The 110,494-nt window shown below is 70.9% G+C and carries 116 protein-coding genes, 2 tRNA genes and 1 pseudogene (2 of these 119 running past the window's edge); 56 read left to right on the top strand and 63 right to left on the bottom strand.

The genetic code is table 11. From position 1 onward, the window contains the following. Both ACQPZF_RS03065 and ACQPZF_RS03070 read right to left on the bottom strand, forming a co-directional pair. Positions 1–923, bottom strand: the 5' portion of a protein-coding gene (locus tag ACQPZF_RS03065; RefSeq protein WP_433267992.1) for a gamma-glutamylcyclotransferase. 139 nt of this gene lie to the left of the window's left edge; 923 of the gene's 1,062 nt are visible here — the first part of the coding sequence; its start codon is at positions 921–923; its stop codon lies beyond the left edge, outside the window. Positions 924–1,234: 311 nt separating this feature from the next. Next, positions 1,235–2,224, bottom strand: coding sequence for a LysR family transcriptional regulator (locus ACQPZF_RS03070; RefSeq protein ID WP_433267994.1), 990 nt, complete (start codon positions 2,222–2,224; stop codon positions 1,235–1,237). Between the two features lie 344 nt (positions 2,225–2,568). Here ACQPZF_RS03070 and ACQPZF_RS03075 point away from each other — a divergent pair, with 344 nt between their 5' ends. Beyond that, entirely contained in the window at positions 2,569–2,994 is a 426-nt protein-coding gene (locus ACQPZF_RS03075) for a nitroreductase family deazaflavin-dependent oxidoreductase (protein ID WP_433267996.1), read from the top strand. Here the strand turns inward: ACQPZF_RS03075 and ACQPZF_RS03080 are convergent. Continuing rightward, the gene (locus tag ACQPZF_RS03080) at positions 2,991–3,806 is read right to left on the bottom strand and encodes a PhzF family phenazine biosynthesis protein (protein ID WP_433267998.1); all 816 of its coding nucleotides are present in this window, start codon (positions 3,804–3,806) and stop codon (positions 2,991–2,993) included. The two genes, ACQPZF_RS03075 and ACQPZF_RS03080, sit on opposite strands and share 4 nt — an antisense overlap. A 76-nt stretch (positions 3,807–3,882) precedes the next feature. On the opposite strand from ACQPZF_RS03080, the gene ACQPZF_RS03085 reads away from it, so the two are divergent. Beyond that, a complete protein-coding gene (locus tag ACQPZF_RS03085; RefSeq protein WP_433268000.1) occupies positions 3,883–4,698 on the top strand; it encodes a LysR family transcriptional regulator in 816 nt (271 codons plus the stop codon). Here ACQPZF_RS03085 and ACQPZF_RS03090 read toward each other — a convergent pair. The 3 genes from ACQPZF_RS03090 to ACQPZF_RS03100 form a co-directional block, all read right to left on the bottom strand. Next, positions 4,691–6,061, bottom strand: coding sequence for a GTPase domain-containing protein (locus ACQPZF_RS03090; protein WP_433268002.1), 1,371 nt, complete (start codon positions 6,059–6,061; stop codon positions 4,691–4,693). The genes ACQPZF_RS03085 and ACQPZF_RS03090 overlap by 8 nt on opposite strands. Further along, complete coding sequence (locus tag ACQPZF_RS03095) at positions 6,058–7,851, bottom strand: dynamin family protein (RefSeq protein WP_433268004.1); 1,794 nt, start codon at positions 7,849–7,851, stop codon at positions 6,058–6,060. The genes ACQPZF_RS03090 and ACQPZF_RS03095 overlap by 4 nt, the downstream gene beginning before the upstream one ends. 96 nt (positions 7,852–7,947) lie before the next feature. After that, positions 7,948–8,889, bottom strand: a complete 942-nt coding sequence (locus ACQPZF_RS03100; RefSeq protein ID WP_433268006.1) for an IniB N-terminal domain-containing protein — start codon at positions 8,887–8,889, stop codon at positions 7,948–7,950. Positions 8,890–9,141: 252 nt separating this feature from the next. Between ACQPZF_RS03100 and ACQPZF_RS03105 the strand changes: the two genes are divergently transcribed. Together ACQPZF_RS03105 and ACQPZF_RS03110 are read left to right on the top strand one after the other, a co-directional pair. Next, a complete protein-coding gene (locus tag ACQPZF_RS03105) occupies positions 9,142–10,389 on the top strand; it encodes an Hsp70 family protein (RefSeq protein ID WP_433268007.1) in 1,248 nt (415 codons plus the stop codon). A gap of 8 nt (positions 10,390–10,397) precedes the next feature. Next, complete coding sequence (locus ACQPZF_RS03110) at positions 10,398–12,770, top strand: LuxR C-terminal-related transcriptional regulator (RefSeq protein ID WP_433268009.1); 2,373 nt, start codon at positions 10,398–10,400, stop codon at positions 12,768–12,770. A 61-nt stretch (positions 12,771–12,831) separates the two neighbouring features. Here ACQPZF_RS03110 and ACQPZF_RS03115 read toward each other — a convergent pair whose 3' ends face one another. Then, positions 12,832–13,665, bottom strand: coding sequence for a VOC family protein (locus tag ACQPZF_RS03115; RefSeq protein ID WP_433268011.1), 834 nt, complete (start codon positions 13,663–13,665; stop codon positions 12,832–12,834). A gap of 281 nt (positions 13,666–13,946) precedes the next feature. Next, a complete protein-coding gene (locus ACQPZF_RS03120) occupies positions 13,947–14,456 on the bottom strand; it encodes an RNA polymerase sigma factor (protein ID WP_433268012.1) in 510 nt (169 codons plus the stop codon). Between the two features lie 72 nt (positions 14,457–14,528). Between ACQPZF_RS03120 and ACQPZF_RS03125 the strand changes: the two genes are divergently transcribed. Beyond that, positions 14,529–15,110 (top strand): TetR/AcrR family transcriptional regulator, encoded by a 582-nt coding sequence (locus tag ACQPZF_RS03125; RefSeq protein WP_433268014.1) that lies wholly within the window; start codon positions 14,529–14,531, stop codon positions 15,108–15,110. A gap of 117 nt (positions 15,111–15,227) precedes the next feature. Further along, positions 15,228–16,652, top strand: coding sequence for a carboxylesterase/lipase family protein (locus ACQPZF_RS03130; RefSeq protein WP_433268016.1), 1,425 nt, complete (start codon positions 15,228–15,230; stop codon positions 16,650–16,652). Positions 16,653–16,802: 150 nt separating this feature from the next. Here ACQPZF_RS03130 and ACQPZF_RS03135 read toward each other — a convergent pair whose 3' ends face one another. Further along, on the bottom strand, positions 16,803–17,291 hold the full coding sequence (locus tag ACQPZF_RS03135; RefSeq protein WP_433268018.1) for a DUF2165 domain-containing protein: 489 nt from the start codon (positions 17,289–17,291) through the stop codon (positions 16,803–16,805). A gap of 175 nt (positions 17,292–17,466) precedes the next feature. Next, positions 17,467–21,531, bottom strand: a complete 4,065-nt coding sequence (locus ACQPZF_RS03140; RefSeq protein WP_433268020.1) for an AAA family ATPase — start codon at positions 21,529–21,531, stop codon at positions 17,467–17,469. 293 nt (positions 21,532–21,824) lie between these two features. On the opposite strand from ACQPZF_RS03140, the gene ACQPZF_RS03145 reads away from it, so the two are divergent. The 3 genes from ACQPZF_RS03145 (at position 21,825) to ACQPZF_RS03155 (ending at position 24,121) form a co-directional block, all read left to right on the top strand. After that, on the top strand, positions 21,825–22,010 hold the full coding sequence (locus ACQPZF_RS03145; protein ID WP_433268022.1) for a hypothetical protein: 186 nt from the start codon (positions 21,825–21,827) through the stop codon (positions 22,008–22,010). A 115-nt stretch (positions 22,011–22,125) separates the two neighbouring features. Continuing rightward, positions 22,126–23,619, top strand: a complete 1,494-nt coding sequence (locus ACQPZF_RS03150) for an AlkA N-terminal domain-containing protein (protein ID WP_433268024.1) — start codon at positions 22,126–22,128, stop codon at positions 23,617–23,619. A gap of 10 nt (positions 23,620–23,629) precedes the next feature. Next, a complete protein-coding gene (locus ACQPZF_RS03155) occupies positions 23,630–24,121 on the top strand; it encodes a methylated-DNA--[protein]-cysteine S-methyltransferase (protein ID WP_433268026.1) in 492 nt (163 codons plus the stop codon). Here ACQPZF_RS03155 and ACQPZF_RS03160 read toward each other — a convergent pair. Continuing rightward, positions 24,091–24,807: a DUF2306 domain-containing protein gene (locus ACQPZF_RS03160; RefSeq protein WP_433268028.1), complete on the bottom strand. Its 717-nt coding sequence runs from the start codon at positions 24,805–24,807 to the stop codon at positions 24,091–24,093. The two genes, ACQPZF_RS03155 and ACQPZF_RS03160, sit on opposite strands and share 31 nt — an antisense overlap. A gap of 571 nt (positions 24,808–25,378) precedes the next feature. Between ACQPZF_RS03160 and ACQPZF_RS03165 the strand changes: the two genes are divergently transcribed. The 4 genes from ACQPZF_RS03165 to ACQPZF_RS03180 are packed head-to-tail and all read left to right on the top strand — an operon-like array spanning position 25,379 to position 28,113. Further along, positions 25,379–25,966, top strand: coding sequence for an ArsR/SmtB family transcription factor (locus ACQPZF_RS03165; protein ID WP_433268030.1), 588 nt, complete (start codon positions 25,379–25,381; stop codon positions 25,964–25,966). Beyond that, on the top strand, positions 25,966–26,682 hold the full coding sequence (locus ACQPZF_RS03170) for an SRPBCC family protein (RefSeq protein WP_433268032.1): 717 nt from the start codon (positions 25,966–25,968) through the stop codon (positions 26,680–26,682). The genes ACQPZF_RS03165 and ACQPZF_RS03170 overlap by 1 nt, the downstream gene beginning before the upstream one ends. After that, on the top strand, positions 26,679–27,305 hold the full coding sequence (locus ACQPZF_RS03175) for a DUF998 domain-containing protein (RefSeq protein WP_433268034.1): 627 nt from the start codon (positions 26,679–26,681) through the stop codon (positions 27,303–27,305). Before ACQPZF_RS03170 ends, ACQPZF_RS03175 begins: the two co-directional genes overlap by 4 nt. 13 nt (positions 27,306–27,318) lie before the next feature. Beyond that, positions 27,319–28,113, top strand: a complete 795-nt coding sequence (locus ACQPZF_RS03180; RefSeq protein WP_433268036.1) for an alpha/beta fold hydrolase — start codon at positions 27,319–27,321, stop codon at positions 28,111–28,113. A 222-nt stretch (positions 28,114–28,335) separates the two neighbouring features. On the opposite strand, the gene ACQPZF_RS03185 is transcribed toward ACQPZF_RS03180, so the two are convergent. Then, positions 28,336–29,169, bottom strand: coding sequence for an SAM-dependent methyltransferase (locus tag ACQPZF_RS03185; protein ID WP_433268038.1), 834 nt, complete (start codon positions 29,167–29,169; stop codon positions 28,336–28,338). Between the two features lie 224 nt (positions 29,170–29,393). On the opposite strand from ACQPZF_RS03185, the gene ACQPZF_RS03190 reads away from it, so the two are divergent. The 3 genes from ACQPZF_RS03190 to ACQPZF_RS03200 all read left to right on the top strand — a co-directional run bounded on the left by ACQPZF_RS03190 (position 29,394) and on the right by ACQPZF_RS03200 (position 30,941). Then, a complete protein-coding gene (locus ACQPZF_RS03190; protein WP_433268040.1) occupies positions 29,394–30,278 on the top strand; it encodes a helix-turn-helix domain-containing protein in 885 nt (294 codons plus the stop codon). Positions 30,279–30,412: 134 nt separating this feature from the next. Further along, entirely contained in the window at positions 30,413–30,652 is a 240-nt protein-coding gene (locus ACQPZF_RS03195) for a DUF397 domain-containing protein (RefSeq protein WP_433268042.1), read from the top strand. After that, positions 30,636–30,941: a hypothetical protein gene (locus ACQPZF_RS03200; RefSeq protein WP_433268045.1), complete on the top strand. Its 306-nt coding sequence runs from the start codon at positions 30,636–30,638 to the stop codon at positions 30,939–30,941. The genes ACQPZF_RS03195 and ACQPZF_RS03200 overlap by 17 nt, the downstream gene beginning before the upstream one ends. Positions 30,942–31,125: 184 nt before the next feature. Here ACQPZF_RS03200 and ACQPZF_RS03205 read toward each other — a convergent pair whose 3' ends face one another. Beyond that, positions 31,126–31,719, bottom strand: a complete 594-nt coding sequence (locus tag ACQPZF_RS03205; RefSeq protein WP_433268047.1) for a TetR/AcrR family transcriptional regulator — start codon at positions 31,717–31,719, stop codon at positions 31,126–31,128. Between the two features lie 71 nt (positions 31,720–31,790). Between ACQPZF_RS03205 and ACQPZF_RS03210 the strand changes: the two genes are divergently transcribed. After that, positions 31,791–32,312 (top strand): peroxiredoxin-like family protein, encoded by a 522-nt coding sequence (locus ACQPZF_RS03210; protein ID WP_433268048.1) that lies wholly within the window; start codon positions 31,791–31,793, stop codon positions 32,310–32,312. A gap of 210 nt (positions 32,313–32,522) precedes the next feature. Here the strand turns inward: ACQPZF_RS03210 and ACQPZF_RS03215 are convergent, their stop codons facing one another. Then, complete coding sequence (locus ACQPZF_RS03215) at positions 32,523–32,897, bottom strand: hypothetical protein (RefSeq protein WP_433268050.1); 375 nt, start codon at positions 32,895–32,897, stop codon at positions 32,523–32,525. Between the two features lie 327 nt (positions 32,898–33,224). Beyond that, positions 33,225–35,483 carry a PQQ-dependent sugar dehydrogenase gene (locus ACQPZF_RS03220; RefSeq protein ID WP_433268052.1) on the bottom strand — a complete coding sequence of 753 codons (2,259 nt, stop codon included), beginning with the start codon at positions 35,481–35,483 and terminating at the stop codon, positions 33,225–33,227. Between the two features lie 399 nt (positions 35,484–35,882). On the opposite strand from ACQPZF_RS03220, the gene ACQPZF_RS03225 reads away from it, so the two are divergent. Continuing rightward, positions 35,883–37,061, top strand: coding sequence for a Fic family protein (locus ACQPZF_RS03225; protein ID WP_433268054.1), 1,179 nt, complete (start codon positions 35,883–35,885; stop codon positions 37,059–37,061). A gap of 104 nt (positions 37,062–37,165) precedes the next feature. On the opposite strand, the gene ACQPZF_RS03230 is transcribed toward ACQPZF_RS03225, so the two are convergent. Then, positions 37,166–38,059 carry a hypothetical protein gene (locus tag ACQPZF_RS03230; protein ID WP_433268056.1) on the bottom strand — a complete coding sequence of 298 codons (894 nt, stop codon included), beginning with the start codon at positions 38,057–38,059 and terminating at the stop codon, positions 37,166–37,168. Positions 38,060–38,214: 155 nt separating this feature from the next. Continuing rightward, a complete protein-coding gene (locus ACQPZF_RS03235) occupies positions 38,215–38,454 on the bottom strand; it encodes a transcriptional regulator (protein ID WP_433268058.1) in 240 nt (79 codons plus the stop codon). Between the two features lie 159 nt (positions 38,455–38,613). On the opposite strand from ACQPZF_RS03235, the gene ACQPZF_RS03240 reads away from it, so the two are divergent. The 5 genes from ACQPZF_RS03240 (at position 38,614) to ACQPZF_RS03260 (ending at position 43,793) form a co-directional block, all read left to right on the top strand. Next, positions 38,614–38,937 (top strand): helix-turn-helix domain-containing protein, encoded by a 324-nt coding sequence (locus tag ACQPZF_RS03240; protein WP_433268060.1) that lies wholly within the window; start codon positions 38,614–38,616, stop codon positions 38,935–38,937. A 161-nt stretch (positions 38,938–39,098) separates the two neighbouring features. Then, positions 39,099–40,100, top strand: coding sequence for an AraC family transcriptional regulator (locus ACQPZF_RS03245; protein WP_433268062.1), 1,002 nt, complete (start codon positions 39,099–39,101; stop codon positions 40,098–40,100). Between the two features lie 33 nt (positions 40,101–40,133). Then, positions 40,134–41,018, top strand: coding sequence for a carbohydrate-binding protein (locus ACQPZF_RS03250; protein WP_433268064.1), 885 nt, complete (start codon positions 40,134–40,136; stop codon positions 41,016–41,018). Positions 41,019–41,366: 348 nt separating this feature from the next. Further along, positions 41,367–42,263 (top strand): hypothetical protein, encoded by an 897-nt coding sequence (locus ACQPZF_RS03255; protein ID WP_433268066.1) that lies wholly within the window; start codon positions 41,367–41,369, stop codon positions 42,261–42,263. Between the two features lie 309 nt (positions 42,264–42,572). Beyond that, a complete protein-coding gene (locus tag ACQPZF_RS03260; protein WP_433268068.1) occupies positions 42,573–43,793 on the top strand; it encodes an alpha/beta hydrolase family protein in 1,221 nt (406 codons plus the stop codon). Positions 43,794–43,935: 142 nt separating this feature from the next. Here ACQPZF_RS03260 and ACQPZF_RS03265 read toward each other — a convergent pair. Beyond that, positions 43,936–44,008: transfer RNA gene (locus ACQPZF_RS03265), tRNA-Arg, on the bottom strand. A 370-nt stretch (positions 44,009–44,378) separates the two neighbouring features. On the opposite strand from ACQPZF_RS03265, the gene ACQPZF_RS03270 reads away from it, so the two are divergent. Next, positions 44,379–45,071, top strand: coding sequence for a hypothetical protein (locus ACQPZF_RS03270; RefSeq protein ID WP_433268069.1), 693 nt, complete (start codon positions 44,379–44,381; stop codon positions 45,069–45,071). Positions 45,072–45,089: 18 nt separating this feature from the next. Then, positions 45,090–45,833 carry an FkbM family methyltransferase gene (locus tag ACQPZF_RS03275; RefSeq protein WP_433268071.1) on the top strand — a complete coding sequence of 248 codons (744 nt, stop codon included), beginning with the start codon at positions 45,090–45,092 and terminating at the stop codon, positions 45,831–45,833. Positions 45,834–45,891: 58 nt separating this feature from the next. On the opposite strand, the gene ACQPZF_RS03280 is transcribed toward ACQPZF_RS03275, so the two are convergent. Continuing rightward, positions 45,892–49,071 (bottom strand): penicillin acylase family protein, encoded by a 3,180-nt coding sequence (locus ACQPZF_RS03280; protein ID WP_433268073.1) that lies wholly within the window; start codon positions 49,069–49,071, stop codon positions 45,892–45,894. Between the two features lie 352 nt (positions 49,072–49,423). On the opposite strand from ACQPZF_RS03280, the gene ACQPZF_RS03285 reads away from it, so the two are divergent. Beyond that, entirely contained in the window at positions 49,424–50,071 is a 648-nt protein-coding gene (locus ACQPZF_RS03285) for a response regulator (RefSeq protein ID WP_433268075.1), read from the top strand. Between the two features lie 77 nt (positions 50,072–50,148). Here the strand turns inward: ACQPZF_RS03285 and ACQPZF_RS03290 are convergent, their stop codons facing one another. Both ACQPZF_RS03290 and bluB read right to left on the bottom strand, forming a co-directional pair. After that, positions 50,149–51,615 (bottom strand): diguanylate cyclase, encoded by a 1,467-nt coding sequence (locus tag ACQPZF_RS03290; RefSeq protein ID WP_433268077.1) that lies wholly within the window; start codon positions 51,613–51,615, stop codon positions 50,149–50,151. A 101-nt stretch (positions 51,616–51,716) separates the two neighbouring features. Next, positions 51,717–52,349, bottom strand: coding sequence for a 5,6-dimethylbenzimidazole synthase (gene bluB / locus ACQPZF_RS03295; RefSeq protein WP_433268079.1), 633 nt, complete (start codon positions 52,347–52,349; stop codon positions 51,717–51,719). Between the two features lie 102 nt (positions 52,350–52,451). Here bluB and ACQPZF_RS03300 point away from each other — a divergent pair, with 102 nt between their 5' ends. Further along, entirely contained in the window at positions 52,452–52,757 is a 306-nt protein-coding gene (locus ACQPZF_RS03300) for a hypothetical protein (protein ID WP_433268081.1), read from the top strand. Here the strand turns inward: ACQPZF_RS03300 and rpsR are convergent. Then, entirely contained in the window at positions 52,705–52,938 is a 234-nt protein-coding gene (rpsR, locus tag ACQPZF_RS03305) for a 30S ribosomal protein S18 (RefSeq protein ID WP_433268084.1), read from the bottom strand. The two genes, ACQPZF_RS03300 and rpsR, sit on opposite strands and share 53 nt — an antisense overlap. A gap of 182 nt (positions 52,939–53,120) precedes the next feature. On the opposite strand from rpsR, the gene ACQPZF_RS03310 reads away from it, so the two are divergent. After that, positions 53,121–53,912, top strand: coding sequence for a hypothetical protein (locus ACQPZF_RS03310; RefSeq protein WP_433268085.1), 792 nt, complete (start codon positions 53,121–53,123; stop codon positions 53,910–53,912). Here the strand turns inward: ACQPZF_RS03310 and ACQPZF_RS03315 are convergent. After that, positions 53,909–54,553: a histidine phosphatase family protein gene (locus ACQPZF_RS03315; RefSeq protein ID WP_433268087.1), complete on the bottom strand. Its 645-nt coding sequence runs from the start codon at positions 54,551–54,553 to the stop codon at positions 53,909–53,911. The genes ACQPZF_RS03310 and ACQPZF_RS03315 overlap by 4 nt on opposite strands. Positions 54,554–54,608: 55 nt before the next feature. Here ACQPZF_RS03315 and ACQPZF_RS03320 point away from each other — a divergent pair, with 55 nt between their 5' ends. The 9 genes from ACQPZF_RS03320 (at position 54,609) to ACQPZF_RS03360 (ending at position 63,346) form a co-directional block, all read left to right on the top strand. Then, a complete protein-coding gene (locus tag ACQPZF_RS03320; protein ID WP_433268089.1) occupies positions 54,609–54,929 on the top strand; it encodes an EthD family reductase in 321 nt (106 codons plus the stop codon). Then, positions 54,926–55,750 carry a 3-hydroxyacyl-CoA dehydrogenase family protein gene (locus tag ACQPZF_RS03325; RefSeq protein WP_433268091.1) on the top strand — a complete coding sequence of 275 codons (825 nt, stop codon included), beginning with the start codon at positions 54,926–54,928 and terminating at the stop codon, positions 55,748–55,750. The genes ACQPZF_RS03320 and ACQPZF_RS03325 overlap by 4 nt, the downstream gene beginning before the upstream one ends. A 10-nt stretch (positions 55,751–55,760) precedes the next feature. Then, positions 55,761–56,894 (top strand): GNAT family N-acetyltransferase, encoded by a 1,134-nt coding sequence (locus ACQPZF_RS03330; protein ID WP_433268093.1) that lies wholly within the window; start codon positions 55,761–55,763, stop codon positions 56,892–56,894. 30 nt (positions 56,895–56,924) lie between these two features. Further along, positions 56,925–57,533, top strand: coding sequence for a trimeric intracellular cation channel family protein (locus tag ACQPZF_RS03335; RefSeq protein WP_433268095.1), 609 nt, complete (start codon positions 56,925–56,927; stop codon positions 57,531–57,533). A 52-nt stretch (positions 57,534–57,585) separates the two neighbouring features. Then, on the top strand, positions 57,586–58,275 hold the full coding sequence (locus ACQPZF_RS03340; RefSeq protein WP_433268097.1) for a response regulator transcription factor: 690 nt from the start codon (positions 57,586–57,588) through the stop codon (positions 58,273–58,275). Then, positions 58,272–59,651: a sensor histidine kinase gene (locus ACQPZF_RS03345; RefSeq protein WP_433268099.1), complete on the top strand. Its 1,380-nt coding sequence runs from the start codon at positions 58,272–58,274 to the stop codon at positions 59,649–59,651. The genes ACQPZF_RS03340 and ACQPZF_RS03345 overlap by 4 nt, the downstream gene beginning before the upstream one ends. 219 nt (positions 59,652–59,870) lie before the next feature. Then, the gene (locus ACQPZF_RS03350; protein WP_433268101.1) at positions 59,871–60,671 is read left to right on the top strand and encodes a DeoR/GlpR family DNA-binding transcription regulator; all 801 of its coding nucleotides are present in this window, start codon (positions 59,871–59,873) and stop codon (positions 60,669–60,671) included. Then, the gene (gene galT / locus ACQPZF_RS03355; RefSeq protein WP_433268103.1) at positions 60,668–61,753 is read left to right on the top strand and encodes a galactose-1-phosphate uridylyltransferase; all 1,086 of its coding nucleotides are present in this window, start codon (positions 60,668–60,670) and stop codon (positions 61,751–61,753) included. The genes ACQPZF_RS03350 and galT overlap by 4 nt, the downstream gene beginning before the upstream one ends. Before the next feature lie 567 nt (positions 61,754–62,320). Continuing rightward, entirely contained in the window at positions 62,321–63,346 is a 1,026-nt protein-coding gene (locus ACQPZF_RS03360) for a S1C family serine protease (protein WP_433268104.1), read from the top strand. Between the two features lie 195 nt (positions 63,347–63,541). On the opposite strand, the gene ACQPZF_RS03365 is transcribed toward ACQPZF_RS03360, so the two are convergent. The 3 genes from ACQPZF_RS03365 to ACQPZF_RS03375 are packed head-to-tail and all read right to left on the bottom strand — an operon-like array spanning position 63,542 to position 65,495. After that, a complete protein-coding gene (locus ACQPZF_RS03365) occupies positions 63,542–64,144 on the bottom strand; it encodes an SAM-dependent methyltransferase (protein WP_433268106.1) in 603 nt (200 codons plus the stop codon). Next, positions 64,141–64,794, bottom strand: coding sequence for a TIGR04282 family arsenosugar biosynthesis glycosyltransferase (locus ACQPZF_RS03370; RefSeq protein ID WP_433268108.1), 654 nt, complete (start codon positions 64,792–64,794; stop codon positions 64,141–64,143). Before ACQPZF_RS03370 ends, ACQPZF_RS03365 begins: the two co-directional genes overlap by 4 nt. Beyond that, positions 64,791–65,495, bottom strand: coding sequence for a glycosyltransferase family 2 protein (locus tag ACQPZF_RS03375; RefSeq protein WP_433268110.1), 705 nt, complete (start codon positions 65,493–65,495; stop codon positions 64,791–64,793). Before ACQPZF_RS03375 ends, ACQPZF_RS03370 begins: the two co-directional genes overlap by 4 nt. A 136-nt stretch (positions 65,496–65,631) precedes the next feature. Here ACQPZF_RS03375 and ACQPZF_RS03380 point away from each other — a divergent pair, with 136 nt between their 5' ends. Genes ACQPZF_RS03380 through ACQPZF_RS03390 form a run of 3 tightly spaced genes read left to right on the top strand, consistent with a single transcriptional unit; the run spans position 65,632 to position 68,559 of the window. Beyond that, complete coding sequence (locus ACQPZF_RS03380; protein ID WP_433268112.1) at positions 65,632–66,843, top strand: hypothetical protein; 1,212 nt, start codon at positions 65,632–65,634, stop codon at positions 66,841–66,843. Between the two features lie 4 nt (positions 66,844–66,847). Beyond that, positions 66,848–67,540, top strand: a complete 693-nt coding sequence (locus ACQPZF_RS03385) for a response regulator transcription factor (protein WP_433268113.1) — start codon at positions 66,848–66,850, stop codon at positions 67,538–67,540. Further along, positions 67,540–68,559: a sensor histidine kinase gene (locus ACQPZF_RS03390; RefSeq protein ID WP_433268115.1), complete on the top strand. Its 1,020-nt coding sequence runs from the start codon at positions 67,540–67,542 to the stop codon at positions 68,557–68,559. Before ACQPZF_RS03385 ends, ACQPZF_RS03390 begins: the two co-directional genes overlap by 1 nt. Here ACQPZF_RS03390 and ACQPZF_RS03395 read toward each other — a convergent pair. Then, positions 68,528–69,634 (bottom strand): NAD-dependent epimerase/dehydratase family protein, encoded by a 1,107-nt coding sequence (locus tag ACQPZF_RS03395; RefSeq protein ID WP_433268118.1) that lies wholly within the window; start codon positions 69,632–69,634, stop codon positions 68,528–68,530. The two genes, ACQPZF_RS03390 and ACQPZF_RS03395, sit on opposite strands and share 32 nt — an antisense overlap. Before the next feature lie 95 nt (positions 69,635–69,729). Here ACQPZF_RS03395 and ACQPZF_RS03400 point away from each other — a divergent pair, with 95 nt between their 5' ends. Both ACQPZF_RS03400 and ACQPZF_RS03405 read left to right on the top strand, forming a co-directional pair. Next, positions 69,730–70,230, top strand: a complete 501-nt coding sequence (locus ACQPZF_RS03400) for a MogA/MoaB family molybdenum cofactor biosynthesis protein (protein ID WP_015098113.1) — start codon at positions 69,730–69,732, stop codon at positions 70,228–70,230. Further along, complete coding sequence (locus tag ACQPZF_RS03405) at positions 70,227–70,412, top strand: hypothetical protein (protein ID WP_433268121.1); 186 nt, start codon at positions 70,227–70,229, stop codon at positions 70,410–70,412. The genes ACQPZF_RS03400 and ACQPZF_RS03405 overlap by 4 nt, the downstream gene beginning before the upstream one ends. Before the next feature lie 189 nt (positions 70,413–70,601). On the opposite strand, the gene mscL is transcribed toward ACQPZF_RS03405, so the two are convergent. From mscL to ACQPZF_RS03425, 4 genes are all read right to left on the bottom strand, one after another. Beyond that, entirely contained in the window at positions 70,602–71,003 is a 402-nt protein-coding gene (mscL, locus tag ACQPZF_RS03410) for a large-conductance mechanosensitive channel protein MscL (RefSeq protein ID WP_433268123.1), read from the bottom strand. A 474-nt stretch (positions 71,004–71,477) separates the two neighbouring features. After that, complete coding sequence (locus tag ACQPZF_RS03415; RefSeq protein WP_433268125.1) at positions 71,478–71,996, bottom strand: SAF domain-containing protein; 519 nt, start codon at positions 71,994–71,996, stop codon at positions 71,478–71,480. Between the two features lie 87 nt (positions 71,997–72,083). Beyond that, positions 72,084–72,377 carry an FmdB family zinc ribbon protein gene (locus ACQPZF_RS03420; protein WP_433268127.1) on the bottom strand — a complete coding sequence of 98 codons (294 nt, stop codon included), beginning with the start codon at positions 72,375–72,377 and terminating at the stop codon, positions 72,084–72,086. Positions 72,378–72,479: 102 nt separating this feature from the next. Then, complete coding sequence (locus tag ACQPZF_RS03425) at positions 72,480–73,046, bottom strand: 5-formyltetrahydrofolate cyclo-ligase (protein WP_433268129.1); 567 nt, start codon at positions 73,044–73,046, stop codon at positions 72,480–72,482. 38 nt (positions 73,047–73,084) lie between these two features. On the opposite strand from ACQPZF_RS03425, the gene ACQPZF_RS03430 reads away from it, so the two are divergent. The 5 genes from ACQPZF_RS03430 to ACQPZF_RS03450 all read left to right on the top strand — a co-directional run bounded on the left by ACQPZF_RS03430 (position 73,085) and on the right by ACQPZF_RS03450 (position 76,885). Next, positions 73,085–73,966 carry a UTP--glucose-1-phosphate uridylyltransferase gene (locus tag ACQPZF_RS03430; protein WP_433268131.1) on the top strand — a complete coding sequence of 294 codons (882 nt, stop codon included), beginning with the start codon at positions 73,085–73,087 and terminating at the stop codon, positions 73,964–73,966. Between the two features lie 14 nt (positions 73,967–73,980). Continuing rightward, positions 73,981–75,204 carry a molybdotransferase-like divisome protein Glp gene (gene glp / locus ACQPZF_RS03435; protein ID WP_433268133.1) on the top strand — a complete coding sequence of 408 codons (1,224 nt, stop codon included), beginning with the start codon at positions 73,981–73,983 and terminating at the stop codon, positions 75,202–75,204. Positions 75,205–75,237: 33 nt separating this feature from the next. After that, positions 75,238–75,900 carry a GNAT family N-acetyltransferase gene (locus ACQPZF_RS03440; protein ID WP_433268135.1) on the top strand — a complete coding sequence of 221 codons (663 nt, stop codon included), beginning with the start codon at positions 75,238–75,240 and terminating at the stop codon, positions 75,898–75,900. Between the two features lie 158 nt (positions 75,901–76,058). Further along, the gene (gene sepX / locus ACQPZF_RS03445; protein ID WP_433268137.1) at positions 76,059–76,730 is read left to right on the top strand and encodes a divisome protein SepX/GlpR; all 672 of its coding nucleotides are present in this window, start codon (positions 76,059–76,061) and stop codon (positions 76,728–76,730) included. Positions 76,731–76,809: 79 nt separating this feature from the next. Continuing rightward, a tRNA-Ala gene (locus tag ACQPZF_RS03450) sits at positions 76,810–76,885 on the top strand. Between the two features lie 589 nt (positions 76,886–77,474). On the opposite strand, the pseudogene ACQPZF_RS03455 reads toward ACQPZF_RS03450, so the two are convergent. The 12 genes and pseudogenes from ACQPZF_RS03455 to ACQPZF_RS03510 form a co-directional block, all read right to left on the bottom strand. Beyond that, a pseudogene (locus ACQPZF_RS03455) lies at positions 77,475–78,488 on the bottom strand (recombinase family protein); the annotation flags it as partial. Beyond that, positions 78,481–78,933, bottom strand: coding sequence for a recombinase family protein (locus tag ACQPZF_RS03460; RefSeq protein ID WP_433268139.1), 453 nt, complete (start codon positions 78,931–78,933; stop codon positions 78,481–78,483). The gene ACQPZF_RS03460 and the pseudogene ACQPZF_RS03455, both read right to left, overlap by 8 nt. Before the next feature lie 127 nt (positions 78,934–79,060). After that, entirely contained in the window at positions 79,061–79,225 is a 165-nt protein-coding gene (locus ACQPZF_RS03465; protein ID WP_433268141.1) for a hypothetical protein, read from the bottom strand. A gap of 72 nt (positions 79,226–79,297) precedes the next feature. Further along, positions 79,298–80,011: a GP88 family protein gene (locus ACQPZF_RS03470; RefSeq protein WP_433274418.1), complete on the bottom strand. Its 714-nt coding sequence runs from the start codon at positions 80,009–80,011 to the stop codon at positions 79,298–79,300. A gap of 51 nt (positions 80,012–80,062) precedes the next feature. Next, a complete protein-coding gene (locus tag ACQPZF_RS03475; RefSeq protein ID WP_433268143.1) occupies positions 80,063–80,476 on the bottom strand; it encodes a hypothetical protein in 414 nt (137 codons plus the stop codon). Then, positions 80,473–81,489 (bottom strand): GH25 family lysozyme, encoded by a 1,017-nt coding sequence (locus tag ACQPZF_RS03480; RefSeq protein WP_433268145.1) that lies wholly within the window; start codon positions 81,487–81,489, stop codon positions 80,473–80,475. The genes ACQPZF_RS03475 and ACQPZF_RS03480 overlap by 4 nt, the downstream gene beginning before the upstream one ends. Before the next feature lie 33 nt (positions 81,490–81,522). Further along, positions 81,523–81,873, bottom strand: a complete 351-nt coding sequence (locus ACQPZF_RS03485) for a hypothetical protein (protein WP_433268146.1) — start codon at positions 81,871–81,873, stop codon at positions 81,523–81,525. A gap of 7 nt (positions 81,874–81,880) precedes the next feature. Further along, a complete protein-coding gene (locus ACQPZF_RS03490; protein WP_433268148.1) occupies positions 81,881–84,097 on the bottom strand; it encodes a hypothetical protein in 2,217 nt (738 codons plus the stop codon). Further along, the gene (locus ACQPZF_RS03495) at positions 84,084–84,884 is read right to left on the bottom strand and encodes a hypothetical protein (RefSeq protein WP_433268150.1); all 801 of its coding nucleotides are present in this window, start codon (positions 84,882–84,884) and stop codon (positions 84,084–84,086) included. Before ACQPZF_RS03495 ends, ACQPZF_RS03490 begins: the two co-directional genes overlap by 14 nt. A gap of 6 nt (positions 84,885–84,890) precedes the next feature. Then, positions 84,891–87,668 carry a phage tail protein gene (locus tag ACQPZF_RS03500; RefSeq protein WP_433268152.1) on the bottom strand — a complete coding sequence of 926 codons (2,778 nt, stop codon included), beginning with the start codon at positions 87,666–87,668 and terminating at the stop codon, positions 84,891–84,893. Between the two features lie 144 nt (positions 87,669–87,812). Beyond that, positions 87,813–88,088 carry a hypothetical protein gene (locus ACQPZF_RS03505; RefSeq protein WP_433268154.1) on the bottom strand — a complete coding sequence of 92 codons (276 nt, stop codon included), beginning with the start codon at positions 88,086–88,088 and terminating at the stop codon, positions 87,813–87,815. A 122-nt stretch (positions 88,089–88,210) separates the two neighbouring features. Then, entirely contained in the window at positions 88,211–88,492 is a 282-nt protein-coding gene (locus ACQPZF_RS03510; RefSeq protein WP_433268157.1) for a hypothetical protein, read from the bottom strand. Between the two features lie 75 nt (positions 88,493–88,567). Here ACQPZF_RS03510 and ACQPZF_RS03515 point away from each other — a divergent pair, with 75 nt between their 5' ends. Next, positions 88,568–89,377 (top strand): hypothetical protein, encoded by an 810-nt coding sequence (locus ACQPZF_RS03515; RefSeq protein ID WP_433268158.1) that lies wholly within the window; start codon positions 88,568–88,570, stop codon positions 89,375–89,377. Here the strand turns inward: ACQPZF_RS03515 and ACQPZF_RS03520 are convergent. The 8 genes from ACQPZF_RS03520 to ACQPZF_RS03555 all read right to left on the bottom strand — a co-directional run bounded on the left by ACQPZF_RS03520 (position 89,346) and on the right by ACQPZF_RS03555 (position 93,734). Continuing rightward, positions 89,346–89,972 (bottom strand): hypothetical protein, encoded by a 627-nt coding sequence (locus ACQPZF_RS03520; protein WP_433268160.1) that lies wholly within the window; start codon positions 89,970–89,972, stop codon positions 89,346–89,348. The two genes, ACQPZF_RS03515 and ACQPZF_RS03520, sit on opposite strands and share 32 nt — an antisense overlap. A gap of 82 nt (positions 89,973–90,054) precedes the next feature. Continuing rightward, positions 90,055–90,477 carry a hypothetical protein gene (locus ACQPZF_RS03525; protein WP_433268162.1) on the bottom strand — a complete coding sequence of 141 codons (423 nt, stop codon included), beginning with the start codon at positions 90,475–90,477 and terminating at the stop codon, positions 90,055–90,057. Further along, entirely contained in the window at positions 90,474–90,791 is a 318-nt protein-coding gene (locus tag ACQPZF_RS03530) for a hypothetical protein (RefSeq protein WP_433268164.1), read from the bottom strand. Before ACQPZF_RS03530 ends, ACQPZF_RS03525 begins: the two co-directional genes overlap by 4 nt. Positions 90,792–90,794: 3 nt before the next feature. Continuing rightward, positions 90,795–91,124, bottom strand: coding sequence for a hypothetical protein (locus ACQPZF_RS03535; protein ID WP_433268166.1), 330 nt, complete (start codon positions 91,122–91,124; stop codon positions 90,795–90,797). A gap of 37 nt (positions 91,125–91,161) precedes the next feature. Beyond that, a complete protein-coding gene (locus tag ACQPZF_RS03540) occupies positions 91,162–91,518 on the bottom strand; it encodes a hypothetical protein (protein ID WP_433268168.1) in 357 nt (118 codons plus the stop codon). 506 nt (positions 91,519–92,024) lie between these two features. Then, positions 92,025–92,204, bottom strand: coding sequence for a hypothetical protein (locus tag ACQPZF_RS03545; protein ID WP_433268170.1), 180 nt, complete (start codon positions 92,202–92,204; stop codon positions 92,025–92,027). Further along, positions 92,201–93,196 (bottom strand): SU10 major capsid protein, encoded by a 996-nt coding sequence (locus tag ACQPZF_RS03550; protein ID WP_433268172.1) that lies wholly within the window; start codon positions 93,194–93,196, stop codon positions 92,201–92,203. Before ACQPZF_RS03550 ends, ACQPZF_RS03545 begins: the two co-directional genes overlap by 4 nt. Before the next feature lie 16 nt (positions 93,197–93,212). After that, positions 93,213–93,734, bottom strand: coding sequence for a hypothetical protein (locus tag ACQPZF_RS03555; RefSeq protein WP_433268174.1), 522 nt, complete (start codon positions 93,732–93,734; stop codon positions 93,213–93,215). Positions 93,735–93,912: 178 nt separating this feature from the next. Between ACQPZF_RS03555 and ACQPZF_RS03560 the strand changes: the two genes are divergently transcribed. Further along, complete coding sequence (locus tag ACQPZF_RS03560) at positions 93,913–94,131, top strand: hypothetical protein (protein ID WP_433268176.1); 219 nt, start codon at positions 93,913–93,915, stop codon at positions 94,129–94,131. A gap of 66 nt (positions 94,132–94,197) precedes the next feature. Here ACQPZF_RS03560 and ACQPZF_RS03565 read toward each other — a convergent pair whose 3' ends face one another. Further along, positions 94,198–95,067: a hypothetical protein gene (locus ACQPZF_RS03565; protein ID WP_433268178.1), complete on the bottom strand. Its 870-nt coding sequence runs from the start codon at positions 95,065–95,067 to the stop codon at positions 94,198–94,200. A gap of 196 nt (positions 95,068–95,263) precedes the next feature. On the opposite strand from ACQPZF_RS03565, the gene ACQPZF_RS03570 reads away from it, so the two are divergent. Further along, entirely contained in the window at positions 95,264–95,926 is a 663-nt protein-coding gene (locus ACQPZF_RS03570; RefSeq protein WP_433268179.1) for a hypothetical protein, read from the top strand. 2 nt (positions 95,927–95,928) lie between these two features. Here the strand turns inward: ACQPZF_RS03570 and ACQPZF_RS03575 are convergent, their stop codons facing one another. The 5 genes from ACQPZF_RS03575 to ACQPZF_RS03595 all read right to left on the bottom strand — a co-directional run bounded on the left by ACQPZF_RS03575 (position 95,929) and on the right by ACQPZF_RS03595 (position 101,437). Then, positions 95,929–97,482: a phage portal protein gene (locus ACQPZF_RS03575; RefSeq protein ID WP_433268181.1), complete on the bottom strand. Its 1,554-nt coding sequence runs from the start codon at positions 97,480–97,482 to the stop codon at positions 95,929–95,931. A gap of 2 nt (positions 97,483–97,484) precedes the next feature. Continuing rightward, positions 97,485–99,125 (bottom strand): terminase large subunit, encoded by a 1,641-nt coding sequence (locus ACQPZF_RS03580; RefSeq protein ID WP_433268183.1) that lies wholly within the window; start codon positions 99,123–99,125, stop codon positions 97,485–97,487. 100 nt (positions 99,126–99,225) lie between these two features. After that, positions 99,226–99,693, bottom strand: a complete 468-nt coding sequence (locus tag ACQPZF_RS03585; protein ID WP_433268185.1) for a phage terminase small subunit P27 family — start codon at positions 99,691–99,693, stop codon at positions 99,226–99,228. Between the two features lie 717 nt (positions 99,694–100,410). Beyond that, positions 100,411–100,824 carry a hypothetical protein gene (locus ACQPZF_RS03590; protein WP_433268187.1) on the bottom strand — a complete coding sequence of 138 codons (414 nt, stop codon included), beginning with the start codon at positions 100,822–100,824 and terminating at the stop codon, positions 100,411–100,413. Further along, positions 100,808–101,437: a hypothetical protein gene (locus tag ACQPZF_RS03595; RefSeq protein WP_433268189.1), complete on the bottom strand. Its 630-nt coding sequence runs from the start codon at positions 101,435–101,437 to the stop codon at positions 100,808–100,810. The genes ACQPZF_RS03590 and ACQPZF_RS03595 overlap by 17 nt, the downstream gene beginning before the upstream one ends. Before the next feature lie 260 nt (positions 101,438–101,697). On the opposite strand from ACQPZF_RS03595, the gene ACQPZF_RS03600 reads away from it, so the two are divergent. Continuing rightward, positions 101,698–101,832 carry a hypothetical protein gene (locus tag ACQPZF_RS03600; protein WP_433268190.1) on the top strand — a complete coding sequence of 45 codons (135 nt, stop codon included), beginning with the start codon at positions 101,698–101,700 and terminating at the stop codon, positions 101,830–101,832. 593 nt (positions 101,833–102,425) lie between these two features. On the opposite strand, the gene ACQPZF_RS03605 is transcribed toward ACQPZF_RS03600, so the two are convergent. Then, on the bottom strand, positions 102,426–103,706 hold the full coding sequence (locus tag ACQPZF_RS03605) for a DUF932 domain-containing protein (protein ID WP_433268192.1): 1,281 nt from the start codon (positions 103,704–103,706) through the stop codon (positions 102,426–102,428). A 533-nt stretch (positions 103,707–104,239) separates the two neighbouring features. Between ACQPZF_RS03605 and ACQPZF_RS03610 the strand changes: the two genes are divergently transcribed. The 5 genes from ACQPZF_RS03610 to ACQPZF_RS03630 all read left to right on the top strand — a co-directional run bounded on the left by ACQPZF_RS03610 (position 104,240) and on the right by ACQPZF_RS03630 (position 106,978). Then, a complete protein-coding gene (locus ACQPZF_RS03610; protein ID WP_433268194.1) occupies positions 104,240–104,752 on the top strand; it encodes a hypothetical protein in 513 nt (170 codons plus the stop codon). An 88-nt stretch (positions 104,753–104,840) separates the two neighbouring features. Next, a complete protein-coding gene (locus ACQPZF_RS03615) occupies positions 104,841–105,263 on the top strand; it encodes a hypothetical protein (protein WP_433268196.1) in 423 nt (140 codons plus the stop codon). A gap of 68 nt (positions 105,264–105,331) precedes the next feature. After that, the gene (locus ACQPZF_RS03620) at positions 105,332–106,057 is read left to right on the top strand and encodes a hypothetical protein (RefSeq protein ID WP_433268198.1); all 726 of its coding nucleotides are present in this window, start codon (positions 105,332–105,334) and stop codon (positions 106,055–106,057) included. Next, positions 106,045–106,446, top strand: coding sequence for a hypothetical protein (locus ACQPZF_RS03625; protein WP_433268200.1), 402 nt, complete (start codon positions 106,045–106,047; stop codon positions 106,444–106,446). Before ACQPZF_RS03620 ends, ACQPZF_RS03625 begins: the two co-directional genes overlap by 13 nt. Before the next feature lie 202 nt (positions 106,447–106,648). Then, positions 106,649–106,978: a hypothetical protein gene (locus ACQPZF_RS03630; protein ID WP_433268202.1), complete on the top strand. Its 330-nt coding sequence runs from the start codon at positions 106,649–106,651 to the stop codon at positions 106,976–106,978. Positions 106,979–107,218: 240 nt separating this feature from the next. Here the strand turns inward: ACQPZF_RS03630 and ACQPZF_RS03635 are convergent, their stop codons facing one another. The 5 genes from ACQPZF_RS03635 to ACQPZF_RS03655 form a co-directional block, all read right to left on the bottom strand. Further along, positions 107,219–107,980, bottom strand: coding sequence for a DUF7341 domain-containing protein (locus ACQPZF_RS03635; RefSeq protein WP_433268204.1), 762 nt, complete (start codon positions 107,978–107,980; stop codon positions 107,219–107,221). Beyond that, the gene (locus ACQPZF_RS03640; protein WP_433268206.1) at positions 107,977–108,564 is read right to left on the bottom strand and encodes a zinc finger domain-containing protein; all 588 of its coding nucleotides are present in this window, start codon (positions 108,562–108,564) and stop codon (positions 107,977–107,979) included. Before ACQPZF_RS03640 ends, ACQPZF_RS03635 begins: the two co-directional genes overlap by 4 nt. Next, a complete protein-coding gene (locus ACQPZF_RS03645; RefSeq protein ID WP_433268208.1) occupies positions 108,561–109,805 on the bottom strand; it encodes a hypothetical protein in 1,245 nt (414 codons plus the stop codon). The genes ACQPZF_RS03640 and ACQPZF_RS03645 overlap by 4 nt, the downstream gene beginning before the upstream one ends. Positions 109,806–109,894: 89 nt before the next feature. Beyond that, entirely contained in the window at positions 109,895–110,374 is a 480-nt protein-coding gene (locus ACQPZF_RS03650; protein WP_433268210.1) for a hypothetical protein, read from the bottom strand. After that, positions 110,371–110,494: the 3' end of a hypothetical protein gene (locus ACQPZF_RS03655; protein WP_433268212.1), read on the bottom strand. Its footprint extends 191 nt past the window's final position; the window shows 124 of its 315 coding nt (coding positions 192–315); its start codon lies beyond the right edge, outside the window — the gene reads right to left on this strand; the stop codon is at positions 110,371–110,373. The genes ACQPZF_RS03650 and ACQPZF_RS03655 overlap by 4 nt, the downstream gene beginning before the upstream one ends.

Consider the following 110,494-nt stretch of genomic DNA (forward strand, 5'->3'; position numbering starts at 1 on the left):
AGGACGGGCAGGGCGTCCTCCGGCGCCTTCAGCCGCAGGACGTGGCCCGGCACGCCGGGACCGTCGCCGGGGCGCAGCGCCGGGTAGCCCCGGCCGGTGTCGTGCAGGGTGCCGGGGAGGTTCGCGGGCTCCGGCTCGCCCGTCGTGAACGGCGACACGAGGTGCCACGCCCGCATTCCGGGCTGGAGGGTGCCGTAGACGAACAGGCGGTCCGGCCAGTCGTCCGGGGAGGGGTCGCCCTGCACGGGCGTCACGTCCAGGCCGTCGCTGTCGGCGGGACGCCCGCCGAGCGTCCGCGCCCCGCGCTGGTCGACGTCGGCGCAGCGCACGGGTTTGCCGGCGGCCAGCAGGGGCATCCGTCTCTTGCCCGCGCCGGTGTACGCGAGCACGGAATCGACCACGCCGCCGTTGAACAGGGTCACGCGGCCGGTGTGCACGCGGACCAGCCGGTACCGCAGCCCCCGACCCTCGCAGCGGTCCAGCACGCGCAACTGCTCGGCGGTGGCGAACCACACCGCGTGTTCTTCCTCGACGCCGGGCGCGGCGGCCAGCGTCGCCGGGCGCTGCCCGTCGGTGGCGCGCAGCCCGGCCGCCCACACGGCGGCGAGTCCTTCGCAGCGGGCCCGCAGCACGACGGCGGGTCCGGTCAGGCCCAGCTCGTCCCGCAGCCAGGTGACCTTGGCAGGGTTGGCGTTGGACCCGTAGGCGAGCACGGGCATCCGGCCCGTCAGCGGCGGCTCGCCGTGGTCGGCGAGCCAGTCGTCGAGGTCCTGGCCGTCCGGCGCGACCCGCCACCCGGAGTCGGCCGCGGGGTCCGGGGTGACCGGCCAGCCCGCGCCGTCGAGGTGCACGAAGCAGTGTCCCGGCCGAGCGCCCGGGTAGGGCTCGGCCGGGTGGGTATCGTCGGTGAACGGCTGCGTCATGACCCCATTCTGGCAAAGCTCACACGGAATTCATGCCCAGTTGGGTTTCCGGCGACGGTAGACGTCGGATCTCTAGGACTTCCATGACCTCGTCGGGCCGGCTTTCGCTCCGGTTGGACCGATCCAGATCGGAGGGGTGGACGTGAGCTGTCACACGTCACTCCCGGCGCGTCGTGAGTCATAGGCGTCCTGGGTACCCAGCGGGGTGAACGGGTAGTCGCCAGGCGGCGGGATCACAGGCCCTGAAAAAGAAAACTCCGGAGTCCCGGAAAAGCGGACCCCGGAGTTCCCATTCCGGAAGTTGTCGGGTTTCAGTCGCCCGCCAGGATCAACGCGGCGTCGATTTCCGGATGGAGGTGCGGGTTTTCCGCCCACCACTTGGCATAGCCCGGGTTGCGGGGCAGCACCGCCCGGTAGGCCCGCGCCGCGCACGCGAACACGTCGTGCGCCCGGCCCGCCGCCGGTCCCTCGCGGCGGGTGGCCAGCATCAGGTCGACCATCAGCGGAGCCCCGCGCAGCGGGCGGATGATGATGCCGTCACCGCTGCGGGACTGCGGCAGGGCGAACGAGACCGCGCCGTTGGCGACCAGGCTGCGGGCCGTGGAAGCCTCGTTGACGTGGTGCGTCAGGCGCGGTGTGAAGCCCGCCTCGGCGCAGACGGTGAAGATCTGCAGGCGGTTGCCGACCAGCTCGTCCGGCGGGGACACCCAGTCCCGGTCCGCGAGCCGGCCCAGCTCCACCTCCTCCTGCTCGCCCAGCGGATCCCAGTCCGGCAGGGCCACGAACTGCGGCTCGCTGATCAGCCTGCGGATCTCCAGGCCACGCAGCTCACGCCGCTCCATGCCCTCGAACCGGTCCAGGACGCCCAGGTGGACCTGGCCGTTGACCAGCAGTTCCAGCAGGTCGGAGCCGCCGGGCATGATCTCGGTGCGGACTTCCGAACAGGGGATGTGCCGGCGCAGCTCCTCCACGAAGTGGCCGAAGAACAGGGTGGGCACACCGCCGACGATGAGCGGTCCGGGTGTTCCGTCGCGTGTCCTCTCCTTGGCCAGACTGACCAGTTGTTCCACTTCGTCCAGCACCAGCCGGGCCGTGCCCACGACCTGTTTGCCCAGGTCAGTGGGGACACTTCCGCCCGGTGTGCGATCGAAGAGCTGTCCGCCCACGATGCGTTCGACCGTCCGTAGCTGGGCGCTCATCGCGGGCTGCGTCAGGCCGAGCCTGATCGCTGCCTTGGTGAGGCTTCCCTCTTCGGAGATCGCGCACACCGCGCGGAGGTGGCGGAGTTCAAGCTCGGGCATAACGCTCTTCTATCCCCCTTTTGAATGGGCCGCCAGCCCTCGCGGACGCCATAGTTGGCGAAGTCCCCGTGAAGTGGAGAGGAAGACATGCGCAGCGCCAGCCAGATCTACTGAGTGTGGACACCACACGGCTTTGGCCGTCCCGTCCCAACCCGCGCCGCAACGCCGGCGCGGTCGAGCGACCCGAGCACCGTTTACGCGGGCGGAGGCTCCGGGGCACGCCGGGGAGCCGGTGACTGGCCAAGGGGGTGCGAGGCGGACGTCCCCACCCCGTTGCGGGCCGCCGGTCGTGACTGCGGAGTAGCGACCGGCGGCCTCGCCGCGTTCTCGGTAACGTCCAGGACATGTCTGTAGTTGACAGCCCAGTCGGCTGGGTGAACAAGCACATCCGCAACTACATCGAATCCGATGGCGCGAAGGGGCACGAGTGGCGCTCCGGCGTCTACACGCTCCTGCTTACGACGATCGGCCGTAAGTCGGGGCAGCCGCGCCGCACCGCGTTGATCTACCAGCCTTACGGCGACGCGTACGTGGTGGTCGCTTCCCACGGCGGTGCTCCGTCGCATCCGGCCTGGTACAAGAACCTCGTCGCCAACGACACCGTGCAGGTGAGGGTGGGTGCGGAGGAGTTCACCGCCAAGGCCCGGACGGCCTCCGGTGACGAGCGGGCCGAACTGTGGAAGTTGATGAACGAGGTGTGGCCGGACTACGCGGGTTACCAGCGCAAGACCGACCGCGAGATCCCCGTGGTGGTGCTCGACAGGGTCTAGATCCGCACCGCCGCACCGGTGACCCTCACCCGGTCCCGGTTGTGCCGCACGGCGACGCTCAGGACGCTGGGACGGCCCATGTCGTCGCCCTGGTGGATGGTCAGCGTGCGTGGCCGCCGGACCTTGCCGATCGTCCGCAGGTAGCCGCCGAACGCCGCCGCCGCCGCGCCGGTGGCCGGGTCCTCCACGACGCCGCCGACCGGGAAGGGGTCGCGCGCGTCGAACACGTCCGCCTCGCGTTCGTAGACGAGGTGCGCCGTCACGGCGCCGTTGAGCCGCAGCAGGTCGGCCAGTCCGTGGAAGTCGTAGCGGAGGTCGGCCAGCCGCTCCCGCGTCCTCGCCGCCAGCACGAGGTGCCGCGCGCCGCCGAACGCCCAGTGCGCGGGGTAGCGCGGGTCCAGTTCGTCGTGTTCCCAGCCGAGCGCCTGGAGAGCGGTGTCGAGGTCTTCCGCGCTCACCGGCATGGCTGATGTCGGCACGCTGGTCAGCGTGGCGGTCGCGCCGTCCGTCTCGACCACCACCTCGCCCGCCGGGGTGTGGAAGGCCAGCGTGCCGGTGCGCTCCATGGCGACGGCCGTGGCCACCGTGGCGTGCCCGCAGAACGGGACCTCGACCTGCGGGCTGTAGTAGCGGACGTGGAACGAGTCCGGCTCGCTGTGCGGGAACACGAACGCGGTCTCGGAGTAGCCCACCTCGGCGGCGATGCCGAGCATGTCGCGGTCGCTCAGGCCGGTGGCGTCGAGGACGACCCCGGCCGGGTTGCCGCCCTCCGGGTCGGTGGAGAAGGCCGTGTAGCGCAGCACGTCGGTCATGGGCACCAGCCTCCATCAGGCCGCTCATCGAATCCAACGATTCTCCACGATCGATCCGATCGGTATGTTCGATGGCATGGACACCCGCCTCCTGCGCACGCTCCTGGTGCTCGCGCGGACGGGCAGCTTCACCGCCGCGGCGGCCGAGCTGCACCTCGTGCAGTCCACGGTGACCAGCCAGGTCAAAACCCTGGAACGGCACCTCGGCACCCGCCTGTTCGACCGCCTGCCCAGCGGTGCGCGGCTCACCGAGGCGGGCCGCCGGGCGGTCGTGCACGCGCGCGAGGTGCTGGCCGCCGAGCAGCGCCTCCGGGACGCCGTGCGGGGCAGCACGGCCGTCGAAGGGGACGTCCGGATCGGCGCGCCGGAGTCGGTGTGCGCGTACCGGCTGCCGCAGCGGATCGCCGACGTGGCGATGCGCTGGCCGGGCATCACCGTGCACCTGTCGTCGGTCGGGACGCGGGACGCGCTGGCCGGTGTGCGTGGCGGCGGCCTGGACCTGGGCCTGGTGCTGGAGGAGGCGGTGGTGGCGCCCGGTCTGCGGGTCGACGTCATCGGCGTGGAGCCGATCGAGCTGGTCGCCGCGCCCGGCATGCCGGTGGACGAGCGGTACTTCCTGCTGGAGGAGGGCTGCTCCTACACCGACCGGTTCGTCCGCGAGCTGGCCGCCACGCCCAACATCACCCGGTTCGGCAGCATCGAGGCCGTCCGGTCGTGCGTGGTCGCCGGTCTGGGGTGGTCGGTGCTGCCGCGGGTCGCGGTCGCCGAGCAGCTCGACGCGGGCGCGCTGCACCGCGTGCGGGAACTGCCGGACAGCACGCTGTTCATGGTCACGGACCCGCGCCGGACGCCCTCGGCGGCCGTCCGCACGGTCGCCGAAGCGCTTAGCTGAGCCCGGCCAGCATCCCCTCGCAACTGCGCACGACCACGGACGCCGCCCGCCGCTGGCCGTGGTCCAGCGCGGGGCTCGCGGCCTGCTCGCGCCACTTGCCGAGGGTGTCCAGCACGACGTGCCGCAGCTCGTCGCCGGTCGGTTCGTACTCCATCCCCAGGCGTGCCAACAGGTTCGTGCCCAGCCCGCCGACCAGTCGGGACGCCTCCGCGTCGAGTTCGCCGGGCAGCCTGGTGCGCCCGCCCTGCAACGCCGCGAGCAGCCGCAGCTCGTGGAAGTCGTGCGCGGAGGCCAGGATCCGCTCCACGCCGACCGCCAGCCCGATCGAGCCGGGGCGGGGCTCGTTGCGCAGCACGACATCCAGGCCGAGCAGCGCCGAGCGGGCCTTGAGCACGTCGTGCCGCTCGGTGAAGTACAGGCCGATCGACTCGCGCAGCTCGCCCAGACCGCTGCGCTGCACGAGCTGCCCGGTCAGCTTGACCTGGGTGTCGAAGCCCTGGCGGATCAGCGTCGTGGTCAGCCGCACGCCGAAGATCCCGAACCGCTCCACCAGACCCCGGCGCACCAGCGGGTCCAGCCGGATCGGGAAGTCGTCGCCGACGAACCGGTCCGCGGACAGCAGGTGGTCGTCCAGCTCGGTGCGGGCCAGCGACGCGAGCGACGCCAGCGCGGTGAACTCGTCCGCCCGCAGCGTCCGGGCCGCCACCGCGAGCAGGCCGGCGACCGCGACCACGTTCTGGCTCAGCGGTTTCACCTGCGCCTCCCGCCGGTAGCGGCGGGCGATCTGCTTGGCCGAGGACAGCGCGTCGATCCGGCCGCCGCCGATCTCGTCCGCCCGCGCGAGCACCAGCACGGTGTTGACCGGCGCGGCGCGGGCCACCGGGTGGTCGTGCGCGGTCCGGAGGTAGCGCAGGTCCGTGCTGTGCATGTGCCGGGTCAGGTACAGCACGGCGTCCGCCTCGCCGTAGACCTGCTCGACCGGGGCGTCCGCCGGCGTGTCGATCAGCGTCAGGTCGCGCAGCGACCGCGACGGCCACTCGACGGTCACCCGCTCGGCATCGGCGGCGTCGATGAACGCCCGGCCGTCGCGCCGCGCGATCGGCACCTCGTGCGGCCCGATCGCGGCCCGGGGCTTCGTGCCGTCCCGGTACCAGGTGAACGTGCCGGTGGGCACGAACTCCTCGCCGATCAGCGCGCTGGCCAGCGTCGACTTCCCGGTGCGCGGCGCGCCCGCGACCGCCACCCGGACCGGCTCGGCGAACCGCGCCTGGTGGCCGCGCAGCCACGCCACCGCGCGCGGGCTGTCCCGGTAGACCCCCAGCGCCTCCTCCAGCAGCACCCAGACCTCGTCGGCGAGCGTCACGCGCTGATCCCCAGCGGCGGCGTCTGCCCGAGTGCCTGGACCCGTTGGTAGAGCTGGACGAGCCGGTCGAGTTCCCGCTTCGCCTCCCGCGCGCGGCGCTCGCGCTCGGTGTTGTCGTCCTGCACGGCGCGGCGGGCGCTGCGCGCGGACTCCAGCAGGGTCTCCTGGAGTTCGTCGGCGAGCGTGCTGAAGTGGCCGCGCAGGCTGCGCTGGATGTGCCGCGCCGCGTCCCGGAAGTCCTTGCTGAACTTGAGGAAGAAGTCGTCCACGTGCCGCTGCGCGGCGACCCGGGCGGCGGCCTGGCGGCGCTTGAGCCGCTGGTCGCTCTCGTCCATGATGGACTTGCCGCCGAACAGCGCGCCCGCGCCCAGCGAGATCACGTTGATCAGCGGCATCCCGGCCAGGCTGGTGACCAGGCCGAACATCAGCACGCCGCCGTAGGAGCCGCGCAGGCCGGTGAACAGCTTCTGGCTGACGCTGAACTTCTCGATCACCGGTTTGTCCATCTTGGACACCCGCTCCAGCACGTCGGCCGGGAAGACCGACTCCGGCAGCAGGTCGTCGCGGTGCACCGGGAAGCTCCGGGCGACCTTCTCCGCGACCCACGCCGAGCGGTCCAGCAGCCAGGCGAAGTTGGTGGCGGCGGCCTCGGTGAGGTTGTCCTCCAGCCACTCCTCGAACGCCTCCCAGCCCAGCGCCGGGTCGGCCGTCTCGAACGTCTTGTCCACCTCGCGCAGGATCCGGCGGGTCCGGTCGCGCAGGTCGTACTCGATGTCGGAGACCAGGTCGGCCATCTCGTCGGCCAGCACGGTCTGCCAGCGCGCGGACCGGCGGCGCAGCTCGTCGACGCGGCGCTGCGCCTCGTTCAGCGTGGCGATGGTGGCGTGCGCGCCCTGCGAGCCGTGGCTGCTCAGCTCCTCGCGGACCGGCGTGACGAGCTGCTTGATCGCCGACGCGGCGGTCACCGCGACCGTGCGGCGGGCCAGCACGTCGGCGGCGGCCACGATGTCCTGCTGCACGCAGGCCAGCAGCTCGGGGAAGCCGGACTCGGCGTTGAGGGCCGTGTCGCCGGTCTTCGCGGCCCGCAGCCGCAGCGCGGCCGAGACCGGGATCAGCTTGGCGGTCACGCCCGCCCGCGCGAGGTGCGTGCGGTTGCGCTCGACCACGCGCCGCCACTGCGCGGCGATGTCGATCTTGGTGAGCACCACGATGACGTTCGGGCAGGACGTCATGACCTGCTTGAGCAGCTCCAGCTCGGACGCGGTCAGCTCGGCGGTGGCGTCGGACACCATCAGCACGGCGTCCGCCTGGAGCAGCGCGGCGAACGTGCTGGCGGTGTAGGCGGGCCGCAGGTCGCCGACGCCCGGCGTGTCGATCAGCACCAGGCCCGAGGTGAGCAGGGCGCGCGGGATGCCGATCTCGGCCCGGACCAGCTCCCCGGTGTGGGCCGCGCCGACCTGGCTGGCGAGCTGGTCGAGCGGCACCGGGATGCGTTCGGTGGGGGTGTTCGCGATGGTGCGGACCAGGGCCGCATTGGGCGTCTCGGCGTGCTGCACGAAGGTCGGGACGGTGGTGGTGACGTCGTCCCCGACCGCGCACACCGGCGCGTTGACCATGGCGTTGACAAGCTGGCTCTTGCCCTGTCTGGGCTCGCCCAGGACGAGCACCCGCAGCTTCGGGTCGAGCTGCCGGGCGCGCTTCTCGCGGAGTCGTTCGGCCAGGTCCGGCCGGTTGTGGGCGGCGCAGGACCGGATCGTGTCGTCGAGCACGTCGAGCCAGGGTGCGGACATCACCCGGAAGAGTGTGCCGTGTTCACCCAGTGAGGTGAAAGAGAGGGCCGGCCCTGTCCACTGGACAGAACCGGCCCCCGCGGGTCGAGCAGCACTTTAGAACAGGGTGTCGCTGATGTCCTCGCCGCCGACAACCGGCAGGTCGTTGAGGCCGAGGCCGAGCAGCGGCAGGTCGATCGCCCCGACGTGGTCGGTGACGTTGCTCACGCCCGTGCCGTTGGAGAGCCGGCCGGTGGTGTCCTCGATCGTGTCGACCACGGTCTCCGGGGTCAGGTCGCGCTCGGGCAGCGCGGTCAGGCCGTCCACGTTCAGCGTCTTGCCCAGGTGCGACGGGTCGAGCGTGCCCGTCACGTTGCCGGGCAGGTCGCCCACCAGGTTGCCGGCGAGGCCACCGGTCACGCCGTCGACCACGCCGGTCAGCGTGTCGACCGCGCCGAACACGGGGCTGGTCAGGCCGTCCGTGCCCGGCAGCGCGCCGGTGACCCCGCCCGCGGAGGCGCCGTCCAGGGAGCCGGTCGCCGTGCCGGCCAGGTCGTCGACCGGGCCGGTGGCGGTGGCCAACGTGGCGTCCAGGGTGTCCGTCACGTCACCCACCGCGGAGAAGTCACCCGACACGGACCCGTCGACGGACCCGACGGCGTCGGTCAGACCCCAGCCGGAGAAACCGCCGAAGACTTCCAGGCCGTTGGCGTCGGCGCTCAGCGCGCCCGCCGCCGCCAAGTTCACGTCGGACGTGCCGGACACGCCCGAGAGGGATAGCTGCTGGGCCACGGCCTGTAGCTGGCCGATGGCGCCGAGGGCGTCCGTCGCGTCCAGCGGCAGGTCGTTGATCAGCGCGCCGTCGAGAGCGGGCAGGCTCCCGGCGGGCACGTAGTCGAGGACCAGCGGAAGGACCTCCTGCACGTCCAGAGCGCTGATGTCGCTCAGGCCCGCGGCGGCCAAGGTCCCCTCGGCGTCGGCCTGGAAGTCGGCCAGCGCGGCGGGGTTGCTCAGCAGGTCGAGGACGAAGTCGTGCAACGTGTTGGGGCTGGTGCCCATGATGGATGTCTCCTGGTCGAATAGGTCGCGGGGAGGCCAGGACCGGCAGGGGGTGGTCCGGCCATGGCGATCAAGGTATTGACCGGGGGCCCCGCCGCCATCGGGGATTACTCCCAGTAGATGCCGCAACCACGATGGGGTGGTTCTCGTTCACTCCCTAGGGGATTAGGGGATCGGGTTGTGACCAGTCGGTAGCCCCGTGTACCAACGGTGATCCGTTGGTGCGACCAGGTGAGTGGAGGAGGCTCCGAGTTGCCGTACGTCCTCGGGGTCGACGTGGGCACCACCCGCACCGCCGCGGCCGTGTGCCGGCTCGGCGGCGCCGGGCGGGCCGAGCCGGAACTCGTCGGCCTTGGCGGGCCGGGCGGCGGTGTCGCGTCGTTGTTGCAGCTCACGGCGGACGGGGCGTTCGCCGTGGGTGAGCCGGGCGACCCGCGCTGGACGGCCGTCGGCTTCGCCCGGCGGGTCGGTGACGCGGTGCCGATCGCCCTCGGCTCGGAGCTGTGCGGCGCCGAGGAGCTGACCGCGCTCATGGTGATGTGGGTGGCGGGGCAGGTCGCCGAACGGGAAGGTGAGCCCGCCTCGCGCATCGTGCTCGCTCACCCACCCGGTTGGGGGCCGCACGCGAAGAGCCTGCTGCACCAGGCCTTGATCGCGGTCGGTGTGGAGCACGTCACCCTGCTGGCCGAACCCCTGGCCGCCGCCGCGAACCACTCGTTCGGGCGAGGGCCGGTCGGCGTGTTCAGCCTCGGCAGCCACGCCTTCAGCGCGGCGGTCGTGCGGCCGTACGAGGTCGTGTCGTGGGCCGACGGGGTCGACCAGGCGGCCGGCGGGGACTTCGACGACCTGGTGTTCGAGCACGTGCGGGCCACCGTGGGGCGGGCGTTCGGCGAACTGGACGCCGAGGACCCGCGCACGCGCGGGCTCTACGCGCGGCTGCGGCGGGACTGCGAGGCCGCGAAGCGGGTGCTGTCCGGCACGTTCGAGACCGTGATCCCCGTGCACCTGCCGAGCGGGTCCGTGGAGGTGCCGCTCACGCGGGCCCGGTTCGAGGAGCTGATCCGGCCCTCGGTCGAGCAGGCCGTGTCGGTGTTCGAACGGGTGGTGCGCGGGGTCGCCCTGGAAGCGACGGTGCTGGTCGGCGGCAGCGCGCGGATTCCGCTCATCTCGTCCCTGCTGCCCGGACGGGTGGTGTTCGAAGCCGCGCCGGAGACGTCCGTGGTGAAGGGGGCGGCGCTGGCCGGGCGGCACATGCTGCTCGGGCCGGACGACCCGGAGCCCATCGAGACGTCCGTGATGGTGCGGGACGACGACCCGCTGCTGCGGTTCCCCGTGGGGTCGTCCGTCTCCGACGACGAGTTCACCGCGCCGCCGCCGCGTCCGCCGATCGACATCACGCCGCTGGACCTGCCGGAGCGGCGTTCGGTGAAACGTGTCGTGCGGGGGCGCGCGGCGTCCGGGCGTTCCCGTGACCGAAACCCAGCAGAGGACGGCCGTTGAGCCTGCGCATGACTTCCGAACGCCCGTTGCTGGACCCATCGGCCCGTGAGGTGCTGGCCGAGGTCGCCGCCGCGCCGGAAGCCGTGCTGCGGCTGGGGGTGCTCGCGCCCGGCGGGTACGGCAAGACGACCGTGCTGCGGGAGGTCGAGCGGGTCTACCGGGAGGCCGGTGTCGAGGCCACCGTCGTGGACGACGCCCATCTGCTGGGGGACGCGGAGCTGGCGTCCTTGCGTGCCCTGGTCGAGCGGGGCGACGTGCGGGTCGTGGTGGCGTACCGGCCGTGGCCCCGGTCGCGGGCGTTGGCGGCGTTGGCCGAGTCGCTGGGGCGGGTGCGGCCGGCATTGCTGCCTTCGGCGTTCACCCGGGAGCAGGTGCGGGCCGTGCTGCCCGCCGCCGGGCGGGGGTTGGCGGACTTCGTGCACCAGCAGACCGGGGGAGTGCCCCGGTTCGTGGCACGGCTGGCCGGGCTGACGTCGGCGGACGTGCCCGCCGAGGTGCTCGCGTCGTTCCGGGCGGACCTGGACTGGCTGGAGCCGGAGGTGCAGAAGTTCCTGCTCGCCGCCGAAGCCGGGGTGGCGCTGCGGCTGGACCTGCTGGGCGCGTTGCTGGACAAGGACTCCGACGCGGTCGGCGAGGTGATCGAAGCCGGTCGGGCCACCGGGCTGCTCGCGCCGGACGGGACGCTGCTGCCGATCGCGCGGGCGGCCGTGGCGGCGCTGAGCCGGACCGACCGGCGGATCGCCGTGCGGCAACGGCTGGCCGAGCTGCAGTTGCGGTCCGGCGGTCCGGTGCTGGACCTGGTGCGGCCGTTGCTCGGGACGGGCGTCGGCGGGCCGGTCGTGGCGGCGGCTTTCCAAGCTGCCGCACGGGAAGCGCTGTCCACCGACCCGGCGTTGTCGGCGCGGCTGCTGGCGGAGGTCGGGACGCCTACCGCGTCGCTGGCGGTGCGGCGGGCCGCGGCATCGGCGATGTCGGGTGATCTGGACGCCGCGCTGCGGTTGGCCGACCAGGTGATTTCCGCTGGGGACCAGGAACATCGCGGTGCGGCGGCGGAGGTCGCGGCGATCGCGTTGGCGCACCGGGGCCAGTTGGCGCGCAGCACCGAGTTGCACCGGTGGTCGCCGAGCGCGACTTCCGCGGCGTTCGCGGTGGTCGGTCAGGTCGGGACCGGGCGGGTGCCGTCCGGGACGTTGCCGGTCGCGCCGCCGACGATGCTCGACGGTGCCGCTTCGTTGATGGCGCAGGGGGTTGTGGAGTCGCTGGGCGGATCTTCGACGGCCGCACTGTCCACTTTGGTCCGTGCCTCCGGGTTGCTGGAGCCCGCTGGGCAGGCCGTGCTGCTGCCCGACACGCCGGCGGCTCTGGCGGCGCTGGTGGCCCTGCACAGCGGTGAGCTGCCGATGGCGGAATCGGTGCTGGACCGGGCATTGGCGTCGTCGCTGGGCGGTGTGCTGATGACCGTGCGGCACCGGTTGCTGCGGGCCTGGATCGCGATGGTGCGCGGGAATCTGGGGCAGGCGCGGGAAACGTTGGTGGCGCTGCGGAAGGTGGGGCGCCCACTGGAGCCGCGCGACTGGATCTTCGCGGTGGCGTTGGAGATCGGGATCGCCCGGCGCAACAGCGATCTGGCGACTCTGAAGCGGACGTGGGAGCAGGCTTGCGAGGCCGTGCTGCGGCACCCCGTGGACCTGTATACGTTCCTGCCGCTGGGCGAGTTCGCTGCCGCGTCGGCCCGGCTGCGTGATCAGCACCGGCTCGCTCCGCACCTCGTGACGGCGCGGAACCTGTTGCGGCAGTTGGGAGATCCGCCGCTGTGGGCGGTTCCGCTGCACTGGAGCGGATTGCACGCGGCGATCATCGCCGAGGAGACGGCGGTGGCGGAGGAGCACGCAGCCGCGCTGGCGGCCTGCCGTGACCGGAGCCGGTACTGCGCTCGGGTGTCGACGGCGGCGGAGAGCTGGCTGGACGTGTTGGCGGGCAAGGTGGACGCCGACCAGGTCGAGGCGGCGGCGAAGGGGTTGCACGCGGTCGGCCAGTGGTGGGACGCGGCCCGGCTCGCCGGCCAGGCGGCGATAAGGACGTCGGACCGGCAGGCGATGGTGCGGCTGCTGGACTGCGCGCGGCTGTTGCAGGGGCGTCCGGTCGGGGTGGGCCGGAAGCCGGCCGAGCCGGTGGCGGAGGCGTCGGAGACCGGCAAGCTCAGCGACCGTGAGCGCGAGGTGGCCGAGCTGGTGGTCGGTGGCTTGACGTACAAGCAGGTGGGCGACCGGCTGTTCATCTCGGCGAAGACGGTGGAGCACCACATGGCCCGCATCCGGCAGCGGCTGGGCTGCACGAGCCGGGCGGAGCTGCTGGACCAGCTCCGCCAGATCCTCGGCTAGACGATCACCCGATCGTGATCTTGCGTTCTTCGAACGTCAGTTCGACCATAGATACATGACCTCACTGCTCCCAAAGCCAGAACTCCACCCCCTGATCGTCGACGCACTCCGCCGAGAGCCCGTAGGCCTGCCGCTCGGGCGCCTTGGTGGTGCCGCCGTGCTCGCGCACGCGGGCGAGCGCCGCCGCCAGGTCGTCCACCGCGAACATCAACTTCCACCCGGCCCACCGCTGCCCGCCCCACAACCCGGACATGGGCAGGCCCGCGCCCTCGATCCCCCAGCCGCGCTCGACCCCTCCGCGCGGGAAGGACCACCCGAGCACGGCCCCGTAGAACCGCTTGGCGGCTTCGTCGTCGGGCACGGAGAGGGTGTGGTAGCCGACGTGCCCGTGGGGCACCCGGGCGCTCTCGATGTTCCCGGTGCTCCTCCCGGCGCCCCCAGTGCTCCCGGCGGTCGGCGCGGCGGTGCCCTTCGGGCTGCGCGCAGCCACCATCCACCGATACCCGAACGGGTCAATGATCGTGCCGCTGTACCCGTGCCCGGTGTCGGCGGCGGCCCGCAACACCTCGGCCCCCCGCTCCACGGCCCGGCTGACGGCGCTGTCCACATCGGCCACTTCGATCCGGTGCATGGGCCGCACACCGGTCGCGGCGGGCGCGATGTGGTCGTACTCGGCGGACTCGTCGGCCAACATCAGCACGGAGCCGCCAATGGCGATCTCGGCATGTCCCACGGACCCGTCGGGCATGACGACGGGCTCACCCAACCGGGTAGCCCCGAACACTTCGACGTAGAACCCGACCGCCGCCCGAGAGTCCCGAAACGCCAGGTAGGGCGTGACGGCCGAATACCCGACTGCCGAGTACCCGACCTCGCCAGAACCGGAAACAGCCACATCTCCTCCACTCAACACCAACCGCTCCAACCGCTCCCGAAGCCGAGCCGCGAACCCAACCTCAGGCTCAACCGGCCACGACGGCAGATGAAGGGCATCGAACGGGTCAGCCATCACAACCCCCAACCACGCCCAACCCCAACCAACCCCTCACACCAGCTCCCAAGGTCAAGCCCGCTCCCAGGCCAAAACCCGAGCCCGCCCAGGTGGCCTGCCCTGCCTGCGTGGCCAGCCGTGCCCCCTGCGTGGTTGAGACCGCCGGCGAGGTGCGTCCCATCAGCTCAGTCATCGCGGCCTCCGGGGTAGGCGCGGCGGAACGCGGCTCGGGCCCGGACCAGCAGGGCCTCCGTCGCGTGGACCGTCCGGCCCAGCAGCGTCGCCACCTCCGGCACGGGCAAGCCGTCCAGGTAGCGCAGGGTCAGGGCGCACCGGTGATGCGGGCTCAAGGCGGCCAGGACCTCGCGGGCCTGCAAGGCGTCCAGGTGCCCGTCCCACGGGTCCTCGACGTCCGGGTCGGCATGTGCCAGGCGTAGGCCCCGCTCCTCCCGCTCGCGCCGCCGCCAGTGGTCGACGAGCTTGTGTCTGGCTATTCCGATCAGCCACGCCGGGGTGACCGGGCCGCCGTTCCTGGCCGACTGCACGGCCGCCAGGAAGGTCTCCGACGTCAGCTCTTCCGCCTGCGCCCGGTTCCCGCACCTGGCCAGCAGGTAGCCGTACACGTGCGGCAGCGCTGCGTCGTAGACGTCCAGCAGCGCGAACGCCGGGTCCGGCTGGGCTCGCGGTTCGCTCACACCCTCATCGTCGGTTGGGAGGTGCCATCTCCGACTAGTGAAGTTCTTGCTCGTCCGTGCTAACTTTTGCTCATGCGAGCAAGGTCGGTGACCGAGCAGGCCAGACGGGCTCAGATCGTCGGGGCGGCGATCGAGACCTTGGCCGGACTCGGTTACGCGGCGACCTCGTTCAAGCAGATCGCCGCCCGGGCCGGCCTGAGCAGCACCGGGCTGATCTCGTACCACTTCAAGGGCAAGCAGGAGCTGGTGGACGAGGTGTACCGGCAGGTCGTGCGGCAGTTCGCGGACTTCGTCCTGGGGTTCATGGACCAGTCCGACACGGCCGCCGGCGAGCTGCGGGCGTTCTTCACGGCCAACCTGCGTTTCATGCGCGCCCACCGGTCGCACATGGTCGCCCTGATGCAGGTCCGACCACACGTGTCCACTCGTGGTGAGGCCGGCGACCACCGGAAGATGGCCGACCTGCTGCGTGCCGGCCGGCGGGCCGGCGAGTTCCGGGAGTTCGACGCGGACACGATGGCGATCTTCCTGCTGGCCCTGCGCAACGGCGTGCTGGCCAAGGCCGCCGAAGACGCCGCGCTCGATCTCGACCTGTGCGAGCGCGAACTGCTCACGACGGTGGCGCTCGCCACGGGAGCGCACGACATGACCTGACAGGCAGCACGACAAGGCAAGGGGGAACCAATGCGTCGGGGGACGTTGGCATTGGTCTGCGCACTACTGACGACAGTGCTGACAACAGCACTGATGACGGCGTGTGGGGGGAGCGCGATGCAAGACGACACCGTCCGGATCGACACCGGGCGCGTGCGCGGGGTGGTGAAGGGCGATCACGTGCTCTTCCAGGGCATCCCGTACGCGGCCCCGCCCAAGGGCGAGCTGCGCTGGAGCGCGCCGCAACGCCCGGCGAGCTGGGCAGGCGTGCGGGACGCCACCAGACCGGGCAACCCGTGCCCGCAGGTCGGGTCGTCCTACTCGGACACCAAAGCGACCGACGAGGACTGCCTCGTCCTCAACGTCGTGACACCCAAGACGAAGAGCGCGCCCAAGCCGGTCATGGTCTGGCTCCACGGTGACGGGGCCGTCGGCGCGGGCCACTTCTTCGACGGTTCGAGGCTGGCCGCGCAAGGCGACGTGGTGGTCGTGACGCTCAACTACCGCCTCGGCGTGTTCGGCGGTTTCGGGCTTCCCGGCCTGGCCGGCTCGGGCACGTTCGGGCTCCAGGACCAGCGCGCGGCACTGGAGTGGGTGCGGCGCAACGCCGAGGCGTTCGGCGGGGATCCGGGCAACGTCACGCTGTTCGGCGTCTCGTACGGCGCGACCTCCGTCGCGGCGCACCTGGTCTCGCCGCCGTCGCACGGCTTGTTCCACCGGGCGGTCATGCACAGCGGCTTCGCGCTGGTCGACCTGCCCGCCGAGAGTTGGTACCCGGGCCTGGGCGCGCTGCCGTGGCTGGGGTGGCGCGAGCGCACCGAAGTCGAGGGCAGCGGCCGTGCCGTCGCCGCCGAACTGGGCTGTGCGGACTTGGCCTGCCTGCGTGCCCTGCCCGCGGAGAGGCTGCTGGACCACCCGCAGGTGATGAACATCTTCCAGCCCTTCGGCTACGACGAACTCCCGCCGGATCTGCTGGCAGCGGGCCGTTTCGCGCGAGTGCCGGTGCTGGCCGGCGCGACCAAGGACGAACACCGCAACATCGTGGACATCTTCCGCGGTGAGGTCACCGCCGACGGCTACCCGCGCCTGCTGGCGGCGGCCTTCGGCGACCGGGCGGCCGAAGTGGCGGCGGAGTACCCCCTCGCCGACTTCGCGACCCCCAACCTGGCCTGGGCGCAGGTGCTCACCGACCGCGTGTGGGCACGTGCCACGTTCCGCCAACACCAACTGCTCTCGGCGCACACCACGACGTACGCGTTCGAGTTCGCCGACCCCGGTGCCACCGAGCAGGGGGCCACCCACAGCTCGGACATCGACTACCTGTTCCCGTCCGACGGCCGGCGAAGCCCGTTGAGCGACCAGTTGATCGGCTACTGGACCAACTTCGCGCGTTCCGGCGACCCGAACGGCGACCCGAACGGCACCGTGCTGCCCAGGTGGCCGACGTTCCACGAGGGACACGTGCAGTCGCTCGCACCCGACGCCATCGGCAACGTCGACTACGCCACAACCCACCGCCTCGCGTTCTGGTCGGGCAAGTAGCCGCCTGGCGTTCTGGTCGGGCAAGTAGCCGTGTCGCGCTGCGGTCGGTAACTAGCCGTGTCGCGCTGCGGTCGGACGAGTGGCCGTGTCGCGCGCTGGTCGGGCGAGTAGGCGGAGGCCGCCACACCCCGCGGCCTCCCCGACCACTACTCAGTCCTTTGTGGACACATGCACCAGGATCAGGCCGACGGCGGCGACCACGAAGTTCTGGAACGCCGCCGTCAGCCCGTTCCAGTCCTTCGACTGCCACATCTGGAACCACTCGCCGCCGATGGCGATGAACCCACCGCCGAACAGCAGGACCTGCATGACCCATCCGGCGGCGGACAACCGCCGCGCCACGGCCTGCCCCCGCAGCCACGCCACCAGCCCGGCGAGCAGGACCAGAGCGGTCAGCGCCTCCCAGGCGATGATCAACACGTACGCCACGGTCACGACGGTCTGGTTGGTGATGGCGCGGTACATGGTGTTGGGCGACTGGAACGTGGTGTCCATCGCGAACACGTGCTGGACGAACGCGCGGTTGGTCTCGTAGTCGGTGAGATTCCCGAACACCACGAGACCCATGTAGACGCCGGTGATCGCGGTGAGCACCGCGACCGCCGTCTGCGGGCTCCCCACCCGGCCGAGTAGACGCATGACGTGAAACCTAGCCACGATCTGTGAGAAGTCCATGACGAAAAGTGCCGAACACCACAGCTACGTGCGGTCCCGACCTCCCAACGGTTCGGAATCCCCACCGCGCTCTCGACGGCGGCCACGAAGGTGTCCACCGTCTCGAACCGCCCCGTCCCGACCGGGAACGCGAACCCCGTCAAGGGCAGGGCGGCTCGTAGTCCAACTGCGGCAGGTGTTTGCGCCACAGCTCCTCCGGCAGCACGCCCTTCGTCTTGGCGCAGATCCGGGTGACCGTCCGGTGCTGGTCGAGGTTCCACAGCCGCACCGTGCTGTCCAGGCTGGTCGACGCGATCGTGCGCCCGTCCGGCGAGAACCGGAGGTCGTGCACGCCCTTGTGGTGGCCGGTCAGCGCCTGCCCGATCGCCTCCGGCCGCAGGAGGTCGTGCACGTCCCACAATCTGATGGTCGTGTCCTCGCCGCCGCTGGCCAGGGTCTTCCCGTCAGGGCTGAACGCGACCGCCACCGCCGCCTCCACGTGCCCCGTCATCGGCGCGCCGATCTGCCTGACCCGCGAAGGCGTCGTCAAGTCCCACAGCCGGACCGTCTTGTCGTTGCCGGCGGTCGCCAGGGTCCGGCCGTCGCCGCTGATCGCGCCCGCCCGCACCGCGCCCGCGTGCCCGGTCAGGGGCTGGCCCAGCGGCTGCGCCGCCGCCGGGTCGGTCGTGTTCCACAGCCGCACGGTCTGGTCGGCGCTCCCCGTGACCAACGTCCGCCCGTCCGGCGTGAACGCGGTGAAGTGCACGTAGCCGCTGTGCCCGACCAGCGGCTTGCCGAGCTTCCGCGGGTTGTTCCGGTCGCTGATGTCCCAGAGCTGCACCGAATCGTCCTTCGACCCGGTGACCAACACCTTCCCGTCCGGGCTGAACGTGACCGGCGCGGTGTACCTGGTGTGCAGTTCCAGCGGCGGGCCGAGCCGGCGCACCGCGTCGGGGTCCGACAGGTCCCACAGCCGCACCCTGTTGTCGCTGACGTCGGCCAAGGTCTTGCCGTCGTTGCTGATGGCGAGTGCCCACACGCCCGCGTCGTCGCCGTTCACGACCTCGGCCACGCTGCGGGGGTCGCGCGGGTTGCTCAGGTCCCACAGCCGGATCGTCTGATCCCGGCTGCCGGTGACCAACCGGGATCCGTCGGGGCTGAACACCGGCCCGACGGTGCGGCCGGAGTGGCCGACCAGCACCGTGCGCGGCAACGACCACAGCCGCACGATGTTGTCCTGGCTGCCGGTCGCGAGGCTGGTGCCGTCCGGGCTGAACGCCACCGCGTAGACGATGCCGTTGCGGCCGGTCAGGGGCTGGCCGATGCTCAAGGGGTGGGCCGGGTCGGTCACGTTCCAGAGGCGCGCCGTGCCGTCGGCGCCCGCCGAGGCCAGCACGCGGCCGTCCTTGTTGAACGCCACCGACCACACCGCGCCGGTGTGGTCGGTGAGGGGGCGGCCCAGGAGTCTGGGGTGCGCGGGGTCGGTCACGTCCCACAGGCGGATGGTCTGGTCTTCGCTGCCGGTCACCAGCACCCGGCTGTCCGGGCTGAACGCGACCGACCGGACGATGCCGTCGAAGCCGGTCAACGCCGCCCCGAGCGACTGGGGGCGGGCGCGGTCCTCGACGTTCCACAGGACCACGGTCCGGTCGTCGCCGCCGACCGCGAGCAGGCGGCCGTCCGCGCTGAACGCCACCGACCGCACCTGTTCGGAGTGCAGGCCCAGCGGCTCGCCGAGCGGCAGGGGCGCGGACGGGTCCGTGACGTCCCACAGCGTCGCCGTGCTGTCCTCGTTCGCGGTGACCAGGGTCTTGCTGTCCGGGGTGAACGCCACCAGGTAGATCGTGCCGTGGTCGCCCTCCAGCGGCTGGCCGAGCGCGCGCGGCCGGCTGGGGTCGGCGACGTCCCACAGCCGGACGGTGCCGTCGTCGCCCGCCGTGGCCAGGGTCCTGCCGTCGGGGCTGAACACCGCCGAGCTGACCCAGCTCCGGTGCACGCGCAGCGGGGGGCCGAGCTGTTTGGGGTGGTCGCGGTCGTGCACGTCCCACAGCCGCACGGTCGAGTCGTAGGACGCGGTGGCGAGGGTGTTGCCGTCCGCCGAGAACGACGTGAGGTAGACCGCGCCCTCGTGCCCGATCAGCCGGGTGGCCAGCGGGGTGCCCTGGGTGGACAGGATGCGGGTGTAGACCTCTTTGTCCTCGGGGCGCATCCGGTGCGCGACGAGGTTGAGCTGGGCGGACAGCGACGGGTCGGTCTCCAGGAGCCGGTCGGCTTCCGCCACGACCTGGCGGAACACCGCGTCGTCACGCTGCCGCACGGCGAGCACGGCGGCGGTGACCGCGATGATCGCGAGGACCACGACGACCGCCACCGCGCTGCGTCTGCCCCACAGCGCCCGCCTCCGGTACTGCGTGGACACGGCCAGGAAGTCCTGCGCCACGCCGGTCAGGCCGCCCGGTCCGGCGGCATCGGCCCAGTGCCGCGCGGTCTCCAGCCGCGCACCCCGGTACAGCAGGGACGAGTCGCGGTCCTGGTTGGCCCAGGTCGCCGAGTCCTCTTCGAGGCGCTGCCGCAGGAGCTGGCCCTCCCGGTCCTGGTCGATCCAGCTCCGCAGCCGGGGCCACGCCTGGAGCAGCGCCTCGTGGGTGATCTCCACCGAGCCCGAGTCCAGTGTCACGAGCCGCGCGCGGGCGAGCACCTCCAGCGCCTCCTCGCCGGCCGCCCGGTTCGCGGCCTGGTCGACCAGCTCGTGCCGGGTGGAGCGGCGGCGGGTGTCCTGGGTGTCCTCGCCGACCCGGACCAGGCGCAGCAGCAGGGGACGGGCGGCGAGCTGGGCGTCGGGCGCGAGGTCGGCCCAGGCGCGTTCGGCGGTCGCGGCGACCGCGCCCTGGATGCCGCCCGCCGCCCGGTAGCCGGAGATGGTGAGCTTGCCCGCCGCGCGGCGCTGCCAGGTGGCCAGCAGGGCGTGCGACAGCAGCGGCAACGCGCCCGCGTCGTACGCGCCCTGCCCGGCCCGGCCCTGCGCGCGTCCGCTGCGCACGCCCAGGTCGCGCAGCATGAGTTCGATCAGGCCTGGTTCAAGCTGCAGGCCGGCGGCCTTGGCCGGGCGGGACACCGCTTCCCGCAGCTCCGCGGAGGTCATCGGGCCGAGCACCATCTGGCGGTCCTGCAACGCGTCGGCCAGCTCGGGGAACGCCAGGCAGCGGCCGTAGAAGTCGGCCCGCACGCCCAGCACGACCAGGGCCGGGGCGGCGCCGCCCGGGATGGCCGGCGTGCAGGCGACGTGGAGGGCCTGCACGAAGACCTGCACGAGGCTCTCGTCACCGCAGAGCGTGAAGGCCTCTTCGAACTGGTCCACGACGACGACCACGCGCTCGCCCCCGTGCCGGGCCGCGTAGGCGGCGAACGCGGCCCGGATCCGGGTCGCGAACCGCAGCACGCCCATCATGGTCTGCCCCAGGAAAGTCTCCGGACCGTGCCCGCCGGCCACCGGGTCGTGGTCCACCCCGTCCAGGCTCAGCGCCAGCTCCAGCACGTCGGACAATTCCGGGATCTGCCTCACCAGCTCTTTCACCGGATCGCCGCCGGGCGTCACCACAACGGACGGCCAGCGCTCCGATCCGGCCACCATCAATGCGCCGCCGCGGATTGCCGGAATGACCCCGGCGCGCACCAGTGACGATTTACCGGCGCCCGATGCGCCGACCAGCATCACGATTCCACCGGAATCCACCGCGGCGCCCATCCGGGAGACCAGTGCGGCGGTGCTGCGTTCCCGTCCGAAAAACCACGAGGAATCTTCGGGTTGGAATGCCGCCAATCCCCGGTAAGGGCACACGCCGATTTCGTCGGAACTCGGCGGCTCCTCGTCCTCGGGCGCGGTGGCGGGGCTGGCGAGCGCCTCCTCCCACAGCGCGCGCCACGCCTCCAGGTCGTACAGCCCGGCGGCCGGCGGCTGGGGGCGGGACTTGCGCGCTTCGCCGATGAGGACTTCGAGAACTACCGAGAGTGCCGAGAACCGGGCCGGGACGTTCCGACCGCGACGCCAGTCGCTGACCCGCTGGGCGGTCGCCCGGATCGGCCGGCCGCGTTCGTCGGTGCGCCGGGCGCGGCCGACCGACTCGGTCACCCGCTTCAGGGGCGGGTCTCCGGCTTCCGCGTAGAGCAGCGCGAACCGCTCCGCGAAAAGGGCGCGGGGCCCCGACCCCTGACCAGAACCAGCCATCCGCGGCTGACCTCCTCGGGTCCGGTCTTCCGGACCGGAAAACCGGATGTGAGCGCGTGAACAGGTCGTTTGTGGACCGGTGAAGCACCAGGCAGTCCACCCTAACGACTTGCGCTGCCAAGCTGCCCAGGACGTTCCGCTGACGTCGTCAAGTTGTGCGAAGGGACCGGTCGAAGTGGTTTCGCAGGCAACTACCGCGAGTGGCAGACCGTTCGTCGCTGAGGGGTCCTGGGGGTCTTCTCAGCGATGTGCACCGAACCGGCCCGACCGGTGGAACGGCGCGGCGACCTGCCATGCCGACCGGGGTTGAGTCGGGTTCGGCCGGCCGCCTGCCGGTCACGGCCCGTGAGGACCGGGGCATCCCCGGTGAAGCACGGGTCTGCCCGATCCTGCGGACGGTGCTCGACGCGCACGACCGGGATCGGGCGGAGGTGAGGCTGGTGCTGCTCGCGAGGCTCGCGGCCCCGCTGCACGCGTAGGCCGGTGAGTCCTCCGACGAAGGGTCCGCACAGCGTGGTGCGGCTCGTCCCGGCGTGTTCCTTGATGTCGCATTTCCGCCAGCCAGTAGGCCGGCGCTGACCGATGCTGGGTGGCGTGCACGAAGACGCGGAACGTTGTGTTCGGGCCGTGCGGTCCAAGGACGCGCGGTTCGACGGGTGGTTCTTCACAGCGGTGACGACCACCCGGATCTATTGCCGTCCGAGTTGTCCGGTGGTGCCGCCCAAGGTCGAGCACATGCGGTTCTACCCGAGTGCGGCGGCGGCGCAACAAGCCGGATTCCGGGCGTGCAAACGGTGTCGGCCCGATGCCAGTCCCGGTTCTCCGTTGTGGAACCACCGCGCGGACTCGGTCGCGAAGGCCATGCGGCTGATCGCGGACGGCGTGGTGGACCGCGAGGGGGTGCCGGGACTGGCCGCACGCCTCGGGTACAGCGTGCGGCAGGTCGAACGGCAGTTGCTCGCCGAACTCGGCGCGGGACCGCTCGCCCTGGCCCGCGCGCAGCGGGCGCAGACCGCGCGGCTGCTGATCGAGACGACCACGCTGCCGATGGCCGAGGTGGCGATGGCCGCCGGGTTCGCCAGCATCCGGGCGTTCAACGAGACCGTGCGGACGGTGTTCGCGTTGTCCCCCACGGACCTGAGGTCGCGCCGCGGCGCGGCGTCGGACGTGTCGGCGCGGGACGGTGGGCCGCGGACCGGCGCGGCGGCGGGCGTGCTGTCGCTGAGGTTGCCGTTCCGGGCTCCGCTGTGCCCCGACAACCTCTTCGGACACTTGGCGGCGACGGCCGTGCCGGGCGTGGAGGAGTGGCGGGACGGCGCGTACCGGCGGACGCTGCGGCTGCCGCACGGGCACGCCGTGGTGTCGTTGTGGCCGCAGCCGGACCACGTGGCGTGCCGGCTGGCGTTGACCGACCTGCGGGACCTGTCGATCGCGATCGCGCGGTGCCGGCGGATGCTGGACCTGGACGCCGACCCGACCGCCGTGGACGACCAGTTGCGGACCGATCCCGAGCTGAGACCGCTGGTGGACAAGGATCCCGGACGCCGGGTGCCGGGCACCGTGGACGCCGCCGAGTTCGCCGTCCGGGCCGTGCTGGGGCAGCAGGTGTCGACGGCCGCCGCGCGCACGCACGCGGGACGGCTCGTGGCGGCGGCGGGCACCCCGATCACCGACGACGGTCTGACGCACCTGTTCCCGACGCCCGCGGAGCTGGCCGCGCTGGACCCGTCCGTGCTGGCCATGCCCCAGTCGCGGAAGGTCGCGTTCGCGGCCCTGGTGGAGGCGCTGGCCTCCGGGTCGCTGGACCTCGGGGTGGGCGCGGACTGGGCGAAGGCGCGGGCGGACCTGCTGGCCCTGCCCGGAGTCGGACCGTGGACCGTCGAGGTCATCGCCATGCGGGCGCTCGGCGACCCGGACGCCTTCATCCCGGGCGACCTGGGCGTCCGGATCGCCGCTCGGGCACTCGGCCTGCCCGACACCCCCGGCGCGCTGGTGCGGCGCGCCCAGGCGTGGCGCCCGTGGCGGGCGTACGCCGTCCAATACCTCTGGGCGACCGGTGACCACGCGGTCAACCGGCTGCCCGCGTGAAAGGAACTTCATGGCGCACACCACGGTCGACAGCCCCGTCGGCCCGTTGACGCTGGTGGCCACGGACGGCGGGCTGTCCGGGCTGTACATGACCGACCAGCGGTACCGGCCCGCCGACGACAGCTTCGGACCGGCCGACGCGTCGCTGTTCGGCGACGTGATCGTCCAGCTTGAGGAGTACTTCGCGGGGAGGCGGACCGAGTTCGAGCTGCCGCTGGACCTGCTGGGCACCCCGTTCCAGCGGGCGGTGTGGACGGCGCTGTGCTCGATCCCGTACGGGGAAACGGTGACCTACGGCGAACTGGCGTCGACACTGGGCCGGCCGACCGCCGCGAGGGCGGTCGGCATGGCCAACGGGCGCAACCCGATCGGGATCATCGTGCCGTGCCACCGGGTGGTCGGGTCGACCGGCGACCTGACCGGCTACGGCGGCGGCCTCGGCCGGAAACGGCAGTTGCTCGACTTCGAGTCTCAGACGCTGACCTTGGGCCTCTCGACCTGACGCGCGGAGCGGTCGCGGCGCTTCCGGGCGTCGCCCCGCTCCAGCCACCACTCGGCGATGAGCAGCGGCAGCACCCACCCGACCCACGCCGACACACCCGCCTGCGTGTACAGCAGCGCGATCTCGCTGCCACCGAACGTCGTGTCGAGCTGGGGCGTGAGCGTGATCGCGGCGACCACGCCCCAGATCCGGTTCGTGATGATCGACAGGGTGAGCGCGAAGCTCCGGATCATCCAGCGGCGGTGATCCACGTAGCGCTTCCGGCGGGCCATCCGGTAGCCCGCGATCGTGGTGCCCAGCCAGAGGAGGCTGAGGATCACGTTGCCCACCTGGAGCATCGGGCCGAACGGGCTCACGATGCCGATCGCGAACGCCATCACGCCTGCCGGCAGCACTCCGGCGAACACGTAGATCCGCCCTACTCGGCGGTGCCAGGTGGGGTGCTTCTGCCGGAACCACGGCCAGATCTGCAGGACGCAGGTGAGGATCGCGATCGAGCCGAAGATCACGTGCCCTACCAGGATCGGGTAGTGCCAGGTGTGGTTGCCCGGTTGGGGGACCATGGACTGCGCTTTGTCCAGGGTCAGGTAGCGCGGGAGTGAGAAGGATACGAACGCCACTACCAGGAAGCCCAGCGGTAGCACCCATGGTCGTTGCCACCAGCTCACCCTTTGTGTCTCCACCATGGGGGGACCTTGGCTTGGGGCGCTGACAGGATGCGCACGGAACGCTGACGGTCGGGATTGTCGGTGCCTCGTGGGATGATCGAATGTGGGGGCCGGGGGCCACGAGGCTCCCCTTCTTCGGCCTTCTGACCTGCGGTTTTGGCTGCGGGGTTCTGGGCTGCGCGTGGTTGGTGCGGGTTTAGCGGGCGCTCGCTGTGGCTCTTGAGGCGGTCGTGGCTGGTCGGGTTGTCCGCTGGAAAGCGGGTGCTCTCGGCTCGGGTCGACCGCTTGAAGCGGGTGCTCTCGGCCGGTCGGGTCGAAGGGCGACGCTCGCCGCTGGGCAGGCCTCCGGGGGAAGGGCAAGGCGTCGTGTTCTCCCCGTATGGCCTGGTCAAGACCACCACCCTTGGGTTGGGAGTGCAAGCGAAGTGCGTGCTTGCACTCCCAACCCAAGCGCGGTTCCCTGCGGGCAGGCCATACGGGGAGAACACGAGGCCCCTCTTGTGTGCTCGCGCAGGCTGTCGACGTGTGTCCGGGTACCGACAAGTTTGGTTGTCTTGACAAAGTTTGTTGTCGGTGCGAGGGTTCTCCCATGCTTGAAGTGGCGGTGATCGAAGACGCGGCTACTGCCGAGGTCTCGTTGGATCCGGTTCGGTCGCGGTTGTTGGCTGAGTTGGTTCAGCCCGGGTCTGCGGCGATGTTGGCGGCCAAGGTCGGGTTGCCTCGGCAGAAGGTGAACTACCACCTGCGCACGTTGGAGCAGCACGGGTTGGTCGAGTTGGCCGAGGAGCGGCGCAAGGGCAACATGACCGAGCGGGTCATGCGGGCTACTGCTGCTTCCTACGTCATCTCGCCGGTTGCTCTTGCCGCTGTGCAGCCTGACCCCGCACGGTCGCCTGATCGGTTGTCCGCTCGGTGGTTGTTGGCGGTCGCGGCCCGGTTGGTGCGGGATGTCGGGAGTCTGCTGACCGGCGCTTCCAAGGCGGGTAAGCGGGTGGCCACGTTCGCCATCGACGGTGAGGTCCGGTTCGCCACCGCGCGGGACCGGGCGGCCTTCGCCGAGGAGTTGGCCGTTGCCGTGACCGGGCTGGTTGCGAAGTACCACGACGAAAACGCGGAGGGTGGGCGGGCGCATCGGGTCGTCGTCGCCGTGCACCCGAGCATTCCGAAGGAGTCCTGATGGGCCACGCGTTCGAAGAGGTCAACGAGATCGAGCTGGACGGTGTCACGCCGGAGCAGGTGTGGGACGCCATCGCCACCGGCCCGGGTATCGACTCGTGGTTCATGGGTAGCAACGAGGTCGAGCCCGGTGCGGCGGTCAAGGGCGCGTTCGGCGGTTACCGGCCGCGTCACGGTGTCACCGCGTGGGAGCCCGGCAAGCACCTCGCGTACGGCGGCGAGAAGGCGCCGGACGGGCGGTTCATGGCCTACGAGTTCCTGATCGAGGGGCGCGACCAGGGCAGCACCGTCCTCCGCATGGTGGTCGGCGGGTTCCTGCCCGGTGACGACTGGCACGACGAGTTCGAGGCCATGACGGCCGGTGGCACCATGTTCTGGCGCACGTTGGTCGAGTACCTCCGGCACTTCGCCGGGCGTACCGCCACGCCCGTGACCGTGGTGGGGCCCGAGATCGCCGACTGGCCCGCGTTGTGGGCCTCGCTGCACCGCAAGCTCGGCCTCGACCGGTCGCCCCGCGTGGGTGACGAGGTGGTGGTGGACGGCCTCCAGGGCGTCGTCTACTACGCCAACTCCCAGACCGTCGGCATCCGCACGCCCGACGCCATGTACCGGTTCTTCCAAGGGATCACCGGTGTCCTGATCGCCATGCACCACGTCTTCGCCGACGACGACCGCGACGAAAGCACGTGGTCCTCCTGGATGGGCGACCTGTCATGACCCTCGTCGACACGCGCAACGACACCACGAAGTTGCTGCTGGGCTGCGGTGTTCTCGCCGGGCCGCTCTACCTGGTCACGGGGTTCGCCCAGGCGTTCACCCGGGAGGGCTTCGAGTTGACGGAGCACCCGTTCAGCTTCCTCTCGCTCGGCGAGGGCGGCTGGGTGCAGATCGCGAACTTCGTCCTCAGTGGACTGTTGTTCCTCGCGATGGCTTCCGGTGTCCGCAGAGCGATCAAGGGTCAGCGCGGCGGCACGTGGGGGCCGATCCTGTTGGCGGTCTTCGCGGTCGGCATGATCGGTGGCGGCGTGTTCGTGGCCGATCCCGCCTTCGGGTTCCCGGTCGGTGCGCCCGAAGGGCAGCCGGAAGTCCTTTCCTGGCACGGGATGCTGCACGCGGTCGCGTTTTTCGCCGCGTTTCCCGCGTTGATCGCCTCGTGCTTCGTGTTCGCCCGTCGGTTCAGCGGGAAGTGGTCCTTGTACTGCGTGGTGACCGGCGTGGTGTCGGTCGCGCCCATGGCGTTCATGGGCTCCGAGTGGGGCACCGTCATGTTGTACGGCGTCGCCGTGGTCAGTTGGCTCTGGGTGTCCGCGGTCGCGGCGAAGCTGCGCGCCGAAGTCTGAGGGAGTGGGAAAAATGGGTCAGGTCATGTCCGGCGACGGCACGAAGATCGCATACGGCAAGACGGGTTCCGGTCCCGCGCTGGTCATCGTCGACGGCGCGCTGTGCTACCGGTCGTTCGGTCCGGCCGCGCAGTTGGCCGAAGCGCTCGCGGCGCACTTCACGGTCTACACCTACGACCGGCGTGGTCGCGGGGAAAGCGGGAACGCCGCGTCCTACGACGTGGCGCGCGAGGTGGAGGACATCGCCGCGCTGATCGAGGAGGCGGGCGGCCGGGCGCACCTGTTCGGCATGTCGTCCGGTGGCACGCTGGTCGCCGAGGCCGTGCACCGGGGTGTCCCGGTGGACCGGTTCGCCATCTACGAGTCGCCGATGGTGGTCGACGGCACGCACACGCCGATGGCAGACGACTTCCCGGCGCGGATGAGCCGGGCGGTGGCCGAGGAGCGGCGCGGTGACGCCGTGAAGATGTTCATGGACTACGTCGGCACGCCGAAGGTCTTCACCGCGCTGATGCGGATCATGCCGCCGTGGCGCAAGCTCAAGGCCGTCGCGCACACCCTGCCGAACGACATCACGCTGGTGCGGGAGTTCCAGCGCGGCACACCGCCGCCCACCGACCGCTGGGCCGGTGCCAAGGCGCCGGGTCTGGTCATCGCCGGCGGCAAGAGCCCCGAGTACATGCGCAACGCGCAGGCCGCGCTCGCCCGTGCCCTGCCCGACGCCGAGCTGAAGGTCCTCGACGGGCAGACGCACATGGTCAAGGCGAAGGTCACCGCGCCGGTGCTGGTCGACTTCCTCACCCGTTGACGGCCCGACCGGCGAACGCATCGCGGACGAACCTCCCGGGCGCTGCCTCACCTCCGGTGCGGTGGCGCCCGGTTCGCGTGCCGGCGCGTCCAGGGCGGCCGGCGGGGGCGCACACCGCCGGAGTCCATTGTGGACTATGATCCCGGAACACCGCTCAAGGATGGGCCAAGGCGGACTCCGCGCCGTGCCATCCGCACATGGCACGGCGCTCGACGTCGGTCCTTACGGCTTGCGCGCCACCGCGCCCGCGATGCAGTAGGACACCGCGTCGAGCTTCTGCAGCCGGGGCCCGTCCGGCCACCAGTCGGCGCAGATCACCAGGCCCGGCTCGATCAGCTCCAGGCCGTCGAACAGGGACAGCAGCTCCGCGCGGGTGGCGAACCGGCCGGAACCCATGGGGGAGTGCAGGAACGTCTCCTCCATCCGCCGCGCGATCGCCGAGTGCTCCTCGGTCTCCGGGTCCAGGAAGTGGCTGATCGCCACGTACGAGCCGGACGGCAGCGCCTCGATGTACTCGGCCATGATCTCGGCCGTGGTCGGGGACTCGCCGTTGTAGTGGTGCAGGGTTCCGAGCTGGAACAGCGCGAGCGGCTGGTCGAAGTCGATGTGCCGGCGCACCACCTCGTCCGCGAGGGTCTGCCGCGGGTTGAAGATGTCGGCGGCGGAGAAGTGCGTCTGGTCGTTCTCCTCCAGCAGCGCGCGGCCGTGGGCCAGCACCACAGGGTCGTTGTCGACGTAGACGACTCGTGCTTCCGGCTGAATCCGCTGGGCCACCTGGTGGGTGTTCTCGGCCGTCGGAAGGCCCGATCCGCAGTCGAGGAACTGGGTGATCCCGGTCTGGCTGGCGACGAACCGGGTGGCGCGGATGAGGAACGCCCGGTTGTCCACGGCGAGGGTCGTGGCTTCCGGCGCGACCTGCTGGACGCGGCGCAGCACCTCGCGGTCGATCTCGTAGTTGTCCTTGCCGTTGAGGAAGGCGTCGTAGACCCTGGCGATGCTGGCCTTCGTCGTGTCGATGTAGACGGGGGCGGCGGTGTCCGAGGACGTACCCGGCATTGGTGACCTCGCAGTAGGGGTTTGAGGAGGTTGGTGGCTGTGCACCACGTCACAGGCCACTCAGCGTAAGACTATGGGCCCGACGTCCGAGTGGGCGGTGTGCGGCAGGCGGAGGAAGATCGTGGGTGTACGTTCAGTGACGATGCGAGTTCGCGCCGTTCGGGCACAACCGCTGTTCGGGTGGACGGGCTTCGCACCTGTGAGAACGGTCGGGAGGATCAGCGATGGCCACTGGTGACCCCGAGGGTTCGACGGCCGAGCGGGAGAGTGGTCCGACCGCGCTCCGCATCGTGCTCGGCTCGCAGCTCCGCCGGCTCCGCGAAGCGGCCGAGATCAGCCGGGCGGACGCCGGCTACGCGATCCGCGGGTCGGAGTCGAAGATCAGCCGCATGGAGCTGGGCCGGGTCGGCCTCAAGGAACGCGACGTCTCCGACCTGCTGACGATGTACGGGATGACGGACGCGGACGCGCGGGACAAGTTCCTCGGGATGGTCCGGCGGTCGAACGAGCCGGGCTGGTGGCACCGGTACACCGACCTGATGCCGGACTGGTTCCAGGACTACGTCGGCCTGGAGGAGGCGGCGTCCCGGATCCTGACCTACGAGACGCAGTTCGTGCCCGGCCTGCTCCAGACCGAGGAGTACGCGATGGCGATCGCCAGCCACGGCAGGCCGGAGCTGGCCGGTCCGGCGGTCAAGCGGCGGGTGTCGCTGCGGATGCGGCGGCAGAAGGTGATGTTCCGGTCGGGCGCCCCGAAGCTGTGGGTGGTCCTCGACGAATCGGTGCTCCACCGGCCGATCGGCGGCCACCAGGTGCTGCGCGCCCAGGTCGAACACTTGCTCTCCGTAACGAAGATCGCGCCCATCACTCTTCAGATAGTTCCGTACCAGTTGAGCGGTTACGCAGCGGAAGGCCCGTTCACAATGTTGCGGTTCGGCGAGCCCGACCTGCCGGACATCGTGTACCTCGAACACCTCGCCGGTGCCCTCTACCTGGACAAATCCGAGGAGCTGGAGATCTACAGCCGGGTTTTCGACCGCCTGACGGTCGACGCGGAGACGCCGGACCGGAGCAGGCAGATGCTCATGAAGCTCCGGACGGAGCTGTAGGGCTCCTCCTTCCGGGGGAGATTCACGCTCCGCATCCGCACGCGCATTTACCGGTATGCCACGGAGTGCTACGGTCCGTGCACAGCCAGATGCACGTGCAGATGCATCCCCGTCGCGATGGGTAGGTGATGTCGATGGCCATCGAGGCCCGCAACGGCATGTCCGCGGCCGAGTTGCCGGACGTGATGTGGCGTAAGAGCGCCCGCAGCGGCGCGCTCGGCAACTGTGTGGAGCTCGCCGCCCTGCAGAGCGGCGAGATCGCGATGCGCAACTCCCGGTTCCCGGACGGTCCCGCTCTCGTCTACACGCGAGCGGAGGTCGCGGCCTTCGTGGCCGGTGCCCGGGACGGGGAGTTCGATGACCTCGTCCACTGAGTACGCCACCAGGACGACCCTCCAGTTGCGGCAGCTCATCGCGCGCGGATTCCAGTTCCTCCACCCGCGTGACGCGCGGGGCGAACTCGCCGCAGTGGTCGGGGTGCGCGCGCACGACGCCGTGATCGACGTCGTGCGCCTGCACACCGAGGACGACGTGGTGGCGATGCGGATGCCCGCCGACGAGGTGAACGTGTTGTCCCCCACCAGATTTTCCTGGCGTCGGCGCGGGCCGGCCACGAGCGTGCTGGACGAGCTGCTCGAACTGCCCGACGACCGGACCGCCTGATCGGACTGCCCGTTCCAAGTGGACGGGGAGGGGTTGCGTGTGCCCCTCACGACGAACCTGACCTGGAGACGCAGCGGGAACCGGCTCCGCGCCCTTGCCGGTTCCGTGACGCTCGAAGCGGAACTCCGTGTTCGTCGCCACTGGCGCGGAGGTCGGCCGCACCTGACCTCCGCGTCGGCGGGGTTCACCCCAGCCCCCGCAGCACGACCGCGAGACCGCGGCGGAACCCGTCGTCCACCCCGCGTGCGGTGGTGGCGGTCTCCGCGAGCAGTGGGAACTCCTTCTTCCCCGCCATGGCGGCGGTTCCGGGCCCAGACAGCGGCCCGAGGTGCTCCAACTGCATCGCGCCGATGAGGTAGCTGAGCAGCGAGCGGAGCGCGACCACCCGCCGCCCGCCGGTGAAGCCGTTCGCCGTCAACACTTCGAGCACCGCCTCCGACCAGCGCAGCAGCGCGGGTGACCGGTGCCGGTGGGTCATCGTCAGCGGCACGACGTTCGGGTGCGCGGCCACCGCGTCCCGCACCCGTTCGACCAACGTCGTGACTTGGTCCTGCCACACCGCTTCCGGCGGCTCGGTGTCCACAGTGGACAGCACGAGGTCGACCACCAGCGCTTCCAGCTCGGTGCGCTCGGAGACGTACCGGTAGAGCGACATGGTGCCCATGCCGAGTTCCTTCGCGACCGTCCGCATGGACAGGCCGGGCAGGCCCTCGCGGTCGATCACCGCGAGCGCGGCGGCGGCCAGGTCGCCGGGCGTCAGGGACTTGGGTCGTGGCATGGCGCTTGACAGCGTACGACATACGCCCATAGCGCGCATGAGCGTACACCGCACGCTTATAGGGGGATGCGATGATCACGACCCGCGAGTGGGAGACCGTGCAGGGCGGCCCGGTCCGGGTGCCGGACCCGGAGAAGCTGGTGCACCTGCAGTTCCGCCGCTTCGCCGGCTGCCCGGTATGCAACCTGCACCTGCGCTCGATTGTGGTGCGCCACCACGAGATCGAGGCGCGCGGCATCGCGGAGGTCGTCGTGTTCCACTCGACGGCCGAAGAGTTGCTGCCGCACGTGGCCGATCTGCCGTTCCCCGTGATCGGTGACCCGGAGAAGCGCCTGTACGTCGAGTTCGGCGTCGAGTCCTCGCCGCGCGCGGTGCTCGATCCACGGGCCTGGGGATCGATCGTGCGCGGCATCGCGCGGGATCTCGGCCCGGTGCTCCGAGGCCGCCGGCCGCTGCCCAGGCCGACGCAGGGGCGGCTGGGTCTACCTGCGGACTTCCTCATCGCGCCGGACGGCCGCGTGATCGCGGAGAAGCGTGGCGCGCACGCCGACGACCAGTGGTCCGTGGACGAGTTGCTGGCTGCCGCGGGCTAGCTGTCCACAGGCTGTCCACAGGTGTGGACGGATCGAACAGGTGTTCGATCGGTGACGGCCGGCGGGTGGACTGCGGATGCGTGCGGTGAACATGAAAACGGCTGCCGGAATAGTCGGGCCCGTTTCATGGGCCGTTTCTTCCGAATACACCGGAAACGGACTGCGGGTCGTGCCCCGGACGCGCGTGGCGGCCGGGGCACGACCGCTTTGTCAGTTGCTGACCTTGAGGCTGTAGCCCGCGACACCGAGCTGGCACTCGTAGTCGGCCCAGACGCCGCCGTTGACGCCGTTGTCGCCGGCGAATTCGCAGTTGGCCAGCGTCAGGGTGTTCAGGTACACGTCGTTGAACGACCCGTAGGTGGGCTCCACCAGGACGCTGTAGCCGGCCACGCCGGACTTGCACTCGTAGTCCGCGAACACGCCGCCGGCCACGCCGTTGTCCCCGGTGAACGTGCAGCCCGACAGGGTGGTCGTGTACAGGTAGACCTGCGCGTCCGGGGTCGCCTGGGCGGCGCCCGCGGTGAACGCGAAGGACGCCGCGACGGCGGCCAGGGTGGTGGTCAGAACACGCGTGAACTTCGTCATGTCGGTTCTCCCAGAATGTCTGATTCGACCGGGTCGGAGCCATGTCACGGCGCCTGGAAAGACGTTAACAGCCAATTACCGGCTGATCACCGTGATTTCTTGTCGACTGTGAATACCTACCTGCGGACTTTTCTTGAGAGTTTCTCGACGCCGCTGGCCCCGGTCGTACCGAGGGTCGCCGTGTGACCTGTGTCACGCAGTCCTGTAACAGAATAAAAGCCCGCTGATGGAGTACCCGGAAAAGGCGTTCGAACGAGTCCACTCTGGTGCGCAACGGACGGAGGCCCCGCCGCGTGCGCCCGGTCGGACGCACGCGGCCCGGTGGTATCAGCAGAGGCAGAAGGAGTAACGGGCGGTGTACGTGGTCGGCGCCTCGGGCGCGATGATGTTGTGCGCCTGCGCGCCGCCGTCCGACCAGCTCCGGTAGCGGTAGCGGAGGTTGAGCGGCGGCAGGTTCTGCGGGCTCGGCGCGCCGACCGAGTTGTTCGACCCGACGATCACGGTGCGGGAGAACGGCGTCTGCTGGGTCGTCCCGCCGACGGTGAGCTGCGCGCCGACCGGGCTGGACGTGAAGTTCAGCGTCACGGTCAGCGGGTCGAGCCGGAGCTTCCGGGTGCCCGTGCGCCCGCTGGAGTCGGTCGCCGTCAGCGTCAGCTCCAGGTACGACGGGTACTCGTGGTCCGGCGCGACGAACGAGCCGGACGCCCCGGTCGAGTCCTGCACGACGTGCTCGTGGCACGAGCCGGTGGTCGCGCAGTGCTGGATGCTCAGCCGCCAGCGCAGGGCGGACGCGGGCAGCGTGCCGTCCTGCGGATCGGTGGCCCGTCCCGCGAACGGCACGGTCTGGCCGACCCGCCAGCGCAGCGCCGTGGTCGGGGTGTCGATGACCGGCACCGGGTCCTGGCCGCTGACCGTGACGACGACCGTGGTGGTCCCGGACGCCCCCGTCGGGTCGGTGACCTTGAGGCCGACCGTGGTCGTGGTGCTGTACGTGCGGGTGGGGGTCGCCGACGTCGAGTCGTCGTACGCGCCGTCGCCGTCCAGGTCCCAGGCGTAGGTGACCGCGTCACCGTCCGGGTCGCTCGAACCCGTGCCGCTGAACTGGACGGCGAGCGGGGCGGGTCCGGTGGCCGGCGTGGCGGTGGCGACGGCCGTGGGCGGGCGGTTGCCGCCTGCCGGGTAGCCGACCCGCCGCAGTTCCCCGGCGCCCAAAGCGAGGTAGAACAGGTCGCCGTTCGGCCCGGTGAGCAGTTGCACGGGAACGTTCACCCCGGTCACGAACGGCACGATCTTCGTCGGGTCGGGTTGGCCGCCGGTGGTCTGCATGGCCCAGACGCAGCCGCGCGAGCTGTCGGCGAAGAACAGCGCGCCGTCGTAGGCGGCGGGGTAGTTGCTGGTGCTCTCGAACGCGATGCCGGCGATCGAGGACCCACCGGTGGGGCACGGGTCGGTCGGCACGACCTTGGCGGAGTGGTGGTAGGCGTAGTACGGCGGCGTCTGGCCGGTGCCGTAGAGCGACTCGCAGAGCGCCAGGTTGGCGTTGTCGTACCCGGACTGCCGTGCCGCGCCTTCGTAGCAGGGCCAGCCGAAGTTCTCGGCCGTGGTGTCGTTGACGTCGCCGATCCGGTTGATCTCCTCCCAGGTGCCCCAGCCGACGTCGCCGGCCCACAGTTCGTCCGTGCCGGGCCGGAAGCCGAACCGGAACTGGTTGCGCAGGCCGTGCGCGACGATCCGGCGGGCGTTGGGGTCGGCGTGCGCGGCGAACGGGTTGCCGGGCAGCGCCGCGCCGGTGTCGGGGTCGATGCGGACGATCGTGCCGTCCAGCGTGACCGGGTCGCCGGCGGGCCGGCGCACCGACTGCGACCGCAGCGCGCCACCGCGGGCGTCCGGCGCGGTGAGATTGGCGCCGGCGGGTCCGGGCGGGTCCGCGCACGGATTCCCGACCTGGCCGTAGTCGGCGAAGTTGAAACTGGCGCCGTCGCCGCCGCCGACGTAGAGCGCGCCGTCCGGCCCGAACGTCACGGTGCCGATGGAATGGCTCGGGTACTGCTGGCACCAGTCGGTGATCAGCGGCAGTTCGCCGACCGACGTGCCGCCGGCGCCCATGGTGAGCCGGGAGACCCGGCCGGTGACCACGCAGCCCTGGTCGGTGGCTCCGGGCGGTGTCGGGCAGGTGTCACCCCATCGTGGTGACGTCCCACCGGGCACGGCGTCGTGGGTGTAGGCGACGTAGACGTACGGGCGGGCGGGGAACTGCGGGTCGACGGCGAGCCCGAGCAGGCCCCGGTCCCAGAAGTCGTGGGTCTGCGGCCGGAGGTCGGCGAACACCGCGGCGGTGGTGTCGGCGAGCGAGTCGTACACCTTGACGAGGCCGCTCTTCTCGGCGACGAAGACCTTGCCGTCCGGCGCGAACGCGGCGGCGGTGGGTGCGGAGAGCCCGCCGATGGCGAGGCTGTCGGTGAAGCCCGCCGGCACGGCGGCGACGGCCGCCGGCGGCAGCGCGACGAGCGTGCCCGCCCCCAAGGCAAGGGCGAGCGCGAGCGATCTGAGGCGGGTGGGGGCAGGTCTGCGGCGGTGTATACCCATGGTGACGGCCCTTCTCTGCGTGACACTTTCGAGCGAACACGAAAGAGTTACATGCTGAGTCGTTGCACCACTGGTTGTCGCTACAGGGCGGGGCCGGCTACTGGCGAGTCTCATCCACCTGGACTAGTCCGAGCCGCCCGACGGTCAATGCGCCGGTGTGTGGAATATCCGGGAAAAGTGTCACCGAAGTGGAATCGGGGCAGCTCCGAAAGGATATCCGCAGATTTGCGGAGGAAAGACCGTCGGTACGTCCGGGTGGGGGACAGTGCTATAACCGGGGTGGCCGAGGAATGCTCTCCGCCGGGCTCGGGAGCGAATGGCCTAATTCCTTCATTGATCTGTCGACAACGGAGTTGAAGTGTATTGCGCATTTACTTCACTTAGTGGATGCTGCTCCCCATGAACGTCCCTCCCCTGTTGTCGGGGCAGTGGGCGCAGGTCCCCGACCTCCCCGGCATCCCCGAGGCCCGCCGGCGCGAAGGCGCCTACCTGCCACCGCCGCTGCCGTCGGACCTGCCGCTGCCGGTGGCCACCTACCGGCTGGTGGCCGAGGCCGAGCACGCCCTCGGCAGGCTCGACGAGGCCGCCCAGCGGCTGACCGTGCGGTCCGGGCTGGTGCGCGCCACCCAGGTGCGGGACGCGCAGAGTTCGGCCGGCCTGTCCGGCACGGTGATCGGGCTGCGCGAAGCGCTCGCGGCGGACCTCCTTGCCTCCCAAGGTGATCCGCCGTCGGACCGGGCAGCGCCGGAGCAGTTGCTCGCGCCCTACCTGTCCGCCTACGACCACGGCGTGGCCCGCGTCCGGGACGGCGCGGTGGTGGACGCCGAACTGGTGGGCGAGCTGACCGCGATCATGACCGGCCGCGCCGGGCAGCGCCTGCGGGACGTGCTGCGCCGCGAGCCGGGCTGGCTCGGCCTCTCCCCGGCCCGCGCCTACCTGCTGACCGCGACCGGCGCGCACCTGGTGGCGCAGCTAGAGCAGTGGTCGACGTGGGTGCGGGAGGAGAACGAGCAGCCGCGGATCGCCAAGATCGCGCTCGCGCACTACCAGCTCGAAGTCCTGCAACCGTTCCCGACCGCCAACGGGCACGTGGCGCGCGGCTTCTCCATGCTGGAGATGGTCCGGTGCGGTCTGTTGCGCGACCAGATCCTGCCGTTGTCGGTGTGGCTGGACGACACCCTGCCCGAGTACGAGGAGGAGATCCGCGCGGTGGTCGACACCGGGCGGGTCCACCACTGGGTCGAGTTCTTCGCCGCCGCCGTGCGCGAGCAGGCGCTGGCCCAACTGCGGCTGATCGGCCACCTGGAGGACCTGGCCGAGCGCTACACCCGGCTGCTGCCCAAGAGCGGGAAGCTGCCCGAGGTCGCCGCCGGGCTGATCGGCTTCCCGGTGGTCAACCACCGGTCGGTGCGCGACCGGCACGACGTGACCATGAAGGCCGCGACCGACCTCACCCGCCGGCTGGTCGAACGCCGGATCCTCGTCCCGTGGGACTACCGCGACTACCGCCGGGTGTTCGTGTGCCGGGACGTGCTGAACCTGCTCGCCGACAACCCAGACACCACCGCCCTGCCCTGACCTGCCCGCTGCCCTCACTACCCGAGAGAACCCGCATGAGCACCCCACCCCGCCGCGGCCGGCACCGCCGCGAGTCCCGTCCGAGGTTCGTGTCCTGGGCGAAGCTAGCCGTCGGGCTGCTGATCCAGGTCACCCTGGCCCTGCTCCGCGGCTGAGGCCGGGTAGGGGTCGGCCGGACCGCGGCCGGGCGGTCTCGACCCGGTCGGCAGGTCCAGCAGCCCGCGGGCCTCCCGCGCGTCCTCGCCGGCCAGGTCCGGCAGCACGCGGTGCAGCTTGCGGCGGGCGGCGGCCTCGTCGCCGGACAGCCACAGGGCGCGCGCGAACAGCACCTGCGCCCGGGACCGGTCCGACGTCGGCGGCAGGCTGTCGAACACCTTGTCCGCGCGGGTCAGGTAGTTCACCGCCGTGTCGAGCCTGCCCACCTCGATCATCAGCGAGCCCAGGTGGGCGAGCGACCGCGCGATGCCGTCCGGCTGCTCGTGCAGGATGCGCAGCTCCAGCATCTCGTCGGCGCACCCGATCACCCGGTGCAGCCGGCCCTGGGCGCGGTACGTGGCGGACAGCGCGAACAGCGCGTCCACGGCCCCGTCCGGGTCGTCCAGCAGCCGCCAGATCGCCAGCTCCCGCATCCCCAGTGCGGCGGCGAGCCGGTGGAGGCCGCGGGCCCGCAGGGCGTCGGCACCGGCCCGGAACGCGGCGGCCAGCGGCCGGGACGTGGGCAGCGCGGCGGCCAGCGGCGTCGCGCACCCGTAGAGCCGCCGGCACCACGCCTCGTCGGCGTCCGGCGGCACGGCCGGCCACACGGCGGCCAGCAGCGCCACGGCGGTGTCGTCGGCCTCCCGCACCGCCGCGACCACCTCGTCCAGGCGTTCGTCGAACCAGCGGCGCACGTCGTCGGCGTCCGCCGGCGCGGAGGGGCCGGGGTCCTCGACGTCGTGGCCGAGGACGCGGCGCGCGCGCAGCACGTCCCGCAGCAACTGCCTGGCCTGGTCGCTCACCTGCCGCCGTCCTTCCCGGTCCGCTGTGCTGGGCTCGATCGGCCGCCGTAGGTGGGCCACTGGTCACATCGGGTCAAGCCGCCCGTCCGTCTCTGTTGATCATCCAGTGTCACCAATCGGATGAGTTCGGAACACCGCCAATCCGCCGGTCACGCTCAGTCATCCCCGCCGCCCGCCGGGACGATCTCGAAGAGGTCGTCGAACTGCATCGGCGCCAGCGCGGTGAGCGCGCCGCCGATGAACGCGGGTCCTGGCCGCAGTTCCCCGCTCAACACCCGCCCCACCGTGGACCGGTTCACCTCCATGGCCTTGGCCAGTGCGTAGTCCGACGGGTAGCCGGCCAGCAGCGCGGCCTTGGCGAAGGCCTTGGTGCGGAGTCTGATCGTCTTCGGCATCGCCGCCTCGCGTCGTGTTGTGCGCGCCCGACATCCGGTCTGTCGGCAGAACACTAACCCATGTTGTGCGTACGCAACTCAGGTTGTGTTCGAACAACGAGGTCAGGCTGTTGGGGGTGCGTTGCCAACGTTGCGTGTACACGACTAACATCAAGCGGCATGACCGATGACGAGAACACTTCCTCGGCGTGGTGGGACTACCTCCAGGCCAACCTGGAAAGCCGCGACATGACCACCGGCGACCTGGCGCGGGGCGCGGGCGTCGACCGCAGCCGCCTCACCGACTGGAAGCGCGGCGGGAAGGCCTCCGTGGAGTCCGCGCGGGCCATCGCCTCGCTGTTCGACGCGAGTCCGCTGGAGGTGATGGTGGCGGCGGGCCTGATCACCCGCGAGGAGGCCGAGCTGCGCCAGGCGCGACCCGACCCGACCAAGCTGAGCGACGAGGAGCTGGTCGCGGAGCTGAAGCGGCGGCTCCGCAAGTGAGCGGCCGACCGCGCGTACTGTCCGGCAGACGGACACCACCCGGCACGGGAAGTCACCTCGTGGCCACGTTCTGTTCCCCACGGGCCCCAGCCGTGCCATCGTGGATTTCACCAAATGATTGGTCTGGACCTTCCGGTCCGGTGGCGAAAGGACTAGCGACCATGCGTGGCACCACCGTGTTACCGGGGACGCCCTGCCAGGCGCCGCGGGTGGGCGAGCTGCCGATGCACCGACTGGAGGTGCCGGTGCCGAACGCCCTGCCGTTCGCGATCGGCACCTTCGAGGAACTCGGCCCGATGTCCCGGGCGAACTTCCCGCACCGGCACACGTTTCACGAGATCGTATTCGTCACGGGCGGGTCCGGGACGCACGTCGTCGACCTGGCCCGCTGGGACCTGCGCCCGCCGCACCTGTGCTTCATCGCGCCGGGCCAGGTGCACCACTGGGTCGACACGCGGGAGCTGGAGGGGTTCGTCGTCCTGTTCACCGACGACTTCCTGATCGACCACCCGGGCGACCGGGAACTGCTCCGCCGGCTGAGCGAACGGCCCTGGCTGACCCTGGACGAGGCCACCCACGCCGGCGTGTCGGGCCTGATCACCGAGTTGGACGCGGAGTACCGGGCACGCGCGACCGGCGTCGAGTCCGTGCTGCGGTCCCTGCTGCACGTGCTGATCGTGCGCTCGGCCCGGCTGCCGGAGACCCCGTCCGCCCCGCCGCCCGCGCGGACCGGCGCGGTGGCCGAGGAGTTCGCCCGGCTGGCGGGCAGGCCGGACGTGGACCTGTGGTCGGTGCGGGCCTACGCGGAGCGGATCGGCGTCACCCCCGGCTACCTGACCGAGGCGGTCAAGGCCGCGACCGGGCGCACGCCGTCGGAGCTGGTCCGGGAAGCGCGAGCGAGCGAGGCCAAGCGGCTGCTGGCCCGGACCGACCTGACCGTGCGGCAGATCGCCGGTCGGGTCGGGTTCGCCGACCCGGCGTACTTCTGCCGGTTCTTCCGCCGCGAGACGGGCGTGAGCCCCGGCGACTTCCGCCGGTCGGGCGATGTCCGCCGCGTCGCTTCGGGTGACGGCGTTCACAGTTATGACCGACCACGAGATTCACCACGACCAACCGGCCAAGTCCATCGTCCCCGCCGGGGCGTCTCCATAGGTTCGTTATGAATTCCCGAGACCGCCATCCCACGAGGAGCAGTCATGGACACGCCCATGGACGGCGACCCCACCACCCCCGAGGAATCGACTGATTCCCGCAACATCAGCCGACGGCCCGTGCTGCGCGCGGCCCTGGTCGCAGGCGTGGCGGTGCCCGCCGCGCTGATGGGTGTGCCGGCGCTGGCCCGCACCGTGCCCAGCACCGGGGGAACGCTCGAACTGACCCCGGAGTGCGACGACGGCGACGACCCGACGCCGGCGCAGACCGAAGGCCCGTACTTCAAGCCGAACTCGCCGCGGCGTTCGTCGCTGGTGGACGCGGGCACGGTGGGCACCCGCCTGACCGTGACCGGTTACGTGTTCGGCCTGGCGTGCCAGCCGATCGCGAACGCCCTGCTGGACTTCTGGCAGGCCGACAACAACGGTGTGTACGACAACACCGGCTTCAAGTTCCGCGGACACCAGTTCACCGACGCCGCGGGCAAGTTCACCCTGGCCACGATCGTGCCGGGCCTGTACCCCGGGCGCACGCGGCACATCCACGTGAAGGTGCAGGCTCCCGGCGGGCGGATCCTCACCACGCAGCTCTACTTCCCGAACGAGCCGCGCAACAACACGGACACGATCTACGACCCGCGGCTGCTGATGACGATGTCGAACAACGGGACGACCCGGGTCGGCGAGTACGACTTCGTGCTCAACGTCCGGCAGACCCCGACCTCGACGAGCACCTCGTCGTCGTCCAGCAGCACCAACCCCACCAGCACGACCACCGGCGTCCCCGGCGGTTCGTGGGCGGCCGGCTCGGCGTACACCGCGGGCACGACCGTCACCTACGGCGACGTCACGTACGTCTGCCAGCAAGCCCACACGGCCCAGCCCGGCTGGGAGCCGCCGAACGTGCCCGCCCTGTGGCGCGTCGGCTGATCTGAACGGCGTGCCGCGGCCCCGGTTACCGATCGCGCCCACCCTGCCTTCGGCAGCAGTCCCGGCGCCGCACACGACGGGCAGTGCCCGTGCCAGCATCGAAAGGCCCCCGAAGCGCTTCGGGGGCCTTTCTGGCGCAAGCGGGTCCGCTCACGACGGTGCAGTCCGCGTGCTGTGCGACAGGTCCACTGTGGATTGCCTTGTGCCGGCGGATTTTCTCCGCGATCCGGACCGGACGCCCGGCGGGCCCGCACTACTGAGGACACAGCTTCGCATCCATCGGTAACGGACTTCCCCGGTTCCGCCGATGCCCAGGCATACGTCCGCCGCACGTGTCTGGAGCACAGGATGATCGAGAACTCGTCCGCAGGCCTGGTGATGCTGAGCGCCGAAGCAACGGTCACCGTGACCCGCGAGGAAGACCACCAAGCGGAGTTAGCCCGTTACCCGGTGACGCCGGGCATGCAACGGCACGTGGCGGTCGAACTGGCGTGGTGCACCGCCGCGACGGGCAAGCACAAGGGTGAACGTGCCATCGAAGTCCGCCTGGACGGCCGGCGCGTGGGCGAGCTGACCCACCTGATGTCCCAGCGTTACGCGCCCCTGTTGGTCCAACTGACCACCCGGGGCGGCAGACCCGGGTGTGAGGCCGTGCTCCAGGCAGGCGTCCGAGGCACCGAGGTGACCCTCCGCCTGCCCCGTGACGGCAACGCGACCATCCCCCTGGCCACCCCGCCGACGTACGCGCCGGCCGAGATCCCGTCGCCGCGCCGCGCCTCTCCGTTCGCCGCCAACCGTCCGGCGTGGATCGGGGCCGCCGCGGCCGTGGTGATCGTCTTCTTCGTGGTGGTGGCCAACACCAGCACACCGACCACCCGGACCGCGGCCGACGTGACCACCACATCCGCCGCGCCCACGACCACCACAACCGTTCCCACGACCACCACCACGATCACCACGACGACGACCACCACGACCGTGGCCCCACCGCCGCAAGCGACGCAGCCCCCGGCACCGAAGCCCCCGACCGTTCGGACCACCGAGGCCCCGCCGCCACCGCCGCCCGCCAAGCCGCAGTCCGGTTGCGACTCGAACTACAGCGGCTGCGTGCCCATCGCGAGCGACGTCGACTGCCAGGGCGGCAGCGGCAACGGCCCCGCGTACGTGGCAGGCCCGATCCGTGTCATCGGCACGGACATCTACGACCTGGACCGGAACGGCGACGGCATCGCCTGCGAGGACTAGCCGATCCCCCGGCCGGTGCGGGTTTCTCGCGCTGCGGACGAGGGATGTCCGCCGGTACGTGTCGCTCGGTGTGCCGGGATGCCAGGGGCGTCGATATGCGTGCTCGTGATCTTGCCGAGGACTATCCTTGCCGCCCAAGGAGAAGCGGTACGAGTCGCGGGATCGGTGATCATCCTTTCGTCGCAGCGGCCGTACCGCCGTCGACCGATCAACGACCCCGGCCACGGGTTGACGACCGATCACACCGCCGTCGGTGATCGTTGGGCGCGGACCGGCGTCGGACCGGTCCCGTCCCGCGAGAGGAAACCCGTGTCCCGCACCATCACCCGACTCGCCGCGCTCGGCACGGGCGCGGCGCTCGCCGTGTCGCTCACCGCGACCGCGCACGCCGTGCCGACCAGACCCCGGCTGCCCGAACCCGCCGGTCCGCTGCCCGTCGGCACGACCGAACTGCACCTGGTCGACGCGTCGCGCCCCGATCCCTGGCACCCGGACCGGCGGCGTGAACTCATGGTGACCGTCAGCTACCCCACGACGGCGGCGGGCGCGTCCCGTGCGGCGTGGCTGAGCGGTGAGGTCGCCGACCAGACCCCGATGCTCCAGGGCCTGCGCGCGTTGCCCGGCGTGGACTTCGACGCTCCCGGCGTGCGGCGGCACGCCCGCGTCGACAGCCCGGTGGACCTGCGTCGCGGACGGTTGCCCGTGGTGCTGTTCTCGCCCGGCGGCGGGATGCCCCGCGAACTCTTCGCGACGCTCACCGACGACCTGGCCTCCCGCGGCTACCTCGTGGTGTCGATGTCCCACACCTACGAGTCCGGTGCGGCCCGCTTCCCCGACGGCCGGGTCGCCGCGCCGCTGGACCTGCCGTGGACGCCGGAGACCAACCGCGCCATCCTCGACACCCGCGTCGCCGACACCCGGTTCGTCCTGGACCGGGTCGCCGACCTGGCGGCGGGCCGCAACCCGGACGCGGACGGCCGCCGCCTGCCACCCGGCCTGCAACGCGCTCCGGACCTCAGGCGCACCGGCATGGTCGGCCACTGCATCGGCGGGTTCACGGCCGCCGAGGCGATGCTGCTCGACCAGCGGATCAAAGCAGGCGTGAACATGGACGGCTCGTTCGCCACGTTCGAGGACCCCTACCTGCCGGGCGAGAGCACCAAACGCAGCCTGGACCGCCCGTTCCTGCTCATGGGCACCAAGACGGCGACCCAGGACCACACCCACGCGCCGGGCACGCTCGACCCGAGCCGGCCCGAGTTCTGGGCGGCGCAACGGGGTTGGAAACGCGACCTGGCCCTGGTCGACGGCGGGCACCTGAGCTACTCGGACTTCCAGTCGGTGCTGCCGCAACTCGGGCCGGCGCTGCCCGCCGAGGTGAGGGAGGCGGCCATCGGCACCGTGCGGCCGGACGCCTCGCTGCACGGCCGGCGCACCTACCTGGGCGCCTTCCTGGACCGCCACCTGAAGGGCCGGCCAACCCCGCTGTTCGACGTCGGGGCGCTACCGCCGTTCCGCTTCGTGCCGTGACGCGGCCGGCGTAGTCCTCGGGCCGGGTGGCTGGTCCGCCGGCGGACGAGGGCAGGCCCTGGCCGGCGCCGACTGCTGGAAAAGATCAGGCCCAGGCCGCGTTTCCGCTGGCCAGGGCCTGATTCACCCGGCGAAAGGTGAGTGCCCCCGGCAGGATTCGAACCTGCGACACACGGTTTAGGAAACCGATGCTCTATCCCCTGAGCTACGAGGGCGGCAACGGGCAGCGTACCGGGTGCCCTGGTGTGGGCGGCGGGGTGGGGCGGGTGTCGGCGGGTCACTCGGGTGGAGGTCGGGGGTTGCCCTGTGTGCACTGTGGGTTGCTCATCAGGGGTCGGCAGTCCGCTGTTGGGTGGAAGTGGGGTGGGCCACCTTCAAAGTGGTTGGTCCTTCGGGTAGAGACTGGGGGAGCTTTGGGACCTCGGCGGAAGACCTTCCATGAGCGGTAGACCTTGGCCTGACTTTCGGCCTGGCCCCCTCGGGGCCTTTGGGGCCTGGTGGCGGCGGCAGCGGGGGCGGGGTGGGGGTGAGGAGTTCACGTTCGACCCTCCCTCCTCGTCTCACCAGCATGCCTTCGAGACGCCGTTGCCCAGTGCGGTCTACGGGTTGGACTTCCGGGCTCGGTTCACGGTGCACTGGCGGCTCGACCTGACCACCGGCGCCCGGCACAACGTGCCTCGTAGTGCTGCCATCAACGACATCGTCCGGCGCGCCCGGGAGGTCACCGAGCGGGCCATGCTGGTGCACCACGCGCCCCTCCAGCACCAGTTGGGGGACGAGCTCGCCGCTGAACGGCAGGTTGAGGGCACGCATGTCTGGGCTCGTGCCGAAGGGGTCGAGCTGTCCGTGGACGACGGCGACCTGGAGATGGCTCGCAAGCACATCGAGCTGTTGCAGACCACCACCGTCCGGCAGGCCGAACGGGATGCCGAACGGGCTGAGATCCGGTATCTCCGGGACGAGGTGCTGACCGACCTGTCGACCGCGACGATCTGGTGGCTGCACCGCAACGGGTACCAGGTCGAGCAGGCCGTCGCGTTGGCCCAGCAGCTCGGTGAACTGGTGCGGATCGCTTCGCAGCGCCGGGATCGGCACTGGGCCGACACCTTGGTGACCAGCTTCGAGAGCGCCCTCCCCCGGTTGTCCGACGGGCATCGCCAAGACCTTCGGCTGCACCTCGCCAAGGCGTTGGGGATCTACGGCGGGGCGTCCGTCGCCACGGAGTTCGCCGAGCAGGTCGGACTTCCTCATCAGAACGGGGCGAAGCCGCTGCCCTGATTTCTCTAGTGTGGTTGCGTGAACCACAATCTGACCGAGGTGCGCGGCGCCGCCGTGGCGGGCGCGTTGCGCGTGCTGGCCCGGGTGACGCCGTTCATCGAACCCGAGTTGATCGGCCTGCGCGACGTCGTGCGGCCGGGTGACGTCTGTGTCGACATCGGCGCCGCGCTCGGCCTCTACACCGTGTCCCTGTCCCGCCTTGTCGGTCCACAAGGGACAGTCCACAGCGTCGAACCCCTGGTGTTCGCCCACCCCGCGCTGTCCTACCTGTTGCGGCCACGGGAAGGGCGCAACATCGTGCGGCACTCCGTGGCCCTCGGCGCGCGGGAGGGCCGGGACGTCATGAGCGTCCCGGTGCGGCACGGGGTGCCGGTCACCGGGCGGTCGTTCCTCACGGCCGGCGCGAAGGGGCTCGGGTCCAACGTGGAGTTCACCGAGCACCTCGAAGTCGTGGTGCGGACGGACACCCTGGACCGGTTCCGCGCCGAGCACGGGATCGAGCGGCTGGATTTCGTCAAGGCCGACGTCGAGGGCGCGGAACTCCATGTCCTGCAAGGCGGCGAGGAGACCATTGAGAGGTTTCGACCGAAACTTCTCCTGGAGGTCGAAGAACGCCACGTGCGGCGGTTCGGGTACCGCGCGCAGGACGTCGCCGACTGGCTCGGTGAACGCGGCTACCGCATGCGCGCCTGGCAGTGCAACGCCTGGCAGCCGATCGACCGGATAAGGCCTGACGTGCGCAACTACCTGTTCCAGGGCTAGCCGGACAGCGGAAGACCCCGGTCCCTGGGGGTGGACCGGGGTCTTCCTGCGGACCGGCCTACGTGATGTAGACCTCAAGCTCGTACAGCGAGTATCCGTAACTCGTGGCCCGTTGGATACCGGTCATTCGTACGAATCGTGCCGTGGTCGGTGGGAACGCGACCACGTCCTGGTCGCCATTGCCCGCACCGATCGTGGAAACCTCCCGCCACCGCGTGCCGTCGGCCGACACCTCGATCCGATACGACTTGGCATAGGCCGCTTCCCAACGGAGCACGACCCGGCCGACGGTGCGCGGCGCGCCCAGGTCCACCTGGAACCACTGGCCGTCGGTCCAGTCGCTGGCCCACCGCGTGTCCGGCTTCCCGTCCACGGCGTTCGCGGGCGGCGAGTGGTGCCGGCCGCGCTCGTGGCTGCTCGCCGAGGCCACCGCGCCGGCCGCCAGGTTCGCGAGGCTCGTGCCGCGCCGGGACGGGAACTGCACCACCTGCTGGTAGGTGGGCCGGTTCTGCCAGTGGACCTTCTCGTGCGTGATGCCGCCCATCGCCCGGTGGATGATGGTGTCCGCGCACCACTGGTCGCCCGCCGCGCAGTCCGCGTCACCGGGATACACGGTGGTCGCGGGCACGGCCGCCGCCTGCGCGAGGCTGTCCAGCAGGACCTGGCGGCACGACGCCGCAGTCCCGCCGCCGCAGTACTTCGCGCCCAACGGCCCGGCGACGTCGTCCCTGAGCACGGCCCGCAGGTCCTTGTCGACGTAGCTCCACCAGCCATATTGGAACGAGGAACCCTTGTGCGGCGCGGCTCCGTGCGTGTCCGACGGTGCCTCGTCCACCTGCAAGGCGTGCGTCAGGTGCGTGTACAGCGCATCGCCCAACCCCGGTTGGAATTGGGCCCGGACCAGGATCGGCCACCACGCGTCCAGCAGGCGGATCGCGTCGGCGTGCGCGTAGGCCTTGCTACCGCGCGAGGTCTCCTTGCGCAGCGACCCGGAACGCTGCCAGTCGCGCAACGTGCCCACGGCAGCCACCAGCGCCGGATCGGTCACGGTGGCGGTGTCGATGACCCGCAACAGGTCCGGCAGCACCTGCTCGGCACGCAGGTCCGCGACGCCCGCCTCGGCCATCGCCTGGGTCAACGACGTCCGGGTCGCCTTGCGGCCACCGGAGACCAGCGCCCGCACCCGGTCGTCCAGCAGGTCGCCCCGGTGCACGGAGCCGTTGCCGTAGCCGGCGGCGGTGTAGTCCAGGGCCTGCTTGTTGTTCCACGAGATGTAGTAGTCCTGGTTCACCGAGTTCGGGTGCTGGTCGAACGGCGTGTAGGACGCCGTGTTGCGGTCGGGATTCCAGCCCACCCACTCGTTGGTCTGCTCCGCCTTGATCGGCAGGTTCGGGTCCACGTGCGGCCTCCGGACCGGGTTCGCGCCGGAGTTGAAGTACGCGGTGTCCTCCGAGTCGACGTAGAACCAGTTGAACGCGTAGCCGATGTGCTCGGCGGCGCGCTGGAAGTCCTGCGCGGACCTGATCGCGTCGGGATCGTTCAACTCCTGGAACCCGACGATCGAGTCCACCTCGTGCAGGTACGTCGAGCGCAGCGAGGCGTACGCCACGTGCTTGCCGTCGACCTGCGCACGGCTCTGCACCAGGCCGTACTTGGTGCGGTACATGACGAGCGTGTACGAGCCGGCGGGTGTCGGGTCGGCGACCGACGACTTCCACGCGTTCTTGCGCTCGATCCGTTCCATGGGAAGGCATTGCGCGTGGTACCGGTAGTGCAGGGACGCGGCTGTGGCGGGCCGCCCGTCCGGTTCGCACAGCTCCACGGCGTAGGTGTCGGTGATGTCCTGGCCCGCCGACGTGGCGCTCCACGAGTAGTCGACGCCCCGACCGAGCTGCACGTACATGCTCACACCCGCGAACGACACCCCGCGTGCCCGGATGCCCGGACCGTGGAGTTCTTGCAGCATCAGCAGTTGCGGCGCGAAGTAGCCGGTCTGCGGTCCCCACACGGCGATCGGGTTGCCGGTGTCGGTGTGCGCGCCGGACACGGCCAGCGCGTTCGACATGCCGTGCTTCCTGGTCAACAGGTCGGCGGGCAGCACGCCGTCCGCGAAGATCCCTTGCACGGCCTTGAGATCGGCCGGAACATCCACTGTGGACTGTCGTGATGCGGTCTGGTCGTAGACCATCCGCTCCGGTGTCACCGCGCCGTCGGGCAACGCCACGCCCCGCGGATCGGCGGGTGTCGTCGCGTACGGGAAGCGTTGGCCGTCGTGCAGGGTCAGCACGGATTCCGGATCGTTCTGCTCGCGGAACGATCGCCACACCTGCTCGCCGAGCGCCGCGCCGTAACGGTTCTGCGCGGCCAGCTTGACCAGCGCGTTCTGCACCTCGCCACCGCCGCCCGCGCCGAACAGCCCGCCGACGACGGCCGCGATCGCGACCAGGTCCGTGGTCTTGAACGGCTGGATGTCGTTCCGGTTGGTGATCGCGTCGGCGTGTCCGGTGAGGACGTATTCGCCGGGGAAGTACCGGCCGTTCACCGACGCCGTGAGGTACGCGTTGATGCCGGCCACGTAGTCCGTCACGTCCCGCAGGGCCTGTTGTCCGCGCGGGCCTTGGGCGGCGACCTGGTCGATCTGCTGTTGCAGGTCCGCCTCGGTGTACGGGATCTGGTTGAAGAAGCTCTGCTCCAGCGCCCGGTTGCCCTCGGCGCCGCCCGCGAAACCGGTGAGCTGACCGCGTCCGAGGTGGCGGAACAGGTCCATCAGCCACAGCCGGTCCTGCGCGGCGGCGTAGCCCGCGCCGAATTCCGTGCCGGACCGGGTGGTGCCGTAGATGTGCGGCATGCCCAGGGTTTTGTCACGGACGATGGTGACGTCCGCACGCGGCTTGACGGTGCTTTCCACCTGGTCGGCGGGCACGCCGAAGGAAGCGTCGTTGAAGAACGCGCCGAGCTGGTCGTTGGTCAGGCCGGGGTGGCCCGAGACCAGCGCGTCGTACTTGCCGAGCTGGTCGGCGGAGTGCGCGGGACGGGTGCCCAGCGCTTTGTGCGCCAGGATCTCGGCGAGCGTGGCGTTGCCGTTCTGGCCGGGCGGCAGCAGGTCGTGGCACTGGCCCAGGCAGTGGTCGTCGGGGGTGAACGCGGTCGTCCTGGGCGCCGCCTCGGCGGCGGGGACGGTGACGGCGGCCGTGGCGAGGAATGCGACCACGGCCAGGGATCGGGCGGCTCTCCGCATGACGCGAAGCTCCTTCCGGGGCAGGGTTCGTGTGACGCACGTTACTGACAAGTACGGATTCGCGAAAGTCCTTCGCGTTCGGTTCGGCTCCGCCGATCGGGTGTTGACCTTCACCGGGTGGTCGCCGGTCGGGAAACGAACGCTTCGTGGACGACAAGCCCTACGTCCTGTTGCCGCGTGCACGCCAGGAAGTTGCGCGGGCGCCCGGCTGACCTCGGCTATTTCCTGGCAACTGTGAAAAGGCTGTGCCACAGCGGTTCCGTGGTGAGATAACGGTGAATTAACGTCAGCTTGCGTGTTCGTGCGCGATGCTGAGCGAGTACGAACACGAAACGCCGAAGCGGGAGGCGTCGTGATCAAGGTGATGCTGGCCGATGACGAAGACCTCGTCCGGTCCGGTCTTCGCATGATCCTCAGCAGCGCCGGTGACATCGAGGTCGTGGCCGAATGCGACGACGGGCACCTGGTGGCCGACCTGGCCCGCCAGCACCGCCCGCACGTCGTGCTGCTGGACATCCGGATGCGGTCCTCGGACGGGCTGATGGCGCTGCGCCGGCTGCGGGCCATCCCCGATCCGCCGAAGATCGCCATGTTGACCACGTTCGATGTGGACGAATACGTGTCCGAGGCGCTGCGGCTGGGCGCGTCGGGCTTCCTGCTGAAGGACACCGAGCCCGAGCAGCTCGTCCGGGCGGTCCGGGACCTCGCGCTCGGCGGGGCCGTGCTCGACCCCGGCGTGGCGGCGCGCGTGCTGGCCGCCGTGGCCGACGGCGAACGGGCGGCCGAGCCCGCGCGGCGGCTGCTCGCGTCGCTGTCCGAACGCGAACGTGAAGTGCTGGTCCTGATCGGACAGGGCATGTCGAACGCGGAGATCGGCGGGACGCTGCACCTGTCGGAGGCCACCGTCAAGGGCTACGTGTCGTCGGTCCTGGGCAAGATCGGCGCGGTCAACCGGGTGCAGGCGGCGCTGGTCGCGTTCCGGGGCGGGCTGATCGCCTAATCCGTCGCGCGACGGGAGACCGGTCGGATCGCGCGACGGGAGGCCCTGTTGCCCACGATCGGGCGAAGCGGAGCCGGCTAGCCGTTGCGGACGGTCGCCGGCAGCTCGACCGTCGGCTCCACTTCCACGCGGTTGCGGCCGTGCCGCTTGGCCCGGTAGAGGGCCATGTCGGCCGCCGCGAAGAGCTGGTCCAGCTTGGCCGGGCCCGCCGCCACCCCGATGCTCACGGTGGGGCGGCGGATGGAGCCCAGCACCATGGTCCAGTCGTGCCCGTCCACCGCCGCGCGGATGCGCTCGGCCACCGTCGGGCCCACGTCGTGCGAGGCGCCGTCGGCGTCGCCCAGCAGGACCACGAACTCGTCGCCCGCCCACCGGGCCACCAGGTCGCCGGCCCGGCACTCGCGGCGCAGGAGCTGGGCGATCTCGCGCAGCGCCGCGTCGCCCGCCGCGTGCCCGGCGTCGTCGTTGACGCCCTTGAACCAGTCCACGTCCACCAGCACCAGCCACGGAACCCGGCCGCGGGCGGCGGTGCTCTCCAGCAGGCCGGCGGCGGCGCGTTCGAGGCCCAGGCGGTTCGCCAGGCCGGTCAGCGGGTCGCGCGCGGCGGCCTCCTGCGCCGCCACGGCCAGCCGTTGCGCCTGCACGGCCACCCGGCGCTGCTCCAAGGCCTGCGCCAAACCCTCCTGGAGGGTCTCGGTGGCCGTCCGGCCCGCGGCGACCGAGCAGCGCAGCGCGGTCGACTCGCCCACCGGGTCGTTCATCCGGGCGCAGATGTCGGCCAGGTCCAGGGAGAACCTGAGCAGCAGGGACGTGTCGTTGATCGCCTCGGCAGCCGCCACCGCCCGGCTGGCCAGGGTGCGCGCCTCGGTCAGCTCGTCCTGGTCCCGCCGCACCACCGCGAGCACCCAGTTGGCGACCGCCTGCGCCCATTTGTCGTCCGCCTTGGTCGCCTGGTGCAGGGTTTCGAGGGCGGCCTCCTCGGCCTCGGCCAGCTCGCCGACGCCCGCCAGGGAGCGGCTGTACGCGCCCAGCAGCGCGCGGCGCATCTGCGTGTCGTGTGACAGCTCCAGTCCTTCCCTCAGGTAGTCCCGGGCCTCGGCGAAGATGGCCGGCGCGAGTTCCGGCGGCGACGAGATGGCGCGGAAGTTCAGCGTGCCGCCCAGGCCCTGGAGGCAGTGGCCGAGCACTTCGGGGACGTTCGCGCGGCGGGCCACCTGCACGGACAGCCGCAGCATGTCGACGGCGGCCCGGCGGTTGCCGATGCCCTCCAGCAGGTAGGCGAGGGCGTGCATGGCCTGCGCGGCGGCCGGGCTGTCGGCGTGCTCGGCGTCCAGGTCGGTCCAGCCCTCGGCGGCCAGCTCCAGCGCGAGCGGGATGCGGCCCAGCCGCCACGCCAGCTTGGCCCGGTTGACCAGCACCGCGGAGCGGGCCCAGCGGTCCGCGCCGGGCGGGACGCGGCTCACCACCTCGTCGAACAGCGTGTTCGCCTCCGGCAGGCGGCCAGCGTTCAGCAACGCCTTGACCTCAAGGTCCTGTTGGGGCACCGCTATCAGCGGATCTCGCTGCTCCACTCGTGCTCGACACTCCATTCCGACTCGGCGGACGGGTACGCGGGCCCGCCCGCCAGCGGCACGGCCTCAACAGGCTACCGGGATGAACGCCGTGTGTACCGCTCCTGGTGCAGCACGTCCTCAAGGGGCAGGCGGTTGCGCCAGCCGTGACGCTCCAGATCAGGGGTGTCGGGGAGGGCGTCGACGGGGCCCACGCACAGCCACGCCACCGGGCGGACGGCCGGCGGGATGTCCAGCAGGCGGCGCAGCTCGTCCTCGCGGTAGAAGCTCACCCAGCCGACGCCCAGGCCCTCGGCGGTGGCCGCGAGCCACAGGTTCTGGATGGCCAGGCACACCGAGTACAGGCCCGCGTCGGCGATGGCGTGCCGGCCCAGCACGGCGGGCGCGCCGCGTTCCGGGTCGTAGGTGACGACCACGCCCAGAGTGGACTCCAGGATGCCCTCGACCTTGATCCGGGCGAACGTCTCGGCGCGCTCGCCGTCCAGTTCGGAGGCGAACACGCTGCGCTCGGCCTGCACGTGGTCGCGGAACGCGCGCCGGGTGTGCTCGTCGCGCACGACGATGAAGTCCCACGGCTGGGACAGGCCCACGCTGGGGGCCGCGTGCGCCGCGCTGAGCACCCGTCGCAGCACGTCCGGCGGGATCGGGGCGCCGGTGAACTCACCCCTGGTGTCCCGGCGGCGGTGCAAGACGTCGTAGAAGCTCATTCGGACGATCGTGCCTCACGCGATCCGGTGAACTCCGCACGTGTGCGGTGGCGTGCGTCTCAACCGGGCGTTGAATGGTCCGCCATGTCGACAGTCGGCGGTGTGCACGGGTCAGCGCTCGGTTTCGCGGGTGGGGTGGGCGCGACAGTGGTCGCCGGCAACTGGCCGTCGGCCGCGCTGGTGCTGCTCGCGGCCGTGGTGGTGGCGGTGTCGCTGGTCACCACGCCGATCGGCGCGGTGCTCACGGTGGTGCAGTGCTGGGGCCTGTACGGCAGCTTCGTGGTCGGCTCGCAGGGCCACCTGGTGCTGGACTGGCCCGCGCTGGCGGTGCTGGCGGCGGCCGGCACCGCCTCGCTCAGCGGCCTTGTGAGGGATAGGGCAGCAGCGCCATCTCCCGCGCGTTCTTGATCGCGGTCGCGACCTGCCGCTGCTGCTGGGGCGTCAGCCCGGTGACGCGGCGGGAGCGGATTTTGCCGCGGTCGGAGATGAACTTGCGCAGCAGGTTGGTGTCCTTCCAGTCCACAGTGGTCACGCCCTCCTTGCGGAGGAGGTTGACCCGTTTCTTGGGAGGGCGTTCGATCTTGGGCACGGCGTTCTCCTGCCAACTCGACTTGCCGGTACCGGTAGCTCACCGTTGTGCGCCGGCTCCCGCAACCGGAGGGGGCCGCGGGCGCGCTGTGGGAGTCTGACAGCAGCCGTTGTGCGGCACCGCGTCGCTAGGCCAGAGTCACGTGCGTGGCGATCAAGCGTCGTAAGGCTCGCGGGTTACCGGTGTCCACCCGCATCCGGCACGTGTGGGAAGCCGTCACCACGGCATTGGCCCTGCTCACCGGGATCTACCTGATCCTGACCACCATCGAGCCCACCCGCGTGGTGCTGGAACGCTACGTCGGCAAGCTCGACCAGCAGGGTCTGGTGGCGCTCGTCGCGGTGATGCTGGAGGTCGCCACGATCGCCGTCTACCAGCTCGGGCGGGAGGTGCGGTCGCTGCGCGCGGCGGTCACCACCCGGGCCGGGGAGGACGTCACGCACTCGATCGCCGACGTGCTGGCCGCGGCCCGGTGGGACGCCGTCGGCCGGCGTCGGCGGCGGGTGGAGGTGCTCGGGCTGACGCTGAACACCACGTGGCCGATGCTGGCCACCTGGCTCACCTCGCACGACCGGCCCACCGGGTGGCACCTCACGCTGTACTGCCTCGATCCCGCGTTCGTCGAGCGGTCCGGCGAGCTGCCCGCCGAGTGGTCCGGCGAGGCGCGGCGCAGTCAGGAGCGGATCAGGTCGTTCCTGGACGAGGAGGGGGACGAGCTGCGGCGGCGCGGGATCACCGTCGAGCTGAAGGCCTACGCGTGCGTGCCGATCGCCCACGGGTTCCGGTTCGGCGACGGGACGGTGTTCCTCTCCTACCTCCAGTGGACGGACAACGGGCGCATCCGGCCGTTCGAGTTCTACGACCGGGTCGCGCCCGACGACACGTCACCGCGGGCCGGCCACTACCGCGACCTGTACGATAGCTGGCTCGCCCGCGCCGAGGCGAAGGTCGTCCACGGCACGCCGGCGGCCTAGACCTGGGTCTCGCCGTCCGGCGAGGCGCGCCACTGGCTGAACGGCCGGTCGAGGGCCCAGCGGGCGCCGTCGTGGGTCAGCACCCGGTGTTCGCAGGTCTCCAGGTTGGACAGGGACTCGAACAGCTCGATGCTCCAGCCGAACAGGCGGCGGCACAGCAGGCGGATGGTCAGGCCGTGCGAGACGACCAGCGCCGTGTCCGGGTGGTCGGGGCGCGTCATGCGGGTCTCCAGGTCGACCAGGAACGCGGCCAGCCGGTCGTCCACGTCCGCGCCCGACTCGCCGTTGGGCAGCCGGAAGAAGAAGTGGCCGAAGGCGTGGCGCTGGTGCTTGAGCACCTCCTGCTGCACGGGGTCCTGGAGGTTGCCCCAGTCCTGCTCCCGCAGCCGGGGTTCGGCGACCACGCGCTCGGCCTGCGCGCCCAGGTCCAGCCCGCGCAGCGTGGCTCGGGTGCGCACGTACGGGCTCACGTAGACGGCCACGGGGGCGTCGCCGAGCAGGGTCTTGACGCGTGGTCCGGCCTCGACGGCCTGGTCTTCGCCCAACGGCGTGAGGGGCAGGGAGTGGTCGGGTACCCGGCAGTACGCCAGTTCGTCGATGTTGCCCAGGCTCTGCCCGTGGCGCAGCAGGATGATCCGCACCTTGCCATCGTGCCGATGTTACAGTCCGGCGGCGAAACCGGACGGAAGGTGTCACATGATCAAGTACATCGCGCTGTACCGGAAGCCCGCGAACCCCGACGAGTTCGACGAGGCCTACTTCACCTCCCACCTGCCGCTGGTCGCCAAGACACCCGGCCTGGTCCGCGTCGAGGTGGCCAAGGTCGGCCGGGTCCTCGTGCCCGGCTTCCTGGGCGAGCACGAGCCGCACCTCGTGGCCGAGCTGTACTTCGCGTCCGAGGCCGACATGAAGGCCGCGTTCGCCTCCCCGGAGTGGCAGGCGGCAGGTGCGAACCTCACCGAGATCGGCGGTATGGAACTGGTCGCCATGTTCGCCGCGGAGGTCGTCGGAGCATGATCACGGTGGTGGTCGGCGGCGGCACGATGGGCGCGGGCATCGCGCACGTGCTGCTCGCCGGAGGGCACGAGGTGGTGCTGGCCGAGTCCGGCGCGGAACGGGTCGCCGCCGCGCGGCGGGCCGTCGAGACGTCGCTCGCCAAGGCGGTGGAGCGGGGCAGGCTGGACCGCGACCCCGAGGAGCTGCTGGCGAACCTCACGGTGGTCGAGCAGTTGGCCGACGTGCCCGCCGAGCTGGTCATCGAGGCCGTGCCGGAGGACATCGCGCTGAAGCGCCGGGTGCTCACGGCAGCCGCAAACGCTTGCCCCGACGCCGTCCTGGCGTCCAACACCTCGTCGCTGTCCATCGGGGAACTCGCCCGCGGCCTGCCCGGCGAACGGGTCCTCGGCATGCACTTCTTCAACCCCGTGCCGGTGCAGGGGCTGGTCGAGCTGGTGCGCCACGACGGCCTCTCGCCGGCCGTCCTCGCCAAGGCCCGCAAGTGGGCCGAACAGCTCGGCAAGACCGTCATCGAAGTCCGGGACAGCCCCGGTTTCGCGACCTCCCGGCTGGGCGTCGCGGTCGGCCTGGAGGCGATCCGGATGCTCGAAGAGGGCGTCGCCACCGCCGACGACATCGACACCGGGATGCGGCTGGGCTACGGCTGGCCGATGGGTCCGCTGCGGCTCACCGACCTGGTCGGCCTGGACGTCCGGCTGGCGATCGCCGAGCACCTGACCGCCGAACTGGGGCCGCGGTTCGAGCCGCCGGGGCTGCTGCGGGACAAGGTCGCGCGCGGAGAACTCGGCCGGAAGACCGGACGGGGCTTCTTCACCTGGTAAGCAAGAGGACGTGCAGATCAGGGAACTGAGCGACAACGACGCCGACGACGTCCGCAGGCTGCGCAAGGTCGCCTTCGGCTCCGCCTCCGAGGAGGACCCCGTGCGGCCCGGCAGGCGCGGGCTGATCGCCGAACTGGACGGGCGTCCGGCGGCGGTGCTGACCATCAACGACTTCCACCAGTTCTACGGCGGCGCGCCGGTGCCCATGGCCGGCATCGGCGGCGTCGCCGTCGACCCGCACGCGCGCGGCCGGGGCGTGGCCACCGGGCTGCTCGACCGGTCGCTGGCGGACCTGCGCGAGCACGGGCAGCCGCTGTCCGCGCTGTACGCGACGGTGCCCTCCGTCTACCGGTCGCGCGGCTGGGAGCGGGCCGGGGTGTTCGAGTGGCTGGACGTCACGATCGACCGGCTGCCCGCCGCGCCCCGGACCGTCGCGCGGCCCGCCGGGGAAACCGACCTGGACGCCCTGCACGCCTGCTACGTCGACCTGGCGTCCACGGTCAACGGGCTGCTCGACCGGTCGCAGCCCGCGATCGACGTGGCCGACGTGCTCAAGCTGGACATCGTGTCCGTGGCGCCCGGCCACGACGGCGAGGTGCGCGGCTACCTCACCGCCGAGCGCAACCGCGACGGGCTGCGGGTGTTCGACCTCATCGGGCGGGACGCGGCGACCCAGCTCGGGCTGCTGAGCGAGCTGACGAGCTGGGCGGGCCTGCTGGACCAGGTGTCGCTGCGGGTGACCGACCCGGCGGTGACCGGGCTGCTGACCAACCAGGGCCTCCGGTACACCGTGAACACCTCGACGTGGCTGCTGCGGGTGGTCGACCTGCCGGCGGCCGTCGCGGCCCGGGGCTGGCCCGCCGCGGAGGGGCTGAAGCCCGCCGCGGTGGACCTGGACGTGGTGGACGAGCACGCGCCGTGGCACGCGGGCCGGCAGCGGCTGGTGGTGGACGACGGGTCGGTGCGGATCGAGCCGGGCGGCAGCGGGGCGGTGCGGCTGCATGCCAGGGCGCTCGGGCCGTGGTTCAGCGGGATGCAGGACAGCCACGCCCTGCGCCGGGCCGGCCTGCTGGACGGTCCCGCCGGGTTGCTCGACCGGTTGGTCGGCGCGCCGGGCGTGCCCCGGTTGGCGGACTTCTTCTAGCCTGCCTGGCGTGACCGCCCCGGACCCGCCGTGCTGACCGTGCTGGAACTGATCGGGATCGCCGCGTTCGCCGCGTCCGGCGCGGTGGCCGCGGTGCGTGCCCGGCTCGACGTGTTCGGCGTGATCGTGCTGGCTTTGACCACGGCACTGGGTGGCGGGCTGATCCGGGACATCCTGCTCGGCGTCCGCCCGCCCTCGGCCCTGGTGACGTGGCCGTACCTGGCGGTGGCGGGCGGGACCGGGCTGATCGTGTTCTGGTTTCACCCGACCGTGGAGAAGCTCCGGCGGTCCGTGCTGCTGCTGGACGCGGTCGGGCTGGGCCTGTTCGTCACGGCCGGCACGTCCACCGCGCTGTCGCTGGGCGCGCCGCCGTACGCCGCGTGCCTGGTCGGCATGACGACCGGCATCGGGGGCGGCGCGCTGCGGGACGTGCTGCTGCGCGAGATCCCACTCGTGCTGCGGCGGGAGATCTACGCTGTGGCGGCCTTGGGCGGGGCGATGATCGTCGCTCTGGGAAACTGGCTGAAGCTGCCTGCCGGACCAGTCGCCATTCTTGGTTCGGTTCTGATAGTCGGGGTCAGGGTTATCGCGCTCTGGCGAAAATGGAACGCTCCCATAGCCAAGAAACTTGACGGCTAGCTCACACCGGCTTCTCAGGCGGCTCTCAGGACGAAGGGCGAGACTGAACCCCATGCGCATCCTCGTTGTCGACGACGACCGGGCCGTGCGTGAGTCGCTTCGCCGCTCACTGCAGTTCAACGGCTATCAGGTGGAACTGGCCGGTGACGGCCGGCAGGCCCTCGAATCGGTCGTCGCCCAGCGTCCGGATGCGATGGTCCTGGACGTCATGATGCCCCGCCTGGACGGGCTGGAGGTGTGCCGCCGGCTGCGCAGCACCGGCGACGACCTGCCGATCCTGGTGCTGACCGCGCGCGACGCGGTGTCCGACCGGGTGTCCGGCCTGGACGCGGGCGCCGACGACTACCTGCCCAAGCCGTTCGCCCTCGAAGAGCTGCTGGCCAGGCTGCGGGCGCTGCTGCGGCGGGCCGCCAAGGACGCCGAGGAGCCGGCGGGGGCCGTGCTGCGGTTCGCCGACCTGGAACTCGACCCCGGCACGCGGGACGTGCGGCGCGGCGAGCGGCCGATCAGCCTCACCCGGACCGAGTTCGCGCTGCTGGAGCTGTTCCTGGCGCACCCCAAGCAGGTGCTCACGCGCGGCCGGATATTGGAGGACGTCTGGGGCTACGACTTCCCGACCTCCGGCAACGCGCTGGAGGTGTACGTGGGCTACCTGCGCCGCAAGACCGAGGCGGAGGGCGAGCCCCGCCTGCTGCACACCGTGCGCGGCGTCGGCTACGTGCTGCGGGAGACCCCTCCGTGATCAATGCCGCCAACGGGCGGTTCCAGCGGGTCTCCCTGCGGGCACGGGTCACGCTGCTGGCGGCGTTCTGCGTGGCCGGCGTGGTCGGCGTCGTGTCCCTGGGCGCCTACATGACCGTCAGCAGCAACATGGACGAGCAGCTCAACCTGAGCCTGCGCCAGCGCGCCGAGTCCGCGGTGAACGCGCCCCGGGTGGACAACAACGTCACGCAGATCCCCGGCGCGTTCCTGGCGGCGGGCGACGTGCGGATCGGTCTGCTCAGCGTGGACGGCGAGATGCAGTACCCGAAGGGCACCGTCGCGCCGCCGTGGAACGTGGACGACCTGGAGGTGGCGCACGGCGTGAAGCTGGAGAACCTGTGGGACGACACCCGCAGCGGCTTCCGGGTGATCTCCGTGCAGTACGAGGACGAGCGGGCGATGGTGATCGCCCAGTCGCTGAAGCCGTTGAACACCACCCTCGGGAAGCTGTCCGTGGTGCTGTTCGTGATCAGCGGCCTCGGCGTGCTGGTCGCGGCGGCGGCGGGCACGGCGGTGGCGCGCACCGGGCTGCGGCCCGTGCAGCGGCTGACCGAGGCGACCGAGCGGGTGGCGATGACCGGCGACCTGCGGCCGATCCCGGTGACCGGCGACGACGAGCTGGCGCGGCTGACCCAGCGGTTCAACGCGATGCTGACCGCGGTCGCGGACTCGCAGGAACGGCAGCGGCGGCTGGTCGCCGACGCGGGCCACGAGCTGCGCACGCCGCTGACCTCCATGCGCACCAACCTGGAGCTGCTGCTGGCCTCGGAGCGGCCGGACGCGCCGACCTTGTCCGACCAGGACAAGGCGGAGATCAACGCCGACGTGCGGGCGCAGCTCGACGAGCTGACCACGCTGATCGGGGACCTGGTCGAACTCGCCCGCGAGGACGCGCCGCAGGTCGTGCACGAGCCGGTCGACCTGGTCGAGGTGGTCGAGCGGGCCCTGGACCGCGCGCGGCGGCGGGCGCCGGCGGACGTGAAGTTCGACGTGCGGTTGCAGCCGTGGTCGCTGCTGGGCGATTCCAGCGCGCTGGAACGGGCCGTGCTCAACCTGCTGGACAACGCGGTGAAGTTCAGCCCGTCCGGCGGCGTGGTGCGGCTGGAGCTGAAGCAGCTCGGTGACGGCAGCGTGGTGCTGGAGGTCGCGGACGCCGGACCCGGCATCGCGGACGCCGACCTGCCGCACGTGTTCGAGCGCTTCTACCGGTCCTCGGAGGCCCGCACGCTGCCGGGTTCGGGGCTGGGCCTGGCGATCGTGAAGCAGGCCGCCGAACGCCACGGCGGCGCGGCCTACGCGGGGCGTGCGCCGGAGGGCGGGGCGCTGTTCGCGCTCCGGCTGCCCGGACGCCCCTAGCCGCACGACACCGGCCCGAACGCGGATGGCACAATTTGCAACAAAATTCAACATGACGGGGCCTGTGGCACTGGTATTACCCAGGTCACGTTACCCGATCTGATCGTTTTTGTTCGACTGTGTTGCCGTTGTCCGGGATGTCGGTCACGCTGGCGACACGACCGGATGGCCTACCGTCGCCCGCCCACCTCAGGGCGTGCGAGAGGGAAGAGGTGTGACGTGCTGGCGCGGCAACGGCAAGCGGTGATCCTGGAAGAGGTCCGGCGCACCGGCGCGGTGCGGGTCGGCGACCTGGTGGTGCGGCTGGCCGTCTCCGACATGACCGTGCGCCGCGACCTGGACGTGCTCGCGGCCCGCGGGCTGGTGGAGAAGGTGTACGGCGGGGCCACGTCCGTGGTCGGCCGCAGCACCGACGAGCCGGGGTTCGAGGCGAAGTCGGTGCGCCAGCTCCCGGAGAAGGAGGCCATCGCCGCGCAGGCCGCCGGGCTGGTCCGGCGGGGCACCGCGATCGGGCTGTCCGCCGGCACCACGACGTGGACGCTGGCCCGGTTCCTGGACGACATCCCGGACCTCACCGTGGTCACCAACTCGATCCGGGTCGCGGACGTGTTGCAGCAGAGCGGGCGCACCGACCGGACCGTGGTCCTCACCGGCGGGGTGCGCACGCCGTCGGACGCGCTGGTCGGGCCGGTGGCCGTGCAGGCGCTGCGGTCCCTGCATTTGGATGTGGTGTTCCTGGGCGTGCACGGCATGGCCGAGCGGTCCGGCTTCACCACGCCCAACCTCAACGAGAGCGAGACCGACCGGGCGCTGGTCGACGCGGCGGGCCGGGTGGTCGTGGTCGCCGACCACACCAAGTGGGGCACGGTCGGCATCTCGACCATCGCGGGTCTTGACGAGGCGGACGTGCTGGTCACCGACGAGGGCCTGTCCGAGCAGGCGCGGGCCGTGCTCGCCGACCAGGTCGGGGAGCTGGTCCTGGCGCGGGTGCCGGGACGGGGAGAGGAAGAGTCCGCGTGAAGCGCACGGCGGGGAAGCTGGCCGACGGTCGGGAGATCATCTACTTCGACGACACGCCCGACGCGCCGCCGCGGTCCGCAGTGGACACCAGGGACCTGCCGCGGTCGCAACCCCTGTCGGAGGTGCGCCGCGATCCGCTGACCGGCGAGTGGGTGGCGATGGCCGCGCACCGCCAGACCCGCACCTACAAGCCGCCGGCCGACCTGTGTCCGCTGTGCCCGTCGACGCCGGGCAAGCCGACCGAGATCCCCGAGTCGGACTACGACGTGGTGGTGTTCGAGAACCGCTTCCCGTCGTTCGCGGAAGGCGTGCCGGACCTTCCGTCCACTGTGGACGGCATGCCGATGGTGGCGCGTGCCGCCGGGCGCGGGCGGTGCGAGGTGGTGTGCTTCACCTCGGACCACCGGACGTCGTTCGGGTCGCTCGCGCCCTCGCGGGTGCGGACCGTGGTCGACGCGTGGGCGGACCGCACGACCGCGTTGAGCGCGCTGCCGGGGGTCGAACAGGTCTTCCCGTTCGAGAACCGCGGTGAGGAGATCGGCGTCACCCTGCACCACCCGCACGGCCAGATCTACGGGTACCCGTTCGTGACGCCGAAAACCGAGCGGATGCTGGCGGTCGCCGCGCAGTACGCCGCCGAGCACGGCCGGCCGGTGCTGGGCGACGTGCTGGCCGCCGAGAAGGCCGTCGGCACCAGGGTCGTGGGCGTCTCCGAGCACTGGACGGCGTTCGTGCCCGCCGCCGCCCGCTGGCCGGTCGAGGTGCACGTCGTGCCGCACCGCCAGGTGCCCGACCTGCCCGCGCTGACCGACGCCGAACGCGACGACTTCGCGCGCTTCTACCTGGAAGTGCTGCACCGGCTCGACGGGCTCTACCAGCGCCCGCTGCCCTACATCGCGGCGTGGCACCAGGCGCCCGTGCGCGTCGGGCGTGACCTGGCGTGGCTGCACCTGGAGGTGTTCTCCGTGCTGCGTGCCGCCGACAAGCTGAAGTACCTCGCCGGCTCCGAGTCCGGGATGGGTGTCTGGATCAACGACACGACGCCTGAGCAGATCGCGGAGCGGCTGCGCGCCGCCGGATGAGGCCGCCGCGGACTCACAACTGATGCCCAGGTCCGTTTAAGGCTCCTCTCAGGCGCACACCCCAGAGTGGTGGACATGACCGAGAACGAGCCGCAGCCGCCCCAGCAGCCGCAGTCGAGCCCGTGGGCTTCCGGCGGCGCCGTTCCCGAGAACTCCGGCTTCCAGCAGCAGGGTGCTGGTCAGTCGGTCACCGGTGGCCACGGAGCTGTGCAGGGCAGCTCCGCGCCGCCGGCAGCCGGTGCGCACGGCGCTTCGCAGGGGAGCGCCGCGTCATCGGAGCCCGGTGCGCAGGGCGTTTCGCAGGGAGACGCCGTGCCGCCGGCGATCGGTGTGCCGGGTGCTTCGCAGGGGAGCCCCGTGACATCGGGAACCGGCCCGTCGGACGCCTGGCGTCCCACGGCGCCGGAGACCGGCTGGCGGAGTGCCCAGCCGGACCTTCCCGGCGGACCAAGCGCTCAGCAGGGGGCGCTTGGTCAGCCGGGGCCTTACTACGCACCGCCCGGACCTGCCGTCGTCGCACCGCGGAATCGGGGCCGCGGGAAGGTCGTCGCGGGAGTCGCCGCGCTCGTGCTCGCCGTCGGGGGCGTCGCGGGCGGGGTCGGCGGCTACCTCGGCTACGAGGCCGCCGACAGGTCCGGGCCGGTCACCAACGCGCTGAACGCCCCGCCGCCCGCGCAGCAGACCGGCAACGCGCCGCAGGGCTCCATCGAGCAGGTCGCGCAGAAGGTGCTGCCGACGGTGGTCCAGGTGCAGGTCAGCGGTGGCGCCGGGTCCGGCATCGTGCTCAGCTCGGACGGGCTCGTGCTGACCAACAACCACGTGGTCGAGTCGGCCGCGAACGGCGGCGCGATCAAGGTCCTGTTCCAGGACGGCCGGTCGGCGGAGGCGAAGATCGTCGGCCGCGACCCGTCGTCCGACCTGGCGGTGGTCAAGGCGTCCGGCGTGTCCGGCCTGGCGACCGCCGACCTCGGCACCTCCTCCGACCTGCGGATCGGTCAGCCGGTGGTGGCCGTCGGCTCGCCGTTCGACCTGAACGGCACGGTGACCTCGGGCATCGTCAGCTCGCTCAACCGCCCGGTGCGGGCGGGCGGCGAGGACGGCAGCCAGGCGACCGTGCTCAACGCCATCCAGACCGACGCGGCGATCAACCCCGGCAACTCCGGCGGGCCGCTGGTCGACATGCAGGGCCGGGTCGTCGGCGTCAACTCGGCCATCTACAGCCCCAACCGCACCCAGTCGTCGCAGGGCGGCTCGGTGGGCATCGGGTTCGCGATCCCGATGGACCAGGCGCGGCGCACCGCCACGGAACTGAGCGAGACCGGCAAGGCGACCCAGACCGTGCTCGGCGTCCAGGTGACGGACGGCACGAACGGCGGCGCACAGGTCCGCGAGGTGACCGCGGGCGGCGCGGCGGAGCAGGCCGGCCTCAAGGCCGGTGACGTGATCACCAAGTTCGGCGACCGGAAGATCGACAGCTCGGACGCCCTGGTGGCGGCGGTCCGGTCCCGTGCCCCGGGCGAGAAGGTGCAACTCACCGTGGACGACCGCGCGGTCGAGGTGACGCTGGGCAGCCAGCCCGTCGAGCTGAAGTAGCCGCATCCCCCGGGCTCCGGCTTTCCCTCCGGGATTCCGGCTGCCCTGGACCCGCGGCTCCCTGGAACTCCGGCTCACCGTGCCCCGAGCCGGGGCTGAGGCCGCATTCCGGCAGGCATCCCCTCACCTGTCGGAATGCGGCCTCTTTTTGCGCAAGACGAGTTTTCCGGTGACGACCCCGGTGGTGGAGATTCCTCACGACCGGGTCAGCTCCGCGAACCAGCGGCCGTCCCGTTCGGCGAGCCGGACGATGCCCAGCCCGGCCTCGCGGGCGGTGGCGGCGAGGGACGGGGCGTCGAGCCGGGCCCACGGGAACCACGGCCCGTCGCCGATCCGGGCCCGCGCGCGCCACCGCCCACAACCGGGCGGTTCGACCTCCACCAGCACGGTTCCCCCGCGGTGCGCCAGGGTGCGGGCGCGGCGGAGCAGTGCCACCGGATCGCCGCCGATGCCGATGTTGCCGTCCGCGAGCAGGACGTGCGCCCAGCGGCCCACGCCGGGCAGTCGGCCGAACACGTCCCGCCGGATCGCCGGCCCGCCGCGGGCGCGGGTGAGGGCCACGGCGAGCGGCGAGTTGTCCACGCCCAGGGCTACGACCCCGCGCCCGACCAGGCCCGCGACCAACCGTCCCGGCCCGCAGCCCACATCGATGGTCGGCCCGGCGCACGCGTCCAGCAGCACGTGGTCGGCCCGGTCCGCGTCGCCGTGCCAGCGGTCGATCGGCAGGGCCAGCCGTCGGCCGTCCGCCAGTTCGAGCACGCACTCCCCGCCGCCGAGTCCCACGTCGAACGCCGTCATCGCCGCACGCCCAGCGCCCGTGCGAACCTGGTGTCCGGCGCTTGGCCGGCCACCTCGCGCGCGGTCGCCATGTCGTCCACATCGGACAACCGCGCCAAGATGCCGATGCGCCCGGCTTTCTTGCGCAGAGCGAGGATCGTGCGCACGCCGGTGTCGGGTCGCGACATCGGGACCTCGCGCAGGGAACCGGCGACCGAGGCTTCGCGGACGCCGAGAGCCCACCAGCCGCCGTCGGTCGCGAAACCGAGCACGGCGTCGTGTCCGGTGAGGCATTCGACGGACGCGCCGAGCAGGTCCGGGGTGACCTGAGGGGTGTCCATGCCGATCTGGAACACCGGCAGGCCGTGCCTCTGGAACGTGTCGTCGTGCGCGTTGGCCAACCGATCCGCGAACGTGGAACCCCGTTGTGGCACAACGGTCACGTGCCGTAGAACGGCCTGTAGTCCAGCCGAGCGGCACGCCGCCGACAGGTCTCCGGTGAACGCCACCACGGGCTTGGTGTCCGGGGTGTCCAGCACGGCGTCCAGCGTGTCGAGCAGCGCGGCGGCGGCCAGGTCGGCGGCCTCTTCGGGGGTCGCGGGCGGCGTGAGGCGGGTCTTGGCCAGGCCGGGCACGGGGGCTTTCGCGACGACCAGCAAGCTCGCGATCACCGCAGCACCGCCGCCATGTCCCGCACCGCGCGCACCGTTCCGCGCACGGAGCCGGAGACCTTCGACTTCGTGCCTGCCGCCCGTGGGCCGTAGACCACGTCCCGTTCCACCACCCGCCAGCCGGCCGCACGTGCCCGCAGCAGCAGCTCCAGCGGGTAGCCGAACGCCCGGTCCGTGATGCCGAGGTCGAGCATCGGCCGGCGGCGGAACACGCGCACGGGCGCGATGTCCCGCACCGGCAATCCCTTGTGCCGCAGGAAAGCCGCCAGCACGGCGTTGCCCGCGCGGGCGTGCCACGGCCAACTCCCCGGGCGTGGCACGCGCCGCCCGGCGACCAGGTCGGCTCCCGTGAGCAGGTCGGCCCCGGCGACCCGGTCGGCCCCGGTGAGCAGGTCGGCTCCCGTGAGCAGGTCGACCAGGGCGGGCAGTTCGCCGGGGTCCAGCGACCCGTCCGCGTCGAGCACGCAGACCACCTCGGACCGCGCCCGCTCGACCCCGGTGTGCACGGCCGCGCCGTACCCGGGACGGGGTTCGAGCACCACCTCCGCGCCGAGCCGGCGGGCGACGTCCGGAGAGCCGTCCCGCGATCCGTTGTCCACCACCAGAGGCCGGAAGCCGGCGGGCATCGCGCTCAGCACACCCGGCAGCGCCGCCGCCTCGTCCAGGCAGGGGAGCACCACGTCGATTTCGTCCACGGACATCAGGGTGATCCGTGTCGGACGGTACGGAACCGTTGTGGCGCTTACCGAACTATGACGTGTTGGCGAGTTCTTACGGGCCTCTGACGGATCGTCGTGCGGGGCCTCCGGTGGTGTCGGACACCCTTACCGTGGGGCGGTGCTCCGTGTCCTGGCCGCCGTCGCTCTGGTCGTCCTGGCCGCCGTCGTCGGCTCCTCCCTGGACTACGAGCGCACGCACGCCGGCGCGCCACCGTTGTTCGCCGAATGGCTGCCGCACATCGGGATCGGCACGCCGTTCGCGGTGATCGTCGCCGTGTTGGTGGTCGCGCAAGGCCCAGCGCTCGCCGCCCGGCTGCCCTGGCGGAAGGCGCTGTCGCTGACCTACGCGGCAGCGGTCGCGTGGATCTTCTCGCTCTCGCTGGTCGCCGGCTGGACGCGGGGCTTCGCCGGTCGGTTGACCACTGTCCACGAGTACTTGCACGAGGTGCCGGGCGTGACCGATGTCGGGGTCATGCTGCGGGGTTTCTCGGCACGCATCCTCGACTTCCAGCCCGACTCGTGGACCACGCACGTCTCCGGCCATCCGCCGGGGGCGCTGCTGGCGTTCGTCGGGCTGGACCGGATCGGGCTGTCCGGTGGCGCCTGGGCGGCGGTGGTCGTGGTGCTGGTGGGCGCGTCGACGGCGGTCGCGGTGCCGGTGACCGTGCGGGCGGTGGCCGGTGAGGAACGGGCGCGGGCGGTGCTGCCGTTCGTGGCGCTGTTCCCCGGCGCGGTGTGGATCGGGGTGTCGGCGGACGGGCTGTTCGCGGGCGTGACGGCCTGCGGGATCGCGCTGCTGGCCACGCGGCGGGCGTTCCTGGGCGGGGTGGTGCTCGGGATCGGGGTGTTCCTGTCGTACGGGCTGGTGCTCGTCGGGGTGCTCGCGCTGGTGGTGCTGTGGCGGGACCGGCGGGCGGTCGGGCTCGCCGTGCTGGGCGCGTCGGCCGTGGTGGCGGCGTTCGCGGTGGCCGGGTTCTGGTGGCTGGACGGGTACCACCTGGTCGTGGAGCGGTACTACCAGGGGATCGCGTCGTCGCGGTCCTACTGGTACTGGGTGTGGGCGAACCTCGCGGCGGCGGTGTTGGCCTGTGGCTTCGCGCCGATCGCCGCCCGGTGGCGCGGTCCGGGGCTCCGGTTGGCGGGCGCGGCGGCGGTCGCGATCCTGCTGGCGGACGTGTCGGGGCTGAGCAAGGCCGAAGTCGAGCGGATCTGGCTACCGTTCACCGGGTGGCTCGTGGTGCTCGTGCCGGCGGCGCACCGCAGGGCCTGGCTGGCGGCGCAAGCCGGGACCGCGCTCGCGGTCGACCACCTCCTGCTGACGAACTGGTGAGCTGATGAACGAGACCGGGCGGGTGCTCGTCGTGGATGACGACGTGACGGTGCGCGACGTGGTGCGCCGGTACCTGGAGCTGGCCGGGCACGAGGTGGAGCTGGTCGGCGACGGCGAGCACGCGTTGCGGCGGATCGCCGAGCGGGAGCCCGACCTGGTGGTGCTGGACCTGATGCTGCCCGGCATCGACGGGCTGGAGGTGTGCCGGCGGCTGCGGGCGCGCAGCGCGGTGCCGGTGGTCATGCTGACCGCGCTGGGTGAGGAGGAGGACCGCATCGCGGGGCTCCAACTGGGCGCGGACGACTACGTGACCAAGCCGTTCAGCCCGCGTGAGCTGGCGTTGCGGGTGACGTCCGTGCTGCGGCGGGCGCGGGTGCCCGTCGACCGGGCCGGGGCGGTGCTGGTGGACGGGAACCTGCGGGTGGACGTCGGCGCGCGGGCGGTGTGGCTCGACGGCCGTGAGCTGCCGTTGACGACGCGGGAGTTCGACCTGCTGGTGTTCTTCCTCGCGCACCGGGGCAGGGCGTTCAGCCGTGCCGAGCTGCTGTCCCGGGTGTGGGGCTGGGAGTTCGGCGACCAGTCGACGGTGACCGTCCACGTGCGACGGTTGCGGGAGAAGGTCGAGGTCGACTCGGCGCGGCCGGTGCGGATCGTGACCGTCTGGGGTGTCGGCTACCGGTACGACGGGGGTTCGTGATGCTGGTCGAGATCTCCCACATCTTCCCGTACGCGGTGCTGTTCTCGCTGCCGCTCGCGGTGCTGGGCGCGCTGGTGATGCGGCGGCTGGTCGGCGGTTCGCTGGCCACCGCGCTGACCGTGCTGGCGATCGTGCCGGTGGTGGCGACCATCGGCGGGGTGCTGGCGGTCAGCGGGTTCATGTTCAGCTCGATCCTCATCACGACGCTCCTGGTGTGCCTGCTGGTGGCGGTGGTGACCGTGCCGACGGCGGTGTTCCTCGGTCGGTCGATCGCGCGGCGCAGCGTGTGGGAGCGGGAGGCGCGGGCGCGGGAACGCGCCGCCGAGGCGTCCCGGCGCGAGCTGGTCGCGTGGATCAGCCACGACCTGCGCACGCCGTTGGCCGGGATCCGGGCCATGGCCGAGGCGTTGGCGGACGGGGTGGTGGCGCGGCCGGCGGAGGTCGCGGACTACGCGGGACGGATCTCGGGCGAGGCGTCGAAGCTGTCCGAGATGGTGGACGACCTGTTCGAACTGTCCCGGATCACGGCCGGCGCGCTGCGGCTCACGCTGTCCGAGGTGCCGTTGGCGGACGTGGTGAGCGAGGTCGTCGCGGCGGAGAGCGCGGTGGCGTCGCGGAAGGGCGTGGTGCTGCGGGCGGACGCCGTGGTCTGGCCGGTGGTGCTCGGGTCGGACCCCGAACTGGCCCGGGTCGTGCGCAACCTGCTGTCCAACGCGATCCGCCACACGCCGCCGGACGGGACCGTGGCGGTGCAGGTGGGTGTGGATGGTTCGCAGGCGTTGCTGCGGGTCGACGACGGGTGCGGCGGGATTCCCGAGGCTGACCTGCCGAGGGTGTTCGAGGTGGCGTTCCGGGGGACGCCGAGCAGGCAGCCGGTCGGTGGCGGGCTGGGGTTGGCCATCGCGCGTGGTCTGGTGGAGGCACACCGGGGGACGATCGACGCCTGGAACCACGGACACGGGTGCCGGTTCGAGGTGCGGCTGCCGCTCAGCACGGCGGGTCCGTTGCGCACTGCCTGACCTGCGCTCCGGCGGGCTGGTCGGGGTGCGGTGCAGGGATGGGCTGCCCGGCCTTCGCGGTTCGGCGGAGGGGGTCGGTGGCGAACTGCTCGACGCCGTCGGCGAAGGACGTCCGGGCTTCGAAGCCCAGGACTTCTCGCGCCTTGGCCGGATCCGCGACGACGTGCCGGACGTCCGCCGGGCGTGCGCCGCCGACAACCCTCGGCTCGGGCCCGCCGTACGCGTGGGCCAGATGGGTCGCCAGGTCCGCGACGGTGTGCGGTTCGCCCGAGCAGATGTTCAGCGGGGTCAGCGTTCCCGGTTCGCCCGGGGTTTCCAGTGCCAGGACGTTCGCCCTGGCCACGTCGCTGACGTGCACGAAGTCCCGGCGCTGCCGGCCGTCCTCCAGGACGGTCGGGGCTTCTCCGCGCTCCAGCGCGGAGCGGAAGAGGGACGCCACGCCCGCGTACGGCGTGTCCTTCGGCATCCGCGCGCCGTAGACGTTGTGGTACCTGAGCGCCCAGACGTGGCCGTTCGTCTGACGTGCCCACGCCGCCGCGTAGTGCTCCTGTGCGAGCTTGCTGGCCGCGTACGTGCTCCGGGGGTCGAGCGGGGCGTCCTCGGGGACCAGGCGCGGTTCCAGCGGTGCGTTGCAGCGTGGGCACGGGGGTTCGTACCGGCCTTCGTCGATGGCTTGTCGAGTGCGTGCCGACGGGCGGACGATGCCGTGTTCGGCGCAGCGGTAGCGACCCTCGCCGTAGACGACCATCGAGGACGCCATCACCAGGTGTTTGACGTTCGCCTCGTGCATCGCGGCGAGCAGCACGGCGGTGCCGTAGTCGTTGTGGTGCGCGTAGAGGGGTGCGTCGGACGGGTCGAGTCCGTGGCCGACCACCGCCGCCTGGTGGCAGACCGCGTCGACGTTCTCAAGCAGACGGACGACTGTCGGGAGATCCGTCACGTCGGCGGCGTCTTGCGGTCGTTCGCGGTGGGCCTGCGGGAGGTAGGCGTCCAGGACGACCACTTCGTGGCCCGTCAGCCGGTCGGCGATGTGAGATCCGATGAACCCGGCTCCGCCGGTGAGGAGAACTCGCACGTCACCGACGTTAGGGGTGGTGGCATCGCCTGGCCGGCGACGACACCGTGACGTCACGGAACCGTCAGATCCGCCGATTGGCTACGGTGACCCGCATGGAACGAAGCGCTCAGCGCCTGGGACGCGCCCTCGTCGTGATCGTGGACGACCGGGTGGCGCACGGTGAGCACGACGACAGCACAGGACCGCTGGTCACCGAGTTGCTGGAGGAAGCCGGATTCATCGTCGACGGCACCGTCGCGGTGGAGGGTGAGGTCGTGGGCATCCGCGCCGCACTCAACACCGCCGTCATCGGTGGCGTCGACCTCGTGGTCACCGTCGGCGGTACCGGCGTGTCGCCACGCGACGTCACACCGGACGCCACGCAGGGCGTCCTGGACCGTCCGATCGCGGGCATCGCCGAGGCACTTCGCGCCTCGGGCTTGGCCGCGGGAGCGGTCGACGCGGGCATCTCGCGCGGCCTCGTCGGCGTGTCGGGCAGCACGCTGGTGGTGAACCTGGCCGGCTCGCGGTCGGCGGTGCGGGACGGCATGGCCACGCTGTCGGCACTGGTGCCGTACGTGATCGAACAACTGTCCGGGCTCGACGAGGCATGAGCGAGCCCGTTGACGACGCCGCTGCCGCCGCTGTGGAGGAGGCGGCGCGGCGTCGTCGGCTGGCTGAGGTGTTCGGGGAGGTGTTGCCGGATGAGGTGGATGAGCCGGTGGCTCCGGGGCGGGACGAGCGGGGTCGCGACGACCAGTGGTACCTGGAGAACCGTCCACCTCACCACGAGTGACCGGCTTGCCGTAGCGGGAGGTATCGGGAGGTAGCGGCGGGAGGTAGCGGCGGGAGGTAGCGGCGGGAGGTAGCGGAAGTGGCCGGCTGGCCGATACCGGCGAGACCGGTGTCCTCCTGCCCTGACTGAGTGGGGGGCTGTGCTGCCGGGCTGTGCTGCCGGCGCTGTCCTGGTCAGCCGGTTCGGTGGTCAGGCCCTGGTGTCGTTTTGGCGTTGGGCTAGTAGGTCGCGGATCTCCTTCAGCAGTTCGACGTCGGTTGGTTCCGATGGGCCGGGTTCTTGGCCCTTCTCGCGGCGTTCCTTGATCTTGTTCATGGGCATCACGAAGATGAAGTAGACGACTGCCGCGACAATCAGGAAGTTGATCACTGCGGTGATGATCGCGCCGAAGTCCATGATGGTCTTGTCGTTGTCGCCCAGCTTGACTGCCAGGCCTTCTACGTTGTTGCCGCCGAACAGGGCCACTAGTGGGTTGATCAGGTTGTTGGTGAACGCGGTGACGATTGAGCTGAACGCCGCGCCGATGACTACGGCTACTGCCAGGTCGACCACGTTGCCGCGCATGAGGAAGTCTTTGAAGCCCTTGATCACTGCTGGCTCCTCCATATGGGGGGACATTGGGGGCTAGCGGAGGGTAACGGCTCGGGTGGCTTCTTGTGACGCGGCGGGGGTGTGTGTCTCCTTGTCTTGTGGATTCCCCGTTCTTGTGGGCGGGGGATGGGCTGCTTGGTCTGTCGGCTTGTGTGGTCGGTCTGGTTTGAAGCGCGGTCGTTGCTTGGTGGGCTGGGGTGTGCTGTCGCTTCGGCTTGTGGTCGGAAGCTTCAAGCGTCGCTCGCCGCTGGGCAGGCCTCCGGGGGAAGGGCAAGGCGTCGTGTTCTCCCCGTATGGCCTGGTCAAAGACCACCACCCTTGTCCAGGGAGCGCAAGCGAAGAGCGTGCTTGCACTCCCTGGACAAGCGCGGTAGCCCTGCGGGCAGGCCATACGGGGAGAACACGAGGCCCCTCTTGTGTGCTCGCGCAGGGCTGTGGCTGGGGCTGGGTGGTGCGGCCTGTGTGTGGGTGTTGTCAGCGCAGGGTTATGGCTAGTGGGTGGGATAGGGACTCCGAGGCGACTCTGGTGGCGGCTTTGTGGTGCATTGTCAGGATTGCCAGCTTGTCGGCTTGGAGTGTCACTACTGACGCGTTCTCCGCTAGCACCCGTGACTCCGGGCCTATGACGTCCACCCTGCTGCCCGGTCTCAGCAGGGCCGGCATGGCCGGGTTTGTCATCGGGGTTGCCAGGGGGACTGCCACCGTTGCCGTTTCGGGGTCGGCTTCGGTCAGGCGGGCGTTGGTGAGGGGTTCTCCGGATCTTGCCGCGGAGGTCAGTGTGCGGCCGGTTGCTTCGGTGTGGGTTACCGTGCCGGCTGGGGATAACTCGGGTGGGACCTTGATCGTTTTGAGGTCTTCCGCGGTGAGTGGCACGCCTGGTGCGAGGTCGTGGGCCGCTACCACCAGTTCTGCCTCTGGTTGGCTTGGCCAGGCTGCTACCAGCACTGCTAGCAGGGTCAACGTTGCTGCCAGGATCTTGCGCGTCAGGTTCATGGGGTTGACGTTAGGGATCTTGGCGGGGGGTGGAAAGCACGAACCCCCGAGTTGTGGATAACTCGGGGGCCTGTGGATAACTTGGGATCAGGAAGCTGCTGCCGCCGGGGTCGAGGAGGTGTCGCTCTTCTTCGGAGAAGTCGTCGTCTCGCTCTTCGTCTCGGTCTTCGTCTCGCCCTTGGTCGAGGACGGCGTCGTGGCCGCTGCGCGGTTGTCGGTGCGGTAGAAGCCGCTGCCCTTGAACACCACGCCTACGGCTCCGTAGAGCTTGCGCAGTTTGCCCTCGCACTCCGGGCACTTGGTCAGCGCCGAGTCGGAGAAGGACTGCACCGCTTCGAACCGGTGGTCGCACTCGGTGCAGGCGTACTGGTAAGTCGGCACGGTTCGCCCCTCCACGGGTCCTGGTTGGCACTCCTCCGTCACGAGTGCCAACCACGATGATGCGCCGGCCGGCATACGTGGCGCAAACATCACTGGTCAACGTCACATGGGCAGGTGGATCACGCCTGCCTTGGGCGTCAGGACGGCGTTCATCCGGACATCGTGGGGTTCGGCCGGAAGGTGTGGGACGAACTCCTCGTCTCGCACCAGGGCCACCAATGGGCAACTCGCCAATGGCAGTGAACGGTCGTAGTGGCCTCCGCCCTTGCCCAGTCGTACGCCCTGATGGTCCACGGCCAGGGCTGGGACCAGCGCCAAGGCCGCCGTCGTGATCGCGGAAGGGCCTAACGGGGTGCCGGCGGGCTCGCGCAGGCCGTAGAGGCCGGGGCGCAGGTCGCCGTCGTATTCGGCCCAGTCCAGTGGCGCCGCGCCGACCACGATCGGGAGCAGGACTCGGTAGCCGGCTGAGCGCAGCGTGTCCAACATTGCCGGCGAGCCCGGCTCGGGGCCGATCGCCAGGTAGGCGCACACCGTTTGACCTGGTGTGATGTCGAACGCAGCAACCGCCTTCAGCACCTCGGACGACAACGGCGCGGGAGTGGCGGTACGCCGGGCGGCTCTGAGGTGTGTGCGCAGGGTCGTCTTCCGATTACCTTCATCGGACGTCATGGCAGGTAACCCTAAGCGCGCCGTTACGCTCGCTCCTCATGAGCGCCTTCCAGACAGCAATCGTGCCCGCGGCGGGATTGGGCACGCGCTTTCTCCCGACCACCAAAGCGGTGCCCAAGGAGCTGCTGCCGGTCGTCGACACCCCTGGTATCGAGTTGGTCGCGGCTGAGGCCGCGGAGGCCGGTGCTACCCGGCTGGTGATCGTCACCTCGCCCGGCAAGGATGCCGTGGCCGAGTACTTCCGGCCGCAGCCCGAGCTGGAGCAGACGCTGGAGGCGCGGGGCAAGACCGAGTTGGTCGCGAAGGTCCGGCGGGCGTCCGAGCTGCTGGAAGTCGAGACCGCGATCCAGGACAAGGCCCTTGGTCTCGGGCATGCGGTCGGCTGTGCCGAGGGCAATCTGAGCGGCGACGACGAGGCCGTGGCCGTGCTGCTGCCGGACGACCTGGTGCTGCCGACGGGCGTGCTCACGCGCATGGCCGCCGTGCGGGAGCGGTTCGGGGGCAGCGTGCTGTGCGCGTTCGACATTCCCAAGGACCAGATTTCCGCCTACGGCGTGTTCGACGTGCGGGAAACCGATGACGACGACGTCAAGCAGGTCGTCGGCATGGTCGAGAAGCCCAAGCCCGAGGACGCGCCGTCGACCTTCGCGGCGGCCGGCCGGTACCTCCTCGACCGGGCGATCTTCGACGCCCTCAAGCGCATCACGCCGGGCGCGGGGGGTGAGCTTCAGCTCACCGACGCCATCGCGCTGCTGATCAACGAGGGTCACCCGGTGCACGTCGTCGTCCATCGCGGTGGGCGACACGACCTGGGCAATCCGGCGGGTTTTCTCAAAGCTGCGGTTGACTTCGCACTTGAGCACCCGGACTACGGGTCCGAGCTGGGGGAGTGGTTGCGGGAACGCCTCGGCAACTCCTGAACGAGGGTCGACACATGAGGTCAGTGGATGAGCAGCTCGCCAGGGTGATCGCCGCCGCCGTGCGGCCCGCCCCGGTGCGCGTGGCGATCTCCGAGTCGCAGGGTCTGCTCTGCGCCGAGGAGGTCGTCGCGGAACGCGCGTTGCCCGGTTTCGACCAGGCGGCGGTGGACGGCTACGCGGTGCGCAGCGTGGACGTGCAGGCCGCGAGCGACGAACCGGTGCAGCTCCCGGTGGTCGGCGAGATCCCCGCGGGGTCGCGTCAGCCAAGACGGCTGCAGCCCGGCCAGGCCGTCCGGGTCGCGACCGGCGCGCCGCTGCCCACCCTGGCCGACGCCGTGGTGCCGCTCGGGTACACCGACGGGCACGCGGCGAAGGTGACCGTGCAGCGTCCCGTGCCGTCCGCCGCGTACGTCCGCCGGACCGGCGAGGACGTCCAGACCGGTGACGTCGCGGTGCGCCGTGGCGCGACCATCGGCGCTGCCCAGGTGGGGCTGCTCGCCGCTGTCGGGCGCAACAAGGTGCTCGTCCACCCCCGGCCGCGGGTGTCGGTGATCTCGATCGGCGAGGAGCTGGTCGACGTCGACCGCACGCCCGGCCAGGGCCAGGTCTACGACGTCAACTCCTACGCGCTGGCCGCCGCCGCGCGGGACGCGGGCGCCGAGGTCAGCCGGGTCGGCATCCAGTCCGCCGACCCGCGCCGGATGCGCGAGGTGGTCGAAGGGCGGCTGCTGCTGTCCGAGATCGTGGTCATCGCGGGCGGGGTCGGCGGGGTGATCGGCGACGAGGTGCGGGCCGCGCTGGCCGACCTCGGCGACGTGGACTCCACACGGGTCGCCATGCACCCCGGCTCGGTGCAGGGCTTCGGCCGGCTCGGGCCGGACGCGGTGCCGACGTTCCTGCTGCCCGCGAACCCGATGAGCGCGCTGGTCGTCTTCGAGGTGCTGGTCCGCCCGCTGATCCGGGCCGCGCTGGGCAAGCGCAACCCCTACCGGCGGGCGGTGAGCGCTCGGCTGCTGTCGCCGCTGACCTCCACCAAGGGGCGGCGCGGCTACCTGCGCGGCCAACTGCTGCGCGACGCGGACAACGGGGAGTACCTGGTGCAGCCGTTGGGTACCTCCGGTTCGCACCTGCTGGCGTCGTTGGCCGAGGCGAACTGCCTGATCATGGTCGACGAAGACGTCACGGACGTGGCGGTGGGCGAGGAAGTGACGGTCAGCTTCCTGGCCCAGAAAAGCTGAGAGCACCAGTGCACCGGACGGCAGAGGGGACGGATGAGCTCGGGTCTGGCGTGGGAGGGCGGTAGACATCCCGGCTGGCCCGTGCGGCTCGGTCCGCTGCGGGTGGACGCCGGCGTCGTCGCGCTGCGTCCGCCGAAGTTGCTCGACGCCTCCGCCTGGTCCCGTATCCGGTTGCGCGACCGGGCCCACCTGGAGAACTGGGAGCCCACCGCGGTCGACGGCTGGCCCGAGCGCAACGCGACCATGTCGTGGCCGGCGCAGTGGTCGTCGCTGAAGTCGCTGGCCAGGCGCGGGCAGACGCTGCCGTTCGTGATCACCGTGGACGGCGACCTGGCCGGGCAGATCACCGTGGGCAACATCGTGCGCGGCTCGCTGCGGTCCGCCTGGGTCGGCTACTGGGTCGCCGCCGACCGGGCCCGGGGCGGCGTCGCCACCGCGGCCCTCGCGCTGGTCGCGGACCACTGCTTCGGCGAGGCGGGGCTGCACCGGCTGGAGGCGACCGTGCGGCCGGAGAACACGGCCAGCCTGCGGGTGCTGGCCAAGGCCGGGTTCCGCGAGGAAGGTCTGTTCCTGCGCTACCTCGACGTGGCCGGGGACTGGCGCGACCACCTGTGCTTCGCGATGACCGCCGAGGAGGCCTCGCCGGAAGGGCTGGTACGCCGATTGGTCTCTCAGGGACACGCCCGAACAGCCTGATCAACGAGCCGAGTGGCTTATTCGTATCACCCGAAAGTGGGTGATAGACCACACTTTGGTACGTATGCCGGTCGGCGAGTCTCCGACACTGGTGTGACTGTTGTGACTAGCGTGGCGTACGCAGTTCGCGTGCCACGGGGCAGGGGGAGGTGACGGGGATGCCGAGCTCGCTGATCGTCGTGGGACTGGTGGTGGCCTGGTTGGTCGTCCTCGTCCCGATGGTCGCGCGCAAGCGCGCCGATGCGCGGACCAGCATGGAGGAGGAGTACGACGCCATGCCTGATGCCGAGTTCGACGAGGACGAGGACTTCGCGGACGAGGTCGGGGACTTCGAGGAGGAGATCGCCCACCGGCCCTACCGGCCCGGTAGAGGCGGCTACGACCCGGAGACCGCAGCCATCGTCGCGCAGGCGAAGTACGCGTTCCGCCGTCGCGTCGTCGGCACGCTGCTGCTGACCGCGCTGGCCACCGGCGTCGTCGCGGGCGTGCTGTACCCGCTCGCGTGGTGGGGCCACGCGGCCGTCGACCTGACCCTCGTCGGCTACCTCGTCTACCTGCGCCGCCAGGTGCGGATGGAAGAGGAGATCCGCGCCCGCAGGCTGGCCCGGCTCTCCCCGGTCCGCCGCCGCCCGGCCCGTCCCGTGGTGGACCGGCACGACGCCGAGGACGAGCTGCCCGAGGAGGAGGAGACCGGCCTCGCGCCGCAGCCGCGCTTCCAGCACCACGTCCGGCCCGGCACCGTCGTGGTGGACGCGGACGACGAAGACCCGATGTTCGTGGAGCTGGACGGGCCGGAGGCTCTGCCGTACCGACGTGCCGTGGGCGAGTAGCCGGGGGGTGGCGAAACCACCCTCCGGCTACTGATATGCTTCCTCCCGCACGACAACGGCACGACGGACAACTGAACACGGGGCTGTAGCGCAGTTGGTAGCGCGACTCGTTCGCATCGAGTAGGTCAGGGGTTCGATTCCCCTCAGCTCCACCAAAGACCAAGGTGTACGAACACCCTCAGGGGCGGGAACCGGTAAGCCGGTCTCCGCCCTTTCGGTGTGTGCGGCTTCGGTGGGGTTGGGCACTCGGAAGACGGGCACGATCCGGCCCGGTCCGGTGATCTTGATCTTGACGACGAAGTTCTCCACGATGGCTTTGCGTTGGTTGTGGTTGCCCGCGCGGAGTATTTCGGTGATGTGCTGGTTGACCTCGTCCAGTGTGGCCGCGTCGGGCATGGTGGGCTCGTTCTCCAGTTCTTCGAGGAGTTCGGCTTCCCGGTCGCGGAGTTGGCGTTGTTGGGTCCGGTACTTGAGCAGTCGGGCCTTGGCGTTGTCGTCGTCGGCGTCGAAGGTGTCGGCCTCGAAGGCGTCGAGGTAGCGGTCGATCTTCCCGGTGACCTGGGTCAGTTCGCTGCGCACGGCTTTGAGTTCGGCGGTGACGCTCTCGTGGCTGGAGTCGTAGACCTTCTTGGCCACCTCGACCGCGTCCCGGATGAGGGCGTGCTGGTTGCCGTAGAACGAGGCGACGGCGTCCAGTACCGCCTGGTCGAGGGCGTCGGCGTTGATGCGGTCCATGTCGCAGGCGTCCTTGCCGTACTTGAGCCGTTTGTTGCACGTGTAGTAGCGGTAGGTCTTGGTCTTGCCGGTGGCCCTGGTGCCCAGCATGGCGGTGCCGCATTTCGGGCAGGGCAGGCGGCCGGTGGCGATGTAGTCCGAGCCGCCGGCGGCTCGGTTGGCGTGGTTGTCGCCGCGCTCGTCCATGATCCGCTGGGCTTCCTCGAACTGTTTCGGGTCGATGATCCCCGGATGTGCGTTGGTGGCGACGACGCCCCGGAAGTGGATCTCTCCGAGGTAGACGCGGTTCTCCAGGATGGTCAGGATGCGCTTGAACGCCCACAGCCCGCCCTTGCGTGTGCGGTACCCGCGTTCGTTCAGCTCGTGGGCGATGGACTGGGAGCCGAGCCGGTCCTTGGTGTAGAGGTCGAAGATCAACCGGATGATCGTGGCCTCTGCCTCGTTGATGTAGAGCTTGTCGGTTTCCTTGTCCTTGTTGTAGCCGGGTGGGGTGTAGCCGCCCTTCCACTGTCCGCGTTCGGCTTTGCGTTCCATCCCGGCGGTGACGCGGTCCACGATCATGTCCCGCTCGAATTGGGCGAACATCGCGAGGATCTGGACCATCATGCGGCCCATCGGGGTGGAGGTGTCGAACGGCTCGGTGGCCGACCGGAACACAACGCCCGTCTTCTCCAGTTCGCCGAGCAGGGTCACCGTGTCGCGCAGGTTCCGGGAGAACCGGTCGACCCGGTAGACCAGTAGCACGTCGATCAGCCCGGACCTGGCCCAGTGCATCGCCTTCTTCAAGCCGGGCCGGTTGGTGTCCTTGCCGGACGCGTCGTCGTAGAACTTCTTGACGATCTTCCAGCCCGGCTGCGAGGCGACATAGGCTTCCTGGCGGACGTCCTGGGCTTCGATGGTGAAGGGCTGGTTCTCGTCGTCGGTGCTGCGCCGCAGGTACACACCCACGCGCACGGTGTCCAGGTCGAGGTCTTCCAGTGACGCGGCCTTGCGGACCTTCGCGGCCGTGGATCGTCTACCCACGGTCGCCTCCCCGCAGCGTCGCCTCGTCGTTCTTCTGTCGGGCCTTCGCCTCCCGTTCCCACTGGACGAGGCTTTCCATGAAGGTGAGCATCATCCGGCCCATCGGGGTGGCGGTGTCGAACGGTTCGCTGACCGATCGGACGGCCACGCCCGCCTGGTCCAACTCGCAGAGCAGACGCACGAGCACGGGGAAGACGGGGGACAGGTCGCTGGTGTGGTCCACCAGCAGCACGTCGATCCGTCCGGCTCCGGCCGACCTCATGGCATTCCGCAGGCCGGGCCGGTCGGCGCGCCTACCGGAGTCGTTGTCGGTGAACTTCTGGACGATCTTCCAGTGCGGCTGTGAGGTGACGAAGAGGTCCAGGCGGGCCTGGTCGGTGCGGACCCGCCGGTACACGCCCACGCGCACGGCGTCCGGAACATGTCCACCGCTCTTTTCCGGCATGACGTTTTCCATCGGGAATGTCCCCCCTGAATCGCTGGAATGGGATCGGAAACACGCGGAATCCGGCAAGGCTCTGCCCTGACCGGAAATGGGATGTTGCATGGCTTCAAATTACCATTTCCGGCCTTTATTGGGCAGTGGTGCCTTTTCCGGCTTCACGACGCATTTCATTCCAGGTGTTGATAAGCGTGGCGAGATTGTTCACGCAGGCGTCGCGGTCGTCGTCGGCAAGCGGTTCGGTCTCGATGTGCTCGACGGTCCAGGCGACGGTGTGCGGTTCGGCCGCGCTCACGGTCGTTCCCCCGAGGTGTCGGGCCGGGAGCCCCCACCTGCCGGGTGGGGGCTCCCGGCGGGTGGGCGTGGGTCAGCGGTGGTTGGTGGTGCGCGAGACGGTGCGGGTGCGGGCGGTCTGGGCCGCTTGCCACTCGCGGAACGTGCGTGCGCCGATCCTGCGTTGCAGGTGCGGGATGTTGTTCTGCGCCATGCCGACCGGGTTGGGTCCGAGGACGGCGTCCAGGTCGGTGTCGGCGTTGGTGTTCCATCCCGCCTCGGCGATGGCCGTTTCCGTCGGGAACACGTCGGCGACCCGGTCACGGGTCGGGTCGAGCAGGTGGTCCTGCTTGCCGCCGTAGCTGTAGACCCAACGGAAGTTGGCGGGCGGGTCCGGTTCGACCAGCCTGCGGAATCTGTCGACCTCCTTGGTGTACGAGTAGAAGAGGACATCGGGGACGGCGCGGGCGATGCGCAGCCAGGCGAGGGTGTAGGAGTCGCTGAAGTAGTCGCCCGAGTCGTGCACGCGCAGCGCCACGCCGCCCCGGAATCTCGGGTGTGCCAGCTCGGCGAGGATGTCGGCTTCCCACTGGGGCAGGTCGTCCAGGATGCGCGCGAGGTTGCGTTCGTGCTTGGCCTTGACCTGCGGGAACCGGTAGGTGCCGTGCCGTGCGTAACAGACCGCCGCGCACACCCCGGCGGCCGGACAAGTGTTGTAGGTGCGGCCGTCCGGGAGGCGTCCGGCCCAGGCGGGCAGGCTGAAGTTGTGGATGTTGAACCGGCGCAGGCCCGAGTTCTGGGTGATCAGCCGTTCGGGCCTGCGCCGGGCAGTGGTGGACGTGGCGGAGTGCTCCTCGGGTCAGTCGGTGTGGGAGGTGGTCAAGGGGTGGCCGTCGGCGTCGCGCGGGTCGACCAGCGGGGTGACCTTGTGTTCGGTGCTGACGACGACACCGAAGGTGCCGAGCAGGACGAGGACGGCGGTGATCAGGCCGGTGATGCTGTCGCCTTGGCCGGGGGTGAGCAGGCCGGAGCCGACCAGGCCGGTGACCAGGGCGGTGAGTCCGCCGACGAGGGAGCCCGCGACGCGTAGCGGGCGGGGGCGGGGATCGGGCACGAAGGGTTCCTCCTGGACGAAGTTGGGGTGGTTGCCCTCGTGCCGCTCCAGCCAGCGGACGAAGCGGTAGGAGGCTTTGCCGAGTAGCCAGAGCAGCAGGGCGAGGGAGAGCACGAGCGAGCCGCCGGGTTCGAGCCCGGCGGCTGGCTCGTGGGTCATGGGCGGGTCAGCCAGTCGCCGGCGCGGATGTAGTCCGGGTTGGCGATGCCGTTGCGCGCGGCGATGGCCGCGACGGTGGTTCCCCAGCGCACGGCCAGCGCCGAGAGGGTGTCGCCGGGCGCAATCTGGTAGCGCTCGCCGCCGCCGTCCCCGCCGCTGCCGGGCACCTGGATGGTGGTGCCCGCGTAGATGAGGTTCGGGTTGGCGATGCCGTTGCGGGAGGCCAGTTCGCCCACGGTGGTGCCGGTGCGCGCCGCGATGCCGGACAGCGTGTCGCCGGGCGCGATGACGTAGGCCACCCAGCCCGAGGGCGCCGGGGACGGCGCGGGCTGTGGTGCCGGGGCCGGGCCGGGTGCGCCGTCCAGGACGAACGAGCCCACGCCCCAGCCGCCCACGGTCGCGTTGCGGTCCACATAGCCACCGAAGCCGGGGACGATGCCTTCCTGGGTGTGCTGGTGGATCGCCAGGCGGGGGTGTGCGTAGTCGACGTTGCCGGGGTCGCCGTTGTACTGGGCGCACCACAGGATCACGCCGTCGTCGGCCCACTCGTCCGGGCGCAGCCGCCGGGTGAACCAGTACTGGTTGGCGTACACCAGCAGCTCGCGCCGTCCAGAGCGGGCACGGTACTCGCGGATGAATTCGGCGACGAACCCGTTGGGGTCGCCTGTGAAGGCCGGGGCCTCCATGTCGAGCATCGGCCACAGCGAGCCGGAGCCGAGCAGGCCGCGCGCGTCGAGGTGGTTGACGAAGTGCTGCGCCTGGCCGCCGATGTCGCCGGGGTGTGCGTAGTGGTAGCCGCCGGTGGCGATGCCGACGCCGCGTGCGCCGTCGACCTGGGCGGAGGCGTGCGGGTTGACGTAGCCGTTGGCTTCGGTGACCTTCACCGAGCAGTAGGAGATGTTGTTGCCCCGCACGGCGTTCCAGTCGATCGCGGAGCCCTGCCAGGAGCTGATGTCGATGCCGTAGTCCACGTGGTCCTTCCGGTTGTCGGGCATGGCGAAGCGGCCGGGCACCGGGGGTGGTGTCGGCTCGCGGGTCGGGTGGGGTCAGGCGGGTGGGGTGGGGTTGCCGCGTCGTGCGGCGGCGGCTGCGTCCTCGGCGGCGCGGCGGCGGTCGCGTTCGGCGTCCAGCTCGGTTTCGAGGCCGGACAGGCGGCGTTCCAACTTGGTGATGCGGGTGCGCAGGGCGGCCAGTTCGGCGGCGTGGGCGGTGCGCAGTGCGGTGACCTCGGCGGCGTGCGCGGTCTCGCGGGCGGCCAGTGCCGCCAGGTATTCGGCGCGGTCGCTGCGGTTGGCGGTCATGAGTCGGTGGTTGGCCGACAGCAGGTAGCCGATGATCACCACCAGTGCGCCGGCCACGCCGAAGTTGGGCAGGAACGACAGGTCCAGGAGGTCCACCTCCTGGTCAGGGGACGCGGACGCCTTCGCGTGCCAGCAGGGTGCGGGCGTCGGGGTCGACGGGCGGGTCGGGGGTCAGGCCGGTGTCGGTGGGTGGTGTGGGGCTGGTGGTGGCGCGCAGGGTGAGGATCTGGCGGACGCGGCCGTCGTGGTCTCCGTTGGTGCGGATGCCGACGACCCAGGCGGGGGTGGACAGGTCCGCGCCGACGGTGTCGACGACGCGGACGAGGTCGCCGAGTTGGATGCGCGGGTCGGGCAGGATCTCGACGTCGCCGAGCAGCGGCAGTGGTGCGGAGGCCATGTCGAGCAGGTAGGTGGCGATGCGTGCGGCGGTGTCCCATTGCTGTATCCAGGGTGTGGCCGGGACTTGGTAGACCTGTGCGCCGTAGCGGGTGCGGCTGGTGTCGGTGTAGCGGCGCAGGGACAGCCGGGTGGGGCTGTCGGTGGCCAACCGTGGTGCGTAGATCGACAGTGACGAGGTGCCGTTGGTGGTGACCATGTACGCGGTGCTCGTGGACAGGTTGCGGAAGGTCAGGCGCAGGGTCGTGCCGTCGCGTTCGGTGGTGGACTCGATCGCGCCGAGCAGGGCGAAGGTCCCGGCGGTGCTGGTGGCGAACCGGACGCGGCTGGTGCCGGTGGGCAGGTTGTTGGCGTAGAGCACCGGGGGCGGGCTGTCGTACTCGGACAGGTCGTAGTCGAACGTCAGCGACAGCGACTGCCCTGCCGGGATGGACCGCACGGTGCCGGTGTCGGTGAACCGCTCGGTGGTGGCTCCCAGGCGGTAGAGCGTGTAGGGGACGTCCACGACGTTGCGCACACTGTCGATGGCCTCGGACACGCGCAGGGTGGCGATGTCGCGGGCGCTGGTGACGGTGAGCGCGGGTGTGCCGGGGTTGCGGAACCGGAAGTTGGGGCGGTAGCGGAAGATGCCGTGTGCGTCGAACTCGGCGGTGGCCTGTTCGGCGTGGGTGATGGCGGTGATGACCTCCCAGGCGCTGCCCTGGGTGGGTGGGATCGCGGTCAGTTGCGAGGTGAGGCCCTGCACGACCGCGCCACGGGTCCAGGCGGGTTCGAACTCCGCGCGGGTCGTCGCGGCCTGGCGCATGGTGACCTGGACTGCTTCGGTGGCCAGTCCGGTGGTGAGTTCGACGTGGTGGAGTTGGGCGGAGGTCAGGGCGGACAGTGCGCCGAGGTCGCGTTCGCGGTAGCCGCCGGGGATGCCGGGGCCGGTGACGTGGTAGCGGGCCACCGGGGTGGTGCCCGACCAGGTCCAGTGCACCCCGAGGTGGTAGCTGCCCTTGGTACGCAGTCCGACGCCGTTGTCGGTGCGGGACGTGGTGGTGCTGCCGGTGGTGCCCACGGTGACCGTGTCGGCCGCGAAGTCGAACACGGAGTACAACGTGTCGACGGCGCTGTCGGCTTGGAACACCAGCGCCAGCCGCACCTGGTTGCCGGCCGAGGAGGCCACGATCGGGTTCTGCGCCCACGCCTCGGTGAGCAGGCCGCGTCCGCCGACGGTGGTGCGGGTGCGCGGCTCCCACCGGGTCACGGCGGGCTGGTTGTAGGCCTCCAGCGCCATCGACCAGGGGACGTCGCTGCTGCGGTAGGAGGTGGCGGTGACGACGTGGCTGCGGTAGAAGCCGATGTCGGGCACGAGGCCGCCGTGCAGCGAGGCGTACAGGGTGCAGTCGGGGCGTGGTGGCGGCGCGGTGTGGATACCCGCCTCGCGCAGCAGGTGGTCCACGATCCACGTGCCGGAGGCGATCACGCCATGGTTGCCGGACACGACCACGGGCAGCCGGGCGGCGTCGCGCAGCCGCTCGGCACCGTCCAACGCGGACAGTTCGACACGTCCGGTGCCGCTGTCGGCGGACCGGTCGCGCACCGTGCCCCGGAACGCCGGCAGCGCATCCCCGCCCACGCCCCAGCCGTGCACGGCCGACTGGCCGGGCCGGACGATGTCGGCGGTGGCGTGCGGCGCGTAGGGGCCGTAGAGCTGGGCGGCCGTGGCGGTGTCGGTCCCGGACAGGGTCAGCTGTAGCTCGGTCGCCGCGCTGCCGTTGGTGGCGCGCATCGGTGCGGGCAGGTCGGAGTCGTAGGCCCGGTCCACCGACCACGCGGTGATCTGGTCGGTGAGGTCGCGCCCGCCGAGGCGGGTCAGGGTGGTGTGGACGCGTTCGGCCTCGCCGAGCGCGGCGGTGAGGTCGGGGTCAGCTTCGAGCATGGCGCACCTCCACCAGGGTCAGCGTCATGTCCCTGTGGGCGAGACGGGGCCGGTCGGTGTAGCCGGTGACGGCCATGGCCGGGCAGCCGTCGCCGAGCGGGACCGGTTCGCCGACCGCGACCGGGCCACCCAGGCGCAGCAGCGCCCCGCCGACCGGGGTCGGGACGGACAGGGCGGGCAGGCGGACCTTGGGGAAGACGAACACCGCCCCCGGAGGTGGCAGCACGGACAACAGGGGCGCGGTGGGGCCTGCCGACTCGATGAGCGTTCCGTCGCGGTCGTAGAACTCCAACTCGCACGCCGCCCCATTTCCCTGCGCCAGTGCGGTAGTGAAGGACACGACCACGCCGGGCACGACGGGCCAGCCCACCCAGTGCGTGTGTCCGTAGTGCAGCCGGCTGGTGTCCTGGGTACCGGTCACGGTCAGCGTGCCGTCCGGCTGCTCGGCGAGAATGCCGAACCCGACCAGGGACACCCCGGTCGTTGGTGCGATCCCCAAGGACTGGTTGGGCTCCACCAGGTTGTCGCTGGCGGGGTCGAGCACCGCGAGCGGTCTCGGCCCGTGGACGCGGCGCGCCAGGGCTTCCAGCCACCGCGCGTCCTCGGGGCGCAGGTTGGTCCAGGACAGCGACATCCGGCGGGGTGGGGTGGCCAGTCGGGTGACGGTCACCCCACCCGACAGAGAGGCGAACTCCTGCACGCCCAACGAGACCGACCGGTCGAACTCCGTTGCGGCATCCCGGATTTCCCGCAACCGACCGGGTGGTCCGATCCACAGCGATCCCATGGGCGGTCACCTCCGGGCGAGGATGCGTTGGCCTTCGGCGGTGGCGCGGGCGATCTCGGTGGCACCGACCTGCACCACGACCGGCCGGGCGGCCAGCTCGCGCACCGCGTCCACGAACGCGGTCAGGTCCGCCTCGGACGGCGTCTCAGCGGCCACCGGCCGGATCTGGTGCGGCACAGCGGCTGCACCGCCGCCGACGTCAGGGGCTTGGACGGCCAGCGGGATACGGCGGGTGAGGCCGGTGAGGTAGTCGCGCACGGCGGATTCTTCGGACTCCAGCCCGGCGCGGAAGCCCTGCATGACCAGCACACCGGAGCGGCGCAGCAGCACGCGGTCCCGTTCGGGCGGGCCTTTCCAGTCGGGCAGCAGGTTCGTGAGCTGTTTGAGCTTGTCCTTCACCGAGTTGATCATCGATTCGATGCCGCGCAGCAGGCCCCGGATCAGGTTCTTTCCGGCTTCGACCAGCAGCGAGCCGAGGTCGCCGAGCGCGCCGAGCAGCCGCGAGGGGAGGCCCGCGACGAACGAGACCAGGCCGCCCGTGGCGAGGTCGACGCCGGACTTGATCGCCTGCCAGGCTCCCGAGACGATGTCCCGCACGCCCGACCAGGCCCGTGACCAGTCGCCGGTGATCACGCCCATGACCAGGTCGAGGATGCCTTGCAGGAACGTGAGCGCTCCCGAGACGGTGTCCACGATGCGCTGGAACACGGGTCCGACGACGTTGTCAATCAAGAACCGCAGGACCGGGACGAGCTTCGAGGTGATCTCGGCCGCGACGCCCGCGATCATGGCCGTCCAGGTCGCGAGCACCCCGGTGGCCTGCACGATCACCGGCACCAGGAGCGCGACGAGCTGGAGCACCGAGGGCAGCAGCTCCGAGACGAGCTGGAGCAGCACGGGCGTCAGCGGGAGCAGACCCTCGGTCGTGATCCGCAACAGACCCTCGACGAGCGGCGGCAACAGCGGCAGCAGCCCGGTCAGCCCGACAGCCAGCGTCTCGCCGAGCAACTGTCCAATCTGGACAAGAGTCGGTGTGGCGGCGGCCAGGCCGACCGACAGGACCTCGGCCAGCCGCTGGACCGTCGAGACGATCACGGGGAGCACGGGCAGCGCCGCCGTGAGCCCGGCGAGCAGGACTTGAACCCAGACATCGGCGAGCTGGCCGACCAGCGGCAGGACCGCCGACAGGGCGGTCAGCAGCGCTCTGCCGATCTGCACCGCGATGGGCGTCAGAACGCGCAGGAGGTTCGCCAGCGCCGGGGCGGCGATGTTGACCGCCTGCACGAGCAGCCCGCCGAGCTGGACGATCAGCGGCGCGGCGGCACGGGCCAGGCCGATCAGTGCCGGGGCCAGCTCGCGGACGCCGTCCGCCAGCGCCCCGCCGACCAGTTCGCCGACGACCGCCGACACGGCCGGTGCCAGCTCAGCCGCGACCCCGGCCAGCACCTGGAGCGCCGGGACGAGCAGGGAGGCCAGCGCCTGGGCCGCGACCCCGGCCAGCGGGGCGAGAGCGGCCAGAACACGGCCCGCCGGTTCGATCCCGGCCACCAGCACGGCCAGGCCCTGCGCGACCATCGGCCCGAGCTGGGCGACGGCGGGCGCGAGGACCGAGGCCGCCACCCGTGCGACTTCGGCCAGCAGCGGCAGCAGCGCCGAGGCGACCGCGCCCAAGCCGCCGAAGATCTGTTGCAGGGCAAGGGTTCCCTCCGCGCTGCGGAGGAAGGTGAGCATGGAGCCGGTGACCGCGTTGAGGGTCTGGAGCAGACCCGCGCCCTGGGTGGTGGCGGCCGACAGGACCGTGAACACGATCCGCACGACGTTGCCCAGGATGGTGGCCAGGTCGCCCAACGCGGAGAGGCCGGCGGACAGCCACTCGCGTAGCTGCCCGGTCTCGCGGGCGGTCGCGATGAACTGCGCGAACCGCTCGGTGCTCTCCCCGAGCCCGGAGGCGAAGCCGGGCAGGAACTCCGAGCCCACGGCCGCGATGTCGCGGATGGCGCGCAGCAGCGGCGCCACACCGCCCGCCAAGGCGCGGACGGACTGCCCGGTGTTGTCCAGGATCAGCCGGACGTCATCGACCGTGCGCGCCTCACCCGCGAACCCCGCCGCCTGCCGGGCGGCCTGGTTGTAGCCCTGCGCGATGCCGACCAGGCCGTCACGCAGCACCGGCAGGTAGCGGTCCCCCAGCCGGGAGACCTCGACGCCGAGTCCGGCGAACAGCCGGGTCTGCACGTCGAGCTTGAGCCCATCGAGCTGAGGGCGCAGTGCGCGGACGGCGTCGGTGGTCTCCCGCATCGCGGGCGGGAAGTCCTTGACCGCCTTGGCGTACTCGGCTGGTGTCTCGGCGGTCAGGGCGTCGTTGAGCCCGTCGACGCCGAGCTTGAGCGCGCCTACGGCGGCGGCCGTGGCGATGGCCACCGCGGGGACGATGAGCAGTGACCCGGCGGCGGTCCCGGCTGCCGCGCCGAGCCCGCCCATCAGTCCGAGGGCCTGGGCGATGCCACCGGCCAGTGCGGCGTATTTCAGGGTGGCCGCGCCCACGGTGGCGGTGTGGGCGGTGATGTTGCCGGTCAGGCGGGTGACGCTGTTGTCGAGCTGCGCCAGGCCGCGCACGGACGCGCCCACGCTGCGGTCCAGCGCGGCGCGGATGGTGACGCTGTGCCCGGACAGGCGGCGCTTGAGGTCGGCGAACTCGTCACGGGCCGGGGCGGTGTCGAGTTCGGCGAGCAGCCGCAGGGCGGTCCGGTCGCCCGCGCGGGCGAGTTCGGCGAGTTGGGCGCGCACCAGCGCGGTCTGGATCTGCGCGCCCAGACTGATGTCGGGCGCTCCGCGTTCGGCCTGGTTGATCTGCTCTCGGAGGTGACGTCCGAGCCCTTGCAGGCTGGGCAGGACTTTGAGGTAGGCGTGGCCGACGGTTGCCAGGAGCGCTCACACTCCCCGCATCCACAGCGCGATCTCGCGCAGTGACCGGACTTCCGGTTCGGGCTCACCCCCTGCCGGTGCGGGCGGGGCGGCGTCGCCGAGGTCCAGCGGGGCGGTCACGTCGGCGTCGGACACCTTCGTGCCCAGGGCGGTGGCGACGGTCGCCCACAGCAGCGTGACCCGTCGCTCCAGCGCGGCGAGCAGGACTTCGGGCCGGGTCCACCCGGCATCGGGCGAAGCCGCGCGCCACACGGCGGCGTCGTCGGAAAGGTGTGCGACCACGGCGCACACCCGCCGGAACGACAACGTGCCCCGGTAGAGGTCCAGCAGGTCCAGTCCGTAGCGCAGGAGGTCGGCTTCGAGCGCGGTCGCGGTGGTGTCGTCCGCCAGCAGGCGGGCGACGATCAGGGGTTTCCCCGCCCCAGCTCCCGCATGATCGTCTGGGAGAAGTGCTCCGCGTCGGCGGCGGTCCGGGCGAGTTCGCGCCAGGTCGTGTACTGCTGCTCGCCGAGGATCAGCCGCAGCGACAACAGGACCTTGCCCTCCTCCTCGGCCTCGATCGCGGCCAACGGGAACTCCGAGGCGGACGGGAGGGTGAAGCGCTTGCCGCGCCACATCACCGCGTGCTCGCTGCGCGCGGGTGCGGGCGGGCGGTTGGTGGCCTCGCGGCGCTGGGATCGACTCACTCTATGAACCTCCATGTGTCCGTTTCGCAACCAGCAGCGGCCGACGTGGGAACGTCGATAGGGGATACTGTTGCCGTGAGGAAGCGCAGTCATGGGCTAATTGGCGAAATTCAGCAAGGCGCACTGGACAATTCTGTCTCGGTTACGACCTTGCTGCGCAAGTGTCTGGCCTTGGGAGGTCAGGCGCAGTCGCGCGCTTTGATGGATTGGGCACAGAAGGAGCTGAACGGTTACTGGGACGATGACGAAGTCGTGCCTCAGTATCGCCGGATTACTGCGGTCATCGCTGCCGATATAGCCATGATTCACGGCGTTGTCGAGGGTCAGCAGATCAGCGCCTTGGATTTGCCGGAAGTCGCCCACGATACGATCGGTGATGAAGTCCGCCTCGGTCACGGGATTGCCGAAATCGAAGATCTGGCCAATCGTGGTGAGACCACCTTGTTGTCGCTTCCCGGTTCCAGCGAGCTTATGAGGCTGATGAACTATGGGCGGCGTGGCTCGGGAGGGCAGTTCGTCCGACTGTACTGGATGGCGTCCGACTCGGCTTTCCGTGGCGTGGTCGAACGTATTCGGAACCTGCTCGTGCAGATGGTCGCCGAGATGATGGCCGAAATGAACGACGACGACGAGGTGCCGACCAAGACGACCGCAGACCAGGCTGTCCATGTCGTGATCAAGGGTGGTCGACGCAATACGATCACACTGGTGAACAGTCAGGCTGCCGAGGGCGGAACCAGCACGGTAACCCCGTCGGACGGCCCGGCGAAGCCCGATGGGTTTTGGCAACGGTTGCGGCGGCGCGGCGTTGTGGTCGTACTGTCGACCGTCGCCGCCGCAGTGCTGGCGGCGGTCACTTGGCTTGAGTGGAAGCCGTGGGAGTAGCACCTCCGGTCGGTGCCGGTAGCACAGCGGGGTCGTCGGTGAGCCACACGGCCAACGTGGTGCCGGTGGCGGGGGCGAGTGCGGCGAAGCTGATGCCCCAGCGGGCTTCCTGGGTGCGGGTCCATTGGGCGTCCTGGGTTTCGGAGACCTCGGCGCGCGGGACGTAGAGCCGGTGGTGGTAGATCTCGGTGGCCGAGATCTGGTCGACCCAGTCCACGCACAGGGCGCGTTCGTCGCCGCGCGGGACGCTGCTGATCTCGGCGCGGTAGCGCTTCGACCCGGCGGAGGTCTCGGTGAACACCATCCCGCCGAAGTAGGCGGACAGCACCGCGCCCTTGGTCTCCTGGAAGACGCTGGAGACGCCGAACTCCTGGCTGGTGTAGATGAACCGCGCGGGGGTGATCTGTTGCCAGTGCGTGGTGCCCTGCTTCTCCACCGCACGGCGAATGGTCACCCCGTCCTCGGTGGACAGGCCCAGGCCGCTCCACGCGGCCGGGAGCGGGGTTGTCGGGTCGGGTGGTTCGGGTGTGCCCGGCGGTGCGAGCGAGAGTTCCCCGGTGCCGGGGACGCGGACGAGGGTGGGACTCGGGGCCAAGCGGACGACCTCCAGAAGGGCACGGGAGGCCGTTCTCCTGGTGGTGCCGGGAGGCGGGCAGCCTCCCGAGACGGGTACGGGTTCAGCGGGTGGTGGTGCGGGCGCGCACCACGGCGGTGGCGGTGGCAAGGGGTCGGTCGGTGTGCGGGTCGAGTCCGCCCAGTGGACCGGTGACGGGTTCGCCGCCGGTCAGGCCGGGTGCCGGTCGTGGAACGCACAGCAGCGCCAATGCCACGGCGACGGCGGCCTTGGCGGCGTGTTCGGTGCGGTGCCAGCAGGTCAGCCGGATCACCACGCGCTGGAGGGCGGGCCAGGCCCAGGTGTGGCCGTCCTCGGCGACCAGCAGCCACGGCAACGACGGCGGACCGCCGTCCACGCTGTCACCGACCTGGGTGGAGACCTTGATGCCCGCGAGCACGGGTTCGGGGCGGGCGGCGAGCTGGGCGCGCAGCGCGCGGACCACCAGCTCGGCCACGTCGACCGGCACCGGCAGCGGACCGGTCACGACTCCTCGCCCGCGTCCAGGCCGGTGACCTCCAGCCCGGCGGCCTCGGCCGCGCGCTTGAGCAGCCCGTAGCGGGCTTCCATACCGATCCCGGCGGGGTGGCGCACCGCCACGGTGAACCCGGTCCGGTCGTGGTTGGGGTCGGCGAACACCTCCACCGGCAGCGGTTCGCCCGAGGTGACGCGGTGACCGGCGCCGCGCGCGGTCGCGCCGACCTGCTCGGCCGCGGCCTGCACCGCGTCCCGGAAACCGGAGGAGTTCAGCAGCTCGCGCACGCCGTCCCGGTCGACGCGGAAGCCCTCGAACGCGTCCACGGTTCAGCCCTGCACGTGCTTGAGGCGGGTCTCGTAGGACACGAGACCGAAGCGGGGCTCGAACCGGTCGGGTTCGCCGTCGACTTCGAGCACCAGGCCGCGCCACTCGATGCGTTGGCGGGCGGTGACGGGCTCGATGCTGAACAGCCGCCACGCGGTCACCACCGGACGGCGGCCGGGTTCGGCGGCCTCGCTCGACCCGGCGGATTGCAGGTTGCCCCACATCACCCGGCGGGCGGCGTCGGGGCCGTAGTCCAGCTCCGGGGTGGGGTTGCCGTAGGCGTCGGTGACCGGGTTCGGGGTGACGATCAGGAAGCGGTGCGGCAGTTGCATGGGCAGCTCCGGTGTGGCGTGGTGGGACACGCGGGGGTCAGGTCCAGATGGAGAACGCGCCGCGCGGCGCGGCCGGGGGCGGACGCAACAGGTCCAACTCGTCGTCGGTGAGGTAGAGCCCGCCGCCCTCGTGCGCCGCGACCCGTGAGTGGGAGCCCACGCTCTCGGACTTGTTGCCGTCCGGTGGGGAGGCCAATGCGCGCAGCACAGCCGTGGCGATCACACCGGGCGCGGTCGCGGGCGGCGGGTCGGACAGCTCCGGGACGCGGGCGCGGATGACCGCCGAGGCGTCACCGATCAGCACCGCCGCGCGGGCCTGCTGCTCGACGGTCAGCTGTACCTCGGTACGGGCCTGGACATCGGCGACGGTGGCCAGCGCTATCGGGATCGTCACGAGGCGACTTCCGGTATTGGTTGGTGAAGCCTGCGCTTGGTACGGTGGCTACGGAGCGAAGACCCAGGAGGTTTGCGCCCCAGTGGCCCAGGAGGCCAACCAGCCAGACAAAGCGGCGATGCCCAGGCGGCTGACCTGCTTCACCAAGCAATCCCGGTGCGAAACTCTTCGCGGTCTGCCCGAGCCTGACCGTGAAGCCTGATCTCGGGATCGTATGGAGCGTGAGCCCAGGCGGCTCACCACTGGCACGCAACCGTTCACGTGCGGCAAGACCGCCGAAGGCAGTTCAGCGAGGCCGGGCCGTTGAACTCGACGCTTCGGGAGATGCTTTGCTCGCACTACTTTCTGACCCGCTGGCGCTCATTGCGATCCTTGCGGCCGTCTGCTTCATAGCAACGATGTTGACCTGCGTGTATATCGTGCGCAGAACCAAGCGAACTGATGGGATTCTGCACTTGGCAGAGTTGGTGCGTGCGTTGCGCAGCCGCAAGCCATGACCGTGCCGGTCAACTCACTCCGTTGTCCTTCGGCGGACGTCCGCCTGCTGCGCGCACGCCCAGCTCGGCAGGCAGCCCGCGCAGGGCCTCGATGGTGGTCTTGTCGGTCACCTCGGCCTCGCCGTCCACGAAGGTCACGCCCAGGTCGTGGATGACGAGCTGCTGGTAGCGGGTGCTGGTGAACTTCACGCACCACCCCCGGTCGGGCCGGTGGTCAGGCCGGTGATCTTGCCGTGCGCGATCTCCGGCCCGTACTCCAGGCTGATCTCGCCGTAGATCTGCGCCCGGTCGCTGGAGCCGGTCTTCGCCAGCGGTTCGGAGAACAGGAACCCTTGTCCTGGCTTTTCCATCAGCACCGGGGCGCACTGGTCGAGGCTGACCACCTGAACCGTGTCGGTGGGCATGTACCGGTTGAGCATGATTGACAACCGGCCGAAGTCGGTCTCGATCGTGGTCACCGCCACGCCACCGACGTTGCGGGTCTCCTCGCGGTAGTTCTTCCTGGTGACGAACTCGTCGGTCAGGCGGCGCTTCTGCCACGCGTTGCACATCAGCGTGGCCGTCTCGGACACCTGGATGCCGCCGTTCTCCCAGACCTTCTGCAACAGGTCGATCACCATCGCCTCGGTCAAGGGCTGCGGGGTGGCGTTGGCGATCACGTTGGTGCGGGTGGCCTCCAGGATGCCGCGCGTCTTGCGCACCGTGGAGTTGTCGGTGGGCTCCTGGTAGCGGCCGACCAGGAACGTCAACTCGACGTCGCGGGCGATCTGCACCAGCGCCTGGCGGGTCTGCCAGTCCATCTCGTTCGGCACGGCGTTGGTGCCGCCGATGGCGGCGGCGTTGGGGTTGGCCGCGCCGGTCCCGGCGAACATGTTCTGCGTCGATTGCCGGGTGTAGGTCACGCCCACCGTCTCCTGGTGAATCTCCAGGACGTTGCGGTCCTGACCTCTCACGCGGGTTTCGGCGGGCGGCGCGTCCTGGCCTTCGAGGCGCTGGCGGTTGGGGTCCGGCGGGCGCAGGTCGTACACCGTCCAGGTGTGGACCACGGCGTTCGCCCGCCGACCGCCGGTCAGACCGCCGATCGCGGACAGGAACGGCGTGTCCGTCGGAGTCAGGGCGAACAGTTCGCCGACGAAGTTCGGGGAGTTGTAGGTGTTGGCGATAGCGGCGATACCGGGCAAGGATTCTCCTTACGTGTCAGGGGGTTTGGGGTGCCGCCGCGCGGGCCTGCTCGGCGAGGCGCTGGTTCTTCAGCGAGATGGCGGTGGTCCAGTCGCCGCGCGCCTCGGCCTCGCGGATCTGCTCGGCGACGCCGGACGGCCCGCCCTGCCGCTGACCCTGCGAAGGGTCCGGGGCGGGGCGGCGCGGCCCGTCGACGCGCGCGAGGTGCGGGCGCTGGACGAGCACCGCGGCGAGGTCGGCGGCGATGGCGGCGGTGTCGACCTCGCCGTCCTCGGACACGTAGCGGTCCCGCTCGTCCAGGTAGCGCGGCGCGTCGGTCGGGTCGGCCCAGCCGGACGCGGCGGCGCGGATCTCCGCGTCCACCGCCGTGCGCCGCAGCGCGACGAGCTGGGCTTCGGCGGCGGTCGCGCGCTCGACGGCCTTCTCCGCGTCGGTCTTGTTCGCAGCCTCGATCTCGTCCAGGCGGCGGGCCTTCTCGCGGTTCTCCCGCGCCTTGGTCTCCGCACTGGTCAGCTTCGTGCGGGTCTCCTCGTACAACGTCCGGTAGTCCGGCTCGGAATCCTTCCCGGTGCCCTCGGCCGGTGGAGTCGGGGCGGGCGGTTCCGGGGCCGGTGGCGGGCTGGTGGGCGGCTGTGCGGGCGGTTCAGCGGGTGGGGTGATCGGGTTGTCGGACAGGGCGGAAACCCCCTTTCGTGTGACGTGCGGAGGCGGGCGGATGTGGGAAGATTCGCATGTGAATAACCGGCCGTTGCGGACGCTCGCTGTCGCGGTGCTGCTCGCGATTTCGGCTGGTACCCAGGTTATGGTCGGTGTAGACGGCTGGTTGTCGGCGCATGCCCTCGGGTGGCTGGTGGGAACGGTGCTTGCCGCAGGTACTGCCGGAATGCTCACCGGTTCATCGAGTGATATAAAAAAATCTCAAGAGTTGACTTAGGACGGCTTGAGGCCGGTGTGTAAGTTGCACCGAACAAGTTGCCCCGGACCAACTTAAACACGTAGTTCATGCAGGAATTGCTTCGTCGTGCCGGATATAGCCGAAGCGTCTTAGCTGCTGAACCAGCTCTATCTGGTCGTCGCCCAGTGCATTGACGAGTTGGGCGGCAGTGGGACGGGGCACCTGTGAGCGGCGGTATCGGCCGCCGTTCCTGGCCAGTGCACCGAGCTGTCGTCCGATGCCTCGGCTGGTGATCGCCTCGCGGGTGAACTCGTGTCCGCCGGCCACGTAGACCTGACCGGCGCGGCGGGCGTTGACCACGCGGCCGATGTCGGCACCGGCCCGGATCGCTGCGGCCTCCCCGCGCCCGAACGCCTTGTCCTGCTGGGCGCGGGTCATCGAGCCGAACAGGGCTTGCGGGCTGCGGGAGCTGCCGCCTTCGCGCCACTGCTCGGAGGTGATCGGGCGCATGGAGCAGTCGCAGCGCGGGTGCCGAAGGAACCCGGTCGAGTACCGGTACAACCGGCCGGACAGCAGGATGCAGCGCCCGCACGCGGGTAGGGTCACCACCCGCTCGTACCCGGCGATGTCCGGTTCGACCACCGACCCGACGTGCACGGCCAGGCGGGCGGTGTCGTTGGTCTCGGTGGCCACGTAGGTCAGCAGCTTGGCCAGGCCCAGGGCGCGGGCGTCGGTCTCGGGCACGTCGAGCAGACGGGCGCGGCGGTAGTAGCCGAACGCGAAGTCCATCAACGCCGAAATCAGCAGCCCGTTGGCGGCCAGGCCGACGAACGCGCCGGCCACCAGCAGCGCGAGCGGAGCCGACACCGCGCCCGCAGCCAGCAGCGTGCCCGCGATGTAGAGCGGCGCCAGCGCCGCAGCCTCCTGCTGTGCCTCCTCCACGGCCGTGACGACCTGCGGCCGGATCTCCTCCACCCAGGAGGTGGACGGGTCGCGTGGGTCGAGCTGTCGCCAGGCGGTCTGGGCTTGGTCGACGGCCTGGCGGACGATGCGCTGCTGTGCCCGGTAGTAGGCGTCTTGGACCGGTTGGGGTGTGGTTACGGCGCGCCTCCGATCACCCGGTCGGGTTGTGGTCCCACGGCCGGCACCCGCTCTGGTCGAGGATCGACATGTGAGCGAGACGAAGGTTCTGCTGATCGACGTGGAGAACGTGGTAGGGCCGGTCAATCCCAGTCCGGAGCTGGTACGCGCCCGAGTCGGCGCGCTGCTGGAGGCCGCCGGTCCGGTGCACCACGTGATGGCCGGCTACAGCCGTGACGACTCCGCCAAGGACTGCGTGGTGAGCGTGCTCGCCGAGATGGGGGTGCCCACCTGGGTGGTGCCGCGAGGGACCGACGCGGCCGAGAAGGCGTTGCTGACGCACGCCAGGTATGCCCACGACAGGGGCTGTCGGTCGTTTGTGGTCGCCTCCGGCGACCACAGATTCACCGAGCTGAAGGCACTGGGCGCGTTCGAGGTGCTGGTGTGGCAGGAGCAGAAGGTGGCGGTCAAGCTCAACGCCGCCGCCCGCGCCGTGCGCCGTGTGCCGCGCCCGGCCGCGAACGGTAGCCCGACGAGCACTCCCTTTCCGCACGTCGCGCGACCACCACTTGAACCCCGCCGCGACTCTGCGACCCTGGTCGAGACGGTCGACCAGGACCGAGGGCCGTCACGCTCCCACACACGGCTTCCGATGCGACAGGTGATCAACGCCCTGACCACCGGAGCCGGTATCGCGGTCACCCATCTGCTGATCGAGCATCTGGTGAACGCGGTCCGTCGCGTGCTCCGCTGAGGTCACCTCCCGGCAAGTGCCGGTTCCCGGAACTGGACCGCCAACGGTGGCACGGTCGCGGCCGGGCCCAGTTGGACCGGCGCGCGGAGGCGCGGCGCGGGCATCCGCCCGAACTCCGGCTCGTCCTCCAGTTCGTCGGCCGGGTCGCGCGGGACGGGCAGCGGCTTGGGGCCGAAGTCCTCGGCCTGGTCCCCGATGGCGCGTGAGTACGCCTCGGCGTCCTCGGCCTCCATCTCCCGGATCTGCGTGTCGGAGTAGCCGAGCGCGCGACGGGAGGCACGGCGCGGCAACAGCCGGTCCGCGCTGAACAGCTTCACGACTCCATCGGCCTGCGCGGCGAAGGTCGGCGTGGCGGCGTCGACCCACTGGGCTTCCATGCGCAGCGCCTCGTCCGGCACCCGTCCGTCACGGACCCGCAGGACCGTGCGCATCGTCTCCTCCCAGCCGTCGCCGAAGCTGCGTTGACGGCGTTCCGCCCGTTTGATGTGCCGGGACTCCGAGCTGCGGATGCCGTCCGCCGAGGCGGGGTTTTCGGTGGCGTAGCCGAGGAAGTGCGGCGGCAATCCGGTCAACGAGGCGACGAGGCGGGCCAGGGCGTTGAGGGTGGCGTGGAAGTTGGTCAGGTCCGCTTCGGGGAACTGCCCGACCGCGACGCCGTCTTCCTTCGGGCTCTTGGGCGAGGCCCACAGCACCCCCGCCACGGCCTCCCACGGCGTGAGGGGATTCCCTTGTGCGTCAACGAAGTCCTCTTTGTCGAAACCGAGGGCATAGCGGCGCGGCATCGCGTGGTACTCCGCACTGACCATCATGTCGGTGGCGATCTTGCAGGCGGCGTCCGACAGGGGCAGCACGGCCGCCAGCTCGGAGCGCCCGAGCCTGGGCGGTGCGGTGCGGCGGCGTCGGGTGCGTGGCCGGTTGATGATCGGCACCACTGGGACGTGGCCCATGCCGTGCTCGTCGCGCTGGTCCTCGGTCCAGGTACCGCCGCCGTCCTCCGACGAGTACCAGATGGTCTCGTCGGGCAGGTACAGCGTGGCCCAGGCTTCGGTGGAGCCGTCCTCGGCGTCATCGCTGAACTGCCGTTTGAGCGCGGCGCGCACCTTGCGGGTGCGCGGGTCCAGGTCGACGTGGACGTCCAATGGCGACTCGACGGTGACCAGCGGGGTGTCCGGCCGGTCCTCGTCGGTGCCGACGATCGCGAATGCCCTGCCGAGTGCCAGGGCGTCGACGTGGGCCTGTTCGGCGTGCAGGTCCAGGCGGTTGGCCTGCCAGATCCGCCACAGCTCGGAGTCGGCGGCCTGTTGGCCGCCGAGCCGGAACCCGGTCAGGTCCAGGCGTTCGTCCAGGCTGTCCACGACGAGCTGTGCCCAGTTGATCACGACCTGGCGGACGCGGCCGTTCAGGCGGCGGATCAGCTCCGGGTGCATGTAGGACAGGGACTGTTCGCCCTCGTAGTAGGAGTCCAGCAACTCCAGCTCGGGGAGCTGGGCGTTGTGCAGTCGCGCCAGGCGGGCCACCCACTGGGTGGGGGTGAGGGTGTTCTTCGTGGAGATCAAGGTCAGCCCATCACCACCATGCGACTGGACTTCTTGGGCTTGGAGCCGCGCAGCTTCCAGCCGCCCACGGCCATCGCGGCGGTGGGCACGGCGTCGATCCTTTTGGCGGTCTTGCCGCGTTCGGGTTTGTCGGGGCGGATGAGATCGGGTTCGCCGGGTGGGTGGCGGACCTCGACGGCGTCGAAGCAGAACTCGGCGACGGGGTTGCCGTGGTGCGACCAGCGGCGCGACTTGGTCAGGGCCATGAGTTCGGTCATGCCTGCCGTCATGCCCTTGTAGGTCTGCGCGACGGGGAACATGGGCACGCCCGTGCGCTTCTCCAGGCGTTGGCGGACGGGTTCGCCGGACCACTCGTCGTAGGAGATGTCCGCGACCCGCAGCAACGCGGTGTCGGCGAGGATGTCGGCTTCCACCGTGTCGTAGTCGATGACCTCTCCGTCGGTGACGGTGATCCAGCCCTGTTCGACCCACCGGGACACGCGGCCGTCGGTGCGCTCGTCCAGGAAGCTCACCCCGGCTTCGGGCAGCCAGAACCGCCACAGCGCGGAGGGGTGGCCGTCGATGCCGTCCGGGACGACCAGGCACCAGGCGGTCAGGTCCAGCTTCGAGGCCAGATCCAGACCGCCCCAGGCCGGGCGACGCGCCAAGGCGTCACGGAGCTGCGCGGGCTCGTCGCGGGTGCTGCCGGTGCACGCTGCGTAGAGGTGCATCGGCATCCACCGTGATGCCTGGTTGACCCACTGGTTGAGGCGGAACTGCCGGAAGGCGTTCTCCTTGAGCGGGTCGTTGCGGGCTTCGAGGGCTTCTTCGCGCAGTGCGGCCAGCGACAGGAAGTCCCCGAGGGCCGGGTTGGCGTGGTACCAGTTCGCCTCGTCCCAGGGGTCGGCGTCGGCGGGGGTGTTGCGCAGGTAGACGAACCGGTGCGGTGCCCGCGTCGGGTCCTCTCCGATCTTGACGAACTCGTCGTGTTCGGCCTTGGCGAAGGAGGCGGGGTCGTTGCCCGCGGTCGTGGCCGCGATCAGCAGCGGTTCCAGCCGCGTGCCCATGCCGGTGCGCATGGCGTTCCAGAAGTCGCCGTTGGGCTGGGTCAGGACCTCGTCGAAGATCACGCACGAGGGGTTGGAGCCCAGGTTGCCCAGCGCATCGGCCGGGACGACGGCGTAGACGCTGTTGGTCTTCTCGTCCACGATGCGCGCCGAGTGCTCGATGACCCGCAGTCGCTTCGACAGTACCGGCGACAGTCGGACCATGCGGGCGGCGACGTTGAACACCAGCTTGGCCTGGTCGGTGTCGCGGGCACAGCCGTAGACCTCGGCGGACTCCACGCCGTCCCCGACCAGCAGGTACAGCGCCACGAACGCCAGCAGCTCGGACTTGCCGTTCTTGCGGGCAAGCTCGATCCACGCGATGCGGAACCGGCGGACGTAGCAGAGGGCTTCGTCGTCCCAGCGGACTTCGCCGAACAGCGGCCGGACGATGTCGTCGCGCTGCCAGTCGGCGAGGATGAACGGTGTGCGCGCCCACCGGTCCTTGGTGTGGACGCAGATTTCCTCGGCGAACGCCTGGGCATGGTCGGCGCGGGGCTTGCAGAGGTGATCTCCGCGCTTGCGGCAGGTGTGGCCGTCGAAGGTGCGCCCGCACACCGGCAACCGCGCCCCGCGATTGGTGGTCTTGGTGGTTGTTCGGGGCGTAGCGGTGCCGGTGTGCGAGCTGGTCTTGGTGCGCTTGGGGTTGGCGCGGGGCTTAGCTGAGGAGGCGGCCCGGTCCGCCCTGATGGTCCTGGTCGCCGCCCACCTCCACCTTGATGGACTGGCGGTCGGACGGAGTCAGGCCGAAGCGGGCGGCGTAGGTCAGGAACGTGCGCTCGGCCTCCGCCTGCACCTGCAACGCCGGGTTCTTCATCAGGCCGGACCCGCCCTGCACCAGCAGCGCCGAGCCGTTCACCAGGGCGGTGGCGTTGCGGTAGCGGGCCAGCGCCTCGCACAGGATCAAGAAGGCGTCCACGTCCCACGTGGTCAACAACTTTCGCTGTTCCAGATCAGGAGCGAGCCGCGCCCAGATCTCCCGCGCACCGTCCGAAGCCCACTCCGGGCACACGATTTCGCCCACGGGCGGTACCGGCTCCCGGTCGTTGATCCGGTCGGCACGGTCACCGTGCAGGACACGCAGGGCGGTGGGCTTCGCTGCCGGGCCGCGCTTGCCCACGAGCACCACCCCACTTTGTCGGGACGGCCGAAAAATCGACACGATCGGGTGAAAGTGCCGATTGTGCGAAGCACCGCAGCGCCTTGGACACGATGTAACGGGGGCCGCTTCCCGTCAGGTGGCGGTCGGTTGTCCAAAGGCGCGGTGGTTATCCACGGATTCGAGGTGGCCGGGCGAGTGGTTGTTGATCACCCGATACAGTCCCGTCAGGACGCGGGGTGACCCTCCGCATCCGGCGGCCGTCGACCTGTAGCCATCCCGACCCGGTGCACCGGTCGGGAAGGACCCGACCCGCTCACCACGGTGAGCGCGTTCAGGGAGGTTGCATGACCCGTCGCAAGAAGGACGAGAACGGGTGCCGTAAGAGAGCGGCGCGACGACGGCCCAAGCGGAAGTCCAGTTCCGCGAAGACCGCCGTCGTTCTCGCCCTGCTGGTCCAGGTGGTCGCCCTTGCGGGTGCCTTGCTTAACCTGCTGACCAGGTAGAACGGTCGGGGGCGTACCGCGAGGTGCGCCCCCGACTTGTACCGCTGGATTTCCGGCCCGGAAATCCAGACGGGTCGGACCCTACCAATGCACGCCCCACCGGTACGGTCGGCCTCTACCTGCTGACACGATTCCTTCAGCTACCGGAACTGCGGCCTCGTGACGGGCTGGCCGTGCGGCGGGACAGCGCGCGGCGGGCACCCGCGACGAGGCGTCCGAGTCGACCTCGCATGATCGTTTACTCCTCCTCTCGGGTATCGGGTTCGGTCAGGTCGACGCCGAGCGCCGACGCGGCGGCGCGCCCGTCGAGGTACTTGTCCCCGAGGTGGAACAGTCGCGCGGCGTGCAGGAAGGCGTCCTTCTCCTCGCGGGACTTGAAGCACAGGACGAACCAGAACTCGCTGTCGGTGGCGAGGCGGAACCGTTCGTCCTCCCGCGCGGTGCGCTCGCGGAAGCCGCGGGCCAGGGCGTCGAGTTCGGCGGTGGAGTCGGTGGCCAGGTCGCCGGTGTACTCGACGTCGGCCAGGGGGTCGGGTTCGGGGTCGGCGTTGAGCTGGGCCAGCAGGTCGGCGTTCGAGGTCGGCCCGCCGACGGCGGCGGTGGCCTGGAGCATCGAGAGCAGGTCGGCGTTGGGGTCAGCGGGCGAGGCCACGGCGGAACACCTCCAGGTCGGCCAGCGGGAACCAGTCGAGGATGCGGCCGAAGTCGTCGGGCGCGTGCTCGCGGATGGGCGCCAGGAAGCGGTGGTCGAGCCCGTCGAAGCTGCGGCCGAACCACTCGTATTCCGGGGGTAGCGGGCAGTGGTGGCGGGTGAGGGCTTCGCGCACGTCGGCGATGCGCCAGTCCCACACGATGCTGACCTTGCGCAGGTGTTCGCGCTTCGGCCCGTGGGTGACCATCGCCATCCTGCGATTGGGGCTGTCGGCGGCGCGGACGCCGTCGGCGTTCCATGCCGTGGGCAGGTCCAGGTCCGTGCGGATCAGGTCGGCTAGCTCCTCATACGTGACCTCCGGGAGCTGAGCGGCCTCGATGACGGCCGCCCGCTCCGGGGGCTGGAACATCAGCGCGTTGAGCCAGCGGAACAGGGTCGGGTGCGGCAGGTTCAGGATGGGCGTGCCGAAGAAGTCCTCGTAGAACTTCAACGAGTCCTCGATGAACCGCAGGCCCGGCACGAGGTACAGGTGATAGGGGATGACCTCGATCCCGGCTTCCCGCATGGCCAGCCACGCGGCAAGGCTGTCTTTGCCGCGCGAGAAGCCCAGCAAAACCGGTTCCCCCTCGGCCGCGAGTTCGGCGCGGATTTGCTCGGACGGGTTGATCCCCTCAACGACGATCGGGACGGCGCACCTCCGGTGGTCGTGATGCGTGGCGCATCGGTGATGCGGACCGCATCACCGGACAGGCGAGTTCAGGCCGTGGCGTCGCGGGCGAGCATCCTGCTCACCGTGGACTGCGCGACCTGCGCGTGAGGCGCGATCTCGTGTTGCGTCGCGCCCAGCTCGTATGCCTGTCGCACAAGGGATTCATGCTCGTCCACCCAGGCGTGGACCTGGTCGGCCGCGGCCACCAGGCGGTCGAGGACGGCGGCCAGTTCGCGCCCGGCTTCGCTGCCCTCCAGGACGGGTCGGCGGACGTGGGATCGGCGTTGCCGGAAACCTGACCGGACGGAACCGGGCCTCAGTGGCTTGTGCCCTTCCGGGTGGCTCAAGGATCACCCCCTGGGGTGGCGCGGCCGGTGGGCGCAGCCGGCCACGTGCGGCGCGCGGCCGGCGGCTCACGGGCTGTTCCAGCCCCCTCGGGTCCGGTGGTCACGGGCGGTGATGCGGGCATGGCACGGCCCACACAGACCCCGGCCCCGGTCCGGGTGGTCAGGGTCAAGGCCGCGCGCCACCAGTTCGCGGCGTGTCAGCGGCCAGTGGTCGGCCACAGTGGACGGAGAGCTACAGCCGGCCCCCGGATGGTCCGGGCAGTCGGTGAGGTCACAGCGGCACACCCGGTCACCGGGGCGGGAGAGCACTCCCGGACGGAAGCGGGACCGGTGCCCGGCGGTGTAGCCGCGCTGGGCGCTGGTGCCGTGGGCACGGCGGGCACGGCTGCGGCAGTCGGGGCACATGCCCCCGGTGCCGGTGCGGTTCGGGCAGCCGGGGCGGGTGCAGGGGCGGGAGGCACGGGCGGGCAGCGCGTCCACCCCCGTGCATGGGACTGCCCCCGGCGGGTTGCCGGGGGCAGTCGGGTTGTCGACCGGTGGGTGGCCTACAGGTCCTTGAGCAACAGGTTCAGGGCGGTCTGTGCGGTGGTCAGGCTCTCCCTGGCAGGGAACACGGCGGCCAGGGCACGGTCCTGCAAGCCCCGGTCACCGGCCACCTTGGCGGGCTTGAGGTTCTGCATCCAGCACACCACGGCCACCAGCGCGGCCCACCGGGTGCCCTTGATCTTCTCGGTGAGGTCCACCTCACCCCGGAACAGGGTTCCCACCACCCCGGTGCGGACCTCGTAGGCCCGGTACGGGGCGGCACCCTGGTTCGGCATCGGCTTGTCCTTGAGCACCGTGTCCGCGAACGTCTCGAACTCCTTGGCGGTCATCTTCTTGCGGAGCAGCTTGTTGGCGGTCTCGCCGAACATCTCCGCGAAGCGGTGGAACAGGTCCAGAGCCTCGGATGCCTCGGTGGTGCGCGCGTCCGCGTCGTTGTCCTGGGTCAGCTCCACCCGGTCCGGCAGGTCCGGCAGGGTCACCGGGAACACGGTCTGGGTGGCGGTGTGGACCGGCATCACCCGGACCACGGACTTGCCCACCAGGGAGTTGACCAGCACGGCCCGCATCTCGATCTTGTCCGCCTTGCCCACGGACACCAGCTCGGGCACGCGCACGGTGGCGAACGCCGCCGTCCCATCCCACAGCGGACCGGCCGGACCGGTCTTGCCCCCGGTGGCTTTCATGATCTCGGACAGGATCGCGCTCCGGACCTCGATCGGCACCGGGTTGGCCTCACGGGTGGTGTGCCCGATGTGCCGGAACCCGAAGTCCGCTTCCGGGTCGGTCTTGACCAGGGACCAGATCCCCGGTGCCTGCACCGGCACGCTCGTGTGGTCGACCTCGACCAGGCCCTTCTCACTGGGCACCTCGGCCAGCATGAGGCACCCGGCGGTGTGCTTGCGGCCCGCCGGCTGGTCACACTCGACGCACTTCCCGGTGGGCACCAGTGCGGCCATCGGCTGGCGGGTGACGTTCCATCCGGTCACCCCTGCCTTCTTCAGCAGCTCGTTCACGGTGCGGGAGCTGTTGTTCGCGGTCGCCAGTACCGCCCAGGCGTCCTTGTTGGGCCGGACCGGGGTCGGCTCCTCAGCCTTGGCCGGTGCCTTGGCGGGCTTGGCCTCACTCTGCTGTGCCTTGCCCTTGGCATTGCCTTCCGGCTTGGCCGGTGCGGGCTTGGCCGGTGCCTTGGTGGGTGCGGCTTCGGCGGGTGCGGGCTTGGCCGGTGCCTGCGGAACCTCCACCGGGGCGGGAGCGGCGGTAGGGGTCTGCGGTTCAGTCATGGGATTCCCCTAGAAACGGCCAGCACTCATCACGGGTGCTTGGCGGTTGGGTTTTGGTGACACCCCAGACATTACCGGCGGAACAACCCCTTTCAAGCCTTGTCGGGAATCTCCGGACAAAGTGACGACGAACGGTCTAACGCACATTCGGATGATCTTCGCCGTGGTTGCGCGGGAATGAAAAAGGGGCCGCGAACGGTGTCCGCGACCCCTCCTGTTCTCGACGGATCTAGCGTCACCAAAACCCGAGGGGAACACCGATCATCCTGCCGCACGCCTCGCTCGCCTGTCGAGCCACCGACCTAACCCGCACACACGGTGGGCAGACGATGTGGTTTCAAGGCGTCGACGCGGCGGACGCCATCCGACGCCCCTTTTCGCCGGGCGATTCCGCAGGCAACGCGGGAATCTTGATCCATTTGGGTGATTTTTTGGGGCTGCATTGTTCGGAAATAGGACATCTGTAATTCTGCGGAATGTCCCTGTCCGGGTGCGGCATCACCACGGGCGGGAAAGACAAGAAAGGGAACGTAATGGGATTGGAACTTGAATATCGCGAGCCGAGGACGCAGCGACAGACCCGTGTCGGGCGCCGGTACGGAACGAGGTTCGCGCGCACTGCGGGCATCAAGCGCGCGGTGGAGTTGGCGCGGCGGATCGTGCTGGACCTGGGTGGCGAGTACGGCGTGACGCACGCGCCGTTGGACCCGGACCGGCCGTTCGGCGTCGCCGCGTGGGTCTACCGGACCTGGCGCGGTGAGTGCATCGACTTCGAGGTGTACGGCATGGTCGACGCCCACCTGCGCGACGCCGGGTGGTGCGCGCGGCTGCGCGCCGAGCTGGAGCACCTGGTGGCCCAGTACAACTGGGGCAACCCCGACGACCCGGCGGACCGCCTGTTCGGCGGCGGCGCGGTCTTCCTGTGCACCGAGGCGGAGGAACGCGCACGTGGCGGCCGGTCGGGCGAGGTGCGCGTCTACCGGCGTTGGCTGGGCCGGCTGCTGGGCCGGCGCTTCCGGCCCTACCTGCCCGTCGCCTGCGACTGATCATCCCTTGGATACAGCGTCGCCCCTGGTCAAACGGTGTGGCATCACCATCCCAGGGGCGCGCTGTCGGAACCCCAGAAAGGTCAAGATGAGTCCCGACACGCCGCACACTAGCAACCCCGACGAGCACGCGGTCCTCCTGGCGCACGGCGCGCTGGAGGCCGCGCGCGAGCAGTTCGCCAAGACCATGACCGGCTTTGCCACGCGGCGAAGCCCGCAGGCCACCACGTGGCACGGCCACCTGGCCGAGGCCGCTCCCGAGATGCGCGCCCTGCACGCGTTGTCGGTGGGCTACGGCTGGAGCGAGGCGATTCACCGCGTGAGCACTCCCGAGGTCCTGGAGGTGGCCCGCGCCAACGGCTACGTGGTCACCGACGAAGGGACCGGGTGCCCGGTGCTCACCTCCTACGGGCACGAGGCCCTGACCAGGTGGCGGGACTTCGTCTCGCCGCTGCGCGAGCTGACCGAGTACGCGTCCCTGTGGGCGCTGGTCAACGGGCTGGACGGCTGAGATTTCGTTCACGGCCGTCCCGGTGCGGCATCACCGGGACGGCCCCTTCTTCAGAAAGGCACGACACGATGACCGAACCGGTCACCCCCGCCCACGAGCACGACGGGCACGGGCACGACGACCGCGAGTTGCACGCGGAGTTCCTGTCGCTGCGGCTGTACGGCTGCCGCTTCCTGCGGCTGCGCGAAGGGCTGGGCGGGTACGTCACCGCCGAGCACGGCGACACGGTCGACTACGCCGACCTGTGCACGTCGAAGTGGACGGCGGACCTGGTGGAGTTGCCGGTGCGCTACTCCGACACCCACGGCAGTGACGTTTCCGTGGTCAACCAGCAGTACCTGATCGAGGAGTTCGGCGCGAAGGTGTTCGTCCACCTGCGCGACGACCGCGACGGCGCGCGGGGCATCGGCCTGCCGGTGTGCCGGCCGCTGCCCGGCGACGACGCCGACAACAGCGCGTTGCGCCGGCTGATCGGGGAGTTGGAGCGGCTGCGCGTGGTCGGGTTGCTCGATGAGGAGCGGCACGGCCGGTACCTCGACACCCTGGCCGAAGCCACGTGGCGGTCGCACCTGCGCGCCGAGGTGATCACGGCCCTACGCGCCCTGGCTCCCGACATCGAGGAGGACCGGGCGGTCGTGTTCGCCGGACTCGACCGGGACGACCTGATCGGCGAGGCGTACTTCGGGTTCGAGGGCAACGAGTGGATCGCCGTCACGCCCTACCGGGTGCGCAACGGCAGGCACGACGACGCGGTCATGCACGTGGTCACGACCCTGTTCGCGTGGGAGGTCTGATCATGGCGAAGCTCGACGTGGACGCGGTGGACCTGCCGAATCTTCCCGTGCAGTACGAGGACTTCTACGGCGGCGACGAGTGGCGCGGCGCGATGCGGGAGGCCGGTTGGGACGTGCCCGGTCTGTGGGGTCGTGACGGCTGGCCCCTGGGCCGCTGGCCGCTCACGGCGGCGGCACTGCTGGACCGGCCGCAGGCGAAGGTGTGGGCCTACGCCACCTACACCGAGGGCGACGTGGAGGTCTACGCCTTCGACAGCGAGCACGAGCGCGACCACGCGGTGACGGAGGAGGCGGTGTTCTGGTGGCGCAACGGGGACGCGGACGGCCCCGACGACCTGCCTGACACCGGCTACCTGAATCACCACTTCGGCCCGTTCGTGGGGTTCTGACCCCGGCGCGTTGACGGGCTGAGTTGAGGGGGACCGGTGACCACGGGTCCCCCTCTTGCATGTCCGGCCCCGGACAGCGGCTCTCAGGGCCGGACAGCGGCTCTCTGCCGGGCTGCACCGGGCAGCCCTGGACCGGGTTCGGCGGCAGGCATCGGTACCGGGCGGGTTGCCCAGCCGGTCACCCGAATGCAGTATCGAACCCGTGTTCGACCAGGTTGCCCAGGACAACCCGGAGCTGGTGCGCGCGTACCGCCCCGCGCGGCCGGTGTGGGTGGACCTGGCCCAAGCCCACCGGGAGGAGGTGCGGTCGGAGAAGCCGCCTTCCGCGCAGGTGCGCAACCGGGGGTTGACCGTGTCGGGCACTGTGCAGGGTGAGCTGCACGCCTGGGTGCGCAGCGCTCGCGGCGGGTGGCTTGGGTTGGTCTCCTATGCCGTGCCGTGGTTCGGCTTCGGCTCCATCCCGGTGCGGCAGCTCGTCCCCGGCGCGGCGATCACCGAACGCCGCAGGGGCGAGACCGAACCACCGTTCTGAGCGCGGGGTGGGCGGAGCCCTCGCGACCGAGGGGGAAGAACAGCCGCGAGGGCTCGACGCCCGGTCCGTGGGTGTGGGCGCCGTCGACGCCCCGGAGATGCCGAAAGACCCGCCACGCACGGGGTGCGGGGCGGGTCTTCGACGGGGAACTTTTGGGCACACGTGTACCCAGTCCGGCCATTATGTGTGCTGAAGCAATTGAAGGTCAACCGATCAGGCATCACCCGTGAGTGATGCCGGTCACGTCATGGTCTCGTGGCGGAGCTGGTCGTCCAGGGTCTGGGCGAGCTGCGCCCACACGTCCAGCGGCCAGCGCTGCGAGCAGCCGGCGCACACGGCCTCCACCTGTTCGGGGTCGATGCTCAACGCCGGACGCCGCAGGAAGTCCATCTCGTCGTCGGACCAGATCTGCACCGTGGCGACCCCGCAGGCCGGGCACGCGCGCCCTCGCAACGGGTAGCGCGGCATCGGGTCCAGCAGCAGCCTCGCCGAGCGCACCCAGCCGCCTGCGAGGTCGGCGGCCCACAGCACGTAGTGGGGTTCGGCGTGCTGCCAGTCCTCGGCGTGCCCGCCCCAGGTCTGCACGGCTTCCGAGAGGCTGTCGGTGCGGTAGGGGTGGCGGTGGCCCACGCACGCGCGGCGGACCTCGTGGCGGATCTCGGCCAGCAGTTCCAGCGCGCCCAGGCTCGCGGGCGGACGGGAACCCAACTTGCCGGTCGTGCCCGCGCGCTTGCTGCCCGGCGTGACGGCCTCCTGGACCTGGGCGAGCAGCGGCAGCACCTCGGCCACCTCCTGGCCGTCGTCCTGGCGGTGCAGCACGAACAGGCCGGGTCTGACCAACTGGTCGACGGCGACCTCCCACGCCAGGCGCGCGGCGGCGGCCTGGTCCCGGGTCGGAGGGGCGGGCGGCTCCTCCTGGCCGTGGTTGTCCCCGTTGTGGACGAACCTGGGGACAACCCCGTCGTAGTCCTGCCCGGGGTCGTGGTCGAGGGCGGCGGTCATGCGGAGGCTCCTTGCGGCGTGGGCGGGTTCGAGCCGCCGCGGGTGGTCGTGCGCGTGGCCTTGTCGGCGCGGGCCTTGGCGAGGCGGGAAGGGTGCATCCGCGTGGTGGGGTCGCGCTGTTCGCGCTTGCCGGCGCGGGTGCGCACCAGCGGCCGGCACACCTGGCCGGTCTGGGCGCGGCAGAACGGGCAGGCCACCGTCCCGGCGAGGTCGGTGTCCGGGTGCCGTTGCCAGCCCATCGCCGCGTACACGGCGCGGATGCCGCGCTGTCCCGCGTTGGCGAACCGTGCCCGCTCCCGTGCGATGTCGGCCGGGGTGCGGGGCAGCGGCGGGCGGGCCGAACCGGTCGCGCCGTCCACCGGGGCGGACGCGGCGAGCTTCGCCACCTCGGCCGGGGTGGTGTGGCGAACCCGTTGCGGGTTGATCGAGGCCAGCGCGGCGTGGCACTGCGCGGCGGTCCGGTCGCGTAGCTCCCGCCACCAGGCGGTCACCACGTCCTCGGCGATCGGTTGGCCTTCCCCGGCGATGCGGTAGTGCCACAGCAGCGCGCGGACCTCCGAACGGGTCAGGGTCGGCACGGTCACGCGGCCACCTCCACCGCGTGTTCCTCCTCGGCGTCGTTGCCCGTGCCGACCGTCGCGGCCAATGCCTGGTCGAGGAGCCGTTGCAGAGTGGCGGCGTCGGCGTGCGCGGGCAGTTCCCCGCGCACGGCCAAGCCCAGCGGCGAGCGATCGTCCTCGGCCACCGCGTCGGCGCGGATCTGCTCGAATGTCTGCGCCGTGGCCAGTTCCCGCCTGCGGGACGCGGGGTCGCCGGGCACCCGGCGGGCGCGCATCAGCTCGCCCACCAGGTCCGACAGCCACGTCGTGGGCAGGGTCTTGCCCGCCCACACCCGCAGCCCGACCGCGATGACGGCGGGCTCGATGCCCTCCCGCAGAAGCTCGATCACCTGACCGCGCAGCAACTGCACCACGCGCCGGGGCTGGGCGGGGCAGTGCACCGTCACCAGCCGCTCGGCCTCCGCGCGCCGGGCCTGCCGCACCGAACCCGAGCCTGTGTCCGTCCCGGCGTCCTTGGTCGTGTTTTGGGCGTCGTCGGTGGCGTCGTCGGCCGTGGGCTCGTCCTCACGCGGGCGCGGGTGGGCGCCAGTACGCGCGGGCGCGGGCGCGGGAACACCCACTTTCTGATCTACCGACGTAAGAACACGTTCTCCAGTCTCCGACTCCCTACTCCCTTCTCCCCTGTCCTTCGCCGAAGGGTTCGCCGAAGGGGCCACCGTGGTGTCCGTGACCGGTTCCCGCCGAGGTGCGGGGCCGGTGGCGGGCTTCCGGGTCGTGCGGGTGTTCATCGCGGCCTTCACCGACGCGGGCAGCTCCCGCGCGCCGGCCTCCAGCTCGTCGGCCGCCACCAGCGGGGCCGGACCGGTCACCTCGACCGGCAGGCGGCGCAGCTCGCGGGCCAGCGCCGCGCGCAGGATTGGCGAGACGATGTCGAACGCGACCCGCAGCGCCCCGCGCAGCATGTTGGGCTGCTTCCACAGCTCGTCACGGCGGATGAAGCTGCGCACGAGGACTTCTTCGGTCTCCTGGTCGACCACGAGGAAGCGGGCCGCGTCCAGCTCGGCCAGCGCCGACCGCAGGGCCCCCAGGTCCAGGTCCGGGTGCGCCCGCGCCCAGCGTTTGGCCGCCAGGTCCAGCACCCCGGAGTAGGCGAGTTTGGGCTGCGAGAGCAACTGGAGGTAGATCAGCTTGGCGACGGCGGACAGCTCGATGAAGTCCGGGTCGGTCCAGATGTGCACGTACAGACGGGCGTGATCACGCGCCACGGAAGGTCATCCCCCAACAGAACGAACGTGTCTTGTGGACAGCACGACACGGCCGCGCAGCAGTGGCGCGGCGGCAGTGTGCGAGGTGGTCAGGCGGTCGCGGCCCGGTCGGGCTCGGCGGCCTGGTGCTCGATGCGCACGGCGAGGTTCAGGGCGTAGACGGGCATGAGCTTGCCGCCGTTGCGGCCCCGCGCGTCGGTGGACCGCACGTAGCGGCCGGTCCCCGCGAGTAATCCGGCCGACAGCAGCCGGCGCACGGTCGCGCCGACCATCGGCGGTCGGACCCAGGACGGCAGCCGGCCGCGCCACCGGTTGGCGTGGGTCTCCCGGAACGGGTCGGCCATCGCGTCGTCCACGATGACCCGGACCACGGCGGCCAGGTGCGCGGCGTTGCGCGGCTCCCCGGCCAACAGGGCGGCGATCTGGTCCACGGTGCCGCCGTAGTCCAGCGGCAACCCGACCAGGTGCTGGGCTATCCCGGCGGTCAGCTCGCCGACCGCGCGTGGGGCAGTGGTGGTGCGGGTCCGACCGGCCCCCCGAGACCGGTCGGACCCCGCCTGGGTGGTCACGCGGCGTCCAGCAACAGGAACGTGCGGACCTCCGCGATCTCCTCGCACTCGCGCACGATCTCCGGGTGCAGCTCCCGGACCAGACGCTGGCTCAAGGTGATCCGCAGAGCGCGTCGGTAG

The organism is Actinosynnema sp. CS-041913, assembly GCF_050942485.1.
Taxonomy (GTDB): Bacteria; Actinomycetota; Actinomycetes; order Mycobacteriales; family Pseudonocardiaceae; genus Actinosynnema.

Bases quoted from the DNA above. Each gene is read 5' to 3' on its own strand.
- ACQPZF_RS03070 (WP_433267994.1), bottom strand. From the start codon at position 2,224: ATGCCCGAGCTTGAACTCCGCCACCTCCGCGCGGTGTGCGCGATCTCC.
- ACQPZF_RS03075 (WP_433267996.1), top strand. From the start codon at position 2,569: ATGTCTGTAGTTGACAGCCCAGTCGGCTGGGTGAACAAGCACATCCGC.
- ACQPZF_RS03080 (WP_433267998.1), bottom strand. From the start codon at position 3,806: ATGACCGACGTGCTGCGCTACACGGCCTTCTCCACCGACCCGGAGGGC.
- ACQPZF_RS03085 (WP_433268000.1), top strand. From the start codon at position 3,883: ATGGACACCCGCCTCCTGCGCACGCTCCTGGTGCTCGCGCGGACGGGC.
- ACQPZF_RS03095 (WP_433268004.1), bottom strand. From the start codon at position 7,851: ATGTCCGCACCCTGGCTCGACGTGCTCGACGACACGATCCGGTCCTGC.
- ACQPZF_RS03100 (WP_433268006.1), bottom strand. From the start codon at position 8,889: ATGGGCACCAGCCCCAACACGTTGCACGACTTCGTCCTCGACCTGCTG.
- ACQPZF_RS03110 (WP_433268009.1), top strand. From the start codon at position 10,398: ATGACTTCCGAACGCCCGTTGCTGGACCCATCGGCCCGTGAGGTGCTG.
- ACQPZF_RS03125 (WP_433268014.1), top strand. From the start codon at position 14,529: ATGCGAGCAAGGTCGGTGACCGAGCAGGCCAGACGGGCTCAGATCGTC.
- ACQPZF_RS03130 (WP_433268016.1), top strand. From the start codon at position 15,228: ATGCAAGACGACACCGTCCGGATCGACACCGGGCGCGTGCGCGGGGTG.
- ACQPZF_RS03135 (WP_433268018.1), bottom strand. From the start codon at position 17,291: ATGCGTCTACTCGGCCGGGTGGGGAGCCCGCAGACGGCGGTCGCGGTG.
- ACQPZF_RS03140 (WP_433268020.1), bottom strand. From the start codon at position 21,531: ATGGCTGGTTCTGGTCAGGGGTCGGGGCCCCGCGCCCTTTTCGCGGAG.
- ACQPZF_RS03145 (WP_433268022.1), top strand. From the start codon at position 21,825: ATGCCGACCGGGGTTGAGTCGGGTTCGGCCGGCCGCCTGCCGGTCACG.
- ACQPZF_RS03155 (WP_433268026.1), top strand. From the start codon at position 23,630: ATGGCGCACACCACGGTCGACAGCCCCGTCGGCCCGTTGACGCTGGTG.
- ACQPZF_RS03160 (WP_433268028.1), bottom strand. From the start codon at position 24,807: ATGGTGGAGACACAAAGGGTGAGCTGGTGGCAACGACCATGGGTGCTA.
- ACQPZF_RS03165 (WP_433268030.1), top strand. From the start codon at position 25,379: ATGCTTGAAGTGGCGGTGATCGAAGACGCGGCTACTGCCGAGGTCTCG.
- ACQPZF_RS03170 (WP_433268032.1), top strand. From the start codon at position 25,966: ATGGGCCACGCGTTCGAAGAGGTCAACGAGATCGAGCTGGACGGTGTC.
- ACQPZF_RS03175 (WP_433268034.1), top strand. From the start codon at position 26,679: ATGACCCTCGTCGACACGCGCAACGACACCACGAAGTTGCTGCTGGGC.
- ACQPZF_RS03180 (WP_433268036.1), top strand. From the start codon at position 27,319: ATGGGTCAGGTCATGTCCGGCGACGGCACGAAGATCGCATACGGCAAG.
- ACQPZF_RS03185 (WP_433268038.1), bottom strand. From the start codon at position 29,169: ATGCCGGGTACGTCCTCGGACACCGCCGCCCCCGTCTACATCGACACG.
- ACQPZF_RS03190 (WP_433268040.1), top strand. From the start codon at position 29,394: ATGGCCACTGGTGACCCCGAGGGTTCGACGGCCGAGCGGGAGAGTGGT.
- ACQPZF_RS03195 (WP_433268042.1), top strand. From the start codon at position 30,413: ATGGCCATCGAGGCCCGCAACGGCATGTCCGCGGCCGAGTTGCCGGAC.
- ACQPZF_RS03200 (WP_433268045.1), top strand. From the start codon at position 30,636: ATGACCTCGTCCACTGAGTACGCCACCAGGACGACCCTCCAGTTGCGG.
- ACQPZF_RS03205 (WP_433268047.1), bottom strand. From the start codon at position 31,719: ATGCCACGACCCAAGTCCCTGACGCCCGGCGACCTGGCCGCCGCCGCG.
- ACQPZF_RS03210 (WP_433268048.1), top strand. From the start codon at position 31,791: ATGATCACGACCCGCGAGTGGGAGACCGTGCAGGGCGGCCCGGTCCGG.
- ACQPZF_RS03215 (WP_433268050.1), bottom strand. From the start codon at position 32,897: ATGACGAAGTTCACGCGTGTTCTGACCACCACCCTGGCCGCCGTCGCG.
- ACQPZF_RS03220 (WP_433268052.1), bottom strand. From the start codon at position 35,483: ATGGGTATACACCGCCGCAGACCTGCCCCCACCCGCCTCAGATCGCTC.
- ACQPZF_RS03225 (WP_433268054.1), top strand. From the start codon at position 35,883: ATGAACGTCCCTCCCCTGTTGTCGGGGCAGTGGGCGCAGGTCCCCGAC.
- ACQPZF_RS03235 (WP_433268058.1), bottom strand. From the start codon at position 38,454: ATGCCGAAGACGATCAGACTCCGCACCAAGGCCTTCGCCAAGGCCGCG.
- ACQPZF_RS03240 (WP_433268060.1), top strand. From the start codon at position 38,614: ATGACCGATGACGAGAACACTTCCTCGGCGTGGTGGGACTACCTCCAG.
- ACQPZF_RS03245 (WP_433268062.1), top strand. From the start codon at position 39,099: ATGCGTGGCACCACCGTGTTACCGGGGACGCCCTGCCAGGCGCCGCGG.
- ACQPZF_RS03250 (WP_433268064.1), top strand. From the start codon at position 40,134: ATGGACACGCCCATGGACGGCGACCCCACCACCCCCGAGGAATCGACT.
- ACQPZF_RS03255 (WP_433268066.1), top strand. From the start codon at position 41,367: ATGATCGAGAACTCGTCCGCAGGCCTGGTGATGCTGAGCGCCGAAGCA.
- ACQPZF_RS03280 (WP_433268073.1), bottom strand. From the start codon at position 49,071: ATGCGGAGAGCCGCCCGATCCCTGGCCGTGGTCGCATTCCTCGCCACG.
- bluB (WP_433268079.1), bottom strand. From the start codon at position 52,349: ATGAGCTTCTACGACGTCTTGCACCGCCGCCGGGACACCAGGGGTGAG.
- ACQPZF_RS03320 (WP_433268089.1), top strand. From the start codon at position 54,609: ATGATCAAGTACATCGCGCTGTACCGGAAGCCCGCGAACCCCGACGAG.
- ACQPZF_RS03325 (WP_433268091.1), top strand. From the start codon at position 54,926: ATGATCACGGTGGTGGTCGGCGGCGGCACGATGGGCGCGGGCATCGCG.
- ACQPZF_RS03340 (WP_433268097.1), top strand. From the start codon at position 57,586: ATGCGCATCCTCGTTGTCGACGACGACCGGGCCGTGCGTGAGTCGCTT.
- ACQPZF_RS03365 (WP_433268106.1), bottom strand. From the start codon at position 64,144: ATGACGGCGTTCGACGTGGGACTCGGCGGCGGGGAGTGCGTGCTCGAA.
- ACQPZF_RS03375 (WP_433268110.1), bottom strand. From the start codon at position 65,495: ATGTCCGTGGACGAAATCGACGTGGTGCTCCCCTGCCTGGACGAGGCG.
- ACQPZF_RS03385 (WP_433268113.1), top strand. From the start codon at position 66,848: ATGAACGAGACCGGGCGGGTGCTCGTCGTGGATGACGACGTGACGGTG.
- ACQPZF_RS03390 (WP_433268115.1), top strand. From the start codon at position 67,540: ATGCTGGTCGAGATCTCCCACATCTTCCCGTACGCGGTGCTGTTCTCG.
- ACQPZF_RS03400 (WP_015098113.1), top strand. From the start codon at position 69,730: ATGGAACGAAGCGCTCAGCGCCTGGGACGCGCCCTCGTCGTGATCGTG.
- ACQPZF_RS03405 (WP_433268121.1), top strand. From the start codon at position 70,227: ATGAGCGAGCCCGTTGACGACGCCGCTGCCGCCGCTGTGGAGGAGGCG.
- ACQPZF_RS03415 (WP_433268125.1), bottom strand. From the start codon at position 71,996: ATGAACCTGACGCGCAAGATCCTGGCAGCAACGTTGACCCTGCTAGCA.
- ACQPZF_RS03425 (WP_433268129.1), bottom strand. From the start codon at position 73,046: ATGACGTCCGATGAAGGTAATCGGAAGACGACCCTGCGCACACACCTC.
- ACQPZF_RS03430 (WP_433268131.1), top strand. From the start codon at position 73,085: ATGAGCGCCTTCCAGACAGCAATCGTGCCCGCGGCGGGATTGGGCACG.
- glp (WP_433268133.1), top strand. From the start codon at position 73,981: ATGAGGTCAGTGGATGAGCAGCTCGCCAGGGTGATCGCCGCCGCCGTG.
- ACQPZF_RS03440 (WP_433268135.1), top strand. From the start codon at position 75,238: ATGAGCTCGGGTCTGGCGTGGGAGGGCGGTAGACATCCCGGCTGGCCC.
- sepX (WP_433268137.1), top strand. From the start codon at position 76,059: ATGCCGAGCTCGCTGATCGTCGTGGGACTGGTGGTGGCCTGGTTGGTC.
- ACQPZF_RS03460 (WP_433268139.1), bottom strand. From the start codon at position 78,933: ATGCCGGAAAAGAGCGGTGGACATGTTCCGGACGCCGTGCGCGTGGGC.
- ACQPZF_RS03475 (WP_433268143.1), bottom strand. From the start codon at position 80,476: ATGACCCACGAGCCAGCCGCCGGGCTCGAACCCGGCGGCTCGCTCGTG.
- ACQPZF_RS03490 (WP_433268148.1), bottom strand. From the start codon at position 84,097: ATGCTCGAAGCTGACCCCGACCTCACCGCCGCGCTCGGCGAGGCCGAA.
- ACQPZF_RS03495 (WP_433268150.1), bottom strand. From the start codon at position 84,884: ATGGGATCGCTGTGGATCGGACCACCCGGTCGGTTGCGGGAAATCCGG.
- ACQPZF_RS03535 (WP_433268166.1), bottom strand. From the start codon at position 91,124: ATGCAACTGCCGCACCGCTTCCTGATCGTCACCCCGAACCCGGTCACC.
- ACQPZF_RS03560 (WP_433268176.1), top strand. From the start codon at position 93,913: ATGTGGGAAGATTCGCATGTGAATAACCGGCCGTTGCGGACGCTCGCT.
- ACQPZF_RS03600 (WP_433268190.1), top strand. From the start codon at position 101,698: ATGCTCGTCCACCCAGGCGTGGACCTGGTCGGCCGCGGCCACCAGGCG.
- ACQPZF_RS03605 (WP_433268192.1), bottom strand. From the start codon at position 103,706: ATGACTGAACCGCAGACCCCTACCGCCGCTCCCGCCCCGGTGGAGGTT.
- ACQPZF_RS03610 (WP_433268194.1), top strand. From the start codon at position 104,240: ATGGGATTGGAACTTGAATATCGCGAGCCGAGGACGCAGCGACAGACC.
- ACQPZF_RS03615 (WP_433268196.1), top strand. From the start codon at position 104,841: ATGAGTCCCGACACGCCGCACACTAGCAACCCCGACGAGCACGCGGTC.
- ACQPZF_RS03620 (WP_433268198.1), top strand. From the start codon at position 105,332: ATGACCGAACCGGTCACCCCCGCCCACGAGCACGACGGGCACGGGCAC.
- ACQPZF_RS03635 (WP_433268204.1), bottom strand. From the start codon at position 107,980: ATGACCGCCGCCCTCGACCACGACCCCGGGCAGGACTACGACGGGGTT.